Origin of the sequence: Maribacter spongiicola, from assembly GCF_052119685.1 — a bacterium.
Lineage (GTDB): Bacteria > Bacteroidota > Bacteroidia > Flavobacteriales > Flavobacteriaceae > Maribacter > Maribacter spongiicola_A.
Genome location: NZ_JBGQOO010000004.1, coordinates 230,685 through 346,027, shown reverse-complemented (window position 1 = coordinate 346,027; position 115,343 = coordinate 230,685). Strand labels below are relative to the sequence as shown.

Below are 115,343 nucleotides of genomic sequence, written 5' to 3'. Positions count from 1 at the left end.
CAAATACTTGTTGTAGTCATCAGCGTGTAGGTGAATCTAATATTGAAGCAGGGAAACGTAGACTTCAAGAAGAAATGGGGTTTGTGTCAGAGTTAAAAGAATTATTTTCCTTCATATATAAAGCTCCTTTTGATAATGGTTTAACCGAGCATGAACTAGATCATGTAATGATCGGTAGTTTTAGTGCAGAACCAAAAATTAATCCTGATGAAGTAGAGGCATGGAAATGGATGTCGCCTGAAGCTATAAAAGAAGACATCGCCAGTAATTCTCAGGAATACACAGCATGGTTTAAGATTATCTTTGATAAATTTTACGAACACTTATTTAAAATGCCAGCGAAATAATGAAAGTAAAAGTAAGTAGAAAGGCACATTTTAACGCAGCCCATCGTTTATATAGAAAAGATTGGGGTGACAGCAAAAACACCGAAATTTTCGGAAAATGTAACAACCCAAATTTCCACGGTCACAATTATGAGTTAATTGTAAGCGTTACTGGTGAGATAGATGCTGAAACCGGTTTTGTTATGGATATGAAGGTGTTAAAAGATCTGATCAAAGTAGAGATTGAAGACTATTTAGACCATAAGAATTTAAATATTGAAGTACCCGAGTTTAAAACGTTAAACCCAACAGCTGAAAATATTTCAGTAATCATTTGGCAAAAGTTAAGACCACATATTCAAAAATCACATGATTTAGAAGTGGTATTATATGAAACACCTAGAAATTTTGTAACGTTCTCTGGATAATTCAAACATTAAAATGTAAGAAAAATCTTTAAAAAACGTTATAAACCTGATTTAATTGACCAACAAATAAAACATACAATGATACATCCTCTGAAATTTAGACCAATTTTAAAAGAAAGACTTTGGGGCGGTACCAAGCTTAAAGAAGTTTTTGGTAAACCTATAGAAAGTGATATTACTGGCGAAAGTTGGGAGTTGTCTACGGTTAAAGGTGATATTTCTGTTGTGGCCAATGGCAGTTTAACAGGCAAGTCACTTCAAGATCTTATAGACACGAATGCAGAAGAGCTTTTAGGTAAAAGTGTTGTAGAGCGCTTCGGAAAAGAATTTCCTATACTTATAAAGTTTATTGACGCCAAACAAGATTTGTCCATTCAATTGCACCCAAATGATGCCTTGGCTAAAGATCGTCATGATTCTTTCGGTAAAACTGAGATGTGGTATATTATGGATGCAGATCCTAAAGCAGAATTAATTGTTGGCTTTAACAAAGATGTTACCAAAGAAGAATACGCTGAAAGTATTGCTAATGATACTTTGCTTGATCTTCTTAATTATGAGGAAGTTAAAGAAGGAGATACTTTCTTCATTAATACAGGTAAAATTCATGCTATTGGGGCAGGGGTAATGTTGGCAGAAATTCAACAAACATCTGATGTTACGTATCGCGTTTTCGATTTTAATAGAAAGGATAAAGATGGTAATCTTCGTGAGTTACATACAGAACTAGCACTAGATGCTGTTGATTATGAAAAGAAAGACGATTTTAAAGTCGCTTACGGTCATAAGAAGAATGAGGTGAATACCATGGTAGATTGTCCTTATTTCAAAACCAACTTCATAGAGCTTACAGAGAATTTAGATTTAGACACTACACAAAGAGATTCGTTCACCATTTTTATGTGTGTTGGTGGTGAAGTTAAGATTAATACTGCTGAAGGTGAAGTTTCAATTAAAAGTGGAGAAACAGCGCTGTTACCAGCATCTACGCAAAAAATAAAATTACAGTCTACAGGGGCTAAACTATTAGAAGTTACTATTTAAGGACTAATTAACCATACGGAAGTTCAAAAATTGTACTTTTGCAAAAAATATAATTAGAGATGGCAAGTATTAAAAATTTAAAGAAAGATATTAATAATGTTCTTGGTGACATTATAGAAGGTGTTTATATAGTTGAAGCTGCTAATGGAACTAAGCATTCAAAAGAAGGCACCGCTATTATAGATGAGGCAATTTCATCTTTTGATGAATTAGTTGCTAAAGTCAACAAAAACGATGTTGAGAACAAAAAAGCACATTTCAAAGATGTAAGAAAAGATTTGGAAACAAAAGCAACTAAATTGGTTGAAGACCTTAATAACTTAGTGTAGTTTACCTCTTCGTTCAAATAAAAAAGCATCCTAAAATATTAGGATGCTTTTTTATTATAATATATTAGTTTGATCTATTTAATTCTTTTTCAAAAGTGTAGCCAATTCTTTACCATATTTCGATTTAGCAACCTCTGGTGAAAGTACACTGTATATAGAATCTAAGTATTTGTTGTTGGCATCTGGTATTTCTTTTAAAGCAATGTAAGGCGCTATAAACGACGATTTGTTGTTCAGGGCGAAGTTAATGGCGAACGCATATCCTCTTTGCGTATTTCTATTGCTAATGTTCTCTAATGAATCGATGCTTATTTGACTAAGTTCATTCTCTGGCTGGGCGGCCTTCATCATTATCTCAATGTTTCTTTTGTTAATAGCAGACATGGTTTGTCTATATTCTTCTAACTTTTCTTGAGTTTCAGAACCTGTGATTTTTGCAGTGGTGTCGAAAGTATTCCAATCTGTATTAATTGTAATGATACCTGGTTCAGCAAAGAAAGTTATACGGTCGTTAATAGTATTATTATCTTTTTTATCAAGATAAAGATAGAATACCTCAGGACTCATTAATTCCGTTTTAAAAGAAAAATTTCCATCCCCGTTAATAGCAACGGAATCAACAGTAATTAAAACGGAGTCTGGTACATGCTGTAAATAAAGCGTTCCTTTTTTAAGTCCTTTTATTTTACCGTTCACAGTCATGGTCTCCTCTGGGTTATCGCCGCATGAACCTAATGCTAGTAATGCAGTAACAACAAATAATAATTTCTTCATTCTATTTATTTAGGTCGCAAATATCTATAAAATTTAATAATAAAGAACGCCAACCTTAATTTTGTTATTAAATATGAATCGTTATAACGAAGATGCAACCTCCATTAAATAGGCACAGAGCAATGCACCACCGGTACCCACTACATAACCTAAAACAGCCAAAAGCACACCTACAGAAGTCAATGATGGGTGAAACTCAGCAGCGACCACAGGTGCGGAAGCGGCACCGCCAACATTCGCCTGGCTACCTACTGCTAAAAAGAAATAGGGAGCTCTTATGAGTTTGGCAACCAAAATCATTAATCCGGCATGAATGGCAATCCAAATAAAACCAATAGCAATCAATCCTGGGTTTTCAAGTACTTTTCCTAAGTCCATTTTCATACCAATTGTAGCTACCAATATATAAATAAACAGTCCACCAATTTTACTGGCACCCGCACCTTCATAATTTTTAGCTTTGGTAAATGACAGCGCTATTCCTAGACAGGTAGCAATAACCACCATCCAAAAGAAAGCAGATCCTAAGAACGAAAGAAAACTTTTTTTATCGCTAATGGCATCAAAATTACTTTCCAAATAAGTACTGATATGGTCTCCGAAAAAATGTGCTAAACCAACCGCGGTAAAGGCTAATGACAACATAATCATATAATCGCGTAAGGTGGGCACCCGAGTAATTTTATCGGTAAACTCTGTCACCTTTAATTTCAAGGTTTCAATAGCAGAAGTATCCGCTTTTAGCCATTTGTCAATCTGTTTGGTTTTACCAACACCTAAAAGAACGATAGCCATCCACACATTTGCAACTACAATATCAATTAATACCATACCACCATATTTTTCTGGATTGTACTGAAAAATTTCTAGCATGGCAGCTTGGTTGGCACCACCACCGATCCAACTACCTGCAATTGTGGATAAACCCCTCCAAATAGCATCAAAATCATTACCACCAACGGTATCTGGGGAAAATATAGAGACAATAAGAATAGCAATTGGTCCGCCAATAATGATACCTACGCTACCAGTTAAAAACATAATAATTGCTTTAGACCCTAAATTGGAAATTGCTTTTAAATCTATGCTTAGCGTCATAAGAACAAGCGCTGCAGGCAGTAAATACCTACTTGCCATAAAGTACAAACTTGAAATTTCGTCAGAAACAATACCTGTGCTGGTCAAAATAGCTGGTAGCAAATAGCACATAAGTACCGCTGGAACTACGGAGTAAAACTTACTCCATAATCCGGTTTTTAAACTTGATGTGTAAAAGATGAAACCAAGGCAAAGCGCCAATAGCCCGAAGACTACGGTATCGTTTGTAATTAAAGGTTGTGTAATAAGATCAGGCATAAATTATTGGTAAGTTGCGAATTTCAAATATAGTTAATTAACCAAGTTATTGGCTATATAATGGGCTACTCCGTCTTCTGTATTCTCTAATGTAATATAATTGGAAATCGCTTTTACTTCGTCTCTCGCATTGGCAACGGCAACGCCAAAACCAACATTTTCAAGCATTTCAATATCATTATAATTATCGCCAAAGGCGATAATATCTTCTAGAGATTCATGATTTGCCATGAGTAATTTTATCGCCGAAAGTTTAGAAACCGATTTTGGAGCAATTTCAATAAGTGTATCATTAGAACGGTACAGATTTAGAGCTTCTCCGAGTTTTGCTTGTAGAATAGGCATCAATGTATCCGCACTGGTTTTAGTGCACATCAACATGATTTTGTGAGCACCGATTTTACGCTCTTTCCAATTTTGTAATGTTTGCTTGGTATCTTGAAATACTGGGGTAGATTTCGTGTATTTGGTTTCTTTTTCTACTCGTAAAGAAGTTTGGGGTACATACCATTCATTATTGAAGTATAATCCTAAATCAGCTTCTAAATCTGCACACAGCTCGTAAATCGAATTTAAAATATCGATAGGGATAAATACTGAAATAAGTTCTTTGTTTCCGGATAGAACTAGAGCTCCATTGTAACAAATTATAGGTTGATTTACAATACCTAAATCATCTTGTATATATCGCATTCCACTTGGCATTCTTGCAGAAACAAGTATGATTTTAGTATTATTTTTTATTTTACCAATTTGTTCAATTGCATTTTTAGAAACATCACTTTTAGTAGAAAGTAAGGTGCCGTCTAAATCTGAACACAGAATTTTATACTTCATTTTAAATATTTAACCAGTAGGTGAGCTTTAAATTTATAGAACGATATTTAGGTTCGAAAGAGTTGACAAAGTAATTATCGTTATAAACGATAAACAAATCAGACAAAGGAGCAAAACGCCATTGAAGTCTAGAGTTGAAACCTAAATTATCTCTTTGATTGCTATATTGTACTAGTGTTGACCAAAAAATAGATTTACTAAAGGTAACGTCAATTTTAGGACTAATAAGCCAAATATCGGTACTAGAATAGGGTTCTGGTAGCGATATCTTATCATAGTTCATTGCAAGTGATAAAAACACCTTTGGCTGAAATCTTAAAGACATTTCTGCACTAAGAGAGAACCTGTCACCATTATAAAAGCTACCTATGGTAGGTTCTACAGAATATGCTAATCTTTTTCTACTATCAGATTGATATTCTAATGAAACAAAATTATAATGGTAGCCTACTTCATTTGGTAATGGTATGGCATCATCTAAATTAGTAGGGTCAAACTCGTCAAACAGATAGGTGTATGAATGTGTGTAGGAAACATTGATTTCTGATTGGTCGTTAAATTTCGATTCCCACGCACCATTTAAATCATAATCTGTATGAAGAAAATCATTCTCAGGGCTCCAGGTCATAACAGGGAAAAATTGAAAACTATGACTTTGAAGGGCGCTATCTTCTGGCCAGAATACGCGCTCGACCATAGTTGCCGTTTTAAAAATATCAGTTCTACGAATAAAGCCTAGATCTGATCTAAAATCTTCGCCTATATAAACTATATCTTCAAAAAAGTTCCAGTTTCTAGAATTATACTGCATAAATGCACCCGATGAAAGATTTGATTTCCCGGCATTGTGGGCAAAAGATTTATGTAAATAGAATTTACCGTTCCATACATTATTGTCTGAAATAAGGTTGTAGTCTATACCTGCAACTCTATTATAGCGGTCATCGGGATCTTGAAATTCATAATCTTCAAAAGTTTGCCTATTGATAAAGAACATGCCAATGTTAGAACGCCCGAATACATTTTGTTGCAGCGCTAACATGGTGTTATTGTTAGACGCTATATTTTGGTCTATGTCCTCTTCTGTCTGCAGGTTTAGAAAGCCTAATCTAAGTCCTTGAGTTACTTTACCACTTAAACGAACACCACCAATAATTTTATTCTCAATAGCATTGTCAGCAGTATCTTTGGCAATACCAATACGTCTAGAGAAAAACGGATTTGCATCTCTACCACCCCCGAAACTGCCGAATAAATCGCTGTTATCTATAAAAAATTGTCTTTTCTCGGGTAGCGAAACCTCAAAACGGGTTAAGTTGGTTACCTGGTCATCAACCTCTACTTGAGAAAAATCTGGGTTTATCGTTACATCTAAATTCATACTATTACCAATGGCGATTTTTGCATCGCCACCGACATTTAACTTGGTATTAGATTCATTGAGCTCAAAGTCTTTTTGCGACCCTAGATTTACATAGGGAATAATAGCTAGGGGAGTACGATATTTACCTAAAGGTTTCTCAAAAATCATATCGCCCATAAAGGTGAGTCCGTATATATTCTGATTTTGTGGAATATTCATCCACGTACTATTTTCGTTAGATTGGGTGTCAAATCTATAGCTATTGAAGCGCCATTTGGTTTCCCCTTCTTTAAATTTAAATGCGGTTAATGGGATAACCATTTCAGATGTATAATAACCGTCATAAATTTTAGAATCTCCGCGCCACTTTACATCCCAGGAAATGGTAAAACCGTTTAGATTAAGTCCGCCACCAGAAACTAGACCTTCACGACGAACGCCATAAGGGTTAATACCAAAGAGAAAAGCATTGTTACCATCATTAAATGTGTCGAAAAGTAAGGTAATATTATCACTGTTACCAGCTCTAAAATCTCGTTTTAAAGATTGAATGGAATAATCGTTACCGGCAGTATATATGGTAATGCCTACATAGAGGTTGTCATTATCATATAGCATTATTATTTCGGTTTGTTTTTTCGATTGAACCGTGTCTAATGGGAAGTATTGCCAAAACTGATCTGCCTGTTCAGCAGTTTCCCAGCCAGGTTCATCTAGAATTCCGTCAGGCGTAATTTTTGAATTTGTCTCTTTTACAACGAATGACTTATTCGAAGACTGTGCTTGTAAAGAAAAACAGAAAAGTATAAGTACGAGGGTACCTAAGTATTTGATCATTTTGGTCATAGTTTGGCAGTTGACCAAATTTAAGATTTTGTTTTGTTAAATAAATGCCAAACTCATTTAGGTTTATTTGATTTGGGTTCTCTTTTGGCCTCTTTTAATGCTTTCATTAAGATCCACTCAATTTGCCCATTGGTACTACGAAACTCATCTGCAGCCCATTTTTCAATTGCCTGCAGCATTTCTTCGTTAACACGTAGTGCAAAAGGTTTTTTCTTACTCATTTGTAATTTTGAAATACCGTTCTATTACCATTTTAGCATCATTTTCTTTTTGAGTGCCAATTAGTAATTTATCACCGTTTTTTAATACAAGTTGTATGCCTTTGTTGCCTTTTATATTTAGAGCTTTATTCTTGCCTGATAGACCGCGGTAGCCCCAACCACCATATTCTCGAATGGGACTGTATGTGCGTACAAAGCATTTTTCTATTTCATGCCACCTAATTATCTTTTTTGAAAAATTTATAGGTATAAATTGATAGTGTATACCGATTTCGTCGATAGTAGTTTTTAAATTAAACACATATATCAGCGGTATTACAAGGGCAATTACTAGTATGAATATCGTTTGACCTACTCGGTCATCTACCGCAACATTACCTACAGCATCCTCCAAAACAAACCATTTATAACAACTATATAATATCAAAATTAGCGAAGATATGTTTATCAATAGAAGCCACCATTGTGTAAAACGCTGAGTTTCGTTGAAGATTCGCATATTAATGATTTAAAGATCCTGCATTAACAATAGGTGAAACATCTTTATCTGAACATAGTACGACCATTAGGTTACTTACCATGGCAGATTTTCTTTCATCATCTAGATTTACCAGATTCTTTTTACTCAATTCTTCTAAAGCCATTTCTACCATACTAACGGCACCTTCTACAATTTTATGTCTCGCAGCGACTATGGCTGTAGCTTGTTGTCTTTTTAACATGGCGTTTGCTATCTCTTGTGCATATGCCAAATAGCCTATACGCGCTTCTAACACTTCTAAACCTGCCATAGAAAGGCGTTCTTGCAACTCTTGCTCTAATGCCTCGCTTACTTCGTTTACACTAGATCTTAAGGTAATATCTTCGTCAAGACCTTCATCGGCAAAATTATCGTAAGGGTACATACTCGCCAGTTTACGCACGGCAGCATCGGTCTGTACACGTACAAAATTTTGATAATCATCAACATCGAAAGCAGCTTTGTAGGTGTTGGTTACGCGCCAAACAAGTATGGTACTGATCATAATTGGGTTACCAAGTTTGTCATTTACCTTTAACCGCTCGCTATCAAAATTACTAGCGCGTAATGAAATTCTTTTTTTGGTGTATAGTGGATTCGCCCAAAAAAGTCCGTTCTCTTTGATCGTACCCATGTATTTGCCAAATAGCAGTAAAACTCTTGAGCTATTGGGATTTACCAGTATAAACCCAGCACACATAAATAATGCGGCAAAAATCATAAATGCGCCAACATAGATTCTTAGAAGTGCAACACCTCCAATTAAAAGGGCTACGACAACAAAAAGCATTATGTAGCCATTCTGTGCTTTGTGAATTTTCTCTACTTTCATAATATGTGATATTAAAATGATATCATAAATATATCAAAATATACAATACAAATCATGTTAGAGGCTAAAATTGAGTAAAAAATCGATTATCCGTTAAATTTTTTGTTCTTCTTTTTATTCGGATTTTTAAAGAGACGCTTAAAAAATCCGTCGCGTTTTACGGGGTCACAATTCAATGATTCTAATACGGAAGCGGAAGGTTTTTCAAAACTAGTTTTTGTGAATTTATCAAAATCTTTGTCTTTGTTCAACTCTTGCATCCATAGTCCGAATAGGGGTAGAGCCGCATTTGCACCTTGCCCGATACTTGTATTGCTGAATCCGATTTCATGTTGGTCAAGACCCACCCAAGTAATATGAACCAGTTTCGGAGTCAGGGCAACAAACCAAGCATCTTTATTATTTTGGGTAGTACCGGTTTTACCGGCAATGTCATTTTTGAGTCCGTATGTACTTCTTAGTCTAGAAGCTGTACCATCATTAATTGTAGATTTCATCATTTCAATCATTATTTGACTCGTTTCTTTAGAAAAAGCGGCTTTTTCGTTCAATTCGGACTTAAATTCAACCAAAACGGAGTCTTTATGATTGGTAATACTTTTAATTAAATAAGGTTTTATATGGTTTCCATTATTGGCATAACTGGTATAAGCTTGAGCCAAATCTATAATTTTAATTTCTCCGGTACCTAAAGCTATAGAAGCTTCATTGGGTAATTTATCTTCAATACCCATGCTTTTTGCCATATCTAAAACATTACCGATACCGGCTTGCTCCAGCACTTTTACGGCGATGGTGTTGATAGAGTTGCTCAGCCCTTCTTCCATAGAATAGTTGAGGTACGCTTCATCTTTAGTACCAGAATTTGAAGGAGACCAACCTTTTAGATTGTCATATTCAATTTCTTCGGCAGAAAAATAAGTACAAGGTGAAACACCTTGTTCAACAGCAGTTGTGTATACAATAGGTTTAAATGTAGAACCAACTTGGCGCTTACTTTGCGAAATATGGTCATATTTATACTGTTTAAAATTAATACCCCCCACCCAAACTAGAATATCTCCATTTGTAGGATCTACAGCCAAAGAACCAGTGTTTAAGAATTTGGTATAATGCTGAATACTATCCATTGTAGTTGCGGTTATTTCTTTATCGCCGTCCCAAGAATTGAATACTCTTGGCTGCTTGTCATTTGATAAGCTATCGATAATCTGCTCATGAGACAAGCCCGATTTCTGTAAACTTTTATACGTTGATGTTCGCTTGGCTATTTTTTCCATCAACTTTTTATCTTTAAACCAAGGCGCGTTAGAACCATAACTTTTTTCAAAACTATTTTGCAGATCGGTCATGTGTTCTGTCATCACCTCTTCAGCCAATTTTTGCATTTTGTAATTTAGGGTCGTGTAAATTTTTAATCCCGATGTATAGATATTATAATCGGTATCATCATTTTGTTCCGCAATCCAACGTAGCATTTCTTTACGAACCTCTTCCCTGAAATAGGGTGCGATTCCTGCATTGTAATCAAACTCTCTATAATCAAGTTGTAGCTTTTCTTGAGAAAATTGTGTCACCTGTTCCTCTGAAATAAAGTTGTTATTGTACATGGCACGTAGTACCAAATTACGCCTGCCCAGACTTTTCTCAGGAAATATTCTTGGGTTGTAGCCATAAGTAGCTTTTAGCATGCCTACAAGGGTTGATGCTTGTGTGGCATTGAGATCTTTAGTCTGTGTATTGAAGAATTTTAAAGCAGCACTCTCGATCCCAAAGGTGTTATCACCAAAAGAAACGGTGTTTAGGTAGTTGGTAAGAATTTGGTCTTTCGTGAAAATGTTCTCTAACCTTTTGGCAATGATCATTTCTTTAACCTTGTCAACAACGATATTGGTTTTATTGCGCTCTTTTCTAGGGTAGAGATTTTTGGCTAACTGTTGCGTAAGCGTGCTACCACCACCGGAAGAATTATCGCCCAAAAGCACGGTTTTAAAACCTACTCGAATTAAACTTCTAAGGTCAACACCATCATGTTCATAAAACCGTTCATCTTCAATAGAAATTAAGGCCTGTTTTAATACCTCAGGAAAATCGCTGTAAGCAACGGGCTGTCTGTCATACAAATAATACTTCCCAATAAGCACACTATCTGCAGTGTAGACTTCAGATGCCATTTGATATTGAAAGTTCGAGAGTTCTTTTTTTGAGGGTATGCTACCCCATAAGCCTAAATTTACACTGCCGATAAAAAGTAGAAATAACCCAAAAAGCCCAAGAATACCTAAGCCAATAATTTTTAGGATACCTCGTTTTCGTTTTACTGATTTTCTCGTCTTCTTCTTCATTTGTGCAAGTTCAGATATAAATTTAATCTTACCAAGTTTTAACAATACCTTAAAATTTGTTGTACTATTTTTGGATAAAATTTTAGTGATGAAGAATTGTATTATTTTATTGTTTTTGGTAACGAATTTCACCTTTGCGAATGATATGTATTGGTCAAAAACTGGTCATAGAGTGGTTGGTGAGGTTGCCGAGCAGCATTTAAGCAAAAAGGCTAAACGCGCTATTGCCGAGTTATTAGGGGGTGAAAGTTTGGCTTCGGTAGCAAATTTTGGTGACGAAATAAAATCTGCTAAAGCGTATCGAAAGTTCAGTGCTTGGCATTATGTGAATATACCTTTTGGTAAGACTTATGCAGAAATCGAGAAGAACGAATATGGCGATTTGGTACAAGGGGTAAATACGTGTATTGAAATCATAAAAGACGAAAATAGTAGTAAAGAGGACAAAGCGTTCTATTTAAAATTCTTGGTTCATTTAATTGGAGATTTGCATCAACCTATGCATGTAGGTAGAGAAGAAGATAAAGGCGGTAACGATATACAATTACAATGGTTTGGTAGTGGTACCAATTTACATAGGGTGTGGGATTCTAATTTGATCGATGATAACGGTATGAGTTTTACAGAACTTTCAACCGAATATCCAGAAATGTCGAAACAACAAATCAGTTTTCTACAGAGCGGAAGTTTGCTTGATTGGGTAGAAGAATCTCATTTATTGGCAGAGAAAGTTTATGCCTCGGTAGAAACTGGCGAAAAATTAAGCTACCGATACAGTTATGATTGGTGGGATACCGTTGCAGACCAATTGCAAAAAGGTGGTGTTCGCCTAGCTGCAGTTTTAAACGAAACGTTTAAATAATTATCGTTTAGATATTTTATTACCACTAATACTTCGCTGTCTAGAGCATCTAAAACGGTCCGTTTCATCAGACCTTAATTTAGCATGCTTTGTAGCTCGACCTTGAACGCGTTTTCGCCACATTCTAAAACTACTTGGTTTCATTTCGCGACGCATGACTTCAATAGTCTCTTGTTCGCTGATACCGAATTGAAAAGTAATGGCTTCGAATGGCGTACGGTCTTCCCAAGCCATTTCTATAATACGGTCTAATTCTCTTTCTGTAAATTCTTTAATCATAGCGGTATAAAGGTACTACATGATTATAAATTGTAAAGAATAGTTAAGATTTTTTTATAACTCTAAAAGAATAGAGCAACGAAAAAGCTTCTAAATGGGTAGATTGATACACTATCTAGAAGCTTTAAAATTTAAATACTATATAAGGTATAACTTTTACACCAAAACATTTTTTAGCTCATTGCGGTATTCTGACGGATTTTGACCGGTAAATGCTTTGAACGATTTGTTGAAGTGAGAGAAGTTGTTGAATCCGCATTCAAAACATACCTCTGTAATGCTCATTGGTTTTTCTGCCAAAAGTTTAGAGGCATGCACCAATCGATATTCGTTAACGAACTGAATATATGTTTTATTCGTAATTTTTTTAAAGTACCTACAAAAAGAAGGTATGGTCATACTCACCATAGAAGATATCTCTTCTAGTGTCAGTTCTTCTTTAAAGTTATTTTTGACGTGATTGAATACGATATTAATACGGTCGTTATCTTTCACATCGGTAGTGAAAGAAAATCCTTCTGCATTCAACAATCGCATATCTTCTGAATTCCCTAATTCATTCAATATATTAAGGATCGAAAGTAGCCTTTGAAAATCGGTCTGATATTCCAAAACTTCCATTTTATCTCCTATTTTTCGTTTTGTCTTCCCAGAAAAGGCAATTCCGCCACTAGCGCTATTAAATAAGCTTGCTATTTTCTTCATTTCAGGAAGATTAAAGAAATCAGGTCCTAAGAATTCCAACTTCATCTGAATTACAGTTTCGCTAGTATTACCGGTTAGGGCATCTGTAAATCCACAATGAGGTAGATTACTACCTATTAATATAAGGTCGCCGTTGGTATAGTAAGATATATGACTACCAATTTGTCTTTTACCAGATCCTCCGTTGACATACACCAGTTCAAGTTCAGGGTGGTAATGCCACAGATTATTTTTGTTCAATCTATGTTCATCAAATTTCTGATATGTAAAAGAATGTCCGAAATCTGGCTTTATGGCTTCAAATGTAGGTTTTTGCTTTACCATGGTATTTTGGGTTTATACTATAAAATTAAACATCTTGTTTTGTATGTTCTTTGCAAAATTAACTAAAATATGTTGAATCTTAACCAATGGGTAAGATTGACTATGCTAAGTGGTTAAAATAGAACATAAATAGGGAAAATATGATGTAGTGAGAGCATTATTACGGCTGTATGTTTGCAGAGTAAATTATCATTAACCCTTAAAATAATTTATTATGAAAAACCTAGTAAAATTCACAACAGTTGTTGCCTTTATGTTAGCTACAGTAGCAGGCATGGCAAGAGAGCCGAAATTGAACCTATTATCTGCAGGTAAAGCCAAGAGTGTGGTTTTGACAATGGATGCATCTATAAATGGTGTACAGGTTAAATTAATGGATTCTGATTTAAATGTTATTTATTCAGAAAAAATGACCGAGGGTCAATTTAGCAAGAAATTAAACCTTAAAGATTTGACAGATGGTATCTACTATCTATCTGCCGATGATAATATGAAAGAATATTCATATACAATTGTTTTAGATAACAATGATGTGAAAATCGTAGCAGCTGATGAAGAGATCAAGCCTTTCTTTAGAAAGACCAATAACATGATCTTCATGAACTATTTAAACTTAGATAAATCAGATTTGTCTATCAAGATTTACGATACAGAAAGTAGAACAGTATTTACACAAGAAGTAACAGATGAAATGATTGTTGAGAAAGCATTCAATTTCACAGATGCTTATCCAGGAACTTACACGGTAACAGTGAAGTCTGCTGGTAAAACATATACTGAAGAGTTTGTTGTTAATTAAGTTGATTTAAGTTGATTTTAAAAGGGGACGGGAGCGTCCCCTTTTTTATTTTCTATACTTTCAAATACATGAAAGCCCAGTACATTAATCCAAATTGTAATGGCAACCTTAATAATAACAACCACTTCGGGAAACCTGCACTTGCCTTTTCGCCAGACAACATGTAAAAGTGTACCAATAAGAATACCACTAGCATAGCTATGATACCATAAACAGCAATGGTTCTTGTAGGCTCAAAAAGTAAACCGATACCCAAAACTATTTCTGCTAGACCACTTAGTAAAACAAGCGGCTTATGATAAGGTAAATACCTTGGCATAATTCTTAAATAGACTTTAGGTTTTATAAAATGCATAATGCCTGCAAGTATATAAACTGCAGCCATTAGATATAAATGCCAGGCATCTGTCATAGTTAAATTTTTATCTAGTTACGCCTTGGTGTTCGCGTTGATCCAATTCATAATTTGTTCTTCAAGAAGTGCTAATGGTACACAACCAAGTTCAAGCACTTTTTCGTGAAAAACTTTAATATCAAAATCATCACCTAGATTATCTTTAGCCTTAGCGCGAAGTTCCATAATTTTCAACTGACCAATTTTGTATGATAATGCCTGACCTGGGTTGGCCATATATCTTTCAATTTCTGCAGTAATACCAGCTTCAGACTCTGCTTCATTATCTAAAGAATACTGAATCGCTTTTTCTCTCGACCATCCTTTTGAATGCAAACCGGTGTCTACGACTAAGCGAACCGCTCGGTGCATTTCAGCACCCAACATTCCGAAATACTGATATGGATTGGTATATAGACCAAGTTCTTTACCTAAAGATTCGGTATACAACGCCCAGCCTTCGCCATACGCACTGTACCATAACGATTTTCTGAATTGCGGTAAATCTTCATTTTCTTGGGTAAGCGAAATTTGAAAGTGGTGACCCGGGATAGCCTCATGCAAAAATAGATCTTCATCAGAATATGTATTGTATGAAGTTACATCTGGTATAGGAACATAAAAAATACCAGGTCTGGTACCGTCTAAAGAACCAGGGTTATATTCCGCACTAGCAGATGCTTCTCTAAAAGCCTCTGTTCGTCTTACCTCGAAAGGGGTTTTAGGTTGTTTGCTGAACAGCGCATTAACCTTTGGCATCATTCTTTTATGAATGGCGTTGAAATTATCGACTACCTCTTGCGGATCTTTAAAAGGCATCAATTCTTTTTTGTTACGTACTTCTGTAAAGAATGCTTTTAAGTCACCTTTGAATCCGACCTGTTTTTTAACAGCTTCCATTTCAGCACTAATTCTAGCGACTTCTTTTAATCCTATTTCATGGATCTCTGATGCCGTCATATTTGTTGTCGTATACAACTTAATTTGATGAGCATAGTAGGCATCACCATTTTGTATACCCTGTATTCCACTAGTTTCTCTACCTGCATTTAAATATTCGGTAGCCATAAAGTCATGCAATTCCTTATATGTCGGAATAATTTTATCGGTAATCACAGCTGTATAAACTTCAGTTAATCTTTGCTTATCAGCATCTGAAAAATCAGCAGGGAAGTTTTTAATGGGACTGTAGAATAAGTTGTCTTCAAGTTTGGTATCAGCAACACTGGCCAGTTGAGGTAATACTTTTTTGATCAGAGATTTCGGTAAAACATTTTTAGCCTTAATACCTGCTTGCATTTTAGATTTAGCGGAGTGTAACCAAACTTCATAATCTTCTAAACGTTTGCTCCAGTTCATATAATCATCAGTCGTCTTAAAAGGTTGCGCGCTTGTGCCACCTGCTAACTGTCCCATCATTAAATTCATCGACCACATTTGATCTATCGGAGTATATTGTTCGAAAGCGAGTCCCTCTAAATTAACTTCGCATTCCCATTTTAAAATAGCTTTAGACATGAGCTCACTTTCCGATAGTTGAGCATTATCAAATTTTTCAGCTTTTTTTAAATAGCTGGTATAATAGTTTTTCAGCTCTTTATTATAATCGTCTGAAAGAAAGTTAGGTAAGGTGTCATTATAACTATTATTACCTTGAAAAGTGGCGTTTAGGGGATTCAATTTTAATCCATCTTCATAATAATGTGCCAATAGTGTGATGAAGCCAATATTGTGAATGGTGGGATTGGTCGTGACCTCGGCATTCGTTTTTAATTGAGCTTGCGTATGTAGCCCAATAGTTAGGGCAAGTAGTATGATTAATTTTTTCATTGAATTGAATATTAAAATATTATAGGTATTTCTTGAACCTGTCCTTTTTGTATTGCGGTACAGCTTCGTTGGTCATGAACAGTTCGAGCAAGTCTTTAGATTTTTCTTTTGCGAACATTAGTTCATAAAATTGTTGAGAGGTAAATGGATTTTTAGATTGTTTAACTAATATCATTTTATCACCAGCAGAAACAAGACCTTCTTCCAGTATTTTTACGTAGGTGCCTGGGTGATTATGGGCAATAAATTCTTTAAGTATTTTTTGTGTGCCAAAACGGATGCCTAATTTATAACAAGGCTCACGTGGCTGAGATACTTGTACAATAGCTTTACCGATTTTGAAAATATCGCCAACTCTAATTTTAGACTCATCGAGACCTTCTACGGTTAGGTTTTCACCGAACATACCCCAGTCCCATTCTAAATCTGGGTATAGGTTTTTCCAATAATCATAGTAGTCGGCAGAAAATAGATAACAAGCTTTGTTGGTGCCACCATGGTGCACACGATCAATAACAGTGTCATCTTTAACGTCATTCTTAGTTAAAAATAAACTTTTAGAAGTAGGGTATTTAAAGATACCAGTTTTTTCTTTTTCACCGTTCCATTCAAAAGTTACTGCGTCTCCTATGTTTGTTGAAATCACCTTCATATGGTGAAGATAAAAAAAGCACTAGTATTTCTAGTAAAAGGTTTATCTAAACTTTAAGTAACTATTATAAAATCGAGCCATGAAACTGTTTAAAACGTAATTATCAAAGCTGATATCTGTCATATTCATATTTCATCAACGGTTTGCGTATTTCTTAATTCGAGGATATAGAATCTAGTTGAATGCTTGTGTTTTGAACATTTGACGTTGAACTGTTTTCTGGGAAATACCAGAAGGGGATAGTGATTAATGTATCTTTTTCAAAAACTCCTTTCTTCTTCTCGTCCGGACCAATAATTCTAAGAAAATGTTTTCCTCTTGGTAACTCTCCTAAATCTAATATGGTTTCAAAACCAAACTGGTCTTGTTTGTTTTTAGTCAAATTGAAATGGTTAATTTGTTTTTTTGAGTCAATTTGAAGTTCGAAAATAGTATCGAATATTTTTAAATATTTAGATTGAATTTCAAAATTGCCTACTGGTGTGACGTAAAAATTAACTAAACCTGAAGCCGACTGCATGTTAGATAAATGAAAGCCAAAGCCTCTTTCATCTTCTTCGGGTAAAAGTGTAGAATCATTTTTAAAAACAGCATCTTCCATATAATTATGGTAGCTTATAAATATTGGTAAATAAGATTTTTCAATAATTTTAGAGGGTATTGAGGCAAAATTTACCATATCGGTATCCTCTAGTAATAGGTCTTCGTAGTTTTCTTTACCTGTAAATTGTTGTGAAGTACTTTGTTCATGATCAAGGTAGTTAGATCGTAATGTACCAAAACCAGAAGAAAAAAATGAAACAATAAAATAAGTGGGTACTATTAATATACCAATCCAGCGAGCTTTTTTCTGATCTAAGAAATTATATACTAAAGGTCTATATAAAAACGAAAGTGTAATGTAGCTAAAAACCCTGTAAATAGGAAAGTATATTATTGATGTCCATTTGTACTTCTTCAAAATACCGGCACCTAGAAAATCAATCAATAGTAATATGATACTAAATACGTATATAAAAAAGAAACTCCCTTTTATAAATTTATAAAGCGTTTCAGAAGTAGATTCAATTATTTCAAGATAACTTATAGTCACAGCCAAAACACCTACAACCATAAAAAATGAAATCAAATAGAAAATCATTAAGAAAGCTAAGGCAAATAAGGTGCTACAAATATTCTCAAGTCTAGAAATATAATGATCAAACGACCCTACTTTATTCTTTAATAAAGATGTGAATTTCTCAGAGTAGTTTAAATTTCTATATTCAATATCTCCAGATACATATCGTAATCCAATAGCGCCAATCCATAAGCCTCTTATGATAACGTGGGTTAACAAAACACCTATTAAAATGAGCATACTTGTTAAAAGTGTGTTCAATAAAAAAAGAGTAAAACCTTCTTCTTTTTGAGCAGCTTTTAAATATTCTAATTCTATAGAATCATAACCAGCTATTAACCCGTAAATAGCAAACCCAGAAATAATGAGCTCTAGTTGCCAACTTTCTTGCTGTAGGTTATCCAGTAGTTTTTTAAATTTTTTACTACGGTAGTCGTTTTTCATTTGGTCAATGGTTTCTCAACTGAAAGATAACAACATTTAACAAAAAAGCCACTACAAAAAATGTAGTGGCTTTTTCAAAATTATAAGAAATGGAAATTACTTTACCATCTCGTAGCTACGTTTAATAAACTCGGTTAAAGCTTTACCTTTAAGTAACCCTTTAGATAACTTCGCCAAGTCAAGTGATTGATTGATCAATCGCTCTTTTTTCTTCGCAGTCTTTGTATTTAAAAACTCGCTTACCAATGGGTGATTTGTGTTTACGATCAGGTTATACATGTCTGGCATAGAACCCATACCGAACATACCACCGCCACCACCGGTCTGTTGCATTTCTTTCATACGACGCATAAATTCAGGCTCTGTAATTGTGAAGGGGGAAGAATCGCTATCCATAGCTTCTAATTGAACGGTAAAGCTTTTATCTGTAATCGCTTCTTCCAATTCTTTCTTCAAAGTCTCTTTTTCCTCATCAGATAATTTAGAGATTTGAGTTTCTTCTTTCTGAATTAATTTGTCAATATGATCAGCATCTACACGAGCAAAAGAAATATTCTCTTTAGAACTTTCTAGCTTCTGCATTAAGTGACCGATAATAGGCGAATCTAATAACAATACTTCATAACCTTTAGATTTAGCAGTTTCAATATAACTGTGTTGTGCTTCTTTGTCAGATGCATACAGAATAACTGTTTTTCCGTCTTTATCTGTTTGTGTATCTTTTATTTTCTCTTGTAACTCTTCAAATGTAAAGTAAGAACCATCTACTGTTGGGTAAAGGGCAAACTTGTCTGCTTTGTCAAAGAATTTATCTTCAGAAAGCATTCCGTATTCAATAACAATTTTAATATCGTTCCATTTCGCTTCAAACTCGGCACGATCATTTTTGAACAACGAGTTCATTTTATCAGCTACCTTTCTAGTGATGTAAGAAGATATTTTCTTCACCGCACCATCAGCCTGTAGATACGAACGAGATACATTCAAAGGAATATCTGGAGAATCGATAACACCACGTAACATGGTCAAGAATTCTGGTACAATACCTTCAACATTATCAGTAACGAAAACCTGGTTTTGGTACAGTTGAATTTTATCTTTCTGCTGATTTAAATCGTTAGAAAGTTTTGGAAAATATAGAATACCAGTTAGGTTAAAAGGATAATCTACATTTAAATGAATATGGAATAAAGGCTCTTCGAACTGCATAGGGTAAAGCTCTCTGTAAAAACTTTTATAGTCTTCTGGCTTTAAGTCTGCAGGTAGCTTTGTCCATGCCGGGTTAGGGTTGTTAACAATATTATCAACCTCTTGTGTAGGTGCTGGATCTTCCTTTTTTGCTCCTTCAGGTTTTGGTAAGGTTTCAGTTCTCATTCCGAATTTAATCGGAATAGGCATAAACTTGTTATACTTACTAAGTAAACTTTCTATTTTACCATTTTCTAAAAACTCGGTAGAATCATCTGCAATATGAAGAATGATTTCTGTACCACGAGTTTCTTTCTCAGCTGGTTCCATTATAAACTCAGGCGAACCGTCACATGACCATTGCACGGCAGGTTCATCTTTATAACTCTTGGTAATAATTTCTACTTTATGGGCAACCATAAACGCAGAATAGAATCCAAGTCCGAAATGACCTATAATTCCTGAATCTTTAGCAGAGTCCTCATATTTGTTCAAAAACTCTTCAGCACCAGAAAACGCCACTTCATTAATATACTTCTTAACTTCTTCTTCAGTCATACCAAGACCTTGGTCAATGACATGCAGTTTCTTTCCTTCTTTATCGATTTTAACCTCTATAATGGGGTTGCCATATTCAACCTTAGCCTCTCCAATAGTGGTCAAGTGCTTCATTTTTAAGGTTGCATCGGTTGCATTCGAAATTAACTCTCTTAGAAAAATTTCGTGATCACTGTACAAGAACTTCTTGATGAGTGGAAAAATGTTGTCTACGGACACATTAATTTTACCTGTTGCCATTTTTATATTTTTTATGCCACAGTTAGTGCGGCCATTATTAATAATGATTGTTCGATGCTATTGGTCAAAAAAAATACCACAATAGGTTATTGTGACAAACTGACAGTTTACTGACTTTAAAAGTTTAACAAATATTTTTGTTTATGAAATATTGAAAAAGATTAAACATAATGTATATTTGTAGTGTGGTTATGAAAAAGTGCTATGAGAAAGAATTTTAAGCATAATCACATGTTGATTATTTATTGGTTAGGTTGTTTTGAAAACGTGCTATTTTTTAATAGCACGTTTTTGCTAAATAAAAGCTAATGTTTCATGAAAACGGCTAACTATGAAATCTGCATCGTACCTTATATAAAAATAATTCGATATGCCTGCAAAAGCTAAAAAAGTAACAAAAGAGACGATTATAACAATGTTTATGGACTACGTTTTAGAGAACGAGCATGTACCAAAGACAGTTTATAAGTTTTGTAAAGTAAACGCTATTGAAGAATCAGATTTTTATCTTCATTTTGGGTCTATAGATTCTGTTAAAAAGGGAATTTGGGATACTTTTTATATGAACACGGTTAGTGTAATAGAGAAAAACAAAGAGTATCAAGAATTCACGAATAGAGATAAAATGCTAACGTTTTTTTATACCTTCTTTGAAGTATTAACATTGAATAGAAGTTACGTCTTATTTATAATGGAAAGTGCTTCTGGTTCATTTAAGAATATGGAGCAGTTAAAAGGGCTTAGAAAAAATATAAAAGAGTTTTCTAAAGGATTGATTGCAGATGGTAATGCGAACAAGAATTTAAAAATTACGAAACACAATCCGCAATTGTTTTCAGAAGGGGCATGGTTACAGACTATGTTTTTAATGAATTTTTGGAAATCGGATGATTCTGCAGCTTTCGAAAAAACAGATGTTGCTATTGAAAAATCTGTAAATACCATTTTCGATGTATTTGATAACACTCCTCTAGAGAATATTCTAGACTTTGGGAAATTTTTGTACAAAGAAACCTTTGCTTAATCTAACCCCTACGATTTGAAAACACTTGATAAAATACCTACCGGAAAAATAGAGCGTGCAAGCAAGCTGGTGAAAACCGGAGCTAAAATTGGTGGTAATTATGCCAAGTATTTGGGTAAAAAAATTATCAATCCAGACACGACTAAAGACGAATTGAACGAAGATAACGCCGCAGATATATATGACGGATTAAAATCTTTGAAGGGTAGTGCTCTTAAAGTTGCCCAGATGTTAAGCATGGAAAAGAATCTACTGCCTAATGCGTATGTAGAGAAGTTTTCATTATCTCAATTTTCGGTTCCTCCATTATCTGCGCCGCTGGTTCGAAAAACATTTAAAAAATATTTAGATAAGTATCCAGAAGAGGTTTTTGACACTTTTGATAAAGATTCTATAAACGCAGCTAGTATTGGGCAAGTGCATAAAGCTACTAAAGATGGTAAAAACTTAGCGGTAAAAATTCAGTACCCAGGTGTAGCGCAAAGTATAAGTAGCGATTTGGCAATTGTGAAGCCTATTGCAATTCGTATGTTCAATCTTAAAGGAAAAGATTCAGATAAATATTTCAAGGAAGTTGAAAATAAACTAGTTGAAGAGACAGATTATATATTAGAAGTAGCACAAAGTAAAGAGATTACTGAAGCATGTTCAGTGATACCGAATATCATTTTTCCTAAATATTATACCGAACTATCAAGTTCACGTATTATTACGATGGACTGGATGACGGGTAAGCACCTGAGCGAATTTACAAAAACAGGTTTTTCTCAAGCTACAGGCGATAAATTAGGGCAAGCCCTTTGGGATTTCTATATGTTTCAAATTCACGGCTTACGAAAAGTTCATGCTGATCCACACCCTGGCAATTTCTTGGTGAATGAAAATGATGAGCTTATTGCTATTGATTTTGGTTGTATTAAAGAAGTGCCAGATTCATTCTATATTCCTTATTTTGAATTGGCTAAGCCAGAGGTAATATCAAATGATGAGAAATTTACCGAGAAGCTATATGAGCTAGAAATACTGATGGCTACTGATTCGCCAGATGAAATATTATTTTTTAAATCTATATTTCATCAATTGTTAAGCTTATTTACATCACCATTTCATAATGAAGATTTTGATTTCGGCGACGAGGTATTTTGGGGGAAAATTGCAGCATTAGGCGAGCAATTTTCTTCTGATAAGCAAATAAGAAAAATTAATGGTAATAGAGGTTCAAAGCACTTTTTGTATATGAACCGTACCTTCTTTGGTCTTTATAATCTACTACATGATTTAAAGGCAAATATTAAAGTGAATGACTTCAAGAAATATTTGAGCTAATTATTCCACTGTCATATTGATAGTAGATGATTGTTATATTTTCAAATAGAATTCTTAATAGTTGTTTATATTGCAACACTAATTCTACCTGAGCTTTTTCAGGATTAAAATTTTACTATGTATAATTCAAAAATAATTGGCTTAGGTCATTATGTACCTGATAACGTAGTGACAAACGATGATTTGTCAAAGGTGATGGAAACAAATGATGCCTGGATCCAAGAACGTACTGGTATAAAAGAAAGAAGACATGTAGTTAAGGGTGATGGCGACACCACCACAACTATGGGTGTAAAAGCTGCAAAAATTGCAATTGAAAGAGCGGGTATCGATAAAGACGACATTGATTTTATCGTCTTTGCTACTTTGAGTCCCGATTATTATTTCCCTGGTCCTGGTGTATTGGTTCAAAGAGATTTAGGCATTAAAACCGTTGGAGCGTTAGATGTACGTAACCAATGTTCTGGTTTTGTGTATGCTATTTCTATTGCGGATCAGTATATAAAAACAGGTATGTATAAAAATGTACTTGTTATAGGTTCAGAACTTCACTCTCATGGATTAGATATGACTACACGAGGTAGGGGAGTTTCTGTAATTTTTGGTGATGGTGCCGGTGCGGCAGTTTTGACCAGAGAAGAAGATAACACTAAAGGTATATTATCGACTCATTTACATTCAGAAGGTCAGCATGCAGAAGAACTTTCTTTGATTGCACCTGGTATGGGAAATAGATGGGTAACCGATATCATTGAAGATAACGATCCTAATGACGAATCTTATTATCCGCATATGAATGGTCAATTTGTATTTAAAAATGCAGTTGTTCGTTTCAGTGAGGTTATAGTAGAAGGTTTAGAGAAAAATAAATTGAAAGCGACCGATATTGATTTATTGGTTCCGCATCAGGCCAATTTAAGAATATCTCAATTTATTCAAAAGAAATTTCAGCTTAGTGATGACCAGGTTTTTAATAATATTATGAAATATGGTAATACTACCGCTGCATCTATTCCGATAGCGCTTACAGAGGCATGGGAAGAAGGTAAGGTGAAAAGTGGAGACTTAGTAGTTTTAGCTGCATTTGGTAGCGGTTTTACCTGGGGCAGCGTCATCATTAGATGGTAATAATACTGTAAAATAAAGCACCCATAGTTTTGGCTATGGGTGCTATATAGTTTTACTCAATAAGAAAAAACCAACCAATCTTCTTTATTAAATATCCCTATATACAGTAATAGACGCAATTTAGGTTCTATTGTTACTAAAAATAGGTAATTATCTCATTTCCAATATAGTCTAGAGTATATAATAAGTTTAGAAAAGCTTTAAAAAGAAGAAACCCGAACATTCCAAAATGAATTGGAAGTCGGGCTTCAAATGCTGATAGGCTATACTAAACACTAACCATTAACTATAAACATATAGCGTTACCAACAAAATCTTTATACTCGCAGAGTATCTAACTTTACTAATAGACGAAATATTGCCTAATTAGTTACAGAATTTATATTATTTAACATTATTTTATCATGAAAAAGACCCTAGTATTCGGAGCCTCCTTAAAACCAAATCGATATAGCAATTTAGCGATACATAGACTTGTTGATTCGGGGGTTGAAACCTTAGCTTATGGATTGAGAGAAGGTGAGGTTTCAGGAGTCACTATCAGTAATAATTTAGACAAAATTAGTGATATTCATACAATTACCCTATATATAAATCCAAAAAGACAAGAAGAATATTATAATAGTATTGTTTCATTGGCTCCAAAACGCATTATTTTCAATCCTGGCACAGAAAATCCTGAGTTTTATAAGATATTAAACAGCAATAACATAGAAGTAGATGTTGCTTGTACTTTGGTACTTTTGGGCACTGGTCAATATTAGGCGATATCGGTAATGTTAGCGGTTGTCTTTTTTTTGCGAATGAGCCATAATCCTACAAAGGTTAGCAGACCATTCAACGGTAAAAGCTCATATCCGAAAATATAACCACCTAAATACTCTGTAGGCAGCTTCGCTAAAATGAGAATAATCGATACACATACCAGTGCAACGATCCAAACATATTTATCTTTTACTTGTTGTTTGGTAAAAATTCCAAAAGAGAATAACCCTAGCAACGGTCCGTATGTATATGAGGCTACAGTTAATAATCCATCAATTACATTTTTATCCAATATATATTTAAAAGAGATGACCACTAGAATTAATAGAATGCTCATACCAACGTGGGTAATTCTGCGGGTCTTTTTGGCTAGGTCTTCAGATTTCTTCTCGGTGTTTAAAAAATCTACACAAAATGAGGTGGTCAATGAGGTAAGCGCGCTATCTGCACTGCTGTAGGCTGCGGCAATTAAACCTAGCATAAACGTAACGGCAACCGTTATGCCTAAACCACTGTTTAATGCAATTTCAGGAAATAAAAGATCTGACTTCGGCGTTCCGTCCATAAGTGGTAATGCAATGTTGTGCGTATCTGCGTAAATAAACAGCAATGCACCTAGTAGCATAAATACAAAAGTGACCACTACCAATACAATACTAAAGCTGACCATATTTTTTTGAGCTTCACCTAGATTTTTACATGTCAGGTTTTTTTGCATCATATCTTGGTCAAGTCCAGTCATACAGATGGTAATGAACATTCCGCCAAAAAATGATTTCAATAAATGATTTTTAGAAGAAAGGTCATCGGTAAAAAAGGTCTTGCTATACTGTCCTAATTCATCAGAGTTTAAGAACTCTATTAAAGTCCAATCCATTTTATCCAATATAAAATACATAGATAGACCTACAGATACCAGCATGAATAGGGTTTGTAGGGTGTCGGTCCAAACAATTGTTTTTATTCCACCTTTAAAAGTATAGATCCAAATAAGCAAGATGGACAGAATTACGGTGATTTCAAAAGGAACGTTCCAAGCATCGAAAACAAATTGCTGTAAAACGATAGCCACTAGAAATAAGCGAAATGCAGCACCAAGAACTCTAGAGATGAAAAAAGAAATTGCGCCCACTTTATAACTTACAAAACCAAAGCGATCATCTAAATACTGATAAATTGAAGTAACATTTTTTTTGTAATAAATAGGTAGAAGTACAAACGCGGTAACCATGTAGCCTAAAAAATACCCAAAAACAACCTGCATGTAGCTGAACTGAGATGCATCGACCCAACCCGGTACAGAAATAAAGGTAACTCCAGATAAAGATGCACCCACCATACCAAACGCCACTAAATACCACGGCGACTGCTTACCGGCCTTAAAGAAATCTTCGTTAGTATCGTTTTTGCCCGTGAAATATGAAATAATTAAAAGCAAAATAAAGTAACTAGAAATTAAAATTAAAATATGAGAGGCGTTCATGGTGTAAAATTTGCGGCAAATTACAAAAAGTTACAGGAGGTAGTGCGATAACTTAAAATCTTAAAGTTTAAATTGAAAATACTTTAATAAGTAAATGAAAAACTATTCGAACATTTCTTTACCCATTAAAATTTGATACCTTTTACAGTATTAAATTATAAACTAAAATAATCATGCGACGAGAATTTCTTTTAAAGAACAGGGCTTTACTTCCCTTATTGATAATCAGTTTATTAGTTAGTATTGTATTGATTGGTCAGGAAAGTGTAATAGCAGACAAGAAAATTAACAAAGAGGTTGGAAAGCTATTAAAAAATAAAAGTATTAATAGTGCTTTTGAGTTTATAGACGCGATTGAAAATGAAACGGAGAAAGACTTAATTAAGTTGACCGAAATACCGGCTCCGCCATTTATGGAAGCTAAAAGAGCAGAAGCGTTTAAAAATATGTTAATTGAAGCGGGTTTAGAAAACGTGTCAATAGATGAGGTTGGTAATGTTATTGGAATTAAAAGAGGAACAGAAGGTGGTAAGGTAGTTATTTTAGATGCTCATTTAGATACTGTTTTTCCTGAAGGTACAGATGTAAAAGTAGAGAAGAAAGGAGATACCCTATATGCACCAGGTGTAGGTGATGACACCAGAGGACTCTCTATGTTGATTGCTATTTTTAAGGCAATGAAAAAGGCTGAATTAAAAACCAAGGCAGATGTTTGGTTCGTTGGTACAGTGGGTGAAGAAGGTTTAGGAGACTTACGTGGTGTTAAGCATTTATTTAGAGCAGGTGCGGCAAAAATAGACTCTTGGATATCTATTGATGGTGGTGCCATTGGCAGGATTAATAATGCAGGATTGGGTTCGGTTAGATATAAAGCTTTATTCACAGGAAAAGGAGGTCACTCATGGGGAGCTTTTGGGTTGGCAAATCCTCATCATGCGCTTGGTTTCGCAATAAAAGAATTTACAGAGAATGCAAAAGTATTTACAGATGAAGGGGCAAAAACAAGTTTTAATATAGGTAGAATGGGAGGTGGTACTTCTGTAAATTCCATTCCTTTTGAATCTTGGATGGAAGTTGATATGCGGTCAGTAGATAGTGGGCGATTAAAAGAGGTCGAAGCTATTTTTAAACAGTCAATGCAGACCGCTTTAGAAGATTATAATAATACAGGAGTTGATGATAAAATTTCATTAGAGTTAATAAAGATTGGAGATAGACCATCTGGAGAACTCTCGTTAGATACACCGTTAGTTCAGCGTGCCATTAGTGCCACTAGTGCATTCGGGTATGAACCAAGCCTTACCAGAGGGTCAACAAATGGTAACATTCCAATTTCCTTAGGTGTACCGGCAATAACGATTGGTAGAGGAGGCGTTGGCGGCGGCGCACATTCACTTCATGAATGGTGGGTTAATGAAAATGGAGCAAAAGCCATAAAATTAGCGTTATTACTTACGGTGATAGAAGCTGGTCATTACAAATAACTTTTAGAATTTCTGTTTTATAGAAAATACTTCTGAGTCAAGATTGTTTCCGTTCAGTAATTATATTTTCTAAACTTTTTAAATGTTAAATAATTTTGTGAAAACGGTGGGGTATGCTTTTCAAGTTTAGTTGTAAATTTATACCGAATTAAGCCTATGGATTTTTCGTCAAAATTATTAGAAAACGCAGTATATGAAGTTTCGCAATTGCCAGGTATCGGTAAGCGAACCGCATTACGTTTGGTATTGCATTTATTGAAGCAGCCAGAGCAACGTACAGAAAATCTTTCTACATCTTTGGTAGATTTAAGAAGTAAAATACAATTTTGCGAAAATTGCCATAATATTTCAGATACCACAATGTGCGAAATATGTGCCAACCCTAAAAGAGATGATGCCGTAGTATGTGTCGTAGAAGATATTAGAGATGTCATGGCAATTGAAAATACAGGTCAATTTAGAGGAAAGTATCATGTGCTTGGGGGTAAAATATCACCTATGGAGGGCATTGGTCCTCAGAATCTGAAAATAGGAACCTTAGTAGATAAGGTGAGAAAAGGCGTCATAAAAGAATTAATTTTTGCATTAAGCTCTACTATGGAAGGCGATACCACCAATTTTTATATCTACAGACAGATAGAAGGCTTAGCTATAAAAACCTCTACAATTGCAAGGGGCATAGCTGTTGGCGATGAATTAGAATATGCTGATGAGGTTACTTTAGGAAGAAGTATATTGAATAGAGTGCCGTTTGAGGGTTCTTTTCGACAAGATTAGTTTTTTGAATTTCAAGTAAATGTCAATAAAAAGGTATTTATTTTATTATTTTTGCAAAAAATATAAACAAAACAAGCTTTAAATTATCGATATGCCAAAATTTGAATTGAAACTACCACGTATGGGAGAGAGTGTTGCAGAAGCAACATTAACGTCATGGTTAAAAGAGGTAGGTGATACGATTGAAATGGACGAGGCCATTTTTGAAATTGCTACAGATAAAGTTGATAGTGAGGTGCCAAGCGAGGTAGATGGCATTTTAATTGAAAAATGTTTCAATATTGATGATATTGTCAAAGTTGGGCAAACAGTGGCCATCATACAAGTTGGTGATGAAGTAGATGTGCCAGATGTTTCGAACATGGTCAATGAATTAAAGGAGCAAGAACCAGTTCTTGAAGAAATGGTTTCTATAGCTGAATCGGCTGTAGCTCAAGCTAGGGCAGAAACTTCAAATGTTCATATAGGTGAAGCCTCTGATCGTTTTTATTCTCCGTTAGTTAAAAATATAGCTAAAGAAGAAGGTATTTCTTTCGATGTGTTAGAAACTATACCCGGTACAGGTAAAGATGGTAGGGTTACCAAAGATGATATATTAAGCTTCGTTAAAAACGGAGTTACTAAGCCAGTAGAACAAGTTGCTACGCCTGCTAAAGTAGATGTGCAAGATAGCGTAGCTGCAGCGCCAGTTGCTAAAGCAGATACTTCTGAGGTCGAAAAACCTAAAATGCCAATTTCTCGTGGCGATGAGGTAATACCGATGACACGAATGGGCAAATTGATTGCCAAGCATATGACTGACAGTGTTTCTACATCTGCACATGTTCAAAGTTTTATCGAAGTTGATGTAACCAATATCGTGAATTGGCGTAACAAGCTAAAAGACGCGTTCTTTAAAAGCGAAGGTGAAAAACTTACTTTTACTCCAATTTTTATGGAGGCGGTAGCTAAGGCGTTAAAGAAATATCCGATGATGAATATTTCAGTAGATGGCGATACCGTAATTAAAAAGAAGAATATTAATATAGGTATGGCGGCTGCGTTACCAGATGGTAATTTAATCGTTCCTGTGATCAAAAATGCAGATCAACTGAATTTGGTAGGCATGGCCAAGGTTATAAATGACTTGGCAGATCGTTCAAGAAATAACGCTTTAAAACCAGATGAAGTTCAGGGAGGTACGTATACCGTTACTAATGTAGGTACATTTGGTAGTGTATTTGGTACACCGATTATTAATCAGCCACAAGTAGGTATTTTGGCGTTAGGTGCTATAAGAAAAATACCGTCAGTAATTGAGACTCCTGAAGGAGATTTTATTGGTATTCGTAGTAAAATGTATCTATCGCACAGTTATGATCATAGAGTTGTAAACGGTGCTTTAGGTAGTATGTTCGCAAAAGCTGTAGCCGACTATCTTGAAGGGTGGGATGTAAACCGAGAAATTTAGATGTATAAAAATCTATAGTTAAAAATCCGACAATACTTCTTGTGTTGTCAGACTTTTTTTTGCGTATTTTATTGTTTTTTAAAGGTTTGAAAAGTATTTTAACATACTAATTGTGTTGAAATTTTGAAATTATTTTAGTTTCTACATTTCGAGGCAAAAAATTAATAGCGAGTAATTATATGTGTCTAAAAAACGAAAGGGTATCTTTGTTAAAAGTAGAACACGTATGGAATTAAAGCTTACCAGACCTATTTGCTTCTTTGATTTAGAGACAACTGGGGTCAATGTAGCAAAAGATCGTATTGTAGAAATAGCGATATTAAAAGTTTACCCTAACGGTAATAAAGAGAGTAAAACATGGTTGGTTAATCCTGAGATGGTAATACCGGAAGAGGTAATTGCCGTTCATGGTATAACGAATGAAAAGGTTGCTAACGAACCAACTTTCAAAGAACTTTCAAAAGAAATTTATAAGATTATAAAGGATAGTGATTTAGGCGGATTCAACTCCGACCGATTCGATATTCCCTTATTGGCAGAAGAATTATTACGTGCAGATATCGATTTCGATATGAAAAATACGGTATCTGTAGATGTACAGACCATTTTTCATAAGATGGAAAAACGTACGTTAGAAGCAGCTTATAAATTCTATTGTGATAAAGATTTAACCGATGCGCACAGTGCAGCGGCAGATACCAATGCTACTTATGAGGTGTTGCTTTCTCAATTAGATAGATACCCTGATCTTGAAAATAATATCAAAAAACTTTCAGAATTCTCAAGAAGAAAGCAATCGGTAGATTTCGCGGGTTTTATAGCTATGGATGAAGAAGGGGAAGAGGTATTCTCTTTTGGTAAGCATAAAGGCAAAAAGGTTCATTCGGTTTTAGAAAATGAACCCGGGTATTTCGGTTGGATGCTTAATGCCGATTTTCCATTGTACACAAAAAAGATTCTTACTCAAATTAAACTGAGCAAACTCAATAATAAATTAGGTTAAAAATGCGCATTTGTTTAGTAATATTTCTTTTGATGATGGGGGTAAGTCATGCCCAAGAAGTTTTGGTCGAAGGTCATGTATATGATGATAAAACAAAAACGGCTGTACCGTATGCCAATATTAGTTTTTTAAAGACCTTAAAAGGAACTTCAAGTGATGAAGAGGGGTATTTTTACATCGATGTTCCCGAAGATTATTTAGAGCGAGATGTGCATGTATCGGCGTTAGGTTTCAAAGATACTATTATGCCAGCGAGGGTTATTAAAGAGAAAAAGAAGATATATATGCAAGAGGAAACTTTTGAGCTTGAAGAGGTGGTCGTTGTTCAGAGCTTAGGAGATTCGCAAGTGTTAAACCCAGTTAGTTCGTATAGTATTAAAAGTGGTTTTTCGTCAGCAGAGACTCCATGGGTATTGGCGTTATACTTCCCGAATATTGGGGCTGCCAAAAAGTATTTAGAGAAAATTACCATACACGTTCAGCAAAATAGTCAGTTTAAGAGAGAGTCGTCAAAATTTAGACTTCGTTTGTATGATGTAGATAAAGACACACGTAAACCAAGTAACGATATCATTCGAAAAAGTATCATATTAGAAAGTTCAAAAACAGAAGATTATGTTTCTATCGACTTATCGAGCATGAACATTAGAATACCTGACGAAGGTATATATGTGGGGTTGGAATGGATATTTCTTCCGTATAACTGGTACACAAATACCTATAAACATGCTATTACGAACAAGAACGTTGTAGAAGACCGTTTTGCACCTACATTTGCTGCAGTATATCAAAAAAACCAGAATTTTAAAACAATGGTTTATGGTATGGGCGAATGGACAGATTTTGCAATTAAAGCACCAGATAATAATGAGAATTTGATACCTGCGATAAGTCTTAAATTTTCAAATAAAAGATAAAATAAGTATGAAGATTATATGTATTGGCAGAAATTACACTGCGCATATCGATGAACTTAAGAACGAAAGACCCGAAGAACCGGTAGTTTTTATAAAACCAGATTCTTCTGTTTTGCCAAAACAGCAAGATTTTTATATTCCCGAATTCTCAAATGATGTACATTATGAAGTTGAGGTTTTGGTAAAAATCAAAAAAGTAGGAAAACATATTAGCCAAGAATTTGCACCTACCTATTATGATGAGATTGGTCTGGGAATAGATTTTACAGCAAGAGATGTACAGTCTAAATTAAAAGAGAAGGGTCTGCCTTGGGAGAAAGCCAAAGGTTTTGATGGTGCCGCGGTAATAGGCGAGTGGTTGCCAAAGACAGATTTTAAAGATGTCAATAATCTTAATTTTAAGTTGTTAAAGAATGATGAGGTTGTTCAAGAAGGCAATACTAGTTTTATGCTTTGGAAGATAGATGAAATAATCGCCTATGTTTCAACGTTCTTTATGTTGAAAAAAGGAGATATTATATTTACTGGAACACCTGCCGGTGTTGGCAAAATAAGTCCAAATGACTATCTTACAGGTAGTTTGGAAAATAGAGAGCTTTTTACCTTAAAAATTAAATAATGATTTATAACCTGGATAAGATTAATGAGATGGCAGAAGGTGATCAGGATTTTATAAATTCTGTTATAGCTGTTTTTTTGGAAGAAGTACCTGAAGATCTTGAAGCTTTAGAAAAAGCCCTGCTAGAAAAAGACCATGATCAAGTATATAAACTTGCGCATAAGATTAAGCCAAATGTAGATTTACTCGGAATGGAGCAAACCCGCGCCATAGCCTTAGAGCTAGAAACTTTGGGTAAGCAAGAGGCTAATATGGCAGAGATAGAGAAAAGATTTCCATTGCTCAAGACTGATATCAACCAGGTCGTAGCAGAGTTAAAAAACGATTTTCACTTATAATGCTAGCCGAAATAATTACCATTGGCGATGAAATTCTCATCGGTCAAGTTATTGATACCAACTCCGCATTTATAGGTAAAGAGCTGAATAAAATTGGTATTTCGGTATATCAGATTACTTCGATACAAGATGACCGTGAACATATATTAAAGGCTTTTAAAGATGCATCAGAACGTGTAGATGTTGTTTTAATTACAGGTGGTCTGGGGCCGACGAAAGATGATATCACCAAACACACACTTTGCGAATTCTTCAATGACGAACTTGTTGAGAATGCAGAAGTATTAGCGCATGTAGAAGAACTGTTTGCTAAATATATAAGCAACACCCCAATATCAGATATTAATAGAATGCAGGCTTTGGTACCAAGTAAGGCCGAGGTTTTACATAATGCGAACGGTACTGCACCAGGTATGTTGATCAGACAAAATGAAGTAACATTCATTTCAATGCCTGGCGTGCCTTTTGAGATGAAGTACCTAATGACGGAATCTGTAATTCCCAAATTGGCAGCTTATTATAAAAGACCACATATTATTCATAGAACCATAATAACCTATGGTTTAGGTGAAAGTGCAATTGCCGCTCGAATTGAAACTTGGGAAGATAATCTGCCTTCTAACATTAAATTGGCATACTTACCTAATTTGGGTAAGGTACGGTTGCGATTATCGGGTAAAGGACCTAATTATGATGAATTGGCAGCTGCCATGAATGCCGAGTCTGATAAATTATATCCGTTGATAAAGGATATTGTTTACGGACTAGAAGATGATGAAAGTTTAGAAGAAATTGTCGCGAAATTATTGACAGATAAAAATTTAACCCTATCAACTGCCGAGAGTTTTACCGGAGGTAAAATTGCGGAAAGAATAACATCGATTCCAGGTGCGTCAAACTACTTCAAAGGTACAGTGGTCAGTTATGCCACCGAAGCTAAAATAAACGTGCTTAAGGTGCCTAAAGAATTAATAGAGCAACATTCTGTAGTTAGTGCAGAAGTGGCAACAGCAATGGCAAAAGGTGCAAAAGATTTGATGAAGACAGATTTTGCAATAGCCACTACAGGTAATGCAGGACCTACAAAAGGCGATTCAAATGCCAAGGTAGGAACGGTATTTATTGCAGTAGATGGACCGAAGGCGAAATTTGTACAAGAATTTCAAATGGGAAGCACCCGAGAGAGGGTTGTGGAAAAGTCTGTAAATAAGGCTTTTGAGCTGCTTCAAAAAGAAATTTTAAAAATGTGATGTTTATTGTTGTTGGAACGATAAAAAAGATATAAATTTGCACCCTGTTTAAAAGAAAAAGTCAGTACGATGTCAAAAGTTTGTGAAATTACGGGTAAGAAGGCGATGTTTGGAAACAACGTATCGTTTTCAATTAATAAAACTAGAAGAAGATTTGATGTAAATCTATCTAAAAAACGTTTTTACATTCCAGAGGAAGACCGTTGGATAACGCTTAAAGTTTCTACAAGAGCTTTAAAAAGTATCAATAAAAAAGGGATATCTGCTGTTTTGAAAGAAGCAAAAGCAAAAGGATTAGTTATTAAGTAATCTGGAAAATAGAGCGATAAGATGGCAAAGAAAGGTAATAGAATACAAGTTATATTAGAATGCACTGAGCATAAAGAATCTGGTCAACCAGGTACTTCAAGATATATCACTACCAAGAATAAGAAGAACACTCCTGAGAGATTGGAAATTAAAAAATTCAATCCTATTCTTAAGAGAATGACCCTTCATAAAGAAATTAAATAGATTTTTCTTTTAAGAAAATCACTAAAAAAATAAGTCATGGCTAAGAAGACCGTAGCAAGTTTACAAACAAGTTCTAAAAGATTGACAAAAGCAATAAAAATGGTTAAGTCACCAAAATCAGGTGCTTACGTTTTTGTTGAGCAAGTAATGGCACCAGAAATGGTTGATGCTTGGATTGCCAAGAAATAAGAAAAATTACTTTTAGTAGTTATTAAGCCCCTTTCCTACGAAAGGGGCTTTTTAATTTTTATATTTGAATAACCATATGATGAACAATGAGCTTATTTAAAAAAATATTTTCTTCTCAAAAAAAGGAAACCTTAGATAAAGGTTTAGAAAAAACAAAATCCAGCTTCTTTTCTAAGTTAGGAAAGGCTGTTGCCGGCAAGTCTAAAGTAGACGATGACGTACTAGATAATCTTGAAGAAGTTTTAGTTTCTTCAGATGTAGGGGTAGATACTACTTTAAAAATTATCAAAAGAATAGAGGCAAGGGTATCGCGCGATAAATATGTGGGTACCGATGAGCTGAATGCTATACTAAGAGAAGAAATAGCAGGTCTATTATCTGAAACGAATACTACAGACGACATAGATCTTCAAATACCTAAAGGTAAAAAACCGTATGTAATTATGGTGGTTGGGGTAAACGGGGTTGGTAAAACAACCACTATCGGTAAATTGGCATATCGATTTAAAAATCAAGGATTAAAAGTTGTTTTGGGTGCGGCCGATACATTTCGGGCGGCGGCAATTGATCAATTACAAGTATGGGCAGATCGTGTAGATGTACCTATAGTAAAGCAACAAATGGGTAGTGATCCTGCATCTGTAGCTTTTGATACGTTGAGTTCTGCCGTTACACAAAATGCAGATGTTGTAATTATAGATACCGCTGGTAGATTACATAACAAGGTCAATTTAATGAATGAGCTGACCAAGGTAAAACGTGTAATGCAGAAAGTAGTAGATGACACTCCGCATGAGGTATTGTTGGTGCTAGATGGTTCTACGGGTCAAAATGCATTCGAGCAAGCAAAGCAATTTACAAAAGCAACCGAGGTAACAGCTTTGGCTATTACAAAATTAGATGGTACTGCGAAAGGCGGTGTGGTTATAGGTATTTCTGATCAGTTTAAAATACCGGTAAAGTATATTGGTGTTGGCGAGGGTATTGAAGATTTACAGGTATTCAATAAACACGAGTTTGTAGATTCATTCTTTAAAATTTAAAATTGAGGCACTACTGGTTCATATTCCCTCTTTTACTATGCACTATTAGTTGGGGGCAAATGAACCACCCAAAAGCTAGTCCGTTTTCTAAGGTCGAGCAAGAAGTAGGGTTGTCAAAGATTACGGTCGAATATTCAAGACCATCTGCAAAGGGTCGTGCGTTGTTTGGTAAGCGTAAAAGTGGCGAATCTGGTTTGGTTCCTTATGGTCGTATATGGCGCGTAGGTGCTAATGAATCTACCAAGATTACATTTAGCAACGATGTTTTAATTGCCGATCAACTACTCTCAAAAGGTACATATGCTTTATATGCTTTTCCAGAAGAGAATGAGTGGCAAGTTATTTTTCATAATACTACTACACATTGGGGCGATGGTCGCACAAATTACAAACCCGATGAAGATGCTTTACGTATTCTAGTCGTACCTACGCAAACACAAGATTTTCAAGAAATTTTTTTGATTTCGTTCGATGGTCTTGATCACAACGGTGCAGTAATGAATTTAAATTGGGGCACTACGCAAGTGTCCGTTCCTATGTCTTTTGATACCAAGTCAATAATGCAATTGCAGATTGATGAAAGACTAGCTAACTCCCCCACAGCACAAACCTATTATGAAATTGCACGATATTATCAAGAGCAGGGTATTTATCAAGACAAAGCTCTTGGGTATGTTGAAGAGGCCATAGAAAAAGCAGGTGATACTTACTATTTTTATAGAGTGAAATCATTGATTTTAGCAGATTTAACGATATATAATGAAGCTATTACAGCAGCTAAAATATCTTTAAAGTTGTCTGAAATAGAGGGCAAAGATGAATTTGTTCGCCTAAATCAGAATACTATTAGCAATTGGAAAATCCTTCGCAAAAAAAATAAATAACCGTATGAAAAAGCATCTTTTATTATTAGTCATCATTATGTTGAGTGCTTGCAAAAATGAGCAAGACACAAAAAAGGAGGAAGTAATTCTTTGGACACCCTATAACGATTCTATAGAAGTTACTGAAAATGCAGATCACGAAAACGGTCGTATGCAGTACAAGTTGATTCAATCGAAGGTGTTAGATAAAAATGAAGTATTTACACCTTTATACGAAGAGGTTTCGAAACTGACAGAAGCAACATATAAAGAACTGCTTCCAATGATTTTGGAACAAGACATTTTGGTTATAAGAAATCATATTAAAGAGGGTAGGTTAACCTATGAAAATCTGGTGTTGTTTTATTTATACCGTATTTATAAATATGAGTTGAATAATGCAACTACTTTAAATACTGTAATTGCTCTTAATAAAGATGTAGTAGCGCAAGCACGAGAATTAGATAAGCAGAACGAAATGGGGGTAACCGCTCAAATTCAACATCCTATATTTGGTATGCCTATTTTGTTGAAAGACAATATCAATACCTTGGGTATGAAAACCACTGCAGGTTCAATTGCGTTAATGGATAATGAAGTAGATGATTCGTTTATCGTTCAGCAATTAAAATATAACGGTGCTTTAATATTAGGTAAGGTCAATTTAAGTGAATGGGCATATTTTTTATGTTCAGGTTGCCCGGTAGGGTATAGTGCTTATGGTGGTCAAACTCTAAATCCGTACGGGCGAAGAATATTTGAAACAGGCGGTTCTAGTTCAGGTAGTGGTACTTCGGTAGCTGCCAATTATGCAGTTGCTGCTGTAGGTACAGAAACTTCAGGTTCTATTTTGTCACCAAGTAGTCAAAACTCTGTCGTAGGTTTAAAGCCGACTATAGGGGTATTAAGTAGATCTGGTATTGTGCCTATTTCAAGCACATTAGATACACCTGGACCAATGACTAAAAATGTAAAGGACAATGCTATTTTACTTTCGGCCATGCTAGGTTATGATGAGTTCGACTCGGTATCTGTAGAAGATGTTTATCCGGGAATATTATCCTCATACTTACACCCAACGCCTTTTTTAGAAATGCGATTAGGGGCTATAAAGGAGTTGATGGAGACCGATAGTATTTACCAACAGACCATTGAAGATTTGAAAGAAGCTGGCGCAACAATAATTGAGTTTACACCACCAGAGGTTTCTATGGATGGATTTCTTAGCATTTTGAACATTGATATGCGAAATGATTTAAAAAAATATCTAAAGAACAATACCGATCCCGAGTTAGTAAAAATTACTTCAATTAAAGATGCTGTGACATTCAACGCTACAGATTCTTTAGTTAGAATACCATACGGGCAAGCATTGTTTGAAGGTATACTTTCAGATAGTACCACAGCCGAAGAATTAGAAGCAATCAAAGTGAACCTTCAGAAAAACGGTCGTACTTTTTTCGATACAGCGATGAACAAGTATAAATTAGATGCAGTTTTATCGATTAACAATTACCATGCTGGTTACGCTGCAGTTGCTAAATATCCTGCTCTGACAATACCTATGGGATATAAAACATCTGGCGAACCTATAAGTTTAACCTTTATTGGAAAGCCATATTCAGAAGCTAACCTATTACGTATAGGAAAATCTTATGAAGATAAATTTCCGAAAAGGGTCATATCTGCAGACTATCAGAATTAAATTAACCTGTTAAGATGAAAAGACGAAGCTTTGTAAAAAAGACTTTTCGGTGGGTAACTGGTTTAGGTGTATTGACGGGATTATATAGTTGGCAAATAGAACCTTTTTGGATGCAGTTTGTATATCTAAAAATGCCCCTTAAAAATTTGCCTGATCATCTTGTCGGTAAAACGGTAATGCAAATAAGTGATGTGCACATTGGTAATTCTTTCGATTATCAATACATCATAGATTCATTTAAAGAAGCCCAAGAATTACATCCTGATTTTGTGGTATATACGGGCGACTATGTAACTTATGAAGACAATGAACAAATAGTTCAATTACAAGAGGTATTTAAATACGTGGTTAAAGGCACTTTGGGTACCATTGGTATATTAGGGAATCATGACTACGGAATTGATTTTGTTGAAGCCGATGTAGCACAAAAAATTACCAAGAGTTTAGAAGATGTGGGTGTGACGATGTTGCGAAATGATGCCGTAGAAATAAACGGACTCAATTTTATAGGGATGGACGATTTCTGGGGAAGTAATTTTTATCCTGAAAAAGCTACATCAAAATATAGTCCTGAGAAAGCAAATATTACCCTATGTCACAATCCGGATGTCTGTGATCTGCCTGTCTGGAATAATTTTAAAGGTTGGATACTCTCTGGGCATACCCATGGCGGACAAGTAAAACCACCATTTCTGCCTGCATTGATATTACCGGTGAAAAATAAAAATTATGATGCCGGTATAAAAGAATTAAAAGATGGCAGAACCCTATATATCAATAGTGCCTTGGGTTGTTTACGTCAAGTACGGTTTAATGTAAGGCCAGAAATTACAGTATTTGAATTGACTAAAGAAGTATAATAAATAACGGAATTAGTCAATAGACTGAATAACCTCTTCAGCCGATAATCTAGATTTTCCTATTAATTCTGGTTGATTACTATCTTCAACATCCCGATACCCAATTGCAACAGAGAAAAGGACTTTGTGATCTTCGATTTTTAGAATATCCTTATACTTATCAGGCTCAATACCTTCCATAGGTGTAGAATCTATATCCATAGATGCACAAGCTGCTAAAAAGAACCCAAGGGTAATGTATACTTGCTGAGATAGCCAGTTGATTGTTTTTTCTTTAGGTTGCTCCTTTACAAATTGCTTGTAAAAATTAACCGACCCTTCAGATAAATTTTTTTCTACATGACGTTCAAATTGCTCAAGATTATCTTTAACACTAAAAACTACCAAATGACTGGCATCTTTAATTTTCGGAGCATTGAAGAATGAAGCTTCTGCCAAAGCGTCTTTTGTTTCTTTATGAGAAACAAAAGAAAATAACCATGGTTGGCTATTGATGGAAGACGGACTTAATTTTAATATATGTTTTAAATCGTCGATTTGCGAATTAGAAATTTTCTTAGACGCATCAAACTTTTTGGTAGTGTATCTTTTTTCGGCAATACTTCTAAAATCCATCCTAATAATTTTATGCAAAAATAAGGATACTTATTTTCTAAAAATCAACAGTAATAGAAGATGTTGCTAAAAAAGAAAAGAAAGTTCTATTCTATGATGGCATTGATCAATTCCCAAAGTTCATTATCGAAATTAGACGGCCCTAAAAGCTCTTCGTTACTAGCGCCACCCATACGAACCACTACCAAATCTAAGCTAGGTACCATATAAAGTTTTTGATCGTTTAACCCGAGTCCGGCATACATATCTGCAGGGGCGTTAGGAACTAAACTACCCATAAACTCTTCGACAGAATTAGGAAGTCTAAAACTACTTTTGCCATTTAACCAATATAAATATCCGTAAGAAAGATTTAAGTCTTGAGAACTATTCGTCATGGCGTTAAAATAACTCTGATCAGAAAGAATCGAAGTCCCGTCCCAATTTCCTTGGTTCAAGTTCAAAATTCCGAATCGGGCCATACTTCTGGCAGAACTATAGAATATATTATTGTAACCAACTTTTATAAATAAACCTTGCATGCCAATAGGCTCTTTTATTTTTGCAGAGAAATATGAATTGAAATCAGTATCGGTAGCATTGGCAATTACATCATCTAATAACGTATAAGGTGCATTATGATAATACCAAAAAGAACTAGGGTCATTTAAATATGACAGACATTCTGGGTCTGTACAAAAAATACTATCGACCGTATAATCAAGACCGGTAGTCATGGTCAATTGATTTTTAATGGTAATGTTGTACTCTTGCTCTAAGGGCATGTTCGACCAACCTTCATCTAAATAGTTGGAAGTAGAATCGGTAATTTTTAAGAATTCTTCTTCTTGAGCAATACCGGTAAGCATGGCGGTTAAATTTTTCCCTGCTGAATTCCATGCATGATTATCATCAGACTTAAAATCGCCGAAGTATTTTTCAATAACCATTCTACCATTTTTAAGAATGATAAATGCGTCGGTGTTATTATTTTCTAAGAAAAAATACAAGTTGCTTACTTGATCTTCGTTCCATCCTAGGGTTTCCATAGATATAGTTTCCCATTCATTAGCTCTAGAAATGGGCGGAAAATAAGATGTACTTGGTATCGGTGCCACTGCCGGCGGTGTTCCAGTTTTGCCACTTTCTGATGTAGGTTCAGAATCACTTGAGCATGAAACAAAAATTGATAATAGGGCAAGCAGGCTGAAATATTGGGAGAATTTCATGGTTAATTTAAAATTTGGGTATTGATAAACTGTAATCAAATAAAGATTACAAGTAAATTTGTCCATATCTAACGTTTTTAAATACCCAAATCGTATTTTTGCACCCCAATTTAAATTATGAGGACAAAAACCCTTAAGAAGAACAAAATCAACGTAGTAACACTAGGTTGTTCAAAGAATGTTTATGATTCTGAAGTACTCATGGGCCAGTTAAAGGCTAACAACAAAGAAGTTGTACATGAAGAAGAAGGAAACATAGTTGTTATTAACACTTGTGGCTTTATTGCAAATGCAAAAGAAGAAAGTGTGAATACCATTTTAGAATATGTTCAAAAGAAAGAAGATGGTATCGTAGATAAAGTTTTTGTGACAGGTTGCTTAAGTGAGCGTTACAAGCCAGATTTGCAAAAAGAGATTCCGAATGTAGATGAATACTTTGGTACCAGTGAGTTACCGGGTTTATTGAAGGCGCTAGGTGCAGATTATAAGCATGAGTTAATAGGTGAGCGTTTAACGACCACACCTAAAAATTATGCCTATTTAAAAATTGCAGAAGGTTGTGATAGACCTTGTTCTTTCTGTGCTATTCCTATAATGCGCGGAAAGCATAAAAGTACACCGATTGAAAATTTGGTAACCGAAGCTGAAAAGCTAGCTGCCAAAGGTGTTAAAGAACTTATTTTAATTGCACAAGATCTTACTTATTATGGTTTGGATCTATATAAGAAAAGAAACCTTGCCGAGCTTTTAGAAGCGTTGGTAAAGGTTGAAGGAATAGAATGGATACGTTTACACTACGCATTTCCTGCAGGTTTTCCGATGGATGTGCTAGATGTAATGAATAGAGAACCTAAGGTGTGTAACTATTTAGATATTCCGTTACAACATATATCTGATCGTATTCTTAAAAGTATGCGTCGTGGTACAACAGAAGCCAAAACAACTAAATTATTAAAGGAATTTAGAGCTGCAGTACCAGAAATGACCATTAGAACTACTTTGATCGTTGGTTACCCTGGTGAAACAGAAGAAGATTTCGAGATTCTTAAAAACTGGGTAGTTGCCATGCGTTTTGAGCGCTTAGGTTGTTTTACGTATAGTCATGAAGAAAATACACACGCATATTCATTAGAAGATGATGTGCCTGAAGAGGTAAAACAAGAACGTGCCAACATCATCATGGAAATACAATCTCAAATTTCTTGGGAATTGAACCAGAAAAAAGTAGGGGAGACTTTTCGTTGTATTATAGATCGTAAAGAGGGTAACTACTTTGTCGGAAGAACGGAATTCGATTCTCCCGATGTTGATAATGAGGTTTTAATAGATGCAGCTAAGCATTATGTGAAGCAAGGTGAGTTTGTCAATATTAAAATTACAGAAGCAGCTGACTTTGACCTTTATGGTGAACCGGTTGTGTAGTTTAATTAAATAGAAACCCTGCTTTAAATCCGCCCCACTTGGCAGGATTACCTGAAGTGAATTCTTTGGTAATTGATGTTCGGGTATATTCTAAATACAGTTTTCTGTGTTTTAATATGAGTCCGTAGTCGACTTGTGCGGTCAACCTTTCTATATTTTTCGAAGAAATAATATACGGATTATCATTGGTGAAAATGCCGCCTTGCAAGGTGGCATCAAAACCAACTATATTAACTGTTGGCTGTGCAAAGGCATAAAATTTAAACTTCGAAGATTTATTATTTCTAGAAAACGGATTACCTACTAGTCCCACAGTAGTATTAAATCCGACAGATGCATTTGTAAATAAGGTACCTAGTTGTAGAGAGGTAACTGCCTGTATATTCGATATTTTTTTATAAGTAAAAACTTGTTTTTCGTATCCAATCTTATAGTTCAGGAGTAGATCGTTCTGTATTTGATTATCCCAACCACCGGGAGTTTTATTCTCGATTAGTCTATGAATTGCTGTTTGCATTTCTTTTCCGAAAGCACCTGGACCAATTAGTCCGATACTTAACAATTGAGATAATCTTGATTTAGAAATGGTATCTGTTGCAATAGCAAAACTCTTAATGTATATAGCAGCAGCATAGGGTCTATCATCAATTTGAATATCGGGACTAACAAAATCGCTGGGAGTATAGCCGATATGTTCTAATGACAATCCGTTTGTGAAGTAGCTGTTCTTTGGTTTAATGAAAAGATAATTTACCGGATTCTTGGCTAAGCTTCGATTCGCATATTCAAAACTATAGCCTTGAGTGTAATTTTTATCTGATGCAGCGAAAAAATCATTGTCATAATTAAATCGGAAATAGCTTTCACTGCCCATGTCTCTGAAGGAGGCAAGATGGTCTATTTTTTGGCTTAAAAGAACCGTAGGTACCACGAATAGAATTAGAATGTAATTTTTCATTACACTACTTACGATGAAATCTTATGAAGGTTTTAAATTGTTTTAGTGAGTGTTAAATAATGGGCGCTAAAAGTTTAGATAAAGTTTTTAGAATGAATGGAAGTTTTAGTTTAACTAAAGCTCCTTCTTCATCATTCCAATAGTGAAATAGCCTAGTAAAGCGATTACTACGCCCATAATTACCCACAACCACCATTTATTTTCGAAAATAGGATTGGTTATTTCAGTTTCTGGTTTGGGTATTTCTACTACGCTACCAAAGTCTAGTTTTGTAATATTCTTTGGCAAAGAAACTGTAGTTTTTGAAATATCATAATTAGGGGAGTTCGCATATTGTTTTCCGTAGACAAGATAATAGTTAGCAGGTTGAGTAAAACGTGTCGTTAAGGTATGCACATAACCTTTGAGTTTTATATCAGAAATTTTTAAAGGTTGGTTATCGTTATTTAAGATAATAATACGCAGATTTTGTGCTAATGTGCCAGGTAATTGAAAGCTATTATCTTCTAGAGAAGAAAGTGTTCTTGTTGCTAAGGGCCTGTAATTTTTAAAGTATCCTTTTTCGGTTTTTACACTATCTACTAAATGTTGAATAGAGATGGATCTGTAGTAATCGATGTTGTCATCTACAGTTAGTTCTAGTAAGTTGAGAGGTACACGGTTTTGTAAATCAACATCTAAAATGGTTTTCTTGTCTTCTTGAGAAATGGTAAAAGATTGTACATCATAATCACGATACTCCGCAGCCTTTTTTGCCTTTTTAACAATATTAACTGATGTTAGATTCGGTTTTTCGGCACTTTTTATCAATACTCTGTAATATCTAAAGCTTGCTTCAGGAAACTTTAATATGGTAAACGAATAATTTGTTTGGTCATTATTAATAGATAGAATACGATAATCTTCTAGAATAGTGAACCACTCTTTCTGCTGTTGACTGCCTTCAAGGGTTACTTCCCAATTAAAATTAAGATCTTGAATGTTCAATAGAATCTCATTAATAGTTTCGCTCTTGGGTAGTTCGTAAGTGTAGAAATAGCCTTTAGAATTTTTGACACTATTTAATAAATTGAACGCTATTTCAGAATTCGCATTTTCAGCTTTAGAAACTTTATGCAAGTATGGAGCTTCAATAGTATCTGTGGCGGTAACCCCATACACTCGAATATCGCTCATGTTAGTATGAACATCTTCAAATACGACATTGGGTATTTCGATAGTGTGCCAAAGGCTATCAATTCCTTTTAACTCAATTTTTTTGGAGTAAGAATCCATCTGACCAAAACAATATGTTATGGTCAGAAAGGCAATTATGGTTAGAAAACTATGGTTTAGTTTCATCTGTAATAATGTGTTTGTATTTGTTGTAAAGAAATGAAATAATCAATAATAAGACACCCAATGATACAAATACGATGGTCTTAGAAATAGTATTCAGTGATGAAATATCATAGAAAAACAACTTAATTAGCGTGATGGAGAATAGCACAATTGCGCCAATACGTAAGTATTTTTTCTTTTTCCAAATGCCTAAAGCGATAAGTAAAAGAGCATAGAATCCCCAAAGAATACTAAGTCCTAGTTTATAAGATTGTTCAGACCCAGAAATATCCATCCAATTTAATAACTCGCTACTTGTTACCCATATAATTGCGGTATGCATTAGAATCTCGAATGGAATTTTATAATTGATCTTTATATACTCTTGTTGCGCTAATTTGTAAATGGCGAAGAGTAAAAACGCAAGAAATGCAAAGGAGATATAGCGCATATAAATGTTATATGCCCCAATATTATAATATTCTGAAAGCTCTTGGGTAAGGAAATTTTCACGCAGTTCGCTTAAAGTATAGAGTCCGTTAGTCAAAAAGATTAAAGTTATTAAAAGAGCAGAACCGAGGGCTACAATACCTAAAACTTTGTTTTTAACTTTCATGATATTTATGAAGCTTAAAGCACTAATGAAAAACATAGTATAAAGTATTAACCAAATAGCCTCAAGGTCTTTAAGATTATAGTTGAAATCTGAATAATAACCGTCAGTACCTGTTAAGTCTATTTTAGATGCTTGAAAAGCATTAGTCCAATACTGTTCAATTTCAAGATAGAAGGCAAAGAAAAGTGTACCCACAAATAAGGCTGGAATACCAATTGTCATTAATTTTTGAACCACAGAAGGTTTTTCAGAGTTGAATTTTGATTGGATCCAATTCATGAATCCGAAGACAGCAACGCAAAGGATAGATGTTAAGAAGGTAGTGTTTAATAATAGGCTCCATTCATCTTTGGTATTCATATACGAGTACCTTGCTGCCCAATCCATCGTCAAGCTCAAGAAAGCCAATACAACTAGTATATATGAAAGGTATTCATAGAATTTGACTTTTTTGGTACGCCCGATCCAAAACAGTAGGGCAGCTTCGAAAGCCCAGAATAGTGTAACCCAATTGCCATCTATCTGCACGGGTACAGCTATGGTAACGAATGTAAGAACAAACCCAGAAGTTAAAAAGAATAGCTTTCGATCAGCTAATTTTCTTTTGAATATAATTACTGTTATGGCAAAATGAATGAGTGCATTTAAGAGGGTAAATAAACCTAGATAAAATTCGCCATTTTCATAATTATAGAGCCAAGCAATACCAAAGCCGTAAAGTATGAAAGAATTTAGCATAATCAGAATGATATCTGCAACTTGAAATTTTTCAGATTTTATTAATTTAAACGCTAAAAACGTAGCATAGAAAAGAGAAAAGAATAGGGCTAAAAATGTAAAGCCTATGGTAAAATCTTCATTAGAACTTGAGAGCACATACCAAGAGCCATAAATTAGCCAGGTAAATGCAAAGGCTACGTAATAAAGCGCTTTCCAGTATTTCTTAAACGAAATAACCAAAAGACCGATATTGATCAAGGCGATATAACTAAATAGTGCAGTAACATTACCTGAATCATTACTCAGCAGAAAAGGTACGGCATAAGCACCGACCAGACCAATATGCGCAATAATCTGTTTATTGTAATTAAGTGCGGCTACGACACCGAAAACGGTAAATAATAGCATAATGCCAAACGCTACCAGTTGCGGGAATAATCCGTAAAGGTCGTACGCGATATAAGTTAAGAAATAGAGAATTGCCAAGGCGCCACTTACAAGCACGGCGCTGTAACTGTCGTATTTGGCTTTGAGCTTAAATCCGAATCCTAATAAACCTAAACCAACTAGGTAACCTAGTATGATTCTGGTAAGGGGACTTATTAAATTATTTTCGATAGAGTACTTTGCACCGATCCCAACACCAATTACGGTAATAAGTATCCCTATTTTATTGATTAGATTTTCACCAATAAATTTCTCAAGATTAGATTTACCTTTTGGTAGACTTATTTTCTTTTCAGAAATTATTTTGGGTTCTTCTTGTAAAGAATCAAATTCTATCGGTGTAGTAGTGGCAGTAACAATTTCTACTGCTTTATCGACAACAACAGCTTCTTTTTCAACAATTACTTCTTGAGGTTTGGCATTTTGATCAGCAGTCTCTTCATTAAATTTTAACGCCTGGGTATTTCTAAGAATCTGAATATCCCTTCTAATTTCATTAACCTCAATATTAAAGTTTTGCTGCTTTCTTAAAAGCAGTTCTAACTTTTGCATCAGGTTATTTATTTGGTCTTGGTTGTTTGGCATTAGTGGTGGTTTTTACCCTAACAGGTTAGGGTCTTCTAATTTAAACGTAAAAGATCTAAATATGTTGGAAAAAAAATAGCGAACCCATAAAATAAAATATCCCTGAAACGATTTTAGCTGTTTCAGGGATATGTTGTAAGATAATTTTACTCGATAATCGAGATTTAAATGCTAAGACCCTTGTATCGAAATCCCAATTAAATTTAAAATACAATGCTTAGGGACATTGTACCGAGGTTATTTATTTTTCAAAATATAAATAAACATACATATCCATACTATATTCTGTAGTATTGGTAGAAACTAAGCGCCAACCATTTTTAGCGTATTCGTCTAGTTTTTCTTGAATTGCTCTATTTGATGAATTTGCTAAATAATTTCTATCAAAAGTTAATTTAGAACGAAAAATCAGGGTTTCAACTTTATATTCTTTCATAAATTTTTTTATTTAACCATAAATAAAGCGTTGGCGAAAAATAGCTTTCCATTTTCCCAAAAACCTCTAAATAGCGGATTGTCTACCATATAAATCACTTGACCTCGACCCATTTCTTCGGTACCGAAAATAAGGGTTTCTGCAATTTTCTTTTGTGCTTCGCTACCGGCAAAACCTGAAACAGGCTTGTTGGAGCCTTCACTTAAATAAACAGCGCTACCATTTTCTAAATATTTATATGATTGCACTCCCAGTTTAAGAGTGAAATATGTATCGCTGTAGCCGTAAGCCAACGGATTTGTGTTATCGACCGTTGCTTTAAAAATAGCTCCGGTAATGGCAGATTTGATTTGTTCTCTTTCAGATATTTCAAAAGATTCGATAGTATTAGTAGTATCTTTTTTAATTTCCTTTTCTTTAAGAGCGAAGTCTGTATCTGATGAGGTTAAATCATCAATTGCACCACCCATAACAATTAGTTTTCCGCCTTGCTTCACCCAATCTTTTATTTTCTCTTTAATGTTACTAGATAAGAAGCTTTTATATCCCCGTCCGTCAGGTAAAATTAAAACATCGTAAGTGCTTAAGTCTAACTTGCCGAAATAATCTTCATCCAATACAGCAATAGGGTAATCTAATTGTTGTTCAAAAAAGTTCCATATTTCTCCAAAGCGAAGGGTAGAAGTAGGCTCGCCAGAAAGTACGGCAATATTCAAATTCTGAATAACGTCAACATAACCCGAGCCAAAATCTTTACCGCTTTCTACAAAGCCTGTGTTTGTTGAAATGAGGTTTTTAGAATGGTTTACAGATGCTGCTCTAAGTATATCGTTAAAATTCTTCAACTGCTTATTATCACTCTTTGTAATAATCAATGTACCACGCTCATGAGAGATACCATCTAAAGTAAATGGTTTGTGCGCATAGCGAACACGTACTTTGTTACGTAGTAATTCAGCTAAGAACCTAGCGTCTTTCATACTATTCCAGTCTGATAAATACGCATACTTGTTTTCATCTATATTTTTAAGCTCAGGTTTTTCAAGTGCAGCAGAAGAACCACTAAAATTACTTTCACTGGCGATAGCATCTAATCCGTACGCATAAGGTAAAGACCATGCGGTAATGTCATAAGTGACAGAATCACTTAGTTTGGCCATGGGTTCGAACAACACTTTAACCAATGTACTTTTTGGTTGATTTGATGAAATTATCAAACTTTTATCGTTGCTTTTTATTGAACCGGCTTTACCGGTTGTATAGCTGTATCCTTTAACGGTGGCATTCGTGCCTGCTTGATATTCAATTTCATGCATGCTTAACAGATCTGCTAATGCCTCAATGTTATCTTGGTTGCCATTCAGCACATAGCTATTGTATTTGAAATTTTTATTCAAGTAAAATTTCTTGAACTCATCATTTAACCTAGTAACATTTTTAGACGCAACTTCTACGGTAGACAGACCAGTTGTTAGATGATGAGAAATTCTATCTTTTAACGTAAGTGTATCTCCAATACTAGTAATAATGCCTAAACCGGCACGACCGCTACCACCTTGTTCATAGGTCATGCCAATACCACCATTATAGGTAGGGTAGGTATCGCCATAACTTGGGTAAAGAAGATCAAATACTTCTTTTGTAAAATAAAACCAGCCATTTTCGTCAAAATATTTTGCGTGGTTCTTACCAATAGTTTCTTGGAATTCTCTTTGAAAATCAGTTATCACCTCATGAAAAGGTTCTGCGGCAGGTGCAAAATAATACGGGTTGTCAACACCTTGCTCATGAAAATCGACGTGTACATGAGGCAGCCATTTATTAAACTGCTTTAAACGTTGCTGACTTTCTACTTGAGTAAGCCATGCCCAATCTCTATTTAGATCGAACATATAGTGATTACTACGCCCGCTCCACCAGTTTTCATGGTGTTCCTTACTATTTGGATCAACTTGATTTGGTGAGTTTTTAAATTGGTTGTACCAGTTTATATAGCGATCCCTACCATCGGGATTGATGCAGGGATCAATTAATACCACAGTATTTTCTAGGTAACTACTTTTGCTTGTAAATAAATCATAAATGGTTTGCATAGAAGCCTCTGTACTTACACTTTCATTACCATGAACATTATAGCTAAGCCATACAATAGCTTTATTTGGCGAGCCTTCTCCATTTAAGCCCTTCATATGCTCTTCTCGAATATTATCTAGGTTTTGCATATTTTGTTTTGTAGAAATGGTAGCCAATATTAGCGGTCTGCGTTCATTGGTTTTACCATATTCAATAAGCGTCATACGTTGCGGCTCGGCATCTGCTAAATATTGATAGTAATCAACAACCTCATGGTGTCTTGTAAATTGTGTTCCTAGTTCGTACCCTAAAAACTCCGAAGGAGATTTTAATTGAGCCAAACTTAAAAGTGGAATAAAAAGTAATGCGTAGCGTAGAATTAATTTCATATCGTTATTTGTGTTCTCAGTCAGCCAAATCTATTAAAATAAATACAAAATGACTTCTATTTGCCATGTATTTCACCGAGTAAATGGGTATTTAATACTACGGGTAATTAACTTATATTTAGGAAATGTAAAACGAAAGGGTTTTATATTTACCAAGTATTTACTTTTTATATGGATATTGATTGTTTACCCCTAGAAAAAACAGGCTATTTTTCGAAATTAATTTGCGATTATACTGCAAAGGATCCCAAGCTTAACACCCTATACAACCGGTTTCCCGATATTGACGGATTTAAAGGACAGATTGAAGAGAAGGGTGCCCATTTTACTCAAGATCAAAGAGATGTATTGTATTCTTCAATGCAGAATCAATATAAAAATACCGATACCTCTAAAGGTACAGCGGCTAATATTAAGCTGTTAAAAGAACAGAATACGTTTACTATAGTTACGGGGCATCAGTTAAATCTGTTTACAGGTCCATTATACTTTTTATACAAGATTATTTCTACCATTAATTTAACGAAGCAGTTAAAAAAGGAATATCCAGATAGTAATTTTGTGCCTATTTATTGGATGGCTACAGAAGATCATGATTTTGACGAAATCAATTATTTTAATTTTAAGGGATTAAAATTTCAATGGAATAAAGAGGCATCTGGTGCTGTTGGGCATTTACCTACGGCAGGATTGGAAGAAGTTTTTGCATTATACTCTAAAACTATTGGCGATAGTAACAATGCTAAAAAGTTAAAGGAATTGTTTGAAAACGCATATCTGAAACATGATAACCTAACGGATGCAACCCGGTTTTTAGCAAACGAAATTTTTAAAGACTACGGATTGGTTATTGTTGACGGTGATGATATCGATTTGAAAAAGACGCTTATACCGTACATGAAGAAAGATATTTTTGAGCAAACTGCGTTCGAGAAAGTATCAGAAACCATCAAAGAAATAGAAGAAATTTCATCTGATTATCCGGTACAGGTAAATCCAAGAGAAATTAATTATTTCTATTTAAAAGATGGAATTCGCGAAAGAATAATAGAAAGTAAAGAGAACTATTTAGTCAATGAAACCAGTATTTCTTTTACTAAAGCAGCATTGCTAGAAGAGATGAATGCTAATCCAGAGCGGTTTTCGCCCAATGTTATTGCAAGACCATTATACCAAGAAGTAATTTTACCTAACCTTTGTTATATTGGCGGAGGCGGAGAAATAGCCTATTGGTTTGAATTGAAGGCGGCTTTTGAGGCGATGAATGTTCCTTTTCCAATTTTATTGGTTAGAAATTCAGCTTTGATTATTACCGAGAAACAAGCCGAAAAGCTAGAGCGAATGAATATTTCTAAGTCAGATATATTTCTAAAGCAGAACAGCCTTATTAATAAAAAAATTCGAGAAATTTCTAATATCGACATCGATTTTTCTCCACAAAAGAAATTACTTGAAGAGCAATTTAAAAATTTATATGCTCTTACAGAAAAGACCGATAAGTCATTTTTCGGTGCCGTAAAAGCACAAGAAGTAAAGCAGAAAAAAGGATTGGATGCTTTAGAAAAAAGATTGTTGCAAGCGCAGAAAAGAAAATTAAAAGATCATGTCGTTCGAATGACAGAGCTGCAGAATGAAATTTTCCCTAACCAATCGCTACAAGAACGTCAGTTAAATTTTTCTGAGTTTTATTTGGCATACGGCGAAGACTTAGTACCTATGTTGTTTGAAGCCTTAAATCCGTTAGATTTTAGTTTTACTGTAATTACTCAAAAGTAAACGATGGGCAAGAACGTTTCTCTAAATAAGATAACAGTTCTTGCTTTATTATCGTTTTTAGCTATAACCTTAATCACATTTTTTAAAAGTGCTTTAGAGCTAGAAGATGCTGAACAGGCATATTACTCGCAATGGCTTCGTCGGGGTTATGACGATCAGCCACCACTTTATACATGGTTGCAGTATGGTTTCAATTCTATCTTTGGTGTGGGTAAAATAGCATTCTCTATGCTTAGAGGGCTATTATTTGCGGGTACATTGCTAATGCTGCATCGATTTTCTAAGACAAGAATTAAAGACGCTGATATCTCTAAATTGGCTGTTTTGGCATTAGTCTTAGTACCTGTGTATATTGACTTTGCCTTCCGAAGGCTTTCGCATACCAGTTTACTGTGTTTATGCGTTGTCACTTCTTATTATGCTATACAGCTTTTGGTGCAGCGAAAATCGATTCTAAATTTTCTGTTTCTTGGTTTTGTAGTAGGAGTAGGGATGATGGCGAAATATAATTATGCATTTTTTCTGGTAACCTTCGCGGTAGTTGCTTTGTGGGATGAAGAATTAAGAGCAATATTCTTAAACCCAAAAATACTATTGTCAGTATTAGTGTCCGTTCTATTAATTGGTCGCCATGCATATTGGTTATTGGGTCCTGACGAATTTCAATCTTTCTTAGCGTCTAGTATTGAAGAGAAAATAGGAGCAGAAGAGGCTGAATCTGGATTTTCATTACTGCCGATTTTAATTTATATCAAGGTTTTATTTGCCTTATTATTTCCTATTCTTTTACTTGTTGGTGTTGGTTACTTCTCAAAATTCATAGGTTTCAATAAGCAAAAATTACATTGGTTTGCTAAAATGTTTTTTGCGCAATTACTGGTGTTAGGTGTATTCTTCTTTATTTTTCAAAGTCAGAAAGTAGAGACTAGGTGGTTGTTGCCGCTATTTATACCTTTTATAGTACTACTTATAGAGACTATCAGTTTTAAAAATAGTTCGAAACTAGTTTCTGTTGGGTTCTGGGTTTTTATTGCAGTATTAGGCGTTCAAACAGTTAGAACACCAATAGAGAAATTATTGAATATACCTTCATCGGTACATTTTGGTTTTGATCCGGTTGCCAATAAGTTGAACAAGAATTATGTTGATTATCAATGGGTGCTTCCTAATGTTACCTATGCCGGTAATGTGCGATTACTGCATCCTGAACGAATAATACTTTGTGCAGATGATTACTCGTTGACAACTCTAGAATTGAAACATGAAAGGGAAATTTCAATTGCGATAAATCCATCCGAAGTAAAACAAAGAAAACCCGTAGATAGTTTAATTGGTTTTGGAAAGGATGTGGAAAATCTGTATTTCTATATTAATTAAGGAACTAAAAATTCCCCATTCCATTTATCATCCATTTTTACAAAAAGAGCTCTAATATGATTGGGTCTTTGTAGTTTTAAATACTCAATTTTTGAAGGTATAATGTCGATTATGGTGAAGTAATTTTCATTATCAATATACTCCACATAATCAGGGTTTTTAATTGAACTACCAGGGCTGATATGAGTAATGTAATCTTTTCTGCTGTTGGGTTGAATATTTTGCCAAGTAGTATGTAATCTATCCTTATTCGTAACTATTTTGGCAGTACCTTCCACTTTTAACTGTAACATTTTTTTAGGATGATAAAGTAGAAGGCTGACTTGGTTATTATCTGTAATATGTTTCATTTTTTGGGTACGGCTATCTGTATAGATAGTTAAGACTAAATTTTCAGAAACCTTACGAAGTACTACTGTACGTAAACGAGCTACAGTATCATTGCCTACTGTTGCCATAGTCATGTACCTGAATGGATGTCCTCTTTTGTTTACACCTTTATATATTTCAGTACTTAATTCTTCAAAAAACGAATTTATCATGCTAATAAATATTTAATGTAAAAATAATGGAATTTTCGGGTAGGGTAAAAGAGTCGTTGGTTGTTATATTAGTAAGAGCTATGAAAAAGAAATTGATTAGGTTCAATTTTTAAGCTTTGGTTTGAATTTGGTTTTTGATTTATTCGAAAGCTCAGGGTGGTTCCTGAGCTTTCTTTTTTTTAAACACTTTGTAAGGTTAATTATAAGATATCGACCTAAGGGTAGAATACATATTGTTATGAAAAAGATTTTTTAATGTATTCGATTTGATAATTGGTTGATTGAAAAGCCCGGGTGATTACCGGGCTTTTATATTTAATTTATTCTTTACCAGATCGGTAAATGGTATTGATCAAAGTACTACTATCACTTCACCTTATATTCAAGGCGCATGGTAATTGAGGCTGTTTTATTTTTAGATGAGGTGTTGTAGGCACCGCCCCAGCTATAATCTTCACCTGAATTTTGACCCGTAATTTGAAAAACGCCCATGTTGGCAGAAACCAGATCACCTAAATTACTACCTGCATTTTCGGCAATTTTTTCGGCACGAATTCTAGCATCTTCCGTTGCTTTAGAAATCATTTCAATTTTAAGGTCCGCTAATTTAGTGTAGTAATAACGTGGTGGCGACGAGTTGAACTGCACACCTTTATTCAATAATTCGGTAATTTCTCTCGATACACCTTCAATGAGGGCGACGTTCTCAGATTCTATTTGAATAGTCTGTGTTAATTGATATCCTCTAAAAATACTTCCAACATAATTTCCGTTTTCGTATTGGTTGTCGCGCATTTCGGTAGTCTGTACACTATTAAAAATAATACTGTTGGCATCGATGCCTTTTGAGGTTAAATATTCGCGAACAATATCTTTATCGCGGTTTAATTGATTTAAAGCGGTTTTCAATTCGGTACTGTTGGTAGAAAATTGGCCTTCCCAAACAATAAGGTCAGAGGTAAAATTTTCATTGCCCAAACCGGTTACCGAGATCATTTGAGGTGGGTTCGCCCTTTGTATATAAGCATTGCTTAAAAAATATGCGGCAATGATAATGGCCGCTCCAAAAATGATTGAACTAACGTGTTTCATGAAAAATATTTAAATCCTCTCTAAATATAACAAAAGATACTTTTCAAGAACTGTCAATTTGCTATTTTTGCCCATGCAAAATAAAGTCCTGATACTAGATTTCGGTTCACAATACACCCAATTGATTGGAAGACGCGTACGTGAACTGAATATTTTCTCCGAAATTAAACCTTATAATAAACTACCAAAAGACCTTTCTGAGTATAAAGCGGTGATTCTTTCTGGATCTCCTTTATCGGTTAGGGGCGAAGATGCCGTTCACCCGGATCTGTCAGAAATTCGTGGTAAAAAGCCATTATTGGGCGTTTGTTATGGCGCACAGTATTTGGCGCATTTTCATGGTGGTAGTGTCGAGAAATCGAATACCAGAGAATATGGTCGTGCCAATCTTAGCTTTATAAAAGAGAACGAACCGTTTTTTGATAAAGTTAATACAGGTAGCCAAGTTTGGATGAGCCATGCAGATACTATCAAGCACCTTCCAGAGAACACGACTTTACTAGCAAGTACTCACGATGTTGAAAATGCCGCTTTTAAGTTTGAAGGTGAAGAAACCTATGCCATTCAATTTCACCCAGAGGTATATCACTCAAAGGATGGAAAACAGGTTTTAGAGAACTTTTTGGTGAATATTGCCGGAATGGAGCAAACTTGGACTCCCGATGCTTTTGTTGATAAAACGGTGGCGGAGTTAAAAGAGAAAATAGGCGATGAAAAGGTGATTTTAGGATTGTCTGGCGGAGTAGATTCTACCGTGGCAGCAGTTTTGTTACATAAAGCAATTGGCAAAAACCTTCATTGTATATTCGTAAATAACGGACTTTTAAGAAAGAACGAGTTTGGCGATGTATTGAAGCAGTACGAGGGTATGGGCTTAAATGTAAAAGGCGTAGATGCTTCGGCACGTTTTTTGGATGATTTGGCTGGTGAGAGTGATCCAGAAACTAAAAGAAAAACAATTGGTCGCGTATTTATAGAAGTTTTTGATGATGAATCGCATTTAGTTGAAAATGCAAAATGGTTGGCACAGGGTACAATTTATCCTGATGTTATCGAATCGGTTTCGGCAACTGGCGGTCCGTCACAAACTATAAAAAGTCACCATAACGTAGGTGGTTTGCCAGATTTTATGAAATTGAAAGTGGTAGAGCCTTTGAAAATGTTGTTTAAAGATGAGGTAAGAAGAGTAGGTGCTAGTTTGGGTATCGACAAGGCATTGTTGGGTAGACATCCTTTTCCTGGTCCTGGTTTGGCAATTCGTATTCTTGGTGATATCACGCCTGAGAAAGTGGCTATTTTACAAGAAGTGGATGCTATTTTTATCGACGGATTAAAAAAATGGGATCTCTACGATAAAGTATGGCAAGCAGGTGCCATTTTATTACCTGTAAACAGTGTTGGTGTAATGGGCGATGAACGTACATATGAAAAATGCGTAGCGCTTAGAGCTGTAGAAAGTACAGATGGTATGACCGCCGATTGGGTGAATTTACCGTATGAATTTTTACAAAAAACATCAAATGATATTATTAATAAAGTCCCTGGCGTCAATCGTGTCGTATATGATATAAGTTCGAAGCCGCCGGCAACAATTGAATGGGAATAATATGAAATATATATTTAATCAAGTTTACATTATTTTGGCATTTTGCTTATTGGTCTCTTGTACCGCAATGGCTCAAAAGTTCAATACCCATCAAGTAAAGTCAGGAGAAACCTTAGAAAGTATTTCTAAGATGTACGGGGTTACACCTGCTAGCATACTCCAGTATAACAAAGAAATAAAGGAAGGTCAGAAATTAAGATCGAACACTATTTTGGTGGTGCCGGGTAAAAAGATAGTCGCAGAAACAAGTACACCAACTTCGAATACCGCAACTATAAAAAGTGTAAAGAATGAAGTTCAAGAATCTGTAACCGAACGAGAACCTATAGGTTATACAGAACACCGTGTCAAGAAAAAAGAGACAATTTTCGGTATTACACAAATGTATAAAATTACTGAAGATGAACTAAAAAAGTACAATCCGGCGTTGTATGCATCCACGCTTCAAAAGAAGATGGATCTGCGTATTCCTAAATATCGTGCTGCCATGGTTGAAGAAGTGAGCACAGAAGAAGGTGATTTAGAAAAATATATTGTCGCTGCAAAAGAAACGCGTTGGAGTATAGCTCATAAATATGGTATTACCATTGACAAAATGTTAGAGCTGAATCCTGGTTTGTCTGCGGCAAATAATTACTTGTCTGAAGGTTACGAGTTAATGATGCCTAGAATTGCAGGTAGTACGGTGAAAAATCAAGTAACTCAGTTATACACTTCGTATACGGTACCAGCCAAAATGAATTTCTATCGTTTAGAAAAAGAATTTGGGGTAAAGTCAGATGAAATAGTTCGTTTAAATCCTGAGATTACAGAACGCGGCGGACTGAAAGAAGGTATGGTTATTCGTATTCCTGAGCAGAAAGTAGCCACAGGAGAAATAAATACGGACAACTATATTTTTTATGAGGTTAAGCCAAAGCAAAATGAGTTTCGATTAACTAGAAAGTTCGGAATGACTTGGGCTGATTTGGTTCAATTGAATCCCGATTTGAAAGGAGGTTTAAAAGCAGGTATGGTTTTAAAATTACCAAAAGATAAGGTTGGTGATTTTGAGGTAAGAAATGCTCTAGTACTAGATAAAGTAAATTTATTAGATAGTATAAATGTTGGGGTAAAGCCAAAAGTATTGTTCTTACTGCCATTTAGATTAGATAAGGTAAATTTAGAGGACAAGGAAAGTGCAGAAAAAACCATTGATGCCCGAAGAGATATGACTGTTAGTTTAGGTCTGTACTCAGGTGCTCTGGTAGCAATAGATTCCATGAAATCTTTAGGTATTTCAATAGATGTTAAAACATTAGACAATCAATTAGACTTGGCTACAACTAAGCAGTTATTGCAAGGGGAACAGTTAGGTAATTACAATGCCGTTTTCGGTCCGTTAGATGCGCCATCTCTTAAAGAAACAGCTGTGCAGGCATCGAAATTCAATGTGCCAGTTATTGCACCAGTAAATGCTAAAAGTGATATTAGTTTAGATAACGTATTCTTTTCTTACACAGATGAAGAAGTATTATGGAAGCATATGTTAGACTATGTTGAAAAAAACCGTAAAGAAGAGACGTTATTGATTATTGCCGATGAGGATAATAAAAAGGAGAAGGAAGCTATACTTAAACGTTTTCCGACAGCAAAAGTGGTGGTGGTAAAAGAAGAAGAAAAGAATATTGGTATTAATAGAGATAAACTTCAAACGTTGCTTTCAGATGATGTTTCCAACTGGGTATTTGTAGAATCTGATAATTATAAGTTGATTGCCAGTGTAGTTTCTATTTTGAATTCATTCAATAACACGGCACTTGATCCAGAATTAGCAAAAGATAAAGTAAAAGTTCGTATGTTTACGACAGATATGAATTCTGCATTTGAGAACGATGTTATCTCGAATACGCATTTATCGAATTTAAAATTTACCTACCCATCTGTAAATCGTCAAGTGACAAATAATTCTTTCGTTGAACGTTATAGAAAACGTTTTGGAGATGATCCAGATAGATATGCTATAAGAGGATTTGATTTGACTTACGATTTATTATTGAAGTTAGCTTATAGTAATAACCTTATCGAAGTTTCAAGATTTATTGGTGAAACCGAATATAATGGTAATAAATTCGATTACCAGAGAAAAGGGGTTTCAGGGTATCATAATCAATCGTCATATATAATGATGATCGATGATTTAAGAATTAAAACTATAGAATAGAATGACATCGAAAGTTACTTACAACGGCGAGTTAAGAACAGAATGTGTTCATTTAAAATCGAACGATTCTTTTGTGACAGATGCACCAGTAGATAACAATGGATTAGGTCAGTCATTTTCGCCGACAGATACCGTTGCTACAGGTTTGGCAAGTTGTATGTTAACAATGATGGGTATAAAGGCAAACGGTTTAGAGGTAAACTTAAAAGGTACTACGGCATCTGTAACCAAACACATGGCGGCTTCACCAAGAAGAATTTCTAAAATAGAAGTAGATGTTCATTTGCCCAAAGCAATATCAGTTAAGAACAGAAAAATTTTAGTGCACACGGCAAATACATGCCCTGTGCACTTTAGCTTGCACCCAGATATTGAAAAAGTAATCACTTATAATTGGGACTTATAAAAAAGACACATTTTATTTTATTTCTATTAGCGCTACTGACCATTTCTTATGTTCAGTGTCAAGAAGTAGTATCTTGGGAGCCAGATTTTAGATTTACTTGGAGTGATTTCAAGGGGTCTGTGCCCGTATCTTCAGGTGCTGCGGCTACAACAGCGAGCGGTATAACCTATCGCTTTTCCACTTTTTATGAGAACGACGAATTACAGTTAGATTATAAGGTATTCGCCTATTTTTATCCGACGAAGTCGTGGTACAAACCTAAGCTCTGTAATGATGTTACTTTGTTACATGAGCAATTACATTTCGATATTACCGAACTATATGCGCGAAAATTACGAAAGCAATTGGCAGAGACAAAATTTACGAAAAATGTAAAAGAAGAGATTCGTAAAATTTATAAAGCCACCATTCGTCAGCTGAACGATTTTCAAAATAAATACGATTCAGAAACTAATTACTCAAGAAATTTACCTGTTCAAGAACGTTGGGGGAAAGAGATAGAGGAAGCTTTAAAAAAATAAAATATTTTGGTAATCCATAAATAAAAAAGCACCTCTAATTGGGGTGCTTTTTTATATTAAAGGTACTCATGCGTTAAACATCACAAATGGTAACCCCTTGCTTTAATGCAGCTAATTTATCATCCCAACTAGGTACGAATTCTTGTGCTACGTGTCCGGTGTAACCCGTTTTTAAAATAGCCTTCATAACTGCCGGGTAGAAAATTTCTTGAGTTTCATCAATTTCGTGTCTACCTGGGTTTCCGCCGGTATGATAATGACCATAATATTGATTGTAATCTTGTATGTTTCTAATGATATCACCTTCCATTATTTGCATATGGTAAATATCATATAATAATTTAAAGTGCTCAGAACCTATAGCTTGGCAAAGCGATACACCCCATTCAGAAGTGTCGCACATATAATCTTTATGGTCCACCTTGCTATTCAACAGTTCCATCTGTAGAACTACACCATGTTTTTCAGCTAACGGCATCAGTTTTTTAAGACCTAGGGCGCAATTTCGTAATCCGACTAAATCGTTCATTCCATTTCTATTACCACTAAAACAGATTAAATTAGTATAGCCTGCTTCGGCAACTAAGGGAATTACTCTTTCGTAATCTGCAATTAACTCTTCATGTAAAGAGAGGTCGTTCCATCCTTTTTCAATGCCCATGCCAGCACCCCAGCACATAGATGCGTGAATGTTATATTTTTTGAGAAGAGGAAATTCATCCGGTCCTACCAAATCGATAGACCGAATATCAAGTTCCACTAAATTTTTTAAAAAATCTTCAAAAGGGATGGTTCCATAGCACCAATAACAAACGCTATGATTAATATTGTACTTTAATTTAGCTGTAGTATCAGTTTTTCTATTGTTTGCTATTGCAGCTGAAGTAGTTAAGAATCCCACAGAAGCAGCTGCTGAGGTTCCAATAAAATTTCTTCTTTTCATGTTAATTGATTTGTAGATTGAGTAGTTGATTCTTTAAAGATAATTTTTTTAGATTAAAAAATGGAAATTAATCCAGATAAGCAGAAGTTAATAGAATTGGCGCATTACCGTATGCCATTTGGTAAGTATAAGGGCAAGTATTTGATTGATTTACCAGAGCCATATTTAGTGTGGTTCAATCAAAAAGGATTTCCTGATGGTAAATTGGGAGATTTGTTGCGTTCTATGTTAGAAATCAAAACAAACGGCCTAGAATCGATAATTCGAAAAATACAGAAACATTTTCCGAAGTAAACAGCTTAAGTTCTAACCTCAATTAGTAACTTTGTGTCCCGTAACATAGAATTCGATACATGGCACAAACCAAATACATCTTCGTTACGGGAGGCGTTACTTCATCACTAGGAAAAGGCATCATTGCTGCATCTTTGGCGAAATTACTGCAATCTCGCGGCTACAAAACTACAATTCAAAAGCTAGATCCTTACATTAATGTAGATCCAGGAACCTTAAACCCTTATGAGCATGGCGAATGTTATGTGACTGATGACGGTGCAGAAACAGATCTAGATTTAGGTCATTACGAGCGTTTTCTTAATGTTCGTACCTCTCAAGCCAACAATGTTACTACCGGTAGAATTTACCAAAGCGTTATTGAAAAAGAACGTAGAGGCGAGTTTTTAGGTAAAACGGTTCAAGTAGTTCCACATATTACAAACGAGATAAAAGAACGCGTACAGTTGCTAGGTAATAGTGGCGATTACGATATTATTATCACTGAAATAGGTGGTACGGTTGGTGATATTGAATCGTTACCTTATATAGAAGCTGTTCGTCAATTACTTTGGGAACTTGGTGATAACAATGCTATTGTTATCCATTTAACCCTCGTACCTTATTTATCTGCTGCAGGTGAGTTAAAAACGAAGCCAACGCAACACTCTGTAAAAACATTGATGGAAAGCGGTATAAAAGCCGATATTCTGGTGTGTAGAACAGAGCATGAAATTTCTGATGAGATAAAAGACAAACTTGCACTTTTTTGTAATGTAAAGCGAGAGGCGGTTATACAAAGTATAGATGCATCAACTATATACGATGTGCCTTTATTAATGCAAGAAGAAGGTTTAGATACCGTAACCCTGCAGAAATTGGCATTACCAAATACAGTAGAGCCAGACTTAGGTCGTTGGAACGAATTTTTGGCAAGACATAAGAACCCAAAAAATGAAGTTACTATAGGTTTAGTAGGTAAATATGTAGAATTACAAGATTCTTATAAATCTATTTTAGAGTCATTTATACATGCCGGTGCCGCTAACGAGGTAAAGGTAATTGTCAAATCTGTGCATTCAGAATATATTACGGCTACTAACTACGAAAGTAAATTAAAAGGATTAGATGCTATTTTGGTGGCACCAGGTTTTGGTGAGCGCGGTATTGAAGGTAAAGTGAAAGCAGTTGAATATGCACGTGTAAATAAAATTCCGTTTTTAGGTATCTGTTTAGGTATGCAAATGGCGGTTATTGAATATGCACGTGATGTATTAGGACTTACAAATGCAAACTCTACTGAGATGGATGAGAAAACTCCCGATCCAGTAATTAGCATTATGGAAGAACAAAAAACAATTACCGATAAAGGTGGTACTATGCGTTTAGGTGCGTGGGACTGTGAATTGAAAGATGGTAGTTTGGTTAAGAAAATGTATAACGGTGCTTCTCAAATATCTGAACGTCATCGTCATAGATATGAATTCAATAATGCGTATTTAGAGCAACTAGAGAATGCCGGTCTTATGGCAACAGGTTTCAATAAAGAGACTAATTTGGTTGAAATTGTAGAGTTAAAAGATCATCCTTGGTTTATTGGCGTGCAATATCACCCAGAGTATAAGAGTACTGTAGCTAATCCGCATCCATTATTTGTAGGCTTCGTTAAGGCTGCTTTAGAGCATAAAAAAGCACAAACTAATGCCACATTGGCATAAACATCATATTTGGACATATATTTGCTTTCTTAAAATTCAAAATATTCCCAATTAATTAGATATACCACATGGAAGAAAAGAAATTTGACGTACAATCCATAATTGGCTTCGTGCTTATATTTGGAATACTCATCTTCATGTTTTACCAAAACCAACCAACTCCAGAAGAGTTAGCGGCAGAAAAGGCAAAGCAAGAACAAGTAGAGGCTGCAGAGGCATCAGAAAAATCAGAAACACAAACTGTTATTAATGATGTACCACAGCTAAATTTACAAGATTCTACTGCAGTTGCTAATTATCAAGGTAAACTTGGTGCTTTTGGTTTTACAAAACCTTCTAATGATATTACTACGTTAGAGAACGATGTTCTATTATTGAAAATCAGTAATAAAGGTGGGCAGATCGTAGAAGCGAAAATGAAACAATTCGTTACCTACGATTCTATACCAGTTTATTTGGTGAAAGACGGTAATGCTTCTTTCGGATTAGATTTTGCGACCTCTGATAATAGAACATTGAATACTCAAGATCTTTATTTTGAACCATCAATGACCAATGATAATGGCAACCAAGTATTGTCATTAAAAGCGAAAACTTCTAGCAATCAATATCTAGAATATAGATATGAAATGAAACCGAATGATTATTTGGTAGATTTCACGATAAAGTCAAAAGGCTTAGATAATGTTATAAGTTCTAGCAAGCCAGTTCAATTAGACTGGAAGTTAAAAGCTATTCGTCATTCTAAAAGTATACAGTACGAGAATAGATATACGCGTTTAACTTATAATCATGAAGATGGTAAAATAAGTAAGCTTTCTGAAGGAAGTGATGATGAAGAAACTGAAGAAGAAGTAAAATGGATTTCTTACAGACAACACTTTTTTAGTAGTATTCTAGCAGCAGATCAGCCATTTAAAAGTGGAGATCTTACTTCTGTTAATTTAGTAGAGGAAGAAAGTAGAACTTTCGGATTTACAAAAGAATATGCATCTGCATTACCGGTAGAATTGGAGGGCGGAGAAATTTCTAAAGATTTACATTGGTATTTTGGTCCTACAGATGTTAATACCTTATCTAAGTATGAAGATTTAGGTTTGGTAGATTCCATTCCTTTTGGTTGGGGTATTTTCGGTTGGATAAACCGTTACGTATTTACTCCTTTTTACGGGTTAATCAGTACTTATTTTCCTTACGGTATTGCGATTGTTATTATGACAATTCTAGTTCGTTTGGCAATGTCTCCTGTAACATACAAGTCGTATTTATCTCAAGCTAAGATGAAGGTGTTAAAACCAGAAATTACAGAGCTAGGGGAGAAGTACAAAGATAATGCGATGAAGAAGCAACAAGAAACCATGAAATTGTATGGTAAAGCTGGTGTTAGCCCCATGAGTGGTTGTATACCTGCGGTCATACAAATGCCAATTTTCTATGCGCTGTTCATGTTTTTCCCAACATCTTTTGCATTAAGGCAAAAGCCGTTTTTATGGGCAGATGACCTTTCTTCTTTTGATACTATTTATCAATTTCCAGAAGGGTTCTCTATTCCGTTTTACGGCGATCACGTGAGTTTGTTTCCAATATTAGCATCTATCGCTATATTCTTTTACATGATGATGACAACAGGTCAGAATATGCCAACACAACCTGGTATGCCTAACATGAAGTTTATCATGTATCTAATGCCTTTTATGATGTTATTTTTCTTTAACAACTATGCAAGTGGATTGAGTTTGTACTACTTTGTTTCTAACATGATTACTATAGGTATTATGCTGGTGATCAAGAACTTTATTCTGGATAATGATAAAATTCATGCCCAGATACAAGAGAACAAGAAGAAACCGAAGAAGGAAAACAAGTTCCAAAAGAAAATGCGTGAAATGATGGAACAAGCAGAAGCTCAGAAGAAAAATTAAAAAACCTTAGTGTTATAAAATTAAAAAGCCCTTTCAATTTTGAAAGGGCTTTTGCCATTGGTTAAGGCTTGGTTTGGTAAGATTTGGGATGTCAAAGATGAAAATAAATGAAGGTTATATAAAAAGTTAGTTGTCAAGGGTGCGTTATTGTATGCTAAAGTTGGGTATGCTGTTGTTAGAATTTTTGAGGTATAAAAAAACCTTCCTATATCTAGGAAGGTTTTTAAATTTATCTGATTGATTGAATCTTAATGTAGTGCGTTAATTATCTCTTGCGGAAGTAAAACTTTATCTATAATGTGTACTATTCCATTAGAGGTCATTACATCTGCCGTGGTTACATTTGCATCGACATGAGACTTGTCTCTTATTTGTACTCCATGACCTAAAATAGCAAATAAAGATTCGCCTTGTACTGTGCTAATTTCTTGGTGGTCAGTTAAATCTGTAGAAGCTACAGCTGCCCCAGCAACGACATGGTATGTTAGTAATTTTGCTAATAAGGCTTTTTCCTCATCCGTATCAAAATCGGCAAGACTATTAAAGTTGTCGCCTAAATCATTTAACAAAGCTACAAATGCAGCATTAGTAGGAGCGAAAACTGTAAATGGACCTTCGCTGCTAAGTGTAGCGACCAAATCAGCACCCGCTTGAATAAGAGCTTCGACCAATAAACTTAAATCATCAACACTTTGGGCAGTCTCTACTATGTTTGGTATCGCGGGTGTTAGTGCATCTAAAGCAGCTTGAGGTAGTAATACTTTGTTGATTACATGAACAACACCATTACTTGCAGCTACATCAGCTAAAACAACAGATGCATTGACATCTGTAGCGTCACCTACGTGAACGGTTCCGTCCTTAATAGTTACACGTACACTTTCACCTTGAAAGGTGTCTATTAGTTGACCATCACTTAAGTCAGTTGAAAAAGCTGCCGTACCAGCTACCACGTGGTAGGTTAAAATAGTAACAAGTAATTCTTTTTCTTCGTCAGTATCAAAATCGGCAAGACTATTATAATTATCACCTAATGTGTTTAATAGTTCAACAAAGGCGGCATTGGTAGGTGCGAACACCGTAAATTGACCATCGCTGTTCAAAGTTTCTACCAAACCTGCATTAGCTTGAATTAATGCATCTACCAATACACTTAAATCATCTGTAGCAATTGCAGTATCTACAATTGTTTTTAAGCTCATGGCAGCTAATATATCTAAAACTTCTTGTGGTAAAAGAACTTTATCAATGACATGTACAACACCATTGCTTGCGGCAACATCTGCTAACGCAACGTTGGCATTTATACCTGTAGCATCCATTATTTGTACTCCGCCATCTGTTAAAGCAACAGTTACATTTTCACCTTGTACAGTTTCAATAGCTTGACCATTAGTTAAGTCTGTAGAAAAAGCAGCCGCTCCAGCAACTACATGATACGTTAATACTTTAGTTAAAAGCGCCTTTTTTTCATCGGTATCAAAATCGGCAAGACTGTTAAAATCATCACCTAATGCAACTAATAATGCAGCAAAAGCAGCATTTGTAGGAGCAAAAACCGTAAACGGACCATCACTATTTAAAGTAGCAACCAAACCAGCATCAGCTTGAATTAAGGCATCAACCAATAAACTTAAGTCGTCGGTTGCAACAGCAGTATCAACAATTGTTTTTAATTGTAAACCTAAAACGAAGTCAATAGCAGCTTGTGGTAATAATACTTTGTCGATAGTATGGGGAACCCCGTTAGACGCCATTATATCAACACCTGTAATATTGGCATTTACGTCTGATGCATCACCAATTACAAAAGTATCGCCAGATGCTATTACCTCTATATTATTTCCTTCAAATGCAGTTGGAACATTTCCTGCGGCTAAATCTGCTGAAGTAACTTTAGCAGTAATTACATGGAATAAAAGAATATTTTTTAATAGTGCAATTTCTGCTTCTGTATCAAAGTCTTCTAAACTATTATAATCATCCCCTAGAATATCCAATAATGCTACAAATGCGTCATCTGTAGGTGCAAACACAGTAAATGGACCTTCAGAACTAAGTGTAGTTGCCAAATCTGCCTTTATAACCGCAGCTTCTAAGAGCGAAAGTGGTTCAGTTGCTACAACGATATCTACTAAAGTTCCAATTTAGTTGGTCATTTCGCCTTCATTTAAGGCGTCGATAATTGCCTGTGGCAATAAAACTTTGTTGATTACATGAACAACACCATTACTTGCTTCTACATCAGCAATTAGTACTTCAGCGTTTATTTCTGTAGCATCGTTTATAAAAACGCCTCCGTCTAGATTAATCACTAAATTTTCTCCTTGAACAGTTTCAACCGTCATTCCATTGGTTAGATCCGTAGATTTTGCGGCAACACCAGCAACCACATGGTAGGTTAAAATTGTAGTTAAAATTGCTCTTTCTTCGTCAGTATCAAAATCAGCCAAAGAATCAAAGCCGTCTAATTGTGTCAGTAATTCAGTAAAGGCATCGTTAGTTGGTGCAAAAACTGTAAATGGACCATCTGAACTTAAGGTGCCTATTAAATCAGTGCCTTCAGAATTATCAGCAGTACTTAAAGCAGCTACTAAAGACGATAAAGCATCTTGATTTTGTGCGGTTTCAACAATAGTCATCGTTTCAGACATTGAGGTTTCTTCAGAATCATTTTTATCACAAGACCAAATGAACAATGAGACCGTGAGAATAAGAAAGAGATTTTTTAATTGTAGAATTTTTTTCATAATAGTGTTTTTAGATTGTTTAAGTAAAAATTTTAATTGTGAAACATGTACAAGGTTTATTTGTTAAATAAATAATATATATACCTGATAAATAGAATATTAATAAAAATAGCGAACTATTATTATGTTTAATAAATTTTTAAAAAAGTTTAACAAAAAAAAATTAAAATTTGGAAAGATGTTTCTTACATATATAAAAAAAGAGCCGCATATTGCGGCTCTTTAAGTTTTGAAAAAAGGTATAAGTTAGTTCGTTGTGTCTGGTATCATAACGGTGTCGATAGCATGTATAACACCATTGTTAGCTTGAACATCAACCGCAATAATGCCGATTTCTGCATTACCCGAACCATCAGTGATTGTAACATTACCATCACCATCGATAGCAAAAGTTAAAGTGTCACCTTCTAAGGTACCAGGAGAAACCAATCCGTTACTCAAGTCGCTAGAAACAATATTTGCGCCAGCGATAACATGATGATTTAATACAGCTGTTAATACCTCTCCGCTTGGTACTGCTGCTAAGTTTGCAAACGCTTCGTTAGTAGGTGCGAATACTGTAAAAGGTGCAGGATCTGTACCGGTAGCTGTACTTAAAACGCTTACGAAATCTGGTTGACCTTCAGCAGTTAATGCGCCTACAAGTGAACTGAAGTTCGGGTCGGCTGTTGCGAACGTTACTACACTTGGTAAATCAATTACCATATCTACCGCATGTATAATTCCGTTAGTGGCAACGATATCAGCTGCAGCAACTGAGCTTGTTCCGTTTAATGTTACGCCATCATCAACATTCACATAAATACTTAAATTATCGCCATCCACATTAGTCGCGGCAGTGTTAAAATATGTATTAGAAAGACTTGCTGCATTAGCAGCTGCGCCAGAAATTACGTGGTTTGCTAAAATACTATTGATGTCATTATCTGAAGGATTTGTAAAACTGTCAAAAGCAGAATTTAATGGAGCGAATACTGTAAAGTCAGTTTCTGAATCAGAAAGTAATGTAGTAAAAGTTGTGTTGCCGTCTGCCGTAAGTGCACCTACCAAAGATGTTAAATTAGGATTTGCTACTGCATGATCAACAATGTTAGGTAAGCCTATTACTGCATCAACAATATGAACTACACCATTAATTGCTTTGTTGTCAGCAGCGGTAACCGTAGAAACACCATTAATAACAACACCATCTTCTATATTTATAAACATACTAAGATTTGCATCGTTAGGGCCTGCGGTTGAAAGAGTTGAAACATATCCGGTAGCCAAATCAGTTGATAAATTGGTACCTGCTACAACGTGGTTTAATAAAACCTGCGTAAGAACATCTGTTGGAATATCGCTAAGAGCAGTAAAATCATTTGCTTCTAAAAAAGCAGCAAAGGCATCATTTGTTGGGGCAAATACGGTAAACGGACCTTCACCTGCCAATACTGTTGGTAAGTCTCCATCAGCAGCTATTAATGCCTCAACTAATATACTTAGACTTGGTACTGAAATAGCCAAATCGGTAATAGAAGTCAATAAGACACTGCTCAATGCATCTAAAGCTTCTTGAGGAATCAATACTTTATCGATAATATGCACAATACCATTTTGTGTTTCTACGTCGGCAGTAGTTACCGTAGCCATTTCGGCTGCGGCATCTGCAAAGGTAACTCCGTTAGCAATGCTAACAGTTAGTGTTTCTCCTTGTAGTGTAGTTATGGTTTGCCCTTCTGTTAAATCTCCAGAACTTACTGCAGCTCCAGATACTACATGATATTTTAAAATTGTTGCCAATAAGTCTTGCAACTGCTCATTGTTAAAATCTTCTAATGAATTAAAACCGTCTAATCGAGCTAAAAGACTTGCGAATGCATCATTTGTTGGTGCTAAAACCGTAAATGGACCTTCACTACTTAAAGCGGTAATCAAATCGTTATTTGCACTTTCATCGGCTTTTGCCAATGCTGATACTAGAGAGCTTAAAGAACTCGTTTTTTGTGCAGCCTCTACTATGTTGTCTTCTTCAACGATAATTACTGGATCATCGTTGTCATCATCGCTACAAGAAGTAGCAAAAACTAACAGCATTACCATTACTGTCGATTTTAAAATTTTACCTAGATTTTTCATTTCTTATTATTTATTGTTGAACTATTTTAATTCAAAGCTAAACAAAATATTAAATGAAAAAATTATCAATATGTTAAAAAAATGACAACTTAATTCCTTTTTATTCTAAAAATAAGCCTTTAAATACATATATCACGGCAGTTTGACTCCATATTAATAAAATTATGTTTAATATATATTTAGAAAAGTTTAACATAGTGTTACTTGATGCCAATTTGAGAAATACGTTTAAACCTATACATTTTAGTTCTACGAGTCTTTCATGCTTGTTCAAAAAAATGTATTCCTGAATTGAAATTTTGTAATTTTGTTGCGACCAAGAAGATGATATGAAAAAAGTAGTAATAGGACTTTCTGGAGGAGTAGATTCAAGCGTAGCGGCATACTTGCTAAAAGAGCAAGGTTATGATGTTATTGGCTTGTTCATGAAGAATTGGCATGATGATTCTGTAACGATATCAGAAGAGTGTCCGTGGTTAGAAGATAGTAACGATGCGTTAATTGTAGCTGAGAAACTAGGTATTCCTTTTCAAACAGTTGATTTAAGTGCAGAATATAAAGAGCGTATAGTAGATTATATGTTCAAGGAATATGAAATGGGGCGTACCCCGAACCCTGATGTGCTGTGTAACAGAGAGATCAAGTTTGATGTCTTTATGAAAATTGCCATGCAATTAGGGGCGGATTATGTTGCCACGGGTCATTATTGTAGAAAAGGGACACTTCATAATTCTGATGGTTCTGAGACATATCAATTATTGGCAGGAAAAGATGGTAACAAAGACCAATCTTATTTTTTATGCCAATTATCACAAGAGCAATTATCAAAAACATTATTTCCGATAGGGGAGTTGACCAAGCCGCAAGTGAGGGAAATTGCCAAAAAAATGAACCTGATTACAGCAGATAAAAAAGACTCACAAGGTTTATGTTTTATTGGTAAGGTTAGATTACCAGAGTTTTTACAACAACAATTAAAACCTAAAACGGGGAAAATTGTTGAGGTTCCTGCAGCATTTGATAGTTACGAAAGAGCTATACCATCGTTTACAGATAAAAACGCTGAATTAAAATTTTATGCAGAAAAACCGGTTTATCATTTAGCAGATGGTAAGATAGTTGGTGAACACCAAGGTGCGCACTACTTTACAAAAGGTCAACGCAAAGGGTTGCATGTAGGTGGTACCAAAGAACCTTTATTTGTAATTGATACCGACGTTAACGAGAATATCATTTACACCGGTCAAGGTAAAGCACACCCTGGTTTGTATAGAAGAACCTTGTTCGTTAAAGACGAAGAAATACATTGGGTACGTACAGATTTAGCTTTGAAAATTGATAAAAAATTAGAAGTAAAAGCACGTATTAGGTACCGCCAAGAACTACAAGAAGCAACTATATACAGAGTAGAAGGTGGTATGTATGTTGATTTTAAAGAAATGCAATCTGCAATTACCGAAGGTCAGTTTGTAGCATGGTATATTGAAGATGACCTTGTAGGGTCGGGTGTAATTTCATAGCTGGAGTGTTACATTTTAAAGCGCATAATAGTATCTTTAAAATGTAATTTTTTACTCAATTATCGAGATATAAGAGTTTCAATGCTTGCGTGGAATTCTAAATAAAATTTTCAACACAAAGCCTTGGGTGATTACTTCGAGGTAAATTACTTCATTCATGCGAAATAGAATTACCGAACTTTTTAAGATAGAATTCCCTATTATTCAAGGAGGAATGATTTGGACTAGCGGATGGCGATTAGCCAGTGCTGTTTCTAACAGTGGGGGTTTGGGTGTTATTGGTTCGGGAAGTATGTATCCTGATGTTTTAAAAGAGCATATTCAGAAATGCAAGAAGGCGACTTCGAAACCTTTTGCGGTTAATGTGCCTATGTTGTATCCTGATATTGATAAGTTGATGGATATTATAATCGAGGAGGATGTAAAAATTGTATTTACATCTGCGGGAAATCCGAAAACATGGACATCCATCCTAAAAGAAAAAGGAATTACTGTTGTACATGTAGTGAGTAGCTTGAAGTTTGCATTGAAAGCTCAGGAAGCCGGGGTAGATGCTATTGTTGCAGAAGGCTTTGAAGCAGGCGGACATAATGGGCGTGATGAAACAACAACTCTGGTGTTGATACCTGCAGTGAAAGAAAAAATAACTATTCCTTTGATTGCTGCGGGAGGCATAGCAACAGGTAGCGCCATGTTAGCTGCCATGGTTTTAGGTGCTGACGGAGTGCAAGTAGGTAGTCGATTTGTAGCAAGTGAAGAAGCATCAAATCATATTAATTTTAAGGAAGTTGTCGTAAATTCCAAAGAAGGTGATACTCATTTGACATTAAAAGAACTGGCACCCGTTCGTTTAGTGAAAAACAAATTCTATAACGAAGTTCAAAAAGCATACGTTGACGGAGCAACTACCGAAGAGTTGAAAACACTTTTAGGTAGAGGTCGTGCCAAAAAAGGCATGTTCTTAGGCGACTTAGAAGATGGTGAGCTAGAAATAGGTCAAGTATCTGCTTTGATTCACGACATAAAACCTGCTTGTGAAATTGTTAAAGATATTATGAGGGGGTTTTATAAAAGGAAAGCAGAACTTTCCTCTTTATAGCTTATACTTCTTTATCTTCCCCTTCAATAATCCGAACTTTATTTTTTAAAGAACCAAGGTACTCTATAAGATCACGGAGTTCTCTTCTAGAAATCATGCGGCCCATAGCAGGCATTGCCGATAAAGAATTTTCTCTACTAGCAATTCTCAATAATGGAATTCTCAAAGGTTCAGCTTCAGATGTTCTTAATAAAATCTCCGTATTATTCTCTTCAATTAAAACACCTTGAACTTTTTGTCCGTCTTTCAAAGTAATCGTTACGGTTCCATAACCAGGAGCTAGTCTTACACTTGGTTCTATAAGAGCTTCAAGTAGTTGCTCTCTATTTAAGATATTGCCAATATTATCTAAAGCCGGTCCCACTTCGCCGCCTGAACCACCTACTGCATGGCAACGTACACACTGTGCCGTTGGGTTGTTGTTGAAAACAGATCTGCCCGCCCACCAATTACCACCATAAAGTGTTTCTTGAAAAGAATCGGAGGAATAGCCTGCTTTTTTTAGTTTATCTAATTGCGCAATTAAAGCTGGATTTTCTGTTGCTTTTACCGACTCGATTAGATCTAAATAAATACCTTGTTTTAATTGGTCTCTACTGGCTTTGTCAATAAGGCTGATTAAAATGGCGTTGCTTTTTTCGTCAGATAAATCGCCTAGAACGTTTAACATTCTTTGTTGCTCAGAAACAGAACCTTTCTTAAAAATAGGATCTACTATGGCAGGTAATTTCTCTTTCGGTAAATTTAATTGCCCTAATAGACCAACGGCAGCGGTTCGCACTTCTTCATTTTTATCTTGCATGCCAATAGACATGGCAGCTTCCATCTTATCGAAATTTAATTGACCTAAAGTAGTTAATACTGCAGCACGAACTTCGGGAGATGAATTTGATTTAAAAATAGCGTATAAATCATTATTATATGAGCTTATGCCTATTGCGCTCAAAGTTTTTGAGATACCAATTAAAATTTCTGGTTGACGCTCTCTAAGAAACGAGGGAATATCTTTTTTTATTTTCTCTTCTAACTGACCATTTTCTCTGATTATTTCACCTCTATATCTACCATCAACACGATCTAATAGAGAAGGCTGGTTCCATGTACCTAAAGCTGCAAGGGCTTCGCCACGTAAATCGCTAGACACATTTCTACGTTTGGCAAAATTAATGAGCATTTCTAATTGCTCATCACCACCAACACGTAATGCAGCATTAATTGCTCTACGTATCAAAGGTTCAGATTTGAATTTTTCGTTAGTAAGTATCGCTGCCAATGCTGGTAGGGCTGCTTCGATAGAAAGGTCATCATTTATGGCTCTAGCAGTTTCTGTTACGATATAATCATCTTTATCAGATAAAAATATAGAAATTTTAGGCTCTTGTAGTTTTCTTAATACCAAAACTGCGGCAATACGTAAACTTTTGTTTTCGCTATTGGCAAGTGCTAATAAAGGTTCGGCATTACCAATTCTTGACAGTGCTAATACAGCTGCATGCCTTAAGTATAAATCTTGATCATTATTTGCTTCGATCATTCCCAATAATGGGTCAATCGCTTTTTCATACTTCATTCTACCCAAAGCTTGAGCGGCAAAGAATTTTACTCGATCATTTTCATGAGTAGTCAACGAAATAAGGCTGTCAGCTGCTTTTTCATATCTTAAGTCCCCCAAAACTTTTGCGCTTTGCGCAACAATTTCAGGATCTTCGTCATGTAGTAAATTCAATAACGGTTTTGCCTCATTTTTATCATTCGCTGCAATTTGACCAATACCCCAAATAGCATGAATACGTGCAAATTGGTTTTCATCTTCTTGAACCACTTTTTCTAAAGCTCTATAGCCCCAAAAAGTTCTTTTAGCCAATTCGAATTGTGCTTTTTGGCGAATTCTCATATCGTTGTATGATAATAGACTTACCAAGCTATCAGTCTTTTCATCTTCATAATTATGGGTCATTAATTCTTGAGTTTTCAAACGTTCTTGCGCGAGATCATTGGTTTCTTCGCTAACGTCTAATTTCCATACTCTGCCATAATTTTTACTTCCCCAGCCATTAACCCAATCGGCAAGGTATAGCGCACCATCAGGTCCGAAATCTATTCCTGTTGGTAATACGCCCGATAGAATAGATTCATCGGTATTCAATTCAAAAGAAGCGCCTTTTGGTTTAAGATCGAACGACCAAATATTTGATCTGCTAGGGTCGCCTACGAATTCAACTAAAAAGAACCTATCCATCCATTTTTTACCAAGTGCGGTACCAGGATTATATCTCATTCCGGTTGGTCCATTATGAAAATTTTGGATTGGAGGCATAATATATGCAGCCTGACCTTCCCAACGTGGAGTGAATAGTTTTTCATCCATCCAAACATTATAACCATTATTTTTAGGGTCTGTATATTTTCCGTATTGCCAATTAGCTCTCCATCCGGCATCAGAACCTTCTACAATATGTACCAACCGTTCGCTCTCACCTTTATGGTCGCCGTCATTATCTGAAGAAATAATATTTCCGTAGGCATCAAAAACAAATTCATGAGTATTTCTTAATCCGTGAGCAAAAACTTCAAAATCGGTACCATCAGGATTACTTCTAACAATAATTCCCTCGTTTGGGTATTTATGATTTTCACCATCCACAGTGGTAATATTGGCACCAATATCTCCAATGCCCCAATATATTTTACCATCAGGACCTTCGATTGCGCCAGACATACCATGACCACTAAAGCCAATATGCACAGCAAAACCATCGGCGATGCTCGTTTTTTCATCTAAAATTTTATCGCCGTTAGTATCTGTAAGTCGATACATACCGGGACCAATACCTACAAAAATATCGTTATCACGAACTAAAAGTGCACCTGCTTGATCATTGATTTCATCATTAAAATCGTTCATGATTTGGGTAGAAACATCGGCAATGCCATCTTTGTCTGTATCTTCTAACATCCAAATTTCGTCTTGCTCAACGGTAAGATCATGCCAATCGTGAATGCTATCATTATTTAAATCAGGAAACCATTCGTTCTCTTTACTAAGCTCAGGGGCAAAAGTTTTATGAAGAAAAGCCCTTCTATCTTCAACAGATTCAAATGCTATAGATTCTGACATCCAATCTCTATGACCGCGGATATCGAATTCTGAGTTTTTATTTCTATTAGATCTTGTAATGTAAATGATCCCTTCATCATCGATATCCATCGCAATAGGATCAGGAGCCAAAGAATCAGATGCCCATAAACTTAATACTAGTCCGTCAGCAACTTTTGCGGTAACGGTTTCTCTGGCAATTTTCGCCATTTCAATTAGATCTGTGCTGTCTTGTTGAATGGTTAAGGGTATTTCAACAGGTTTTTTATTTATACACGAAATGCAAAAAAATAAAAGGGACGAGAATCCCAATAGCAATTTTTTAATGAATGTCATTGTTATTATTTGAATTGAAACTTAAATGTAGCGAATAATGTAGATAATCAATAATGAAATTGCAGTATGGTTAAATTATTAACATCATATTATCAGGTTGTATTTTTTTAGGATTTAGAAAAATTTAGTTATTTGTTAGGATACCGTATTTAAAACTTCGGTTATATTTGATTACTTATCAAACCATAATAATATGAATACTATTAAAACAACATTGATTTTCCTTGTTCTTGTCGCTTTTAGCTTAAATATGGCTCAAGCTCAAGAGGGACATCCTTTAGAAGGAAAATGGAATTTAACGATTGATCAAGAAGGAGAGAAATTACCATCTTGGTTAGAAATTAGGCATTCAGGTACCAATACATTAATCGGTCGATTTACTTATGCTTTTGGTAGCGCAAGACCAGTTGCAGAAATTGAAAAGCATGGTGAGTTATTTTCTTTTTCAATACCACCACAGTGGGAGCCAGGAGCTTCTAATATGGAATTTGAAGGTAAAATTGTAGGGAATGAATTAAAAGGAACCATGATTTATGTAGATGGAAAAACCTATAGTTGGACAGCTACTAAATCGCCTAAACTTCCGTATTATGAAAATGCTAAAGAAGGCAAGACCGTTAAATTATTTAATGGTAAGAATTTAAATGGATGGGAGATGAAGCCTGGCAATCAATGGGCAGTTTTAGATGGCATACTTACAAGTGCAAAGCCTGGAGTAAATTTGGTGTCAGAAGAAAAATTCAACGATTTTAAATTGCATGCAGAATTTAGATACCCAGAGGGTAGTAATAGTGGAATGTATTTAAGAGGGCGGTACGAAGTACAAATTGCTGATAATATAGGGTTAGAGCCTTCATCTATTTATTTTGGAGGAATCTATGGTTTACTTACACCGAATGAAAATGCAGCTATGAAAGCAGGGGAGTGGCAAACGTATGATATTACCTTAATTGGAAGAAGAGTTACTATTGTAGCTAACGGAAAAACTGTAATATCAAATCAGAATATTGAGGCGATGACAGGTGGTGCTTTAGATAATAATGAAGCAGAAGCCGGACCAATTATGATACAAGGTGACCACGGACCAGTAGAATTTAGAAAATTAGAAATTACACCTTTGAGTAAAGGATAGTTTTAGAAAAATTATCAATAAAAAAAGCCTCCAATTATGGAGGCTTTTTTTATTGATTTTAGTTTATTTCTGTAATTATAGCCAAGGCTCTTACTTCTTCATCTTTATTAACAAAGATTTCTACCAATTCTGGTAAAGGAGTACCAAAACCTGCTAGGCGAGCAGATTCGGTTTCGTCTTTAAGAATAGGTTCAATGTTTTTTTCTTTTAAAGCAAGCTCTACGCGTTTCGCTGCGATGCTATTTCCTCCGAATACTTTTATATAGTTTGAGTCCATAATTATTATTTTAAATCATTAGTTATATCTTTAATATAGGTGTTGAAGTTCTTAAATGTGTTTGTCAAAATTTTAATTTGTTCTTGAGCTTCAACCCAATTTTCTTGTTCTATCGCTTCTCTTACTCCTGGTAACGTTTTTACGCCGTAACCTGTGTAAAAACCTGGAGCGTAAATTTGATGTTTAAACCATGGTCTACGAGGTAGACCCTTCTCTGAGGTTAGCATTTGTTCCGCTTTCATTAAACGCTTATTCAGTTCTTCTATCGACTTCTTAGAAAGCGAAGCGGTATTGATTTTTTCAAACGCAGCAATGGTTTCGTTCAGTGTCACCAATTCATTTTGTAAAGGTGAAAAATCAATATAAGGTATAAGTTCTTTTTTCGTAGGAGTTTTAACTTTTTTGGTTGGGTCTGCCGCTATTTCGTATGAGTTTTGAGAAACCATCTTATTATGTTTCAAAACCTCTTTACGCATATTTTCGGTTTCATTAATAATTTCAGTCAAATAATTTGAAACAGTCGAATGCCATTGCGAGAAGTTCAACGGAATAACATCTGCATTTGCTAAACGTAGGGTAATTAGACCTGTAGTATTCGCCAAGGCAACGCCATAGGCAAACTCTGGATCTTTAAATCTTTTATAATGTGGGTATGTATCGTAAATAGTATGATATTCTCCACCACCATTTTCACCTCCAAAACCTAAGTTCAACGCAGCAATACCAGCATGTTGAATAAACGGAGTATAATCTGAACCTGAGCCTAAAGCATATAGTTCAAAGGAGTCATCGCCGCCATTAACCATATTCGCTGCAATTCTGCGGTCTTTAACCGATACTTTCGTTTGTGGGTCAACAACGGTACCTGCCACTTCGGTTACCATGGCCTGTAGTGAATGTGAACCACCGGCGCCTAAGAATCCGCGACCGTTACCGTCGGTATTTATATAGGCAACTACCTTTTCTTGTAATTCTTTTTTATGATCCTCAACCCATTCAGTAGAACCGATTAATCCTGGTTCTTCGGCATCCCATGCGCAGAATACCAAGGTACGTTTTGGCTTTTGACCTTTTTTTGCAAGTTCACCAATGGCACGGGCTTCTTCCATAAGGGCGACCAAACCACTAATAGGGTCATTAGCACCATGAACCCAAGCATCATGGTGATTACCACGCATAACCCACTGATCAGGAAATTCAGTTCCCTTTAAAGTCGCAATCACATTATGGGCGGGTACCAGTTTCCAATCGAATGTAAGTTTTAAATGAACGGTAGCTGGTCCTGGTCCTATATGATAAGTAATTGGCAATCCGCCTCGCCAAGATTCTGGAGCAACGGTACCATCTAAGGCAGATAATAGCGGAAGTGCATCTTCGTACGAAATTGGCAAAACAGGAATTTTTGTAATAGTCGGCGCATCTTTTCTATCAAGTCTTTTAGCATCTTTTGTAGCTGCATAACCAGGAGTTAATACATCGCCTGGGTATGTAGGCATATCCATCACCGAACCACGTTGTACTCCGGTTTTATTCTTGTATGCACCTTTTGGGTAGACATCTCCTTGTCCGTAACCATCATCTTCTGGATCAGAATAAATAATACAACCGATAGCTCCTTTTTCGGCAGCTAATTTTGGTTTAATACCACGCCAAGACCCTTGGTATTTTGCAATCACAATTTTGCCTTTTACACTGATACCAAGTTTTTCTAATTCTTCGTAATCTTTCGGAATTCCGTAATTAACGAAAACTAATTCTGCTTCAACATCACCATCAGTAGAGAAAGCATTATAGCTTGGTAATAAGGCATCACCTTGAGCGGTAAAAGGATCACCTTCTACGGGTACAGCTGTTAGTTTTGCTTTGTATTGAGTAAGACCGGTTAATTCTAAAATTCTTTCTGTCGGATAAGGAAATAGAATTTGATAGGTCTCTATTTTACTATCGTAACCCCAAGATTCGAATTGACTTTTGATCCATTTTGCATTTTCTTCTCCGAATTTTGTACCTACCCAATGAGGTTCGGCAGCCATTTTCTGCATCCATTCGTCAAGGTTTGTGGCATTTAAATTTTCTTCAAAACTTTTTTCAATTTGCAGTTGTTTATTTGTGTTCTCAGAAGAGAATCCGATAATTGAATTTTGTGAATATCCGTTGAGGATCAATAAAAGAAAGAGGGTGGTGAGTAATTGTTTCATAATAAAATGTAGTTGTTGAGGTTTAATTAGTTTAAATTTTAGTGATAGCAAACACCAATTAGTAGATTGTTATAAACTCTAGAAATGTTCTCAATTAAAAATAATATGGCAATATAAATTTATTTTTTACAGCGTTATATTTAATTGAGAGGTACGTTATGTTCTTCGGTTTTATGATGTTCTAAAGAATTTGTATTGATAGTAAAATAAAAGGTGCTACCTACATTTTCTTCAGACTCGACCCATATTTTACCTAAGTGGTGGTCCACTATTTTTTTGCTTCCGTAGAGTCCGATACCAGATCCTTCAAATTTAGATTGATTATGAAGTTTATGAAAAGCATTAAAAACGTTCTCTAGTTGCTCTTTCGGTATTCCGATACCGTTATCGGCAACACTAAACAGGTATTCATTATCTTTCTTTTCAGACGAGATGCTAATAACCGGCAGTCCATTATTAGTTTTAAATTTTAACGCATTATGAATTAAATTTTGAAAAAGCATTCTAATGTCAGTAGGTCTGGCAATCAATGTAGGCATTTCGCCAATGTTCAATGTTGCCTTAGAATCTTTAATACTTTCAGATAAATCATCAATAACTAGTTGTATAACTTCTGTGATATTTACAGATTCCATTCCGCTAGAATTACCGATTTCGGCATATTTCAAAAGACCTTCGACCAAATTGGTAAGCCGAGTAGAGCTGCCCTGTAAATGCTTTAGATAGTTGCTAAAATTCGCATAGTTAGCATCTGAATGTTGTTTTTCTAATTCTGTAGCAATGACCTTAATATTGTTTAGGGGACCTCTTAAATCATGGGTTACAATAAAGGTAAACTCCTCAATATGAGTGTTTTTTAATTCAAGTTCATTGTTTAAAACCGCTAACTTGTTGTTTTGATTTCTTAAATCGTTTTGGGCGATCTTAAGATTTAATTCGCTTTCTTTTAATGCGGTAATATGGTTTTCTAAGTCATTAGTATATGTTCTAGTCTTATTTTGATCATACATTCGAAATGTAAGCGAAAGCCAACCTAAACAAGCTAAGAATGCAAAAATCTCATCAAAAGGTACATCTATAATGCCTAAAATGGGACCATATATAGAGATGTAAATTGTGGGTATAATAAAAGCTAAAATATCAAAAGTAATAATTAGATTTCGCGCACGCGGATTTCTTCTGTAACCTATAAATGCCAAGAACCCCATAGTGGCAAATGCCACAGCTTGGCCGAAATAACCACCTATTAAAAATATAAGGCTCATAAACATAACTGGGGGGAATAGGGTCATGTATATTCTAGTAGCTTTATGAAATTTTAAGCGATTTAAGATAAACCCAATACCAAAACCCAAAGCAACTACAAAAGCCAGTACCTGTTCGATATAGGAATGAAAAAGAAGCGTATATATGAATACGGCAAAAGTGAAAATTGAGGATATAATAGTTATTAATCCAAATTCATCTAAAAATTTGATTTTTTTGGTGCTTTTAGTAAAAGTGTTTTTTTTAGACAAACTATAAATTTTAAGTACTTTATTTCTCGAGGGTCAAATAGGCGACTCTATCTAAATTAAACCTCACCTTGAAAAATATGAAGATTTTGGGGGAATTGTTAATATTCATATTTTACCTAAATATAAGAAAGAGAAGCTTATAAAATCATAAAAGACACCTTTTAAAAGTGCCTTTTTATACTCAAATTTATTAAGGGATATTGTTAATTATATACTCATAGGAACTTCCATGACTAGTATTTTCGATTTGCCATTAGTTTTAAAATCAAAAGTATCGGTATCCCAAAGTCCAAATCCATCACGTTTACTTAATTTCTGATTAGCAATCTCAATTTCCCCGTCAAGAACAAAAATGTAAACCCCGTTACCTTTTTGTTTTAAAGTATATAACTCATTTGTTTCAGAATCATATTCTCCAAGATGAAACCATGCATTTTGGTGAATCCATACTCCGGCATCATCAGGGTTAGGAGAAAGTACTTGATACAAACTATTTTTCGTGGCAATATCTTTAATAGAGATTTGATCGTAACGTGGGGTAACACTTTGCTCATTCGGTATAATCCAAATCTGTAAAAACTTAACCTCTTGATCTTTGTTCTTGTTGTGCTCGCTATGTGAAACACCTGTACCAGCGCTCATAACCTGTACGTCACCAGCTTTGATTACTGTTGAATTCCCCATATCGTCCATATGCTGAAGGTCACCTTCTAAAGGAATAGAAATGATTTCCATATTTCTATGAGGGTGAGTTCCAAAGCCGCGACCACCTGCAACAGTATCATCATTTAATACTCTTAACACTCCGAAATTCATACGCTCGGCGTTATAATAATCACCAAAACTGAAGCTATGATAAGAATTTAGCCAACCATGATCAGCATGACCTCTGGTATCAGATTTATGTAAAATAGTTTTCATTTTATTTGTATTTGTATAACCAATTGGTCGGAATTTTAGGTAAAATATTACATTACTAAAGTATCTGAAAAATTTAGATAATACATGCCAATAAAGGGTGAAGTATATTAAAGATAATTATTAACACAATAAAAAAAGCAATATAATTTTATTTAGTAAAGTACGTTATTAAAATAAAAATTCCCCGTTCTCATTATGAAAACAGTAGTTCTTATTTTTGTTTTAATATTTAGTGTTAATTTAAATGCTCAAGATCCAGGTAATTCAGCTAAGCATATTGGTGCTGGGGTTGTCATTGGTGTAGCAGGTGGTTATGCAGCTGACAAAATATCTAATGGTCAAAAAGGATGGAAATGGGCTGGTGCTGTTGGTAGTAGTTTGTTAGCAGGTCTAGCCAAAGAAGGTATATATGATAAATCTAAAGGCTATGAATGGGAAACAAGAGATGTTCTTTATACAACTTTAGGTGGTGTTTTAGCTGGTATGGCATTAGATGTATTGACAAGTAATACAAGAAGAAGAAACGGCGGTGGCAAAAGCTGTGGTTGTTTAGTTGCTCAATTAGATAACCAATATGAAATTCAATTGCCCTCGTTCGTTGAAAATGGAACTGGCGATATTACGTCAGAATTACAAGCAGCTTATCTTCTTCGATAACTTACAGAAGTCCTTTTGCTTTTATTTCTAAATATTTGTTGATAGTATTAATAGTCAAATCTTCTGGTTTGGTTAAAATCGACTGGATACCATACTTTCTAAGTTCGTTGACTACCAGTTGTTTCTCATAAATAAATTTCTCTGCAATAGCCTGCTCGTATATCTCAAGTGTATTATTTGGTTTTTCTTTAGCGTATGCCACAAGTTCTGTATTCTCAAAGAAAATAACGACTAATAGATGTTGTTTTGCAATGGCTTGCAAATAGGGTAGTTGGCGATGTAATGCATCTAAAGTTTCAAAGTTTGTGTACAGTAGTAAAAGACTTCGTTGTGGTAAATTTCTTTTTACATCAATATATAATCTACTAAAATCACTCTCTACAAAATTAGTATTTAAGTTATAGAGAGTTTCAAGAATAAGGTTCATTTGAGAACTTCTACGTTCTGCAACTATTCTGTTTTCTATTTTATTACTGAAAGCAAACATACCTGCTTTATCGTTCTTTTTAAGGGCAATACTGCTTATAATCAATGTTGCATTAATGGCATAATCGAGTAAACTAAGCGAATTAAATGGCATTTTCATAACCCTGCCTTTGTCGATAATAGAATAAATAGGTTGTGATTTTTCATCTTGAAATTGGTTGACCATCAACTGACCTCTTTTAGCCGTCGCCTTCCAGTTTATATTACGAATATCATCGCCCTGTATGTAATCTTTAATTTGCTCGAACTCCATCGTATGACCAATACGGCGAATTTTTTTAATTCCGAATTCTAGTAAGCGATTACTAAATGCTAAAAGCTCATATTTGCGAAGTTGTAAAAATGACGGATACACAGGCACCTCCTTATCCTGGTCATATGTATATTTTTTAGCTAGAAATCCTATAGGGGAAGTAGCGAATACATTTAAATTACCGAAACTATATACTCCGCGTTCAACAGGTCTTACATTATACGTGTAAAATTTTTGCTCTCCGGATTTTAATACACTCCTAAAATTAAAGTCCCGTTTCTGAAACTGAAAAGGAAGCTCGTCTATAATATTTACGGTGCTTGAAAATAAGTATTGATTGGTAACTTGTATTTTGATATTATTTTCATCACCATTAGAAAGTTTGTCAGGTACTATTCTGTCGGCAACTATATTTCCTTTTGATAAAAACAGAAGAATGATATCTACAATTAGTAGCGCTAAAAACAGATAGAACAGAAGTTTGGCAATAAATGAGATATTCTCAAAAATATAGGATACTAAAAAGCATAAGATGATGCCTGTTAATACCAGAAAGAATCTTTTTTCAAGAAATATATTTTTGAATACCTTTTTCACAATAATTTATCTAGGAATTTCGATAGTTTGAATAAGGTCGCTGATCATTTTTTGTGCGGTATAGCCTTCCATTTCTCGTTCAGGAGTTAATATAATTCTATGTCCTAAAATAGGACCCACTACCTTTTTTATGTCATCGGGAGTTATAAAGTCTCTGCCATTGATAGCTGCAACCGCTTTGGAGGCATCTAGTATGGCAATAGAAGCTCTAGGTGATGCACCTAAATATAAATTGGCATTAGTTCTTGTATTGTTGACGATGGCGGCAATGTACTTAAGTAAATTGTCTTCAACGATAATATCTTTTATTACCAATTGATAAGCTGCAATTTGCTCGGCAGAAAGAACAGAATCTATCAATGCTTCCACATTAGTATTTTTCTGTTGATGTTTGTTTTCTAAAATTTGTATTTCTTCTTCTAAAGTAGGGTAGTGTACATTTATCTTAAAAAGAAAACGGTCTAGTTGAGCTTCTGGCAATCGGTAGGTACCTTCTTGTTCAATTGGGTTTTGAGTGGCAAATACTAAAAACGGGGGCTGCATTTGAAATTCATTTCCATCTATAGTAATCTGTCGTTCTGCCATAACTTCGAAAAGAGCGGCTTGGGTTTTTGCAGGTGCACGGTTTATCTCATCAATCAAAATAATATTTGAAAATATAGGTCCCTTTTTGAATTCAAATTCTGATGTCTTTACGTTGAATATAGAGGTACCCAAAATATCGCTAGGCATTAGATCTGGCGTAAATTGAATTCTACTGAAATCTACGTTCATTGTTTTTGCCAATAGTTTTGCGGTCACTGTTTTGGCTACACCTGGTACACCTTCAATGAGGGAATGACCGTTCGCTAGAATAGAAACAATCAATAATTCAATCATTTCTTGCTGACCGATAATTACTTTACCTAATTCAGATTTCACCCTTGCTACAGATTCCTGTAGTTTGGTAAGGTCTATACGCGAATTAAATTCTACGTTGTTTTCATCTTGTGTATTATCTTCCATAAGATTGTTTATATGTATTTATTTTCTGAACCAGGGCTAATGAGTCTTGTTCATTATGTATGGGTTTATTTTTTAGACTAAGTATGAGGCCTATTAAAACTTTTGTCTCATCTCTCGATTTTCCGGCTTTAGCACTTAATTGAGTAATGAAGTTTTCATCTAAAACGGTAGTGTTAACATAGTACCTATTTCTAACGTAGGTTAAAAAATAGGTGATTTTTTTATCGTTCAAGTTAGCATAATCTCTATGTTGATAATATAGTGATCCAACAGTTTTTGCAAACTCTACAGAAGAGTTTTCTAAAGGTTTTATAACAGGAATTATACGCTGTTCTCTTTTTGCTTTAAAGATTACAAAAAGTAGTAAACCCACAACAAGCAAGTAGTAGCTCCATTTTAATGCAGGTTGATTTAATATGAATCGCATAGGCGAGGTTATAACTTTTCTGCCAGATTTTTTATAATTATCCCAATATAAAAGATGATCATTTAAATACGAAAAACTTTGTGTACTGTAACTACTATTATCACCCAATACGTAATAGTTGGTATATGCGACGGGCAAAGTATTGATAATGAAACTTCCTTCACCAAAAGATGTTTTTATAAAATTGGGCTTCACTTTAATTTCATCCTTATTATTCTCTAAAAATGAAGAAGTTTTGAATTGTATGTGTCCAAGTATTTGTGTGTTTGCTGTATCAACACTAACAAAATAGGCAGGATCAACTCCTCTTTCAAAATAGAAATGTTCTTGTTTAAAATTTTGATTGGAAAAGGAAGCTCTTACGGAGTCTTCTTGAATTTCGTATTGTTGTGTAATTTCAATATTTAAAGTATCTGCTAATTGCCCTGTAAGACTGCTACTGGCTATAAAAACTTGATTGCCATTTGCTACATATTTTAAAACTTGATTTGTTTCTTGTTCATCCAAATAGATATAATCATTGATTATTAAGTAGTTTGACGGTATCGTAGAATCTCGCTCAAAAAGTACATCATATATACTTTTTTCAACAGGTTCAATGTCGCTATTAGGAAATATGGAAGGCAGTTCATTATAAAGAACAAAACAACCAAACGGAATTTTCGCAACAGAGGTAAATGACGGACTCCAATTTATCGGTCTAGGGCGTACTATTTCGGTTACGATGATACCAATTAGCACCGCAATCAAAAGCCCAAGTATTATTTTAGAACGCTTACCCAAATTATGATTGAATTTGTTTATTGATCGATTCGAAATCTAAAATCGATTTTGTGTATTTACTGTTATCTATACTCTGCTCGCCATACCAGATATAATCGTACAGGTAGGCTATTTTCTTAAATCCTTTTTTTATTTCTAGTTGCTCGATTTCATTGAAATAGTCTGAATTTGTTTTATCAAAATGCCATTCTATAATTTCACTTTTAGATAGCTTTTGTAACGTAAGCAGAAACTGATAACGTATGGCAAGTCTGTAGTCTTTGTGTTCTAAAGCAGTGCTGAGAAGATTGTTAATGTCGATACCTTCAATATGCTCTTCTGTTAAGTTGATATCATTGATTATTTTCGCTTTTTTCTGAAAAAGTAAATTGAAATTTTCATTGATCAGAACTTTTACGATGAGGTAAATAGCTAAAATTACCAATAAAAAGTAAATAATATATTCAATGATTTTTAATAACTGTGGAGATATATTAATACCGAAAATATTGCTCAGTCCTTGTCCGACCCAATTAATAAATCTAGCCAATAGGTTTTGAGATTCTCCCGTTTTAAAAGTGTAGTTAAACTCGTCGCCCGTATATTTTTCAGAAAGATCATCGTTAATGGTTCTTAAAGTCAGTAAAGACGAAGAATCAATTTTCATGACACTATCGTTTGTGCCCTGTGCAAAAGAGCATAGCGCTAATAACTGAAAGAATATGAGGAGTAAAGTACGCTTCAACTTAATCGTTTTGACCTATTTGTTCAATAGTAGCTCTGGTATTTTCGTTGTATGTTTTTTCATGTAATGCAAAATATAATACGCCATTTACGAATTGGGTAAGACATTGACCGTACACTGCAATAATTAATACGATACAAGTGCCTAAAGTATACACAATGGTAGAAACGATAGAATGGGAGTAGTCTACATTGTTTTCTACTACATGAAAGGTATAAACACCGATAATAATACCAGGTACAATTAGGGCAATTACCAGTAACATGCCTAGTAAAAGACCCATGATAAAGTTGACACCTACAGATTTCCAGAAGTTAGTAGTTACTAATTTCCAACCTTCGCCCAATGCTTCGGTAACACCTTTTTTCTTTTCAAGCATATCAAAGAATGAAACGCCTACCCAAGCGGTTAAAAAGAATTGTACAATGTATTGTGCAAAAATTCCTAAAATGGGTATAATGGCTAAAATAATAGCGGCAATAATAAAAACGAAGTATATCGGTATCAGCAATAATACGAATACAAAGATATTTCCGAATTGGCTTTTTGCCAGTTCCCAAACTTCTTTTTTATCTACGGTATTATCTCTAGTTTCTACATATTTAATCATGTAACTCGTAGATAACGAATAATTTAAGAAGGCAATACCCAAGAAAATGATGAAGAATAAAAATCCGCCAATACCTAAATAAATATAATAATCTTGTTCGAATTCATTACCTCCGCCAAAAGAATTGTTGCCAGATTCTTGCGCAATCATACCCATAAATCCAGATACCAATAAATAGCTAGTTATTAAAAGTCCTATTAAAAAAACACCATTATAACTGATAAAAACATTTGTAAAGTTTTTAATATTCTGTTTAAAAAAATCGAAATAAACGGATACAATTCCGCCAAAATCACGATTTACCCGTAACGGTATGTAATTGTCTTTCATTTTGGTTGTTAAGTATTATTGGGTATGCGATGTAATAAAATATAATCAAGAATAAAGATGCTCCAATTATTAGAAATGCCAACCAATTTGGCATACCTGTATATCTGGTAATAAAACCTTCAATAAAACCTGCGATGATAAAAAAGGGAATCGTACTTACCACCACTTTTAGTCCGTCTTTAGCACCCTTCATAAACGATACGCGTCTAGAATATGTTTTCGGAAACAGTATGCTGTTGCCCATAATTAAACCAGCGCAGCCAGCAATGATGATCACTGAAATTTCTATGGTACCATGTAGCCATATTTGCTTATTTGCCTCAAAGAAAACCCCTTTCGTATAAAAGAAAGTAATGAAAGCACCAAGCATAACGCCGTTACTAAAGAGAATATAACCGGTGCCGATACTGGTAATTACACCAAATGCAAAGGCAAGAAATGCAACTCGAATATTATTAATGGTAATACCTAAAAATGAGCCGATTTCACTACCACCTTTGTATATGGCGGCAGGATCGCCGTTGGCAATATTATTTAGGGTTTCGTTTACATAGGCATCACCTAAAATTAAACGTACAAAAGTAGCATCGTTCAATGCAGATAATGAACCAATGGCAGATGCTATTATGAATATTAAAAAAGCTATGCCCAGTGTGTTATGGTATTGTTTGAAAAAAAGCGGGAATTCGGTCAACCAAAAGCTAACAATTCTGTTTTTGCCTTCTTTTTTATTCTTATAAATTTTTTGGTGGGCTTTAGAAGCTAATTCGTTTAAATACAATAAAGTCTTACTTTCTGCGTAATACGTTTGCGCATAGGCTAAATCATTAGTTAATTGAATATAGCCATTGGCAAGCTCATCTGGGTTTGAAGTAGCACCAAGGTTCATAGCATTTTCGAATGCTATCCATTTTTCCTTATTTTGCTTCACAAAAGCAGCTTCGCGCATAAACTAATTTTACCTTGTTAAATTTAAGACTTAATGAATAACCTTCAAATCAATACAACGCAAAATGTGAACCTTAATTATACAATTGTAGGTATTGGTGAACGAATTGTGGCATTTTTTATAGATGCATTTATTTTATATCTCTATTATATACTAGTCGATTTAATTGGCGATGCCATTGGTTATATTTATAATGACGGATGGACTCAGAGAGGCATCGTAGGCTTAATATCTTTACCTGCCATGTTTTACAGTTTATTGATGCATATAATTTTTAATGGTAGAACTGTAGGAAAAATGATTATGAAAATGAGAGTGGTATCGGTTGATGGTTCCCCGGTAAATTGGAGTAATTATTTAATTCGTTGGATGCTTCGTTTGGTCGATATCTGGATCTTTGTTGGGTCAATAGGCATTCTTACTATTCTTTTTTCTGAAAAAAGGCAGCGATTGGGCGATGCCGCAGCAGGTACCGTTGTTATTAGTACAAAAAACAAGACTAAAGTTTCGCATACCATTTTAGAAGAAGTAGAAGATACCTATGTACCAAAATTTGTGAATGTTACCATACTGACAGATAAAGATGTAAGACTGATCAAAGAAACCTTTAGTATAGCTCAAAAAAGCAATGATTTTAAAACGATGAAAGCGCTTAGAGAAAAAGTTGATAGTATATTGCAGACCAATTCAGATTTATATGATAAGCAGTATTTAGATACTGTTTTAAAAGATTATAACTACTTCACCCAAAAGCTGTAAAAATGTTTTATTTCGTCATTGATATTTTAGGAACCATTGCATTTGCCATATCAGGTGTTTTGGTCGCAATGGATAAAAGATTAGATGTTTTTGGCGTACTTATCATTGCTTTTGTAACAGCAGTTGGCGGTGGTACTCTAAGAGATTTATTAATTGGAATTCGACCTGTAGGATGGTTGAATGCACCAATGCATCTGCTCATTATTGTAATTACCGTTTTGTTGGCCATCATTTTTGTAAAGCAGTTGAAATACGTAAGAAAATCACTCTTTCTATTTGACACTATTGGTATTGGTCTATATACCATGGTAGGTATAGAAAAAGGTTTAGCGGCAGATTTATCCCCTGTCATGTGCATCGCCTTAGGTACCATTACAGCTTGTTTTGGCGGAGTAATTCGAGATATTTTATGTAATGAAATACCTGTAATATTCAGAAAAGAAATTTATGCAACGGTCTGCATTTTAGGCGGACTCGTATACTTTCTGTTAATTCAATTTCCGATACAAAATACCATAGCTTATTCTTTGGCAATTGTTACTATTATAATCATGCGGGTTTTAGCGGTACGTTTTAAAATATCGCTTCCAAATATCTATCGCGAGGGAGTGTAAAGATTTTTATTAGATTATTTGGCGAAGCCAAATAGCTATACTTCAGCCAAAAGCCAAAAGCCAAAAGCCAAAAGCCAAAAGCCAAAAGCCAAAAGCCAAAAGCCAAAAGCCAAAAGCCAAAAGCTACTTTAGTACTTCAGCTTTTTCTATATAGATATTCTGTTCAGGCCAATCGCCTTTGCTAACTGGTTGGTTATTTATTTTATCAACAACATCCATACCTTCTATAACTCTGCCAAAAGGGGTGTATTCATCATCCAAATGATACGATCCAGGGTCGGTAACAACTATAAAAAATTCAAAAGGAGATGCAAGCATGTGCGGGTTGTCCAATTCGCTACTAGGCATAGAAACGGTGCCTCTATGATGTTTATGCCCTTTTCTAGCATCTGGTGGTAATAGGTATCTTCCTATTTCAGATCTTTTTCTACCTGTATTTTCATCATCAGAATTTCCGCCTTGAATAATAAAGTTTTTCACCACCCTATGAAATTGAGTATAATCAAAATAACCTTTTTCAGTCAGATAAATGAAATTAGCTCGGTGATACGGTACATTTTCGAATAGCTCAATTGTAAAACTACCGAGGTTAGTGGTAATTTTAACCTTGTTCGCTTTTAAGGTTTTTTCATAGTTGAAAAAGAATTCGATAGCATTTTCTTCGTCAAGCACAAAAGCTTCTTCTTTTGGGTCTTCGATAATTTCATTTTCTGTAATTTTAATTGAATCTAATACAGCCTCTGGTTCGGTAGTAGCGCTATCAACTTTCTTAGAAGTATCTTTGCAGCTAGCTACTGCCATAATGGATAAGAGAAAAAATGTATAGAATTTGAGTGAACGCATGGATTTCAATTTTTTTGAACAACAAATATCAAAAATAAAGGATCTACCGCTACCGGGAGAAGCTTCTCAGCATAAAATGGCGCCAGAAATTCGTTTAGAAGAATTACAGCGAATCAATCAAACGAAGAAGAATCCGAGGAAAGCGGCAGTTATGGCATTGTTTTATCCAACGGTAAATCAAAATACCAACCTTTTATTGATTCTGAGAAAAACTTATAAAGGTGTGCATTCGAACCAAGTTGGTTTTCCGGGTGGTAAAGCAGAAAAGTCAGATGACGGGCTGTTAACAACGGCATTACGAGAAACCCATGAGGAAGTAGGGGTGCATCCTAAAGATGTTATTGTGGTGAAAGAAATTTCAGAAATTTTTATTCCCCCAAGTAATTTTATCGTCCAACCATTCATTGGTTTATATAAAGAACCCAAACCATTTATAAAACAAGAGTCAGAAGTAGAGTTGATTTTAGAGGTTCCAATACTAGACTTTTTAGATGATACCAAAGTTGTTTCTAAAAAATTAACAACATCATACGCGGTAGATATTGAAGTACCTGCCTTTAAATTAAACGGTTATATCGTTTGGGGTGCTACGGCAATGATGTTGAATGAGATTAAAGAGTTATTAAAGCAGGTGTTGTAAAGCATATTTAATTATTTTAGCATTCTATGGGATTATTTGATAAAAACCCTTTCGGGCATAACTTATTCATTAAAAAGTGGCTAATTCGTATTTTGGCATTGCTATCGCATCAGCGATATAAGCGATTTAATACGTTAGAAATTGAAGGTTCTGAAATAATCAGAAACTTGCCAGATAAAAATGTACTATTTGTAAGTAACCATCAAACTTACTTTGCCGATGTAGTGGCAATGTTTCATGTGTTTAATGCTAGTTTAAGTGGTCGTGAAGATTCGATTAAAAATCTTGGGTACATTTGGCAGCCTAAATTGAATATGTATTATGTAGCCGCTGCAGAAACCATGAAAAAAAGTTTGCTGACCAAAATCATGGCCTACGCAGGTTCTGTTAGTGTAGAAAGAACATGGCGTTCAGAAGGTCAAGATGTTAAGCGCCAAGTAAAAATGAGCGATATCTCTAGTATAGGCAAAGCTTTAAATGATGGTTGGGTAATCACTTTTCCACAAGGTACTACAACCCCTTGGAAACCTTTACGAAAAGGTACAGCACATATTATTAAGAAGTATAAACCTGTTGTAGTACCTGTAGTTATTGATGGGTTTAGAAGATCTTTTGATAAAAAGGGACTTCGTATCAAAAAGAAAGGAATACTACAATCGCTGGTCATTAAAGAGCCATTGCAAATAGATTATGAAAATGAATCTTCAGAATCAATCATTGAGAAGTTGGAATATGCTATTGAACAGCACCCTTCATTTTTAAAGGTGATTTCTAAACAAGATTTATTGGCCTTCGAAGAAGAGAATAAACAACGTAAATGGAAAAAAACTTAAACTGCTAAATGTCTTAGTTCGCTGTAATTATGTTTTAGCTTTCTAAGTAGTAAACCATAAAGTAAAAAGTAAATTACTCCCATTACTAAAGTTAAGAGTACGCCGAAAATACCAATGGATAGCATTAAGGTGATTTTTAACTTTTCTTGCGAAATGTTTTCTAGACTACCTTTTAATTCAGGGAATGCTGAAATTATATTATCGTTCAAATAAACACCTATAATCATAATGATAATAGTAACCATTATCATTGACAATGAAAAAATGACGTAGTGCTTTACAGTTTTTCTTGTCTTAATAATTTTCTTCATCAAATTTTTAGAATTATCTAAAACTGATATTTCTCTAAATCGCTTATAAAATTGAAAAATAAAATAAAAGGCAACTGCATAAGTAAAAATTGAAAGAATCAGTAGATATTTAGATACGCCTATTTTATCATAGATTTCCATTCCTTCACGCATTGATGGCAGTAAATATAGAAGATGGGGTACGGTAAATTCTAAAATACTAATAATCAATATCCATTTAACGATAGAGGAAGATTTCTTCCATATCATTTTATGTATTTCTTCATAGCTCAGCTTAGGAACATTGAATTCCTTCTTCTGCCAGTCTTTCTTTAATAATTCCAGTTCATCCGTCATATGCCTATGGATTCAAAATGGTTTTTAATTTTGTTTTAATACGATTCATTTTCACTCGTGCATTTACCTCGGTTAAACCTAACGTTTCTGATATTTCGGCATAGTTTTTATCCTCCAGATATAAAAAAACTAATGCTTTGTCGATATCATTTAACTGCTTGACGGCTTTATACATCAATTTCAATTGCAGCTCTTCGGTTTCATCATATTCATCGGCTTTAATCTTAAAAATTATAGATTCATAGTCCGCCGTATCAATTCGCCTTTTACGCTTTCTATATAGTGTAATAGCTGTATTTAGGGCTACCCTATACATCCAAGTGCTGAATTTTGCTTCTCCTCTAAACTTGGGGTATGCTTTCCACAGTTGAATCGTAATTTCTTGGAACAAATCGTTGTGCGAGTCGCGGTCATTTGTATACAGGGTACACACTTTATGGACAATGTTTTGATTGTCTTGCAGCTCGGTCACAAATTTGTGTTCCAGTTCTTTGTTCACTATTGGTTGGTTGTTCTTACGAGGTTAGTCTCCGATTGGTTTCAATTGTTACAATAAATCTGTAAATACATAAAAAAAAGTGCCAAAGGTAACCTTGGCACTTTAAAATTCTAGATGAATTCTAGACTATTTTCTGTAATCTAAAGCTGGAGCTCTATCGCCTAAAAGCGGAATATATTTAAAATCTGCGCCTCTATTTTCTAAAAACTCTGCTTTGGCGGTTTCTATTAATTTTTTATCCTTGAACAAGTCAATTGCAGTCATCGTAAGTGTTTTTGCAGCTATCATCATGCCCTTGTTACCGATTGAAGTACCACCTGCAGCGACCGCTTGCCAGCTATGCGCCGGTGTGCCAGGTACCCACGTAGCAGTACTGAAACCAACAGTTGGTACGGTAAAACTAACATCGCCAACATCGGTAGAGCCGAATGCTTTAGCTTCTGTTTTGTACGGTTGCACATTTTTTGCGGTATCAAGATCAGCCTTTTCTTGACCTAATGATTTTGCGATTTTATCGGCAAAAGCCTTTTCTTCTGCAGTATATTCCATACCGCCTACTTCAGATAGGTTATCATGCATCACTTTCTGTAAAGTAAGATTAGGAAGCAACTCATGCGTACCACCGATCATTTCATAATCCATAGTTGTACCAGTACCTAAAGCAGCGCCTTCAGCAGCTTTTACCATACGATCAAAAATTTCAATAACCACATCGCGTCTATTATGACGAGCATAGTAATATACTTCAGCAAAATCAGGAATTACGTTCGGTGCTTTACCGCCATCTGTAATTACATAATGAATTCTAGCTTCTTGCGGTATGTGCTCACGCATCATATTGATCATCATATCCATAGCTTCAACACCATCTAATGCAGAACGCCCCTTTTCTGGTGATGCGGCTGCATGTGCAGAAATACCATGGAATCTAAATTTAGCTGATTTATTTGCTAGAGCCGCACCGGCACTAGCTGCATTTTGAGCTCCTGGGTGCCAATGTAAAGCAACATCTACATCATTAAAAAGTCCTTCACGAACCATATATACTTTACCAGAGCCACCTTCTTCTGCTGGTGTACCGTAAAAACGAATAGTACCTTTAGATTTGTTCGCTTCTAACCATTCTTTTGTTGAAATGGCAGCAGCTGTAGAAGCCGTACCGAATAAGTGATGACCACAGGCGTGACCTGCTGCTGCGCCAGCAGATTGCTTTTCGGCGACCGCTTTTTGAGAAAGCCCAGGTAGGGCATCAAATTCTCCCATTATCGCAATAACCGGGCTGCCACTACCATATTCGGCAATGAATGCGGTAGGTATACCTGCAACACCTTTTTTGATGCTGAAGCCTGCATCTTGCAAAGTTTTTTGTAAAAGGTCAGAGCTTTGTTTTTCTTGGTAGCCCATTTCTGCGAATCTCCAAATATTTTGAGCAATAGTACCATAATCTGCACTTTTCTTCTCTAAATTTTTAATAATGTCTTTTTCGCTCTTTTGAGCATTCATCGAATAATAGGAAGTACTTAATACTGCCAATAAAATAAGGGTTTTACGCATTGTGGTGTTTGTTTGAGTTAGACCTTAAAGATACTAAAAACACATTATTATTTTAAAGTAGAAATCCATTTGTTTAATTTCGCATTTAAGTACTTATACTATGAACATACCACTTTCGAGCTATCCTAGAATTGTAATAATAGGTGGTGGTTTTGGCGGAGTCTCTCTGGCGAAAAAATTAAGTAAACAAGAGGTGCAGGTAGTCCTTATCGATAAGAACAATTACCATACTTTTCAACCATTATTATATCAAGTATCTACAGGTGGTCTTGAGCCAGATTCTATTGCGTATCCGCTACGTAAAGTTTTAATAGGGTATGATAATTTCTACTTCCGCTTAGCTGAAGTAGAGCATATTGATACTGCCGGAAAAAAGCTGAATACCAATATTGGTGATTTAAGTTTTGATTATTTAGTAGTAGCAACTGGTTCTGAAACTAATTTCTTTGGAAACGAGGAGATAGAAAAGAACGCGATGTCTATGAAGTCGATTCCGCAATCATTAAATCTGCGTAGTTTAATTTTAGAGAATTTCGAACAGGCCCTTCTTACTGATGATTATCATGAAAGAGATGCTTTGATGAATTTCGTAATAGTAGGTGGTGGTCCGACAGGGGTAGAGCTTTCTGGTGCTTTAGCAGAAATAAAGAAAGGCATTTTACCAAAAGATTATCCAGATTTAGATACAAGAAGAGCACAGATTAATATTGTGCAGGGTGGCGATTGCTTGTTACCAGGTTTTAGCGCGCAAGCATCAAAAAAAGCTGAAGACTTTTTAGAGAAATTAGGAGTTCAGGTTTGGAAAGGAGTTCGGGTTACTGGATATAATGGTAAGACGGTTACAACAAAAACAGATTTAAAATTCGATTCAGCAACGGTAGTTTGGGCAGCTGGGGTTAAAGGAGCCGGTATAAAAGGCTTAGATGCAGAAGGCGTAATTGCTGGTGGTAATAGAATAAATGTCAACGAATTCAATCAGGTAGTAGGTCATCCTAATATATTTGCTATTGGTGATATTGCATGTATGGCAACCGTAGATAATCCTCGTGGGCACCCAATGGTGGCACAACCGGCAATACAACAAGGAAAATTACTAGGACAAAACTTAGTGAATTTATTAGAGAACAAACCCATGAAACCATTTGTTTATAACGATAAAGGTAGCATGGCGACTGTTGGTAGAAATAAAGCGGTTTGCGATATCAAGAAATTCAGATTTCAAGGTGTATTTGCTTGGTTCGTTTGGATGTTCGTTCACTTGTTTTTCTTGATAGGATTTAGAAATAGAATGGTCGTATTTATCAACTGGGTATATAATTATATTCGATTTGATAGGGAGGCACGTTTAATCATTCGCCCGTTTAAAAGAGATTACAGTCAGTTCAAAGATTAGTGAAACTGTATTCATATTTTAAGAGAAGCTTTCTAAATACTTGACAGTTAAAGTTTTGCTAAGTATTTCGTTGGCGCTGATTTTTAAAATATCTTTTGTAGGAATTTATGTCTGCCAACCCAAGATATTCAACCTATGAAAATACTTGTACAAAGTTTTTTGTTCTTGTTTATAATAGCATCGAATGGGCAAACCATAGAAGAACCGCCTGCATCAAATTTACCCTCATCGTTATCGGGTTGGTCAGTAAAAGGGCATGCATACCCCATTTCTGCAATTGGTGATGTACATAAGTCTTTTATGGTGCAATATGGAATATTTAAGTCTACACAACTTGAGCTTCAAGGTTTTTATGATACGTATATATTAAGTGAAAGGTTTAGGTCTAGCCAGTTGTTTAAAAGATATTTGAATGATAGATTATACTTGCTTACAGGTTTAGAGGTAGAAGTGGCTACTGACAAAGATGAACTTTTGGATGCACCATACCGCCTTGGTTTTGTGGCAGGTACTGGTTATGATGTCAGCGAAAGTTTTATGATTGAATTAAAAAGTAATGTTCAATTAAATAAATCGACCATCGGCGCTTTTGGTGAAACCCAAATAGCAATGCCTTCGGTTTACACTATTGGTAGCAAGTGGAAATTTTAATGATCTTTTCTAGGGTGGTACGTATTCATTACTTCAGCTAAGTGAGATCTATCTACATGCATGTAAATTTCTGTAGTAGTAATACTCTCGTGTCCAAGCATTTGTTGTATAGATCTTAAATCGGCACCATTTTCAAGAAGGTGAGTAGCAAAAGAATGTCTAAAGGTGTGCGGACTTATACTTTTTTTTAATCCTATGGTAACCGCTAAATTTTTTACGATAGTGAAAATCATGGCTCGGGTAAGTTGTTTGCCACGTCGATTAAGAAATAGAATATCTTGAAAACCTTCTTGAATATTTAAATGGACTCTAATTTCATTTTTATAAATATCAATGTATTTCTTGTTTACAGGGCTAATGGGTACAAAACGTTGTTTGTTTCCTTTGCCGGTTACTTTGATGAAATCTTCCTCAAAAAAAAGATCAGAAATTTTTAATCCGATAAGTTCAGATACTCTTAATCCGCAGCCATATAAAGTTTCTAGCATAGCACGGTTGCGTTCTCCCTCGGCTGAACTTAAATCAATAGCGCCAATTAATTTGTCTATTTCGTTTTCTGAAAGAGTATCAGGTAATTTACGCCCAATTTTAGGTGATTCTATTAAATCCAACGGGTTGTCTTTTCGGTAGTCTTCAAAAATTAAATAATTGAAAAAACTCTTGAGTCCCGATATAATTCTCGCCTGAGATCTGGGGTTGACCACTTTGGCAATTTCATATATGAATTGCTGAACTGTGTTTTTGTCTATAAGTATGGGGGTGGTAGTTATGGCATGTGCATCAAGAAAAGACATCAATTTCTCGATATCCATAGTATAGCTCTGTATAGAATTTTTTGATAACCCTCGCTCAAGCTTAAGATAGATGGTATAATCTTTTAACGCATGTTTCCAATTCATGGTTTAAAGATAAAGAATACATTAATTGAGTATAAAATAATGTAATAATAGGGAGATTATTTCGCAGTTATAAATAATATGACCTACCTAAAACTTAGCTGTACCACTACTTTCATAGTATTCACAACAAAGATGCCTGTAAGCTTAGTCTTACCTTTATTTTTGAAAGAAATAAACCGACCAAACCATGAAGAAGTCTTTTATCTTATTATTTGCCTTATGTTTTTCAACCGGAATTTTTGCTCAAGAGGGGTTCAAGTTCGGTATTCAAGGAGGTATTCCACTAGATGATTATAATGAAGCTGTAAGTATTGTGCTTGGAGCAGATTTCTCATATATGTATCCGTTAGGTGAAGTAGTAGATGTGGGACCAGCAGTAGGTTTTATTCATGGTTTTGCAGAAACCTTTCAAACAACGATTATTAGAGAAGAACAAGAATCTATTCAATTTTTGCCGTTGTCTGTAGGCGTTCGTTTTTGGACATCAAATGATTTCTCATTTGGCGGAAATATAGGTTATGCAATGGGTTTAAATGATGGTAATGAAGGTGGTTTATATTACAGACCTACAATTGCTTATTTAATGAGTTCAAGTGTTGAGGTTAATTTTTCTTATACAGGTATAGATATCGAAGAAACTACTTGGTCAACTTTGACATTGGGTATCGTTTATAATTTCGAGCCTAAATATAGAACCCGTCGCTAGACATTACATTATTTAAATATGTTAACGACAAACATTTCTAATTCATCGTAAGGCAACATTCATTATTTTTGATGTATGAAGATTATCATAATAAATGGTCCCAACTTAAATCTTTTAGGAAAAAGGGAGCCAGACGTTTACGGTGCCGAAACTTTTGAAGATTACTTCTCAAAATTACAATTCAAGTTTAAAGATGTTGAATTAGAATATTATCAATCTAATATTGAGGGCGAACTAATTTCTAAAATTCAAGAAACAGGTTTTTCTTATGACGGTATAGTGCTCAATGCAGCAGCTTATACTCATACTTCGGTAGGTATTGGCGATGCTGTAAAAGCAGTTGAAACGCCGGTAATAGAAGTTCATATCTCTAATACACATAAGCGCGAAGAGTTTAGGCATGTGTCTTATATTTCGCCGGCGGCAAGTGGAGTAATTCTTGGCTTCGGTTTAAAAAGTTATGATTTAGCTATCGAAAGCTTTTTATTTTGATCCTAAAAGATGTTTTAACATCTAGAGTAGTATTCTAATTCGTAAATAATAACAAAATATGTTGTTATGAACAGAATTCGATTAGTACTTCTAAGTGTTTCTTCTTTATGTTATGTTTCGTGCAGCGATGCAGATGAATTGGCATTGACACCAATTACAGATAATTCAATTGCTATAAACAATGCATTTCCGAATTTGACTTTTGCTAATCCCTTAGATTTTCAATCTCCAAATGATCAGAGTGGTAGAATTTTTGTGGCAGAAAAAGGCGGAATTATTAAAGTTTTCAATAATGATGATGTTACAGAAGAGGTGTCTACATTTTTAGATATTTCAGCTAGGACAGCCACTGAGAGCGAATTGGGGTTGTTAGGTTTTGCTTTTCATCCGCAATACATTACTAACGGATTTTTATATGTTGTCTATACCCCAAGGGAAAATTTGTCGGTAGTATCTCGTTTTAAAGTTTCTGAAACCGATGCAAATAGTATTGATGAATCTAGCGAAACTATTTTATTGGAAATTCCGCAACCAGCAACCAACCATAACGGTGGGCAATTAGCTTTTGGACCTGACGGATATTTATATATTGCATCAGGTGATGGCGGAGGATCTGGTGACCCAGATGGTAATGCACAGAATCTAGGAAGCTTGCTTGGTAAAATTTTACGTATTGATGTAGATTCAACTGATGATGGATTGAACTATGCAATCCCTACCGATAATCCCTTCGTTGAAGAGGAGAATGCAAGAGGAGAGGTATTTGCATACGGATTAAGAAATCCGTGGAGATTTAGTTTCGATAACCAAACAAATACTATTTGGGCAGGTGATGTGGGTCAAGATGAGAAAGAAGAAATCGATTTAATCGTTAAAGGTGGTAACTACGGATGGAATATTTTTGAAGGTAATTCTTGTTTTCTTGAGGCAGAATGTGATGCAACAGATTTAATTGCCCCGCTTTATGAATACGGTCGTACAGAAAATGATAAATCTGTAACTGGTGGTTATGTATATAGAGGTAATACTTTACCAGAGTTACAAGGTTATTATATCTACGGTGATTTTATTTCAGGTAGAATTTGGGCTTTAGATCAAGCTGGTAACAATAAGTTGATAATTGAAAGCAGATTGGCAATTTCATCCTTCGGTATCGATGCAAACAAAGAATTGTATATATGTGCTTTTGATGGAAAAATTTATGAACTCTCTGTAGTAATAGAAGATCAACCTTAACCGTTATCTTCAGTTCTTAAATATTTCTCTTCTACGTAAAATGTAGCAAAGGGTAGAAGTGAAGCTATACCAAAAATAAATACTTTTTTAAAGCTCCATTTGTGTGTAAAGCCTACTATTAATGTAAGTGCTATAAATGCGATGAATAGAAAACCGTGGGCGTACCCGACGAATTTATTTGGCTCTGGTATTTCTGCCCAATATTTTAATGGCATGGTTACCCCGAACAACGCCAAATAAGAGATTCCTTCTAAAATTGCCGTTGCTCGAAATAATTTTAACATGCTATACTATTTTGTATTAATTATAAGTGAATAACCTCGTCGTAAGCTGCTGCAGTTGCTTCCATTACAGCTTCGCTCATGGTTGGGTGTGGGTGAATAGCTTTTAAAACTTCATGCCCGGTAGTTTCTAATCTACGACCAAGAACTGCTTCGGCGATCATATCTGTAACACCAGCACCGATCATATGGCAACCTAACCATTCGCCGTATTTGGCATCGTATATAACTTTTACGAAACCTTCAGAAGCGCCAGAAGCTTGTGCTTTACCACTTGCAGAGAAAGGGAATTTACCAACTTTAATTTCGATACCTTTTTCTCTAGCTTGTTTTTCAGTTAAACCAACAGAAGCGATTTCAGGAGAACAGTACGTACAACCTGGTATGTTACCATAATCTAATGGCTCTACATGCATATTAGCTAATTTCTCTACACACAAAATACCTTCAGCAGATGCAACGTGTGCAAGAGCTGGTCCAGGTGTAACATCACCAATTGCATAGTAACCAGGTATGTTAGTTTGGTAATAATCATTTACCAATATTTTATCTCTATCGGTAGCGATACCAACATCCTCTAATCCTATATTTTCAATATTGGTTTTAATACCAACGGCAGACAATACGATATCAGCCTCTAAAACTTCTTCACCTTTGGCAGTTTTTACGGTAGCTTTTACACCATCGCCAGACGTGTCAACAGAAGTAACTTCTGCAGATGTCATAATTTTAACCCCCGCCTTTTTGAAACTTCTTTCTAATTGTTTAGAAACATCTTCATCTTCAACCGGTACAATATTCGGTAAATATTCAACTACGGTAACATCAGTTCCCATAGAATTGTAGAAGTAAGCGAACTCGATACCAATGGCACCACTACCAACAACAATCATTTTCTTAGGTTGTTTTTCTAAGGTCATTGCCTGTCTGTACCCAATAATTTTCTTACCATCTTGCGGTAAGCTAGGTAGTTCGCGACTTCTTGCCCCTGTAGCAATGATAATATTATTTGCACTGTATTCGGTAATAGAACCATCTTCAGCCTTAACAGAAACTTTCTTTCCGGCTTTTAATGTTCCGTAACCTTTAATAACTTCTATTTTATTCTTTTTCATCAAGAATTGAACACCTTTGCTCATTCCTTCAGCAACACCACGACTTCTTTTAACTACGGCATCAAAATCTTTATCGGCACCGTTAATTTTTAAACCATAATCTTCTGCATGTTTCAAGTATTCAAATACTTGTGCAGATTTCAACAATGCTTTAGTAGGTATACAACCCCAATTTAAGCAAACACCGCCTAAACTTTCTTTTTCAATAATGGCAGTCTTAAACCCTAATTGTGCAGCCCTAATAGCGGTTACATATCCACCAGGACCACTACCTAAAACAATAATATCGAAAGTGCTCATATTTTGATTTTTTGTAGATTGAATTGAGCTGCAAAAATACAAAACCTTATTGAAATTAATTGTAGGTTTTTAAAATATGACCTTTAATGTGAAATTGTGATATTTAAGAAATTTACCTAGCTACTTTAGTATGAGTCTTATAGAAAAAAAAGAAGAGGTCTAAAAAGACCTCTTGCAATTTAAATTCTAATTTAAAAGTTATTCGGCAGGCACAAAATTAAGTGCAACACCATTAACACAGTGGCGTAAACCGGTTGGATCTGGTCCGTCTTCAAAAACATGACCTAGATGTCCGCCACAAGTTGCACAATGCTCTTCTGTTCTTTTGTAACCAATTTTGTAATCAACATCATAAGCAACATTACCTTCAATTTCTTCATAGAAACTAGGCCACCCTGTACCAGAGTCGAATTTGGTATAACTTTTAAATAGGGGGGTAGCACATGCAGCGCAAACGTATGTGCCCTTTTCTTTATTCTTTAATAATTCGCTAGTAAATGGGGTTTCAGTAGCAGCTTCACGCAGTACATAATATTGAGAATCGGTCAACTCCTTTTTCCATTCGCTATTCGTTTTCTGCACCGCGAATTCTTTTTTCTGGCTAGTCTTGGTATCCGTAGCTATCTCTTTTTCTTGAGAAGTACCCTTGCAGCTCACAAAAATTACTAATAGTGCAATTACAATATTTATTTTCATCTTTTCAATTTTTTAGTTCTGTCGATAAAATTATACATTCCTTTCAATGTACTGTATCTACGTAACATTTTAGGTTAAAGTTCTAAAAATAGCAAATAAAAAAAAGCCTTTGATTGTCATTCAAAGGCTTTAGATTGAATAGGTTAACTACATGGGGTGTTAATCTAATTTTATTTTTTGAATGCTATCTTCCGTTATACCTAAATGAGCCATTACAGAATTTATGTTGGAGGTGTCTAATTTGCCGGTTGTAGATTCTGCTGGTAAAATGGCTATTCTAAAAACTTGATTATCTGTATCACCTGCAGGTAAAGTAGCTAAGTCAAAATCTGACTCTAAAAAAATATTGACATCAAAAAAGGTGTAATCAAAATTATATTGAAGTAAACCTTGGTCTAAAATCCGTGTTTGTGGCATCAGCCTCCAAATATCAACCAATTCACCATTACCATCTTCGGTTTCATCCCAAAGCAGGTAAACAAAAACTACATCGTTCTCAAAGACTTCTATACTTTGTGGAAACTCGTAAAATATAGAGTAATCGTTTTCTAAAGTAAACGTGCCTTCAATATCTACGACTTGCCCTAAGATGTTAACTCCGTCCTGTCCGGCAGGTCCTCTTTCGCCATCAAATCCATCAAATCCAGGAGGTCCCTGTGGTCCTTCACATGATATAAAAAATACAGTTGCAAGTGCGCCTAAAAATAAATTCAGTTTTTTCATAATGTTATAATTATTCGGTTTTCGTTTAAATTTTGAATAGTTCTTTCAAAAAGCGTTCCATTTTTGGTATTTAAATATATAAATCGGATATTAACTGCTGTATTCTTAACTATAAATTATTAGAGTCGAACGTCTTTAAAAGATGATTAGCTTTACCAAAATAAACCAATTATATGCCAAACGTAAAAGTACACACATTATTTACCGATTTTGATATTGATCTTTTTAAAGGTGGTAAGCATTATCGACTGTATGAAAAGTTGGGTTCTCATTTGGTTGAAGTCGATGGTGTAGCAGGTACATACTTTGCCGTTTGGGCACCATCTGCAAAATCTGTATCGGTCGTAGGTAATTTTAATTCTTGGGATTCAGACGACCACAAGTTGAATGTTCGCTGGGATTCTAGCGGTATTTGGGAGGGTTTTATCCCCCATATTGGTAAAGGTGAAGTCTATAAATACAAGATACAATCTGTCAATAATGATATTTGGACAGAGAAAGCAGATCCTTTTGCACGGTACTGCGAGCACCCACCAAATACAGCGTCAATAATTTGGACTGCCGAGCATGATTGGAAAGATGATGCTTGGATGGGCTATCGAAAAGATAAAAACGGATTAGATAAACCATACTCCGTTTATGAAGTACATTTAGGTTCATGGAAGAAAAATGCGGAGAATAAATTTTTGACTTACCATGAGTTTGCGGTAGATCTTGTAAACTATGTTAAAGATATGGGGTATACCCATGTAGAGTTTATGCCGATAATGGAATATCCTTATGATCCTTCCTGGGGCTATCAATTAACCGGTTATTTTGCGCCAACTTCAAGATTTGGTTCTCCTGAAGAATTCAAACTTTTAGTAGATACTTTTCATCAAAACGATATAGGCGTAATTTTAGACTGGGTACCATCTCATTTTCCAGAAGATGCTCATGGTCTAGGTTTCTTTGACGGATCTAATTTATACGAACATCCAGATAGAAGAAAAGGGTACCATACCGATTGGAAGAGTTTAATCTTTAATTATGGTAGAAATGAAGTCAGAGCATTTCTGATAAGTAATGCCATTTTTTGGTTAGATCAATTTCATGTAGATGGTCTTCGAGTAGATGCTGTTGCATCGATGCTATATTTAGATTATTCTAGAGAAGATGGCGAGTGGGAACCAAATATGTACGGTAACAACGAAAATTTAGAAGCCATATCTTTTATTCGTGAATTAAATGAAGCGGTCTATTCAAGTTTCGAAGGTGTACAGACTATTGCCGAAGAATCTACGGCGTTTTCAGGAGTATCTAAACCAGTAGCCCATGGTGGCTTAGGTTTTGGTATGAAATGGATGATGGGTTGGATGCATGATACATTACAATTTTTTCAAAAAGAACCTATATATAGAAAGCATCACCAGAACGATCTAACCTTTAGTATGACCTATGCTTTTACAGAGCATTTTATGCTACCTTTTTCTCATGATGAGGTAGTGTATGGTAAGAAGTCGTTGGTGTATAGAATGCCTGGCGATGAATGGCAGCGATTTGCTAATTTAAGATTGTTGTTCGGCTACATGTTTACCCACCCAGGCACCAAATTAATGTTTATGGGTTGCGAATTTGGGCAAACGGAAGAATGGAATTTTGAACAAAGTTTAGACTGGCATCTATTAAAATATGATGGTCATAAGGGTATTCAAGATTTTGTAAAAGATTTAAATCATCTATACAAAAACGCGCCCGCATTATATGAAAAGCAATTTAGTGAAGCAGGATTTCAATGGATAGATTATGGTGATCACGAAAACTCGGTCTTAACGTATGTTCGAAAAGGACATGATGAGGAAAATGATTTAATTATAGCGTGTAATTTCACCCCTGTACCTAGAGAGAATTACAGAATCGGTAATCCTAAAAAAGGAAAATTGACAGAGGTTTTAAATAGTGATGATGCCAAATATGGTGGTGGCGGAAATTTGAACAATAAAATAAAGTCTTCTACCAAACCGGCTCACGGACATAACAAATCGATTGAAATTACAATTCCGCCGTTAGGTATTGTAATACTGAAATAACTTAAAGCAGTTTTATCATATTTAGGCGACTTTAAAGTTTTTCGGTAGTACTATTAATTTGATATATTTTAATTTATAAGTTCATGATTACAAATACAGAGCTTGAGTATAAAGGTAATTTATACCCAAACCATATCGTTGAATTTTCACAAGACTCAGATAAATTATACTTCACAACTGAAAATGGTGTTGTTTTACAAATAACAATTTTAAGAGGTAGTATTATTCGTTTTAGGTACGCAACCAATTATAATTTTGAACCAGATTTTTCGTATGCCATTGACCCAGATGCAACCATGGGGTATAGTAAGTTAGAAGTTGTAAAAAACGATACAGAGTACATAATAGCTACAGCTCGTTTAAGTATACTTGTCGATAAGAAGACGTTACGTACCCAAATTTCTGATTTAGAAGGTAATATTATCAGTGAAGACGAATTAGGTTTTCATTGGGAAGAGAATTACGAATATGGTGGTAACACCGTAAAATTGAGTAAAATCACCCAATCGGGAGAGAGTTTTTATGGCATGGGCGATAAAGCCATGCACAGTAACCTTAAAGGTAAAAGAGTAGAAAATTGGGTAACGGATCAGTTTGCCTTTGCCAAAGAACAAGATCCACTTTATAAGGCAATTCCGTTTTACGTTGGTTTGAATAAAGGCAAAGCTTACGGTATTTATTTTGACAATAGTTTTCGAACAGGATTCGATTTTTCTCAAGAACGTAGAAATATAACCAGTTTTTGGGCAGATGGTGGTGAGATGAATTATTACTTCATTTTCGGTCCAGACATGTCTAAAGTGGTCAGCTCATATTCAAGTCTAACCGGTACGCCCGAGTTGCCGCCAATGTGGGCATTAGGTTTTCACCAATCGAAATGGAGCTATTACCCAGAAAGTAATGTAAAAGACATTGCCAGCGAATTTAGAAGATTAAAAATACCTTGCGATGCAATCTATTTAGATATAGATTACATGGATGGCTTTAGGTGTTTTACTTGGGATGAAAACCACTTTCCTGACCCAAAGAGAATGATACAAGAACTTGAGGCAGATGGTTTCAAGACTGTGGTCATGATTGATCCAGGTATAAAAGTAGATCGCGATTATTGGATTTATAATGAAGCATTAGAAAACGATTATTTCTGTAAAAGAGGAGATGGTCCTTTAATGCATGGTAAGGTGTGGCCTGGGGAATGTAATTTTCCAGATTTTACAAATCCTGCAGTGCGAGAATGGTGGGCAGAGCTGTATAAAGAATTTATGTCAGAATTGGGCGTACATGCCGTTTGGAATGATATGAACGAACCTGCAGTAATGGAAGTACCCACAAAAACAGCACCTTTAGATACGCGACACGATTACGACGGTCACCCATGTACGCATCGAAAAGCACATAATGTGTACGGTATGCAAATGGTAAGGGCGACGTATGAAGGTGTTAAAAAATATGTTTACCCTAAGCGACCTTTTGTAATAACAAGAGCCGCATTTGCAGGTACACAACGATATGCTTCAACATGGACAGGCGATAATGTTGCTACATGGGAGCATTTATGGATAGCAAACGTGCAGGTACAGCGCATGTGTTTAAGTGGCTATTCATTTGTTGGTTCAGATATCGGCGGATTTGCCGAACAGCCAGATGGCGAATTATTTGCCAGATGGGTACAATTAGGTGTTTTTCACCCATTTTGTAGAGTACATTCAAGTGGTGATCACGGCGATCAAGAACCATGGTCATTTGGCACAGAGATAACAGATATCGTTAGAAAGTTTGTAAATCTTCGCTATCAACTGTTACCGTATTTGTACACCATGTTCTACAAATATACCAAAGAGAATATACCTATGGTGCAGTCTTTAGTGTATTTTGATCAAGAAGATAACCAGACACATTTTAGAACCGACGAGTTTATTTTTGGAGAAAAAATATTGGTTTGTCCAATCCAAGAACCCAATGCTCAAGGGCGTAGAATGTATATACCGAGAGGAGATTGGTATGATTTTTGGACTAACGAACCTGTAAAAGGTGGTAAAGAAAAATGGGTAGCTGCAGAGATAGATATGCTCCCAATTTTTGTGAAATCCGGTGCTATAATTCCAAAGTATCCTATTCAACAATATGTAGGGGAAAAGAAAATTGAAGAATTGGTTTTAGAAGTGTATTACAAAGAAGGTATAGAATCTTCTGAAGTATATGAAGATTCAGACGATGGATACGATTATAAAAAAGGAAGGTATTCTTTAAGTAATTATAAATTAACAGGTAAAGAAAACACATTGACCATTCAATTATTTAAAGATGGCACGTTTGAAACGGAGTATAAGATGATGAAACTGAATTTTCATGGTCTTCCTTTTGAAATTGATTCCGTAATGATAGATAACGAAAGTATAGATTTAGATAGCATTTCGATAAACGATAATAATGATTTGCGAATAGACAAAAACTTTACCTTATTGCATTTATCAGGAAAACAATAACTTTGTAGTTTTCTACCATTAACTAAAATTATTAAAATGAAAAAATTTGTATTAATTGTATTTGTATTTATAGGCGTTTCAGCTTGTAAGGTGAACCCGTTTACGGGTCAGAAAACGTTGAATTTTTATCCGAACAGTCAGGTGTTCCCATCCGCATTTGCGCAATATGATCAATTCTTGACAGAAAATAAGGTAGTGACCGGTACCGCCGATGCTCAAATGATAACAAGGGTTGGGCAACGTATATCTTCTGCGGCAGAGCGTTGGTTGACAGCAAACGGATACCCGGGTTATTTAAAAGATTATAAATGGGAATATAATTTGGTAAACGATGAAACCGTAAATGCATGGTGTATGCCAGGTGGTAAAATTGTATTTTATACGGGTATTTTACCAATTACTCAATCAGAGACTGGTGTTGCAGTAGTAATGGGTCATGAAGTAGCACATGCTCTTGCTGATCACGGTGCACAACGTATGAGCGCTGGTACCTTACAACAAGTAGGTGCTGTTGCGGGTAATGTTGCTATTAAAAATCAACAAACTTTAGGCTTGTTCAATCAGGCTTATGGTGTAGGTACACAGTATTTAGGGATGTTGCCATTTAGTAGAGGGCATGAGACCGAAGCTGATAGAATCGGTTTACAGATTATGGCTATTGCAGGTTACGATCCTTATGAAGCTGCAGAATTATGGAAACGTATGAAGGCGAACAGTGGAGGTCAGGCACCGCCAGAATTCATGAGTACACACCCTTCTAATGATACCAGAATAAATAACCTAACAGCTTGGGCACCAGATGCCGCGGCTGAAGCAGCTAAATTTGGAGTAACTAAATTTAACTAAAACCTTTAGGATTATTGTATATTGAAGCCGTTCAGAAATGAACGGCTTTTATTTTTTTATATGGGGAAGACACTAGTTGCAAAAGGAAGTAAAAAATTATTGAACGCATGGGCCTTTTACGACTGGGCAAATTCAGTATATAGTTTAGTTATTTCTTCTGCAGTTTTTCCAATATTTTATGGGGCACTTTTTAGAGTTGCCGGTATTGAAAAAGTAACCATTTTTGGAGGTGAAATTGCAAGAGCTCCTTTAATAAGTTACACCACTTCTTTAGCATTTGTTTTTATAGCAATCGTTACTCCTTTAGTATCGGGTGTTGCCGATTATCTCGGAAATAAAAAAATGTTTATGAAGTTTTTCTGTTATTTAGGCGGACTCTCATGTATTGGATTGTACTGGTTTTCTTTAGAGAATATTTATATAGGTTTAGCTTGTTATTTCTTCGGATTAGTAGGCTTTTGGGTAAGCTTTGCCATCAATAACTCTTATCTGCCAGATGTAGCCTTCCCAAGGCAGCAAGATGCTATTAGTGCCAAAGGTTTTACACTAGGATATGTTGGTAGTGTAATTCTACTAATTTTTAATTTGGCGATGGTCATGAAACCAGACTTCTTTGGTATAACTACAGATGAAGCAGGCGCCGCTGAAATAAAGGCCATGAAATATTCATTTGTAACCGTAGGTATTTGGTGGATACTCTTTGCACAATACAGCTTTTATTATCTGCCGAAAGGCTATAAAAAAGAAGGGAAAAGAACCAATATAGTTTTAAACGGATTTAAAGAGCTTCAACAGGTATGGCATCAACTAGGAGAGCAGGTAAAACTAAAAAGATATTTAGGTGCTTTTTTTGTGTATAGTATGGCCGTGCAGACTGTAATGCTTATCGCCACATATTTCGGAGAAGAAGAAATAGCTTGGGGTACAGACTCTGAAAGAACAACAGGTTTAATCGTAAGTATATTAGTTATACAGATTGTGGCAATTTTAGGAGCGACGGTTACCGCTAGAGCATCTGAAAAATTCGGAAATATTAAGACACTTATTATAGTGAATGCACTGTGGGTTGCTATTTGTATATATGCCTATTTTGTAATTACGCCGACCGATTTTTATATTGCCGCAGGTTGTGTAGGTTTGGTGATGGGTGGTATTCAAGCATTATCACGTTCTACCTATTCAAAATTTTTACCCGAGACTACCGACACGACTTCTTTTTTCAGTTTTTATGACGTAGCCGAAAAAATAGGAATCATCATTGGTACTTTTCTTTATGGAGTTATAGCGCAAAAAACCGGTAGTATGAGAAGCTCGATTATATTCTTGGGTGTATTCTTTTTAGTTGGAATGTTCTTGTTGACTAGAGTAAAAGAATCAAAAAAGCCCCTTTAAAAGAGGCTTCGTTGAATTGATTGTTCGCTATTTTGATTTTATAGGTTAGCCTTTAGAAATGTCTCCGGATCCTGAGGTTTTAGTATCTACTTTCTCGGGGTTACCTCTATAAGAAATATCTCCAGAACCAGAAACACGTGCTTTAATAGATTTCTTTGCAGTTACTTGAATATCTGCAGATCCAGACACGGTAGCCTCAACATTTTCTGCATCTAGGTCATACGCTTCGATATCTCCGCTACCAGAAATAGTGGCTTCAAAATCTGTAGTGCTACCGCTTAAAACGATATCACCAGAACCGGACATTGTTGCAGATAAAGAGCTTGTATCAATATCTAATGTAATATCGCCAGAGCCTGACATTGCAGTACTGAATTTATCTGATTTGATTTTTGTTTTACCAACAATATCTCCAGATCCAGACATGGCAACAGAACTAATAGATTCTACAGGCACGGTAATACGAATTCCAGATTTCCAGTTGCTAGATTTTAGGTTGACACCTTTTTCTGTTTTAATGACCAATTTGCCATCTTTTACTTCGGTAATGATATATTCTAAGAGGTTTTCTTCACCTTCCAAGGTAATTTCACCTTCGGTGCCTGCAACCAGGTCAACATCGAACCATCCAGAAACTGCTACTCCGTCATAATCTCCCGTACTTCTTTCAATGGTAATATTATTTCCATTTCCTTTTATGGTCTTTCCCCATTGTGCTGAACAAGAAAGAGATAAAAGACCTGCACAAACTAATACACTTAATTTTTTCATGATTTTCATATTTAATTGATTGATTGATTGATTGATTGATTATTTTTTGGTAAAACTGATACCGCCATAGTCACTTGACAGCGTCATTTTATTTCCACTTCCTTTAGAGCCGTAAAAACCTTCGTAATGCTTGTCAGAAGATTTTTCTGTACTGATGTAAATAGTAAAATCATCTTTTCCGCTAACTCCCGCATAACTAGTCGAAATATCGAAATCGAAATGATAATCGTTATGGTATCCTATTTTGATTCCGGTATAATCAGTTCTAATATTTACATTGCCTGCATCAGCTGCAAGCTCGTCTATACGTATAGAACCATAATCTGCTGCTATAGAAACATCACCATGTACAGTACCTAATTTTACGGTAATATAATCGCCATTACCATTAATACTCTTTAATTCGTCAATATCCATATTGCCGTAATCGCTCGTATACTCTAGGTTATCCATAATGCCTATATTAGCGTTGGTATAATCGGCATTAATAGCAAGATTTCCTGCTTTTTCTATGGTGAAACCTGAGTAGTCAGCTCTTATTTCTCCACTATTAATATACCCAATTGTAGACTTAGAAGTATAATCGAAGTTTAAACGGTTGTTTCGACCTCTAAGTTCGCCCAACTCAAGTCTACCATAGTCACAATTAATTCTAGCATGACCGTCTATTCTATCAAGAATAATGTTGCCATAATCATTACTAAGATCAACATTGTTTTTTACAGGAACTTTTATGGTGTAGTTAATCTGCATGTTAACATTGTTGTTGTTTCCCCAGCTCCATCCCCAGCCATTACTACTTTTGTTAAAAATAGTCTCTGCAGAAACACGTTCGTTACTAGCTTCAAAATCAATAGATATTTCATCTAGTTTTTTCTGCACCTTTTCTTCGTTGTTACCATTGGTTTTAATGTGAACTTCGATAACTACTCTATTTTCGTTCCACGAAGTAATGTTTAAGTTGCCATAAGAGTTGTTAATTTTAAGTAGGGCATTAGACCTAACATTAAACTCTTTTTTTATGGTCTTTTCTTTGGTATGCTTGCCATCAAAAGTGGTGTCGTTGGCAGTTGCAGCGGTTGTAAAAACTAGCATTAGTAGCCAGGTATATTTATATAGTATAGTTTTCATTATTCGATTTTTTAATTGATTTAATATTTTCAATTTGTACCATTACTTCGTTAAGAAGGTCTATTCTTGTTTGGAAATTAGTAATCATAGCACTTAAAATTAATTTGCTGTTACCACCGTTTACTAGGTCTTGTTCCATTGTGGTATAATTCAATTGAAGCTTTTTCAATTGCGCCATGGTGTCATTTATAATCTTTTCTGTTTCTGGTGATTTTTCAGAATTCAGTTCGTTGATTTGCTGTTCGATTAAATTCGCAAAATAAAATTGAGTTTTAGATGCCTCTGGCGAAATTTGCGCTACTTGATTGTCAATGCTATTTGCCGTATTAAGTTGAAATATTCCAACAGATAATAAAATAGCAATAGAAGCGGCAACAGACAAAAAGAGCATCCAAGGATTCTTTTTCTTTGGGGCAAGTGTCGCAACACCTTTACTTTCGTTTAATTTTTCTAAAAACCGCTGCTGGTGCCCACTGGTGGGTTCCGCATAATCTACTTTTTCTTGTAGCTCATTAAAAAGCTCTTCTATGTTATCTTTCTTCATTAGACCGCGAGTATTAATTTTTTTCTAAGACTTTCTTTAGCTCTTGAAATAGTAGTTCTGCAATTGGCATAACTAATGTTCATGATTTCGCTGATTTCATCATAATCGAACCCTTCGATTAGATGTAAGGTCAAAGAAATTCTGTAATTGTCTTTTAAATCTTTCATGGTTTCCATCACTTTTTGAGCCTTTAGTTCTGTAAACACATGGTCAGATGCAATTCCGTCATTATCTTCGACCTTGTACAATACTTCATCTAAAGCAACTTCATTCTTTTTCTGTTGCTTTCTATATTGATGTATGCTGTTGTTAATAACAATGCGTTTCAACCAGGATCCAAAAGTGACTTCCCCTTTAAAAGTATGCAGTTTCGTAAATGCGCTTAGAAACGATTCTTGCATAATGTCTTCTGCTTGGGCAGTGTCTTTTACGATTCTGAGAGATGTATTGAACATAGCCTTGTAATACCTATTGTACACTTCTAGTTGTGCACTCTGTTTACCGGCCATACACAATTGCACTAGCTCATCAATATGTTCTCTTTGTTGGCTCAAAAAGTGATTGGTTTTATTGAAAGATGATTCAATTTACGGTTTGTTACAGTTTGGTGAAATTTATATGTAAATATTCTTTGCTTCATATTCGAGATTATTTACTTTGAAGCTGGTATATGTGTAACTTTTAATAAATACTTTATGTGCTTTTACTAAGGTGCTAGACTTTAACGCTGTCTTATTTTTAAACGAATTAATTCACTTGGCACAAGAATTGAAATACCATTGTGAAAGTAAAGGTGAAAAAGCTGTAGTAGCCTTATTATAGTGCTTCTGCAGTATTTATGTATAATTTATAAAACTAAAATTCTGTTTATTTAATGACAGAATGACCGATATATGAGTATGGGAGATTCTAAATTTTCAAATTTTGACAATATGTCCTTACAGGGAATCGATCAAGATTCTGAGCTTATTCCACTATTGACCCCCGAAGATGAGGAGCAAATGAATAGTGAGACTTTGCCAGAAACCTTACCGATATTGCCTTTAAGAAATACGGTACTTTTTCCTGGTGTAGTAATTCCGATTACTGCTGGTAGAGATAAAAGTATTCGTTTAATAAAAGATGCTAATAATGGCTCTAAAGTCATCGGTGTTGTTTCTCAAAAAAACGAAGAAACCGAAAACCCCGATGTGCAAGATATCAATACCTTGGGTACGGTTGCCAAAATATTACGCGTGCTTCAAATGCCCGATGGTAATACAACGGTGATCATTCAAGGAAAAAAACGTTTTGAGATTGCCGAAGTTTTGACTAAAAAGCCATATTTAACGGCTACGGTTAGAGAGACCGAAGAAATTAGACCAGAAAGGAACGATAAGGAGTTCTCTGCCATTATAGAATCTATCAAAGAATTGGCATTGAAGATTATTAGAGATAATCCGAACATTCCGAGTGAGGCATCTTTTGCTATTAAGAATATTCAAAGCGATTCTTTTCTAATCAACTTTGTATCGTCTAATCTTAATTTAGATGTAAAGGCGAAACAAGAGTTATTAGAGATAAGTAGTTTGCAAGAACGTGCATTGGCAACATTGAAATACATGAATGTTGAAATGCAGAAGTTAGAGCTTAAAAACGATATTCAGTCGAAGGTTAGAAATGACTTAGACCAGCAGCAAAGAGAGTACTTTTTACACCAACAAATGAAAACCATTCAAGAAGAATTGGGTGGTGTTTCATATGATGAGGAGTTAGAGGAGATGAAAATCAAGTCTAAAAAGAAGAAGTGGGGCAAGAAAGTAAAAGAACATTTTGAAAAGGAGTTGTCTAAAATGAAGCGTATGAATCCGCAAGTGGCGGAATATTCCATCCAAAGAAATTATTTGGATCTTATGCTAGATCTACCTTGGAAAGAATTTTCGAAAGATAAGTTCGATTTAAAACGCGCACAAAGAATTCTTGATCGCGACCATTATGGTTTAGAAGATGTAAAGAAAAGAATCATAGAGTATCTAGCGGTATTAAAATTGCGTAATGATATGAAATCGCCGATCTTATGTCTGTACGGACCTCCAGGAGTTGGTAAAACTTCTTTGGGTAAATCTGTAGCTGAAGCATTGGGTAGAGAATATGTGAGAATGTCTTTAGGTGGTTTGCGTGATGAAGCTGAGATTAGAGGGCATCGTAAGACATACATTGGTGCTATGCCCGGTAGAATTATTCAAAGTCTTAAAAAGGCAGGTACATCAAATCCAGTTTTCATTCTAGATGAGATAGATAAGTTGTCTAATAGTAATCAAGGTGATCCATCTTCTGCAATGTTAGAGGTGTTGGATCCGGAGCAGAATAGCGATTTTCACGATAATTTTTTAGAGTTGGGTTATGACCTTTCTAAAGTAATGTTCGTAGCTACCGCTAATAATTTAGGTAGTATACAGCCAGCTCTTAGAGATCGTATGGAGATTATTCACGTAAGTGGTTATACCATTGAAGAGAAAGTAGAAATTGCCAAAAAACATTTACTACCAAAGCAATTGACCGAGCATGGTTTAAATGCAAGTCATTTGAAAATCGGTAAACCGCAATTAGAGAAAATTGTAGAAGGGTATACCCGCGAATCTGGAGTGCGTTCTTTAGAAAAGCAAATTGCAAAAATGGTACGTTACGCGGCTAAGTCTATCGCCACAGAAGAGGAATATGAGATAAAGGTTAGTAATGAGATTATTATAGAAGTATTGGGTGCACCAAAAATGGAGCGCGATAAATATGAAAATAATGAAGTTGCAGGTGTAGTAACAGGTCTTGCTTGGACCAGTGTTGGTGGTGATATTTTGTTTATTGAATCTATACTTTCAAAAGGTAAAGGTGCTATGACAATTACCGGTAACCTTGGTAAAGTGATGAAAGAGTCTGCTA

The 115,343-nt window shown here is 35.2% G+C and carries 106 protein-coding genes (2 of these 106 cut by a window edge); 53 read left to right on the top strand and 53 right to left on the bottom strand.

What is annotated here, in order from left to right:
* The 4 genes from idi to ACEN2N_RS09650 form a co-directional block, all read left to right on the top strand.
* Positions 1 to 347, top strand: partial view of an isopentenyl-diphosphate Delta-isomerase gene (gene idi, locus ACEN2N_RS09665; protein ID WP_441824128.1) — the 3' portion only. The gene continues 184 nt to the left of window position 1, outside the view; only the last 347 of its 531 coding nucleotides appear in the window; its start codon lies beyond the left edge, outside the window; it ends in the stop codon at positions 345 to 347.
* Positions 347 to 754, top strand: coding sequence for a 6-pyruvoyl trahydropterin synthase family protein (locus ACEN2N_RS09660; protein ID WP_441824127.1), 408 nt, complete (start codon positions 347 to 349; stop codon positions 752 to 754). Before idi ends, ACEN2N_RS09660 begins: the two co-directional genes overlap by 1 nt.
* A gap of 81 nt (positions 755 to 835) precedes the next feature.
* Entirely contained in the window at positions 836 to 1,798 is a 963-nt protein-coding gene (locus ACEN2N_RS09655) for a type I phosphomannose isomerase catalytic subunit (protein WP_441824135.1), read from the top strand.
* A gap of 59 nt (positions 1,799 to 1,857) precedes the next feature.
* A complete protein-coding gene (locus ACEN2N_RS09650; RefSeq protein ID WP_441824126.1) occupies positions 1,858 to 2,127 on the top strand; it encodes a hypothetical protein in 270 nt (89 codons plus the stop codon).
* Between the two features lie 78 nt (positions 2,128 to 2,205).
* Here the strand turns inward: ACEN2N_RS09650 and ACEN2N_RS09645 are convergent, their stop codons facing one another.
* The 8 genes from ACEN2N_RS09645 to ACEN2N_RS09610 form a co-directional block, all read right to left on the bottom strand.
* The gene (locus ACEN2N_RS09645) at positions 2,206 to 2,901 is read right to left on the bottom strand and encodes a DUF4369 domain-containing protein (RefSeq protein WP_441824125.1); all 696 of its coding nucleotides are present in this window, start codon (positions 2,899 to 2,901) and stop codon (positions 2,206 to 2,208) included.
* 81 nt (positions 2,902 to 2,982) lie between these two features.
* Positions 2,983 to 4,257 carry a DUF819 family protein gene (locus tag ACEN2N_RS09640; protein ID WP_441824124.1) on the bottom strand — a complete coding sequence of 425 codons (1,275 nt, stop codon included), beginning with the start codon at positions 4,255 to 4,257 and terminating at the stop codon, positions 2,983 to 2,985.
* Positions 4,258 to 4,290: 33 nt separating this feature from the next.
* Positions 4,291 to 5,094, bottom strand: a complete 804-nt coding sequence (locus tag ACEN2N_RS09635; RefSeq protein ID WP_441824123.1) for a Cof-type HAD-IIB family hydrolase — start codon at positions 5,092 to 5,094, stop codon at positions 4,291 to 4,293.
* 1 nt (position 5,095) lies between these two features.
* Complete coding sequence (locus tag ACEN2N_RS09630; protein ID WP_441824122.1) at positions 5,096 to 7,294, bottom strand: DUF5916 domain-containing protein; 2,199 nt, start codon at positions 7,292 to 7,294, stop codon at positions 5,096 to 5,098.
* 62 nt (positions 7,295 to 7,356) lie between these two features.
* Positions 7,357 to 7,524 carry an Arc family DNA-binding protein gene (locus ACEN2N_RS09625; protein ID WP_073245861.1) on the bottom strand — a complete coding sequence of 56 codons (168 nt, stop codon included), beginning with the start codon at positions 7,522 to 7,524 and terminating at the stop codon, positions 7,357 to 7,359.
* A complete protein-coding gene (locus ACEN2N_RS09620; protein ID WP_441824121.1) occupies positions 7,517 to 8,023 on the bottom strand; it encodes a hypothetical protein in 507 nt (168 codons plus the stop codon). The genes ACEN2N_RS09625 and ACEN2N_RS09620 overlap by 8 nt, the downstream gene beginning before the upstream one ends.
* 1 nt (position 8,024) lies before the next feature.
* Complete coding sequence (locus ACEN2N_RS09615; protein WP_441824120.1) at positions 8,025 to 8,876, bottom strand: SPFH domain-containing protein; 852 nt, start codon at positions 8,874 to 8,876, stop codon at positions 8,025 to 8,027.
* An 86-nt stretch (positions 8,877 to 8,962) separates the two neighbouring features.
* On the bottom strand, positions 8,963 to 11,221 hold the full coding sequence (locus ACEN2N_RS09610; protein ID WP_441824119.1) for a transglycosylase domain-containing protein: 2,259 nt from the start codon (positions 11,219 to 11,221) through the stop codon (positions 8,963 to 8,965).
* Between the two features lie 88 nt (positions 11,222 to 11,309).
* Here ACEN2N_RS09610 and ACEN2N_RS09605 point away from each other — a divergent pair, with 88 nt between their 5' ends.
* Positions 11,310 to 12,083: a S1/P1 nuclease gene (locus ACEN2N_RS09605; RefSeq protein ID WP_441824118.1), complete on the top strand. Its 774-nt coding sequence runs from the start codon at positions 11,310 to 11,312 to the stop codon at positions 12,081 to 12,083.
* On the opposite strand, the gene ACEN2N_RS09600 is transcribed toward ACEN2N_RS09605, so the two are convergent.
* Both ACEN2N_RS09600 and ACEN2N_RS09595 read right to left on the bottom strand, forming a co-directional pair.
* Complete coding sequence (locus ACEN2N_RS09600; RefSeq protein ID WP_441824117.1) at positions 12,084 to 12,362, bottom strand: TIGR03643 family protein; 279 nt, start codon at positions 12,360 to 12,362, stop codon at positions 12,084 to 12,086.
* Between the two features lie 156 nt (positions 12,363 to 12,518).
* Positions 12,519 to 13,391, bottom strand: coding sequence for an AraC family transcriptional regulator (locus ACEN2N_RS09595; protein ID WP_133688966.1), 873 nt, complete (start codon positions 13,389 to 13,391; stop codon positions 12,519 to 12,521).
* 214 nt (positions 13,392 to 13,605) lie between these two features.
* On the opposite strand from ACEN2N_RS09595, the gene ACEN2N_RS09590 reads away from it, so the two are divergent.
* Positions 13,606 to 14,190 (top strand): hypothetical protein, encoded by a 585-nt coding sequence (locus ACEN2N_RS09590; RefSeq protein WP_441824116.1) that lies wholly within the window; start codon positions 13,606 to 13,608, stop codon positions 14,188 to 14,190.
* 52 nt (positions 14,191 to 14,242) lie between these two features.
* On the opposite strand, the gene ACEN2N_RS09585 is transcribed toward ACEN2N_RS09590, so the two are convergent.
* From ACEN2N_RS09585 to htpG, 5 genes are all read right to left on the bottom strand, one after another.
* A complete protein-coding gene (locus tag ACEN2N_RS09585) occupies positions 14,243 to 14,602 on the bottom strand; it encodes a DoxX family protein (RefSeq protein WP_424001750.1) in 360 nt (119 codons plus the stop codon).
* A gap of 18 nt (positions 14,603 to 14,620) precedes the next feature.
* Positions 14,621 to 16,414 carry a DUF885 domain-containing protein gene (locus ACEN2N_RS09580; protein ID WP_441824115.1) on the bottom strand — a complete coding sequence of 598 codons (1,794 nt, stop codon included), beginning with the start codon at positions 16,412 to 16,414 and terminating at the stop codon, positions 14,621 to 14,623.
* A gap of 19 nt (positions 16,415 to 16,433) precedes the next feature.
* Positions 16,434 to 17,066, bottom strand: a complete 633-nt coding sequence (locus ACEN2N_RS09575; RefSeq protein WP_441824114.1) for an MOSC domain-containing protein — start codon at positions 17,064 to 17,066, stop codon at positions 16,434 to 16,436.
* Positions 17,067 to 17,220: 154 nt separating this feature from the next.
* On the bottom strand, positions 17,221 to 18,630 hold the full coding sequence (locus ACEN2N_RS09570; RefSeq protein ID WP_441824113.1) for a hypothetical protein: 1,410 nt from the start codon (positions 18,628 to 18,630) through the stop codon (positions 17,221 to 17,223).
* Positions 18,631 to 18,726: 96 nt separating this feature from the next.
* On the bottom strand, positions 18,727 to 20,616 hold the full coding sequence (htpG, locus tag ACEN2N_RS09565) for a molecular chaperone HtpG (RefSeq protein ID WP_441824112.1): 1,890 nt from the start codon (positions 20,614 to 20,616) through the stop codon (positions 18,727 to 18,729).
* 370 nt (positions 20,617 to 20,986) lie between these two features.
* On the opposite strand from htpG, the gene ACEN2N_RS09560 reads away from it, so the two are divergent.
* The 4 genes from ACEN2N_RS09560 (at position 20,987) to ACEN2N_RS09545 (ending at position 24,858) form a co-directional block, all read left to right on the top strand.
* Positions 20,987 to 21,640, top strand: a complete 654-nt coding sequence (locus tag ACEN2N_RS09560) for a TetR family transcriptional regulator C-terminal domain-containing protein (protein WP_441824111.1) — start codon at positions 20,987 to 20,989, stop codon at positions 21,638 to 21,640.
* A gap of 15 nt (positions 21,641 to 21,655) precedes the next feature.
* Positions 21,656 to 22,966: an ABC1 kinase family protein gene (locus ACEN2N_RS09555; protein WP_441824110.1), complete on the top strand. Its 1,311-nt coding sequence runs from the start codon at positions 21,656 to 21,658 to the stop codon at positions 22,964 to 22,966.
* Positions 22,967 to 23,083: 117 nt separating this feature from the next.
* A complete protein-coding gene (locus ACEN2N_RS09550) occupies positions 23,084 to 24,094 on the top strand; it encodes a 3-oxoacyl-ACP synthase III family protein (RefSeq protein ID WP_441824109.1) in 1,011 nt (336 codons plus the stop codon).
* Between the two features lie 404 nt (positions 24,095 to 24,498).
* On the top strand, positions 24,499 to 24,858 hold the full coding sequence (locus ACEN2N_RS09545) for a CoA-binding protein (RefSeq protein ID WP_441824108.1): 360 nt from the start codon (positions 24,499 to 24,501) through the stop codon (positions 24,856 to 24,858).
* Here ACEN2N_RS09545 and ACEN2N_RS09540 read toward each other — a convergent pair.
* Positions 24,855 to 26,342 carry a sodium:solute symporter gene (locus ACEN2N_RS09540; protein ID WP_441824107.1) on the bottom strand — a complete coding sequence of 496 codons (1,488 nt, stop codon included), beginning with the start codon at positions 26,340 to 26,342 and terminating at the stop codon, positions 24,855 to 24,857. The two genes, ACEN2N_RS09545 and ACEN2N_RS09540, sit on opposite strands and share 4 nt — an antisense overlap.
* A gap of 173 nt (positions 26,343 to 26,515) precedes the next feature.
* Here ACEN2N_RS09540 and ACEN2N_RS09535 point away from each other — a divergent pair, with 173 nt between their 5' ends.
* From ACEN2N_RS09535 to ACEN2N_RS09465, 15 genes are all read left to right on the top strand, one after another.
* Positions 26,516 to 27,826 (top strand): M20/M25/M40 family metallo-hydrolase, encoded by a 1,311-nt coding sequence (locus tag ACEN2N_RS09535; protein WP_441824106.1) that lies wholly within the window; start codon positions 26,516 to 26,518, stop codon positions 27,824 to 27,826.
* 156 nt (positions 27,827 to 27,982) lie between these two features.
* Positions 27,983 to 28,603: a recombination mediator RecR gene (gene recR, locus ACEN2N_RS09530; protein ID WP_441824105.1), complete on the top strand. Its 621-nt coding sequence runs from the start codon at positions 27,983 to 27,985 to the stop codon at positions 28,601 to 28,603.
* A gap of 91 nt (positions 28,604 to 28,694) precedes the next feature.
* Positions 28,695 to 30,053, top strand: coding sequence for a dihydrolipoamide acetyltransferase family protein (locus ACEN2N_RS09525; RefSeq protein WP_441824104.1), 1,359 nt, complete (start codon positions 28,695 to 28,697; stop codon positions 30,051 to 30,053).
* 226 nt (positions 30,054 to 30,279) lie between these two features.
* Complete coding sequence (locus ACEN2N_RS09520; protein ID WP_441824103.1) at positions 30,280 to 31,056, top strand: exonuclease domain-containing protein; 777 nt, start codon at positions 30,280 to 30,282, stop codon at positions 31,054 to 31,056.
* Between the two features lie 2 nt (positions 31,057 to 31,058).
* The gene (locus ACEN2N_RS09515) at positions 31,059 to 31,973 is read left to right on the top strand and encodes a carboxypeptidase-like regulatory domain-containing protein (RefSeq protein ID WP_441824102.1); all 915 of its coding nucleotides are present in this window, start codon (positions 31,059 to 31,061) and stop codon (positions 31,971 to 31,973) included.
* A gap of 7 nt (positions 31,974 to 31,980) precedes the next feature.
* Complete coding sequence (locus tag ACEN2N_RS09510; RefSeq protein ID WP_424001720.1) at positions 31,981 to 32,592, top strand: fumarylacetoacetate hydrolase family protein; 612 nt, start codon at positions 31,981 to 31,983, stop codon at positions 32,590 to 32,592.
* Positions 32,592 to 32,930, top strand: a complete 339-nt coding sequence (locus ACEN2N_RS09505) for an Hpt domain-containing protein (RefSeq protein ID WP_441824101.1) — start codon at positions 32,592 to 32,594, stop codon at positions 32,928 to 32,930. The genes ACEN2N_RS09510 and ACEN2N_RS09505 overlap by 1 nt, the downstream gene beginning before the upstream one ends.
* A complete protein-coding gene (locus ACEN2N_RS09500; protein WP_441824100.1) occupies positions 32,930 to 34,180 on the top strand; it encodes a competence/damage-inducible protein A in 1,251 nt (416 codons plus the stop codon). Before ACEN2N_RS09505 ends, ACEN2N_RS09500 begins: the two co-directional genes overlap by 1 nt.
* Positions 34,181 to 34,249: 69 nt before the next feature.
* Positions 34,250 to 34,489, top strand: a complete 240-nt coding sequence (rpmB, locus tag ACEN2N_RS09495) for a 50S ribosomal protein L28 (protein ID WP_079512565.1) — start codon at positions 34,250 to 34,252, stop codon at positions 34,487 to 34,489.
* A 21-nt stretch (positions 34,490 to 34,510) separates the two neighbouring features.
* A complete protein-coding gene (gene rpmG / locus ACEN2N_RS09490; protein ID WP_027067805.1) occupies positions 34,511 to 34,693 on the top strand; it encodes a 50S ribosomal protein L33 in 183 nt (60 codons plus the stop codon).
* 36 nt (positions 34,694 to 34,729) lie between these two features.
* Positions 34,730 to 34,882, top strand: coding sequence for a DUF4295 domain-containing protein (locus ACEN2N_RS09485; protein WP_073245811.1), 153 nt, complete (start codon positions 34,730 to 34,732; stop codon positions 34,880 to 34,882).
* A gap of 86 nt (positions 34,883 to 34,968) precedes the next feature.
* Positions 34,969 to 35,925, top strand: a complete 957-nt coding sequence (ftsY, locus tag ACEN2N_RS09480) for a signal recognition particle-docking protein FtsY (RefSeq protein WP_441824099.1) — start codon at positions 34,969 to 34,971, stop codon at positions 35,923 to 35,925.
* Between the two features lie 59 nt (positions 35,926 to 35,984).
* On the top strand, positions 35,985 to 36,809 hold the full coding sequence (locus ACEN2N_RS09475) for a DUF2911 domain-containing protein (protein WP_441824098.1): 825 nt from the start codon (positions 35,985 to 35,987) through the stop codon (positions 36,807 to 36,809).
* Positions 36,810 to 36,813: 4 nt separating this feature from the next.
* The gene (locus tag ACEN2N_RS09470) at positions 36,814 to 38,493 is read left to right on the top strand and encodes an amidase family protein (protein ID WP_441824097.1); all 1,680 of its coding nucleotides are present in this window, start codon (positions 36,814 to 36,816) and stop codon (positions 38,491 to 38,493) included.
* A gap of 14 nt (positions 38,494 to 38,507) precedes the next feature.
* A complete protein-coding gene (locus tag ACEN2N_RS09465) occupies positions 38,508 to 39,353 on the top strand; it encodes a metallophosphoesterase (protein WP_441824096.1) in 846 nt (281 codons plus the stop codon).
* A gap of 12 nt (positions 39,354 to 39,365) precedes the next feature.
* On the opposite strand, the gene ACEN2N_RS09460 is transcribed toward ACEN2N_RS09465, so the two are convergent.
* Both ACEN2N_RS09460 and ACEN2N_RS09455 read right to left on the bottom strand, forming a co-directional pair.
* Entirely contained in the window at positions 39,366 to 39,968 is a 603-nt protein-coding gene (locus ACEN2N_RS09460) for a nitroreductase family protein (protein WP_441824095.1), read from the bottom strand.
* An 86-nt stretch (positions 39,969 to 40,054) separates the two neighbouring features.
* Entirely contained in the window at positions 40,055 to 41,242 is a 1,188-nt protein-coding gene (locus tag ACEN2N_RS09455) for a serine hydrolase domain-containing protein (RefSeq protein WP_441824094.1), read from the bottom strand.
* Between the two features lie 51 nt (positions 41,243 to 41,293).
* Between ACEN2N_RS09455 and rimO the strand changes: the two genes are divergently transcribed.
* The gene (gene rimO, locus ACEN2N_RS09450; protein ID WP_441824093.1) at positions 41,294 to 42,598 is read left to right on the top strand and encodes a 30S ribosomal protein S12 methylthiotransferase RimO; all 1,305 of its coding nucleotides are present in this window, start codon (positions 41,294 to 41,296) and stop codon (positions 42,596 to 42,598) included.
* Between the two features lies 1 nt (position 42,599).
* Here the strand turns inward: rimO and ACEN2N_RS09445 are convergent, their stop codons facing one another.
* From ACEN2N_RS09445 to ACEN2N_RS09425, 5 genes are all read right to left on the bottom strand, one after another.
* A complete protein-coding gene (locus ACEN2N_RS09445; protein ID WP_441824092.1) occupies positions 42,600 to 43,556 on the bottom strand; it encodes a lipid A deacylase LpxR family protein in 957 nt (318 codons plus the stop codon).
* Positions 43,557 to 43,670: 114 nt separating this feature from the next.
* Positions 43,671 to 44,897: a DUF3999 family protein gene (locus tag ACEN2N_RS09440; protein ID WP_441824091.1), complete on the bottom strand. Its 1,227-nt coding sequence runs from the start codon at positions 44,895 to 44,897 to the stop codon at positions 43,671 to 43,673.
* Positions 44,881 to 47,211, bottom strand: coding sequence for a DUF2339 domain-containing protein (locus tag ACEN2N_RS09435; RefSeq protein ID WP_441824090.1), 2,331 nt, complete (start codon positions 47,209 to 47,211; stop codon positions 44,881 to 44,883). Before ACEN2N_RS09435 ends, ACEN2N_RS09440 begins: the two co-directional genes overlap by 17 nt.
* A gap of 274 nt (positions 47,212 to 47,485) precedes the next feature.
* Positions 47,486 to 47,680 (bottom strand): DUF4177 domain-containing protein, encoded by a 195-nt coding sequence (locus ACEN2N_RS09430; RefSeq protein WP_441824089.1) that lies wholly within the window; start codon positions 47,678 to 47,680, stop codon positions 47,486 to 47,488.
* Positions 47,681 to 47,688: 8 nt separating this feature from the next.
* Positions 47,689 to 50,142, bottom strand: coding sequence for a M14 family zinc carboxypeptidase (locus tag ACEN2N_RS09425; protein ID WP_441824088.1), 2,454 nt, complete (start codon positions 50,140 to 50,142; stop codon positions 47,689 to 47,691).
* A 171-nt stretch (positions 50,143 to 50,313) separates the two neighbouring features.
* Here ACEN2N_RS09425 and bshC point away from each other — a divergent pair, with 171 nt between their 5' ends.
* Positions 50,314 to 51,918 (top strand): bacillithiol biosynthesis cysteine-adding enzyme BshC, encoded by a 1,605-nt coding sequence (gene bshC, locus ACEN2N_RS09420; RefSeq protein ID WP_441824087.1) that lies wholly within the window; start codon positions 50,314 to 50,316, stop codon positions 51,916 to 51,918.
* 3 nt (positions 51,919 to 51,921) lie between these two features.
* Complete coding sequence (locus ACEN2N_RS09415) at positions 51,922 to 53,295, top strand: ArnT family glycosyltransferase (RefSeq protein WP_441824086.1); 1,374 nt, start codon at positions 51,922 to 51,924, stop codon at positions 53,293 to 53,295.
* Here the strand turns inward: ACEN2N_RS09415 and ACEN2N_RS09410 are convergent.
* Together ACEN2N_RS09410 and ACEN2N_RS09405 are read right to left on the bottom strand one after the other, a co-directional pair.
* A complete protein-coding gene (locus tag ACEN2N_RS09410) occupies positions 53,292 to 53,837 on the bottom strand; it encodes a pyridoxamine 5'-phosphate oxidase family protein (RefSeq protein WP_441824085.1) in 546 nt (181 codons plus the stop codon). The genes ACEN2N_RS09415 and ACEN2N_RS09410 overlap by 4 nt on opposite strands.
* A 366-nt stretch (positions 53,838 to 54,203) precedes the next feature.
* The gene (locus ACEN2N_RS09405; RefSeq protein WP_424001683.1) at positions 54,204 to 54,929 is read right to left on the bottom strand and encodes an SIMPL domain-containing protein; all 726 of its coding nucleotides are present in this window, start codon (positions 54,927 to 54,929) and stop codon (positions 54,204 to 54,206) included.
* A gap of 73 nt (positions 54,930 to 55,002) precedes the next feature.
* On the opposite strand from ACEN2N_RS09405, the gene guaA reads away from it, so the two are divergent.
* From guaA to ACEN2N_RS09385, 4 genes are read left to right on the top strand one after another with little or no spacing between them, the layout of a single operon-like run.
* Positions 55,003 to 56,535 carry a glutamine-hydrolyzing GMP synthase gene (guaA, locus tag ACEN2N_RS09400; protein WP_441824084.1) on the top strand — a complete coding sequence of 511 codons (1,533 nt, stop codon included), beginning with the start codon at positions 55,003 to 55,005 and terminating at the stop codon, positions 56,533 to 56,535.
* Between the two features lies 1 nt (position 56,536).
* A complete protein-coding gene (locus ACEN2N_RS09395) occupies positions 56,537 to 58,738 on the top strand; it encodes a LysM peptidoglycan-binding domain-containing protein (RefSeq protein WP_441824083.1) in 2,202 nt (733 codons plus the stop codon).
* A gap of 1 nt (position 58,739) precedes the next feature.
* Positions 58,740 to 59,144, top strand: coding sequence for an OsmC family protein (locus ACEN2N_RS09390; protein WP_441824082.1), 405 nt, complete (start codon positions 58,740 to 58,742; stop codon positions 59,142 to 59,144).
* Complete coding sequence (locus ACEN2N_RS09385; protein WP_441824081.1) at positions 59,132 to 59,665, top strand: DUF922 domain-containing protein; 534 nt, start codon at positions 59,132 to 59,134, stop codon at positions 59,663 to 59,665. Before ACEN2N_RS09390 ends, ACEN2N_RS09385 begins: the two co-directional genes overlap by 13 nt.
* A 73-nt stretch (positions 59,666 to 59,738) precedes the next feature.
* Here the strand turns inward: ACEN2N_RS09385 and ACEN2N_RS09380 are convergent, their stop codons facing one another.
* Positions 59,739 to 60,608, bottom strand: coding sequence for a hydroxypyruvate isomerase family protein (locus tag ACEN2N_RS09380; protein ID WP_441824080.1), 870 nt, complete (start codon positions 60,606 to 60,608; stop codon positions 59,739 to 59,741).
* Between the two features lie 60 nt (positions 60,609 to 60,668).
* Between ACEN2N_RS09380 and ACEN2N_RS09375 the strand changes: the two genes are divergently transcribed.
* The 3 genes from ACEN2N_RS09375 (at position 60,669) to yidC (ending at position 64,521) form a co-directional block, all read left to right on the top strand.
* The gene (locus ACEN2N_RS09375; RefSeq protein ID WP_424001667.1) at positions 60,669 to 60,902 is read left to right on the top strand and encodes a DUF3820 family protein; all 234 of its coding nucleotides are present in this window, start codon (positions 60,669 to 60,671) and stop codon (positions 60,900 to 60,902) included.
* Between the two features lie 59 nt (positions 60,903 to 60,961).
* Positions 60,962 to 62,599, top strand: a complete 1,638-nt coding sequence (locus tag ACEN2N_RS09370; RefSeq protein WP_441824079.1) for a CTP synthase — start codon at positions 60,962 to 60,964, stop codon at positions 62,597 to 62,599.
* A gap of 68 nt (positions 62,600 to 62,667) precedes the next feature.
* Positions 62,668 to 64,521 carry a membrane protein insertase YidC gene (yidC, locus tag ACEN2N_RS09365; protein WP_441824078.1) on the top strand — a complete coding sequence of 618 codons (1,854 nt, stop codon included), beginning with the start codon at positions 62,668 to 62,670 and terminating at the stop codon, positions 64,519 to 64,521.
* Between the two features lie 248 nt (positions 64,522 to 64,769).
* Here the strand turns inward: yidC and ACEN2N_RS09360 are convergent, their stop codons facing one another.
* The 3 genes from ACEN2N_RS09360 to ACEN2N_RS09350 form a co-directional block, all read right to left on the bottom strand.
* Positions 64,770 to 66,650, bottom strand: a complete 1,881-nt coding sequence (locus ACEN2N_RS09360; protein ID WP_441824134.1) for a fasciclin domain-containing protein — start codon at positions 66,648 to 66,650, stop codon at positions 64,770 to 64,772.
* Between the two features lie 18 nt (positions 66,651 to 66,668).
* On the bottom strand, positions 66,669 to 67,271 hold the full coding sequence (locus ACEN2N_RS09355) for a fasciclin domain-containing protein (protein ID WP_441824077.1): 603 nt from the start codon (positions 67,269 to 67,271) through the stop codon (positions 66,669 to 66,671).
* 246 nt (positions 67,272 to 67,517) lie between these two features.
* Complete coding sequence (locus tag ACEN2N_RS09350) at positions 67,518 to 69,389, bottom strand: fasciclin domain-containing protein (RefSeq protein ID WP_441824076.1); 1,872 nt, start codon at positions 69,387 to 69,389, stop codon at positions 67,518 to 67,520.
* 329 nt (positions 69,390 to 69,718) lie between these two features.
* On the opposite strand from ACEN2N_RS09350, the gene mnmA reads away from it, so the two are divergent.
* Positions 69,719 to 70,909: a tRNA 2-thiouridine(34) synthase MnmA gene (gene mnmA / locus ACEN2N_RS09345; RefSeq protein WP_441824075.1), complete on the top strand. Its 1,191-nt coding sequence runs from the start codon at positions 69,719 to 69,721 to the stop codon at positions 70,907 to 70,909.
* A gap of 157 nt (positions 70,910 to 71,066) precedes the next feature.
* Entirely contained in the window at positions 71,067 to 72,008 is a 942-nt protein-coding gene (locus tag ACEN2N_RS09340) for an NAD(P)H-dependent flavin oxidoreductase (RefSeq protein ID WP_441824074.1), read from the top strand.
* A gap of 1 nt (position 72,009) precedes the next feature.
* On the opposite strand, the gene ACEN2N_RS09335 is transcribed toward ACEN2N_RS09340, so the two are convergent.
* Positions 72,010 to 75,441, bottom strand: a complete 3,432-nt coding sequence (locus ACEN2N_RS09335; RefSeq protein ID WP_441824073.1) for a HEAT repeat domain-containing protein — start codon at positions 75,439 to 75,441, stop codon at positions 72,010 to 72,012.
* A gap of 193 nt (positions 75,442 to 75,634) precedes the next feature.
* On the opposite strand from ACEN2N_RS09335, the gene ACEN2N_RS09330 reads away from it, so the two are divergent.
* Positions 75,635 to 76,573: a 3-keto-disaccharide hydrolase gene (locus ACEN2N_RS09330; protein WP_441824072.1), complete on the top strand. Its 939-nt coding sequence runs from the start codon at positions 75,635 to 75,637 to the stop codon at positions 76,571 to 76,573.
* A gap of 58 nt (positions 76,574 to 76,631) precedes the next feature.
* On the opposite strand, the gene ACEN2N_RS09325 is transcribed toward ACEN2N_RS09330, so the two are convergent.
* The 4 genes from ACEN2N_RS09325 to ACEN2N_RS09310 form a co-directional block, all read right to left on the bottom strand.
* Positions 76,632 to 76,850 (bottom strand): putative signal transducing protein, encoded by a 219-nt coding sequence (locus ACEN2N_RS09325; RefSeq protein WP_441824071.1) that lies wholly within the window; start codon positions 76,848 to 76,850, stop codon positions 76,632 to 76,634.
* 5 nt (positions 76,851 to 76,855) lie between these two features.
* Positions 76,856 to 79,048, bottom strand: coding sequence for a transferrin receptor-like dimerization domain-containing protein (locus ACEN2N_RS09320; RefSeq protein WP_441824070.1), 2,193 nt, complete (start codon positions 79,046 to 79,048; stop codon positions 76,856 to 76,858).
* A gap of 140 nt (positions 79,049 to 79,188) precedes the next feature.
* Complete coding sequence (locus ACEN2N_RS09315; RefSeq protein WP_441824069.1) at positions 79,189 to 80,565, bottom strand: sensor histidine kinase; 1,377 nt, start codon at positions 80,563 to 80,565, stop codon at positions 79,189 to 79,191.
* Positions 80,566 to 80,772: 207 nt separating this feature from the next.
* Positions 80,773 to 81,486 (bottom strand): pirin family protein, encoded by a 714-nt coding sequence (locus ACEN2N_RS09310; RefSeq protein ID WP_441824068.1) that lies wholly within the window; start codon positions 81,484 to 81,486, stop codon positions 80,773 to 80,775.
* A 195-nt stretch (positions 81,487 to 81,681) separates the two neighbouring features.
* Between ACEN2N_RS09310 and ACEN2N_RS09305 the strand changes: the two genes are divergently transcribed.
* Positions 81,682 to 82,143: a hypothetical protein gene (locus ACEN2N_RS09305; RefSeq protein WP_441824067.1), complete on the top strand. Its 462-nt coding sequence runs from the start codon at positions 81,682 to 81,684 to the stop codon at positions 82,141 to 82,143.
* A gap of 1 nt (position 82,144) precedes the next feature.
* Here the strand turns inward: ACEN2N_RS09305 and ACEN2N_RS09300 are convergent, their stop codons facing one another.
* The 6 genes from ACEN2N_RS09300 to ACEN2N_RS09275 are packed head-to-tail and all read right to left on the bottom strand — an operon-like array spanning position 82,145 to position 88,307.
* Positions 82,145 to 83,479, bottom strand: coding sequence for a DUF58 domain-containing protein (locus tag ACEN2N_RS09300; protein WP_441824066.1), 1,335 nt, complete (start codon positions 83,477 to 83,479; stop codon positions 82,145 to 82,147).
* 6 nt (positions 83,480 to 83,485) lie between these two features.
* Entirely contained in the window at positions 83,486 to 84,484 is a 999-nt protein-coding gene (locus tag ACEN2N_RS09295; protein ID WP_441824065.1) for an AAA family ATPase, read from the bottom strand.
* Positions 84,474 to 85,694: a DUF4350 domain-containing protein gene (locus ACEN2N_RS09290; RefSeq protein WP_441824064.1), complete on the bottom strand. Its 1,221-nt coding sequence runs from the start codon at positions 85,692 to 85,694 to the stop codon at positions 84,474 to 84,476. Before ACEN2N_RS09290 ends, ACEN2N_RS09295 begins: the two co-directional genes overlap by 11 nt.
* A 1-nt stretch (position 85,695) precedes the next feature.
* Positions 85,696 to 86,418 carry a hypothetical protein gene (locus ACEN2N_RS09285; RefSeq protein WP_441824063.1) on the bottom strand — a complete coding sequence of 241 codons (723 nt, stop codon included), beginning with the start codon at positions 86,416 to 86,418 and terminating at the stop codon, positions 85,696 to 85,698.
* Position 86,419: 1 nt separating this feature from the next.
* Positions 86,420 to 87,358, bottom strand: a complete 939-nt coding sequence (locus ACEN2N_RS09280; RefSeq protein ID WP_441824062.1) for a hypothetical protein — start codon at positions 87,356 to 87,358, stop codon at positions 86,420 to 86,422.
* Entirely contained in the window at positions 87,321 to 88,307 is a 987-nt protein-coding gene (locus tag ACEN2N_RS09275; RefSeq protein ID WP_441824061.1) for a stage II sporulation protein M, read from the bottom strand. Before ACEN2N_RS09275 ends, ACEN2N_RS09280 begins: the two co-directional genes overlap by 38 nt.
* 33 nt (positions 88,308 to 88,340) lie before the next feature.
* Between ACEN2N_RS09275 and ACEN2N_RS09270 the strand changes: the two genes are divergently transcribed.
* Positions 88,341 to 89,066, top strand: a complete 726-nt coding sequence (locus ACEN2N_RS09270; protein ID WP_424001632.1) for an RDD family protein — start codon at positions 88,341 to 88,343, stop codon at positions 89,064 to 89,066.
* Between the two features lie 2 nt (positions 89,067 to 89,068).
* A complete protein-coding gene (locus tag ACEN2N_RS09265; RefSeq protein WP_424001630.1) occupies positions 89,069 to 89,680 on the top strand; it encodes a trimeric intracellular cation channel family protein in 612 nt (203 codons plus the stop codon).
* Positions 89,681 to 89,803: 123 nt separating this feature from the next.
* Here the strand turns inward: ACEN2N_RS09265 and ACEN2N_RS09260 are convergent, their stop codons facing one another.
* Positions 89,804 to 90,523 carry a peptidylprolyl isomerase gene (locus tag ACEN2N_RS09260; protein WP_441824060.1) on the bottom strand — a complete coding sequence of 240 codons (720 nt, stop codon included), beginning with the start codon at positions 90,521 to 90,523 and terminating at the stop codon, positions 89,804 to 89,806.
* Between ACEN2N_RS09260 and ACEN2N_RS09255 the strand changes: the two genes are divergently transcribed.
* Together ACEN2N_RS09255 and ACEN2N_RS09250 are read left to right on the top strand one after the other, a co-directional pair.
* Entirely contained in the window at positions 90,522 to 91,163 is a 642-nt protein-coding gene (locus ACEN2N_RS09255; protein WP_441824059.1) for an NUDIX hydrolase, read from the top strand. The genes ACEN2N_RS09260 and ACEN2N_RS09255 overlap by 2 nt on opposite strands.
* Positions 91,164 to 91,189: 26 nt before the next feature.
* Positions 91,190 to 91,996: a lysophospholipid acyltransferase family protein gene (locus ACEN2N_RS09250; protein WP_441824058.1), complete on the top strand. Its 807-nt coding sequence runs from the start codon at positions 91,190 to 91,192 to the stop codon at positions 91,994 to 91,996.
* Here the strand turns inward: ACEN2N_RS09250 and ACEN2N_RS09245 are convergent.
* The 3 genes from ACEN2N_RS09245 to ACEN2N_RS09235 form a co-directional block, all read right to left on the bottom strand.
* Positions 91,993 to 92,643, bottom strand: a complete 651-nt coding sequence (locus tag ACEN2N_RS09245; RefSeq protein ID WP_441824057.1) for a hypothetical protein — start codon at positions 92,641 to 92,643, stop codon at positions 91,993 to 91,995. The genes ACEN2N_RS09250 and ACEN2N_RS09245 overlap by 4 nt on opposite strands.
* A gap of 4 nt (positions 92,644 to 92,647) precedes the next feature.
* A complete protein-coding gene (locus tag ACEN2N_RS09240; RefSeq protein ID WP_424001618.1) occupies positions 92,648 to 93,142 on the bottom strand; it encodes an RNA polymerase sigma factor in 495 nt (164 codons plus the stop codon).
* A 126-nt stretch (positions 93,143 to 93,268) separates the two neighbouring features.
* The gene (locus ACEN2N_RS09235; protein ID WP_441824056.1) at positions 93,269 to 94,696 is read right to left on the bottom strand and encodes an amidohydrolase; all 1,428 of its coding nucleotides are present in this window, start codon (positions 94,694 to 94,696) and stop codon (positions 93,269 to 93,271) included.
* A 100-nt stretch (positions 94,697 to 94,796) separates the two neighbouring features.
* On the opposite strand from ACEN2N_RS09235, the gene ACEN2N_RS09230 reads away from it, so the two are divergent.
* Both ACEN2N_RS09230 and ACEN2N_RS09225 read left to right on the top strand, forming a co-directional pair.
* Positions 94,797 to 96,089 carry an NAD(P)/FAD-dependent oxidoreductase gene (locus ACEN2N_RS09230; RefSeq protein ID WP_441824055.1) on the top strand — a complete coding sequence of 431 codons (1,293 nt, stop codon included), beginning with the start codon at positions 94,797 to 94,799 and terminating at the stop codon, positions 96,087 to 96,089.
* 135 nt (positions 96,090 to 96,224) lie between these two features.
* Positions 96,225 to 96,740 carry a hypothetical protein gene (locus ACEN2N_RS09225; RefSeq protein WP_441824054.1) on the top strand — a complete coding sequence of 172 codons (516 nt, stop codon included), beginning with the start codon at positions 96,225 to 96,227 and terminating at the stop codon, positions 96,738 to 96,740.
* Here ACEN2N_RS09225 and xerD read toward each other — a convergent pair.
* Positions 96,737 to 97,639, bottom strand: a complete 903-nt coding sequence (xerD, locus tag ACEN2N_RS09220) for a site-specific tyrosine recombinase XerD (protein ID WP_441824053.1) — start codon at positions 97,637 to 97,639, stop codon at positions 96,737 to 96,739. The genes ACEN2N_RS09225 and xerD overlap by 4 nt on opposite strands.
* Positions 97,640 to 97,826: 187 nt before the next feature.
* Between xerD and ACEN2N_RS09215 the strand changes: the two genes are divergently transcribed.
* From ACEN2N_RS09215 to ACEN2N_RS09205, 3 genes are all read left to right on the top strand, one after another.
* Positions 97,827 to 98,345, top strand: a complete 519-nt coding sequence (locus tag ACEN2N_RS09215; protein ID WP_441824052.1) for an outer membrane beta-barrel protein — start codon at positions 97,827 to 97,829, stop codon at positions 98,343 to 98,345.
* Positions 98,346 to 98,420: 75 nt separating this feature from the next.
* Positions 98,421 to 98,837 carry a type II 3-dehydroquinate dehydratase gene (gene aroQ, locus ACEN2N_RS09210; protein WP_441824051.1) on the top strand — a complete coding sequence of 139 codons (417 nt, stop codon included), beginning with the start codon at positions 98,421 to 98,423 and terminating at the stop codon, positions 98,835 to 98,837.
* Between the two features lie 66 nt (positions 98,838 to 98,903).
* Entirely contained in the window at positions 98,904 to 100,073 is a 1,170-nt protein-coding gene (locus ACEN2N_RS09205) for a PQQ-dependent sugar dehydrogenase (protein WP_441824050.1), read from the top strand.
* On the opposite strand, the gene ACEN2N_RS09200 is transcribed toward ACEN2N_RS09205, so the two are convergent.
* The 4 genes from ACEN2N_RS09200 to ACEN2N_RS09185 all read right to left on the bottom strand — a co-directional run bounded on the left by ACEN2N_RS09200 (position 100,070) and on the right by ACEN2N_RS09185 (position 103,188).
* Positions 100,070 to 100,357 carry a DUF3817 domain-containing protein gene (locus ACEN2N_RS09200; protein WP_441824049.1) on the bottom strand — a complete coding sequence of 96 codons (288 nt, stop codon included), beginning with the start codon at positions 100,355 to 100,357 and terminating at the stop codon, positions 100,070 to 100,072. The two genes, ACEN2N_RS09205 and ACEN2N_RS09200, sit on opposite strands and share 4 nt — an antisense overlap.
* Positions 100,358 to 100,377: 20 nt before the next feature.
* Positions 100,378 to 101,769, bottom strand: a complete 1,392-nt coding sequence (lpdA, locus tag ACEN2N_RS09195) for a dihydrolipoyl dehydrogenase (protein ID WP_441824048.1) — start codon at positions 101,767 to 101,769, stop codon at positions 100,378 to 100,380.
* A gap of 198 nt (positions 101,770 to 101,967) precedes the next feature.
* Positions 101,968 to 102,465 (bottom strand): peptide-methionine (R)-S-oxide reductase MsrB, encoded by a 498-nt coding sequence (msrB, locus tag ACEN2N_RS09190; RefSeq protein WP_441824047.1) that lies wholly within the window; start codon positions 102,463 to 102,465, stop codon positions 101,968 to 101,970.
* Between the two features lie 159 nt (positions 102,466 to 102,624).
* Positions 102,625 to 103,188: a collagen-like triple helix repeat-containing protein gene (locus ACEN2N_RS09185; protein WP_441824046.1), complete on the bottom strand. Its 564-nt coding sequence runs from the start codon at positions 103,186 to 103,188 to the stop codon at positions 102,625 to 102,627.
* Between the two features lie 173 nt (positions 103,189 to 103,361).
* Here ACEN2N_RS09185 and glgB point away from each other — a divergent pair, with 173 nt between their 5' ends.
* From glgB to ACEN2N_RS09165, 4 genes are all read left to right on the top strand, one after another.
* A complete protein-coding gene (gene glgB / locus ACEN2N_RS09180) occupies positions 103,362 to 105,257 on the top strand; it encodes a 1,4-alpha-glucan branching protein GlgB (protein WP_441824045.1) in 1,896 nt (631 codons plus the stop codon).
* 83 nt (positions 105,258 to 105,340) lie between these two features.
* Entirely contained in the window at positions 105,341 to 107,743 is a 2,403-nt protein-coding gene (locus ACEN2N_RS09175; protein ID WP_441824044.1) for a glycoside hydrolase family 31 protein, read from the top strand.
* Positions 107,744 to 107,779: 36 nt separating this feature from the next.
* Positions 107,780 to 108,589 carry a M48 family metallopeptidase gene (locus tag ACEN2N_RS09170; RefSeq protein ID WP_424001592.1) on the top strand — a complete coding sequence of 270 codons (810 nt, stop codon included), beginning with the start codon at positions 107,780 to 107,782 and terminating at the stop codon, positions 108,587 to 108,589.
* 60 nt (positions 108,590 to 108,649) lie between these two features.
* Positions 108,650 to 109,981 carry an MFS transporter gene (locus ACEN2N_RS09165; RefSeq protein ID WP_441824043.1) on the top strand — a complete coding sequence of 444 codons (1,332 nt, stop codon included), beginning with the start codon at positions 108,650 to 108,652 and terminating at the stop codon, positions 109,979 to 109,981.
* A 45-nt stretch (positions 109,982 to 110,026) separates the two neighbouring features.
* Here the strand turns inward: ACEN2N_RS09165 and ACEN2N_RS09160 are convergent, their stop codons facing one another.
* Genes ACEN2N_RS09160 through ACEN2N_RS09145 form a run of 4 tightly spaced genes read right to left on the bottom strand, consistent with a single transcriptional unit; the run spans position 110,027 to position 112,981 of the window.
* Positions 110,027 to 110,752 carry a head GIN domain-containing protein gene (locus ACEN2N_RS09160; RefSeq protein ID WP_441824042.1) on the bottom strand — a complete coding sequence of 242 codons (726 nt, stop codon included), beginning with the start codon at positions 110,750 to 110,752 and terminating at the stop codon, positions 110,027 to 110,029.
* 39 nt (positions 110,753 to 110,791) lie between these two features.
* Entirely contained in the window at positions 110,792 to 111,883 is a 1,092-nt protein-coding gene (locus tag ACEN2N_RS09155) for a hypothetical protein (protein WP_441824041.1), read from the bottom strand.
* Positions 111,864 to 112,427, bottom strand: a complete 564-nt coding sequence (locus ACEN2N_RS09150; protein ID WP_441824040.1) for a hypothetical protein — start codon at positions 112,425 to 112,427, stop codon at positions 111,864 to 111,866. The genes ACEN2N_RS09155 and ACEN2N_RS09150 overlap by 20 nt, the downstream gene beginning before the upstream one ends.
* Positions 112,427 to 112,981, bottom strand: a complete 555-nt coding sequence (locus ACEN2N_RS09145) for an RNA polymerase sigma factor (protein WP_441824039.1) — start codon at positions 112,979 to 112,981, stop codon at positions 112,427 to 112,429. The genes ACEN2N_RS09150 and ACEN2N_RS09145 overlap by 1 nt, the downstream gene beginning before the upstream one ends.
* 345 nt (positions 112,982 to 113,326) lie before the next feature.
* On the opposite strand from ACEN2N_RS09145, the gene lon reads away from it, so the two are divergent.
* Positions 113,327 to 115,343, top strand: partial view of an endopeptidase La gene (lon, locus tag ACEN2N_RS09140; RefSeq protein ID WP_441824038.1) — the 5' portion only. 434 nt of this gene lie beyond the right edge of the window; 2,017 of the gene's 2,451 nt are visible here — the first part of the coding sequence; the start codon lies at positions 113,327 to 113,329; the stop codon falls past the right edge of the window.

What these genes read in the sequence shown, in the direction of transcription:
- ACEN2N_RS09320 (WP_441824070.1), bottom strand. Translation starts at nt 79,048, where the DNA reads ATGAAACAATTACTCACCACCCTCTTTCTTTTATTGATCCTCAACGGA.
- ACEN2N_RS09310 (WP_441824068.1), bottom strand. Translation starts at nt 81,486, where the DNA reads ATGAAAACTATTTTACATAAATCTGATACCAGAGGTCATGCTGATCAT.
- mnmA (WP_441824075.1), top strand. Translation starts at nt 69,719, where the DNA reads ATGAAAAAAGTAGTAATAGGACTTTCTGGAGGAGTAGATTCAAGCGTA.
- ACEN2N_RS09500 (WP_441824100.1), top strand. Translation starts at nt 32,930, where the DNA reads ATGCTAGCCGAAATAATTACCATTGGCGATGAAATTCTCATCGGTCAA.
- ACEN2N_RS09250 (WP_441824058.1), top strand. Translation starts at nt 91,190, where the DNA reads ATGGGATTATTTGATAAAAACCCTTTCGGGCATAACTTATTCATTAAA.
- ACEN2N_RS09380 (WP_441824080.1), bottom strand. Translation starts at nt 60,608, where the DNA reads ATGAAAAGAAGAAATTTTATTGGAACCTCAGCAGCTGCTTCTGTGGGA.
- ACEN2N_RS09615 (WP_441824120.1), bottom strand. Translation starts at nt 8,876, where the DNA reads ATGAAAGTAGAGAAAATTCACAAAGCACAGAATGGCTACATAATGCTT.
- ACEN2N_RS09280 (WP_441824062.1), bottom strand. Translation starts at nt 87,358, where the DNA reads ATGAAAGACAATTACATACCGTTACGGGTAAATCGTGATTTTGGCGGA.
- rimO (WP_441824093.1), top strand. Translation starts at nt 41,294, where the DNA reads ATGAGGACAAAAACCCTTAAGAAGAACAAAATCAACGTAGTAACACTA.
- ACEN2N_RS09535 (WP_441824106.1), top strand. Translation starts at nt 26,516, where the DNA reads ATGCGACGAGAATTTCTTTTAAAGAACAGGGCTTTACTTCCCTTATTG.
- ACEN2N_RS09520 (WP_441824103.1), top strand. Translation starts at nt 30,280, where the DNA reads ATGGAATTAAAGCTTACCAGACCTATTTGCTTCTTTGATTTAGAGACA.
- ACEN2N_RS09470 (WP_441824097.1), top strand. Translation starts at nt 36,814, where the DNA reads ATGAAAAAGCATCTTTTATTATTAGTCATCATTATGTTGAGTGCTTGC.
- rpmG (WP_027067805.1), top strand. Translation starts at nt 34,511, where the DNA reads ATGGCAAAGAAAGGTAATAGAATACAAGTTATATTAGAATGCACTGAG.
- ACEN2N_RS09395 (WP_441824083.1), top strand. Translation starts at nt 56,537, where the DNA reads ATGAAATATATATTTAATCAAGTTTACATTATTTTGGCATTTTGCTTA.
- xerD (WP_441824053.1), bottom strand. Translation starts at nt 97,639, where the DNA reads ATGAATTGGAAACATGCGTTAAAAGATTATACCATCTATCTTAAGCTT.
- ACEN2N_RS09150 (WP_441824040.1), bottom strand. Translation starts at nt 112,427, where the DNA reads ATGAAGAAAGATAACATAGAAGAGCTTTTTAATGAGCTACAAGAAAAA.
- ACEN2N_RS09525 (WP_441824104.1), top strand. Translation starts at nt 28,695, where the DNA reads ATGCCAAAATTTGAATTGAAACTACCACGTATGGGAGAGAGTGTTGCA.
- ACEN2N_RS09560 (WP_441824111.1), top strand. Translation starts at nt 20,987, where the DNA reads ATGCCTGCAAAAGCTAAAAAAGTAACAAAAGAGACGATTATAACAATG.
- recR (WP_441824105.1), top strand. Translation starts at nt 27,983, where the DNA reads ATGGATTTTTCGTCAAAATTATTAGAAAACGCAGTATATGAAGTTTCG.
- ACEN2N_RS09340 (WP_441824074.1), top strand. Translation starts at nt 71,067, where the DNA reads ATGCGAAATAGAATTACCGAACTTTTTAAGATAGAATTCCCTATTATT.
- ACEN2N_RS09545 (WP_441824108.1), top strand. Translation starts at nt 24,499, where the DNA reads ATGAAAAAGACCCTAGTATTCGGAGCCTCCTTAAAACCAAATCGATAT.
- ACEN2N_RS09165 (WP_441824043.1), top strand. Translation starts at nt 108,650, where the DNA reads ATGGGGAAGACACTAGTTGCAAAAGGAAGTAAAAAATTATTGAACGCA.
- ACEN2N_RS09370 (WP_441824079.1), top strand. Translation starts at nt 60,962, where the DNA reads ATGGCACAAACCAAATACATCTTCGTTACGGGAGGCGTTACTTCATCA.
- ACEN2N_RS09610 (WP_441824119.1), bottom strand. Translation starts at nt 11,221, where the DNA reads ATGAAGAAGAAGACGAGAAAATCAGTAAAACGAAAACGAGGTATCCTA.
- ACEN2N_RS09485 (WP_073245811.1), top strand. Translation starts at nt 34,730, where the DNA reads ATGGCTAAGAAGACCGTAGCAAGTTTACAAACAAGTTCTAAAAGATTG.
- ACEN2N_RS09355 (WP_441824077.1), bottom strand. Translation starts at nt 67,271, where the DNA reads ATGAAAAAAATTCTACAATTAAAAAATCTCTTTCTTATTCTCACGGTC.
- ACEN2N_RS09205 (WP_441824050.1), top strand. Translation starts at nt 98,904, where the DNA reads ATGAACAGAATTCGATTAGTACTTCTAAGTGTTTCTTCTTTATGTTAT.
- ACEN2N_RS09595 (WP_133688966.1), bottom strand. Translation starts at nt 13,391, where the DNA reads ATGGTAAAGCAAAAACCTACATTTGAAGCCATAAAGCCAGATTTCGGA.
- ACEN2N_RS09410 (WP_441824085.1), bottom strand. Translation starts at nt 53,837, where the DNA reads ATGATAAATTCGTTTTTTGAAGAATTAAGTACTGAAATATATAAAGGT.
- ACEN2N_RS09415 (WP_441824086.1), top strand. Translation starts at nt 51,922, where the DNA reads ATGGGCAAGAACGTTTCTCTAAATAAGATAACAGTTCTTGCTTTATTA.
- ACEN2N_RS09600 (WP_441824117.1), bottom strand. Translation starts at nt 12,362, where the DNA reads ATGATTAAAGAATTTACAGAAAGAGAATTAGACCGTATTATAGAAATG.
- ACEN2N_RS09660 (WP_441824127.1), top strand. Translation starts at nt 347, where the DNA reads ATGAAAGTAAAAGTAAGTAGAAAGGCACATTTTAACGCAGCCCATCGT.
- ACEN2N_RS09305 (WP_441824067.1), top strand. Translation starts at nt 81,682, where the DNA reads ATGAAAACAGTAGTTCTTATTTTTGTTTTAATATTTAGTGTTAATTTA.
- ACEN2N_RS09350 (WP_441824076.1), bottom strand. Translation starts at nt 69,389, where the DNA reads ATGAAAAATCTAGGTAAAATTTTAAAATCGACAGTAATGGTAATGCTG.
- ACEN2N_RS09430 (WP_441824089.1), bottom strand. Translation starts at nt 47,680, where the DNA reads ATGAAAGAATATAAAGTTGAAACCCTGATTTTTCGTTCTAAATTAACT.
- ACEN2N_RS09460 (WP_441824095.1), bottom strand. Translation starts at nt 39,968, where the DNA reads ATGGATTTTAGAAGTATTGCCGAAAAAAGATACACTACCAAAAAGTTT.
- ACEN2N_RS09455 (WP_441824094.1), bottom strand. Translation starts at nt 41,242, where the DNA reads ATGGACAAATTTACTTGTAATCTTTATTTGATTACAGTTTATCAATAC.
- ACEN2N_RS09335 (WP_441824073.1), bottom strand. Translation starts at nt 75,441, where the DNA reads ATGACATTCATTAAAAAATTGCTATTGGGATTCTCGTCCCTTTTATTT.
- ACEN2N_RS09650 (WP_441824126.1), top strand. Translation starts at nt 1,858, where the DNA reads ATGGCAAGTATTAAAAATTTAAAGAAAGATATTAATAATGTTCTTGGT.
- ACEN2N_RS09375 (WP_424001667.1), top strand. Translation starts at nt 60,669, where the DNA reads ATGGAAATTAATCCAGATAAGCAGAAGTTAATAGAATTGGCGCATTAC.
- ACEN2N_RS09295 (WP_441824065.1), bottom strand. Translation starts at nt 84,484, where the DNA reads ATGGAAGATAATACACAAGATGAAAACAACGTAGAATTTAATTCGCGT.
- ACEN2N_RS09175 (WP_441824044.1), top strand. Translation starts at nt 105,341, where the DNA reads ATGATTACAAATACAGAGCTTGAGTATAAAGGTAATTTATACCCAAAC.
- ACEN2N_RS09265 (WP_424001630.1), top strand. Translation starts at nt 89,069, where the DNA reads ATGTTTTATTTCGTCATTGATATTTTAGGAACCATTGCATTTGCCATA.
- ACEN2N_RS09440 (WP_441824091.1), bottom strand. Translation starts at nt 44,897, where the DNA reads ATGAAACTAAACCATAGTTTTCTAACCATAATTGCCTTTCTGACCATA.
- ACEN2N_RS09515 (WP_441824102.1), top strand. Translation starts at nt 31,059, where the DNA reads ATGCGCATTTGTTTAGTAATATTTCTTTTGATGATGGGGGTAAGTCAT.
- ACEN2N_RS09505 (WP_441824101.1), top strand. Translation starts at nt 32,592, where the DNA reads ATGATTTATAACCTGGATAAGATTAATGAGATGGCAGAAGGTGATCAG.
- aroQ (WP_441824051.1), top strand. Translation starts at nt 98,421, where the DNA reads ATGAAGATTATCATAATAAATGGTCCCAACTTAAATCTTTTAGGAAAA.
- ACEN2N_RS09170 (WP_424001592.1), top strand. Translation starts at nt 107,780, where the DNA reads ATGAAAAAATTTGTATTAATTGTATTTGTATTTATAGGCGTTTCAGCT.
- ACEN2N_RS09155 (WP_441824041.1), bottom strand. Translation starts at nt 111,883, where the DNA reads ATGAAAACTATACTATATAAATATACCTGGCTACTAATGCTAGTTTTT.
- ACEN2N_RS09245 (WP_441824057.1), bottom strand. Translation starts at nt 92,643, where the DNA reads ATGACGGATGAACTGGAATTATTAAAGAAAGACTGGCAGAAGAAGGAA.
- glgB (WP_441824045.1), top strand. Translation starts at nt 103,362, where the DNA reads ATGCCAAACGTAAAAGTACACACATTATTTACCGATTTTGATATTGAT.
- ACEN2N_RS09235 (WP_441824056.1), bottom strand. Translation starts at nt 94,696, where the DNA reads ATGCGTAAAACCCTTATTTTATTGGCAGTATTAAGTACTTCCTATTAT.
- htpG (WP_441824112.1), bottom strand. Translation starts at nt 20,616, where the DNA reads ATGGCAACAGGTAAAATTAATGTGTCCGTAGACAACATTTTTCCACTC.
- ACEN2N_RS09475 (WP_441824098.1), top strand. Translation starts at nt 35,985, where the DNA reads ATGAACCACCCAAAAGCTAGTCCGTTTTCTAAGGTCGAGCAAGAAGTA.
- ACEN2N_RS09445 (WP_441824092.1), bottom strand. Translation starts at nt 43,556, where the DNA reads ATGAAAAATTACATTCTAATTCTATTCGTGGTACCTACGGTTCTTTTA.
- ACEN2N_RS09225 (WP_441824054.1), top strand. Translation starts at nt 96,225, where the DNA reads ATGAAAATACTTGTACAAAGTTTTTTGTTCTTGTTTATAATAGCATCG.
- rpmB (WP_079512565.1), top strand. Translation starts at nt 34,250, where the DNA reads ATGTCAAAAGTTTGTGAAATTACGGGTAAGAAGGCGATGTTTGGAAAC.
- ACEN2N_RS09570 (WP_441824113.1), bottom strand. Translation starts at nt 18,630, where the DNA reads ATGAAAAACGACTACCGTAGTAAAAAATTTAAAAAACTACTGGATAAC.
- ACEN2N_RS09405 (WP_424001683.1), bottom strand. Translation starts at nt 54,929, where the DNA reads ATGAAACACGTTAGTTCAATCATTTTTGGAGCGGCCATTATCATTGCC.
- ACEN2N_RS09230 (WP_441824055.1), top strand. Translation starts at nt 94,797, where the DNA reads ATGAACATACCACTTTCGAGCTATCCTAGAATTGTAATAATAGGTGGT.
- ACEN2N_RS09580 (WP_441824115.1), bottom strand. Translation starts at nt 16,414, where the DNA reads ATGAAAAAATTAATCATACTACTTGCCCTAACTATTGGGCTACATACG.
- ACEN2N_RS09325 (WP_441824071.1), bottom strand. Translation starts at nt 76,850, where the DNA reads ATGGACTCAAACTATATAAAAGTATTCGGAGGAAATAGCATCGCAGCG.
- ACEN2N_RS09260 (WP_441824060.1), bottom strand. Translation starts at nt 90,523, where the DNA reads ATGCGTTCACTCAAATTCTATACATTTTTTCTCTTATCCATTATGGCA.
- ACEN2N_RS09425 (WP_441824088.1), bottom strand. Translation starts at nt 50,142, where the DNA reads ATGAAATTAATTCTACGCTACGCATTACTTTTTATTCCACTTTTAAGT.
- ACEN2N_RS09575 (WP_441824114.1), bottom strand. Translation starts at nt 17,066, where the DNA reads ATGAAGGTGATTTCAACAAACATAGGAGACGCAGTAACTTTTGAATGG.
- ftsY (WP_441824099.1), top strand. Translation starts at nt 34,969, where the DNA reads ATGAGCTTATTTAAAAAAATATTTTCTTCTCAAAAAAAGGAAACCTTA.
- ACEN2N_RS09625 (WP_073245861.1), bottom strand. Translation starts at nt 7,524, where the DNA reads ATGAGTAAGAAAAAACCTTTTGCACTACGTGTTAACGAAGAAATGCTG.
- ACEN2N_RS09160 (WP_441824042.1), bottom strand. Translation starts at nt 110,752, where the DNA reads ATGAAAAAATTAAGTGTATTAGTTTGTGCAGGTCTTTTATCTCTTTCT.
- ACEN2N_RS09275 (WP_441824061.1), bottom strand. Translation starts at nt 88,307, where the DNA reads ATGCGCGAAGCTGCTTTTGTGAAGCAAAATAAGGAAAAATGGATAGCA.
- ACEN2N_RS09540 (WP_441824107.1), bottom strand. Translation starts at nt 26,342, where the DNA reads ATGAACGCCTCTCATATTTTAATTTTAATTTCTAGTTACTTTATTTTG.
- ACEN2N_RS09465 (WP_441824096.1), top strand. Translation starts at nt 38,508, where the DNA reads ATGAAAAGACGAAGCTTTGTAAAAAAGACTTTTCGGTGGGTAACTGGT.
- ACEN2N_RS09390 (WP_441824082.1), top strand. Translation starts at nt 58,740, where the DNA reads ATGACATCGAAAGTTACTTACAACGGCGAGTTAAGAACAGAATGTGTT.
- ACEN2N_RS09590 (WP_441824116.1), top strand. Translation starts at nt 13,606, where the DNA reads ATGAAAAACCTAGTAAAATTCACAACAGTTGTTGCCTTTATGTTAGCT.
- ACEN2N_RS09635 (WP_441824123.1), bottom strand. Translation starts at nt 5,094, where the DNA reads ATGAAGTATAAAATTCTGTGTTCAGATTTAGACGGCACCTTACTTTCT.
- msrB (WP_441824047.1), bottom strand. Translation starts at nt 102,465, where the DNA reads ATGAAAATAAATATTGTAATTGCACTATTAGTAATTTTTGTGAGCTGC.
- ACEN2N_RS09255 (WP_441824059.1), top strand. Translation starts at nt 90,522, where the DNA reads ATGGATTTCAATTTTTTTGAACAACAAATATCAAAAATAAAGGATCTA.
- ACEN2N_RS09270 (WP_424001632.1), top strand. Translation starts at nt 88,341, where the DNA reads ATGAATAACCTTCAAATCAATACAACGCAAAATGTGAACCTTAATTAT.
- ACEN2N_RS09630 (WP_441824122.1), bottom strand. Translation starts at nt 7,294, where the DNA reads ATGATCAAATACTTAGGTACCCTCGTACTTATACTTTTCTGTTTTTCT.
- ACEN2N_RS09330 (WP_441824072.1), top strand. Translation starts at nt 75,635, where the DNA reads ATGAATACTATTAAAACAACATTGATTTTCCTTGTTCTTGTCGCTTTT.
- ACEN2N_RS09620 (WP_441824121.1), bottom strand. Translation starts at nt 8,023, where the DNA reads ATGCGAATCTTCAACGAAACTCAGCGTTTTACACAATGGTGGCTTCTA.
- ACEN2N_RS09185 (WP_441824046.1), bottom strand. Translation starts at nt 103,188, where the DNA reads ATGAAAAAACTGAATTTATTTTTAGGCGCACTTGCAACTGTATTTTTT.
- guaA (WP_441824084.1), top strand. Translation starts at nt 55,003, where the DNA reads ATGCAAAATAAAGTCCTGATACTAGATTTCGGTTCACAATACACCCAA.
- ACEN2N_RS09645 (WP_441824125.1), bottom strand. Translation starts at nt 2,901, where the DNA reads ATGAAGAAATTATTATTTGTTGTTACTGCATTACTAGCATTAGGTTCA.
- ACEN2N_RS09215 (WP_441824052.1), top strand. Translation starts at nt 97,827, where the DNA reads ATGAAGAAGTCTTTTATCTTATTATTTGCCTTATGTTTTTCAACCGGA.
- ACEN2N_RS09640 (WP_441824124.1), bottom strand. Translation starts at nt 4,257, where the DNA reads ATGCCTGATCTTATTACACAACCTTTAATTACAAACGATACCGTAGTC.
- lpdA (WP_441824048.1), bottom strand. Translation starts at nt 101,769, where the DNA reads ATGAGCACTTTCGATATTATTGTTTTAGGTAGTGGTCCTGGTGGATAT.
- ACEN2N_RS09200 (WP_441824049.1), bottom strand. Translation starts at nt 100,357, where the DNA reads ATGTTAAAATTATTTCGAGCAACGGCAATTTTAGAAGGAATCTCTTAT.
- ACEN2N_RS09605 (WP_441824118.1), top strand. Translation starts at nt 11,310, where the DNA reads ATGAAGAATTGTATTATTTTATTGTTTTTGGTAACGAATTTCACCTTT.
- ACEN2N_RS09510 (WP_424001720.1), top strand. Translation starts at nt 31,981, where the DNA reads ATGAAGATTATATGTATTGGCAGAAATTACACTGCGCATATCGATGAA.
- ACEN2N_RS09585 (WP_424001750.1), bottom strand. Translation starts at nt 14,602, where the DNA reads ATGACAGATGCCTGGCATTTATATCTAATGGCTGCAGTTTATATACTT.
- ACEN2N_RS09550 (WP_441824109.1), top strand. Translation starts at nt 23,084, where the DNA reads ATGTATAATTCAAAAATAATTGGCTTAGGTCATTATGTACCTGATAAC.
- bshC (WP_441824087.1), top strand. Translation starts at nt 50,314, where the DNA reads ATGGATATTGATTGTTTACCCCTAGAAAAAACAGGCTATTTTTCGAAA.
- yidC (WP_441824078.1), top strand. Translation starts at nt 62,668, where the DNA reads ATGGAAGAAAAGAAATTTGACGTACAATCCATAATTGGCTTCGTGCTT.
- ACEN2N_RS09435 (WP_441824090.1), bottom strand. Translation starts at nt 47,211, where the DNA reads ATGCAAAAGTTAGAACTGCTTTTAAGAAAGCAGCAAAACTTTAATATT.